103 protein-coding genes, 1 tRNA gene and 24 pseudogenes (2 of these 128 only partly in view) are annotated in these 110,327 nt (G+C 68.2%); 57 read left to right on the top strand and 71 right to left on the bottom strand.

Annotated elements, in window-relative coordinates; translation table 11 throughout:
* From AV541_RS05250 to AV541_RS05240, 3 genes and pseudogenes are all read right to left on the bottom strand, one after another.
* Nucleotides 1-385: the start of an LptA/OstA family protein gene (locus AV541_RS05250; protein ID WP_011228440.1), read on the bottom strand. It extends 476 nt beyond the left edge of the window; only the first 385 of its 861 coding nucleotides appear in the window; its start codon is at nt 383-385; its stop codon lies off the left edge, out of view.
* Nucleotides 382-935, bottom strand: a pseudogene (locus AV541_RS05245) (hypothetical protein). Before AV541_RS05245 ends, AV541_RS05250 begins: the two are co-directional and overlap by 4 nt.
* A 45-nt stretch (nt 936-980) precedes the next feature.
* The gene (locus tag AV541_RS05240; RefSeq protein ID WP_060384413.1) at nt 981-2,003 is read right to left on the bottom strand and encodes a lipid II:glycine glycyltransferase FemX; all 1,023 of its coding nucleotides are present in this window, start codon (nt 2,001-2,003) and stop codon (nt 981-983) included.
* Between the two features lie 63 nt (nt 2,004-2,066).
* Between AV541_RS05240 and pheA the strand changes: the two genes are divergently transcribed.
* The gene (gene pheA, locus AV541_RS05235; RefSeq protein WP_060384828.1) at nt 2,067-2,900 is read left to right on the top strand and encodes a prephenate dehydratase; all 834 of its coding nucleotides are present in this window, start codon (nt 2,067-2,069) and stop codon (nt 2,898-2,900) included.
* Here pheA and AV541_RS13360 read toward each other — a convergent pair.
* Nucleotides 2,887-3,287 (bottom strand): annotated as a pseudogene (locus tag AV541_RS13360) (hypothetical protein). The gene pheA and the pseudogene AV541_RS13360 overlap by 14 nt on opposite strands.
* Nucleotides 3,284-4,716, bottom strand: a pseudogene (locus AV541_RS05225) (O-antigen ligase family protein). The pseudogenes AV541_RS13360 and AV541_RS05225 overlap by 4 nt, the downstream one beginning before the upstream one ends.
* A gap of 66 nt (nt 4,717-4,782) precedes the next feature.
* Here AV541_RS05225 and AV541_RS05220 point away from each other — a divergent pair.
* Genes AV541_RS05220 through bshA form a run of 3 tightly spaced genes read left to right on the top strand, consistent with a single transcriptional unit; the run spans nt 4,783 to nt 7,624 of the window.
* Nucleotides 4,783-5,412, top strand: a complete 630-nt coding sequence (locus AV541_RS05220; RefSeq protein ID WP_008632535.1) for a hypothetical protein — start codon at nt 4,783-4,785, stop codon at nt 5,410-5,412.
* On the top strand, nt 5,409-6,500 hold the full coding sequence (locus AV541_RS05215; RefSeq protein ID WP_244880618.1) for an LptF/LptG family permease: 1,092 nt from the start codon (nt 5,409-5,411) through the stop codon (nt 6,498-6,500). Before AV541_RS05220 ends, AV541_RS05215 begins: the two co-directional genes overlap by 4 nt.
* 23 nt (nt 6,501-6,523) lie before the next feature.
* Nucleotides 6,524-7,624, top strand: coding sequence for an N-acetyl-alpha-D-glucosaminyl L-malate synthase BshA (gene bshA / locus AV541_RS05210; protein WP_060384412.1), 1,101 nt, complete (start codon nt 6,524-6,526; stop codon nt 7,622-7,624).
* On the opposite strand, the gene lon is transcribed toward bshA, so the two are convergent.
* Nucleotides 7,621-10,038 carry an endopeptidase La gene (gene lon, locus AV541_RS05205; protein ID WP_060384411.1) on the bottom strand — a complete coding sequence of 806 codons (2,418 nt, stop codon included), beginning with the start codon at nt 10,036-10,038 and terminating at the stop codon, nt 7,621-7,623. The genes bshA and lon overlap by 4 nt on opposite strands.
* A 123-nt stretch (nt 10,039-10,161) precedes the next feature.
* Here lon and AV541_RS05200 point away from each other — a divergent pair.
* Nucleotides 10,162-11,000: pseudogene (locus AV541_RS05200) on the top strand (DUF1517 domain-containing protein).
* Here AV541_RS05200 and AV541_RS05195 read toward each other — a convergent pair.
* A complete protein-coding gene (locus tag AV541_RS05195; protein ID WP_060384410.1) occupies nt 10,997-11,929 on the bottom strand; it encodes an L-lactate dehydrogenase in 933 nt (310 codons plus the stop codon). The pseudogene AV541_RS05200 and the gene AV541_RS05195 overlap by 4 nt on opposite strands.
* A 30-nt stretch (nt 11,930-11,959) precedes the next feature.
* On the opposite strand from AV541_RS05195, the gene AV541_RS05190 reads away from it, so the two are divergent.
* The 3 genes and pseudogenes from AV541_RS05190 (at nt 11,960) to AV541_RS05180 (ending at nt 14,097) form a co-directional block, all read left to right on the top strand.
* Complete coding sequence (locus AV541_RS05190; protein ID WP_060384409.1) at nt 11,960-12,898, top strand: alpha/beta hydrolase-fold protein; 939 nt, start codon at nt 11,960-11,962, stop codon at nt 12,896-12,898.
* A pseudogene (locus tag AV541_RS05185) lies at nt 12,895-13,568 on the top strand (TerC family protein). The gene AV541_RS05190 and the pseudogene AV541_RS05185 overlap by 4 nt, the downstream one beginning before the upstream one ends.
* Entirely contained in the window at nt 13,561-14,097 is a 537-nt protein-coding gene (locus tag AV541_RS05180; RefSeq protein ID WP_008632542.1) for a class I SAM-dependent methyltransferase, read from the top strand. Before AV541_RS05185 ends, AV541_RS05180 begins: the two are co-directional and overlap by 8 nt.
* Here the strand turns inward: AV541_RS05180 and AV541_RS05175 are convergent.
* Nucleotides 14,087-16,072 carry a (Fe-S)-binding protein gene (locus AV541_RS05175; RefSeq protein WP_060384408.1) on the bottom strand — a complete coding sequence of 662 codons (1,986 nt, stop codon included), beginning with the start codon at nt 16,070-16,072 and terminating at the stop codon, nt 14,087-14,089. The two genes, AV541_RS05180 and AV541_RS05175, sit on opposite strands and share 11 nt — an antisense overlap.
* Before the next feature lie 74 nt (nt 16,073-16,146).
* On the opposite strand from AV541_RS05175, the gene AV541_RS05170 reads away from it, so the two are divergent.
* A complete protein-coding gene (locus tag AV541_RS05170) occupies nt 16,147-16,350 on the top strand; it encodes a hypothetical protein (RefSeq protein WP_008632546.1) in 204 nt (67 codons plus the stop codon).
* Here AV541_RS05170 and AV541_RS05165 read toward each other — a convergent pair.
* From AV541_RS05165 to AV541_RS05100, 13 genes and pseudogenes are all read right to left on the bottom strand, one after another.
* A complete protein-coding gene (locus tag AV541_RS05165) occupies nt 16,326-16,781 on the bottom strand; it encodes a divergent PAP2 family protein (RefSeq protein ID WP_060384407.1) in 456 nt (151 codons plus the stop codon). The genes AV541_RS05170 and AV541_RS05165 overlap by 25 nt on opposite strands.
* Nucleotides 16,765-17,613, bottom strand: coding sequence for a bifunctional methylenetetrahydrofolate dehydrogenase/methenyltetrahydrofolate cyclohydrolase (locus AV541_RS05160; protein ID WP_060384406.1), 849 nt, complete (start codon nt 17,611-17,613; stop codon nt 16,765-16,767). The genes AV541_RS05165 and AV541_RS05160 overlap by 17 nt, the downstream gene beginning before the upstream one ends.
* Nucleotides 17,614-18,069, bottom strand: a complete 456-nt coding sequence (nusB, locus tag AV541_RS05155) for a transcription antitermination factor NusB (RefSeq protein ID WP_008632549.1) — start codon at nt 18,067-18,069, stop codon at nt 17,614-17,616.
* Nucleotides 18,053-18,391 carry an Asp23/Gls24 family envelope stress response protein gene (locus AV541_RS05150; protein ID WP_060384405.1) on the bottom strand — a complete coding sequence of 113 codons (339 nt, stop codon included), beginning with the start codon at nt 18,389-18,391 and terminating at the stop codon, nt 18,053-18,055. The genes nusB and AV541_RS05150 overlap by 17 nt, the downstream gene beginning before the upstream one ends.
* Nucleotides 18,392-18,401: 10 nt before the next feature.
* A complete protein-coding gene (gene accC / locus AV541_RS05145) occupies nt 18,402-19,739 on the bottom strand; it encodes an acetyl-CoA carboxylase biotin carboxylase subunit (protein ID WP_060384404.1) in 1,338 nt (445 codons plus the stop codon).
* Nucleotides 19,736-20,232, bottom strand: a pseudogene (gene accB, locus AV541_RS05140) (acetyl-CoA carboxylase biotin carboxyl carrier protein). The gene accC and the pseudogene accB overlap by 4 nt, the downstream one beginning before the upstream one ends.
* A gap of 94 nt (nt 20,233-20,326) precedes the next feature.
* Nucleotides 20,327-20,881 (bottom strand): elongation factor P, encoded by a 555-nt coding sequence (gene efp, locus AV541_RS05135; RefSeq protein WP_014629511.1) that lies wholly within the window; start codon nt 20,879-20,881, stop codon nt 20,327-20,329.
* On the bottom strand, nt 20,878-21,780 hold the full coding sequence (locus AV541_RS05130; RefSeq protein ID WP_060384403.1) for a hypothetical protein: 903 nt from the start codon (nt 21,778-21,780) through the stop codon (nt 20,878-20,880). The genes efp and AV541_RS05130 overlap by 4 nt, the downstream gene beginning before the upstream one ends.
* Before the next feature lie 66 nt (nt 21,781-21,846).
* Nucleotides 21,847-22,937: pseudogene (locus tag AV541_RS13540) on the bottom strand (ISAs1 family transposase).
* Nucleotides 22,938-22,969: 32 nt separating this feature from the next.
* Nucleotides 22,970-23,104 (bottom strand): hypothetical protein, encoded by a 135-nt coding sequence (locus AV541_RS13075; RefSeq protein WP_008632595.1) that lies wholly within the window; start codon nt 23,102-23,104, stop codon nt 22,970-22,972.
* 9 nt (nt 23,105-23,113) lie between these two features.
* Nucleotides 23,114-23,997: pseudogene (locus AV541_RS13355) on the bottom strand (alpha/beta hydrolase family protein).
* A gap of 29 nt (nt 23,998-24,026) precedes the next feature.
* Nucleotides 24,027-24,908 (bottom strand): agmatinase, encoded by an 882-nt coding sequence (gene speB, locus AV541_RS05105; protein WP_060384402.1) that lies wholly within the window; start codon nt 24,906-24,908, stop codon nt 24,027-24,029.
* 21 nt (nt 24,909-24,929) lie between these two features.
* Nucleotides 24,930-26,251 (bottom strand): annotated as a pseudogene (locus AV541_RS05100) (M20/M25/M40 family metallo-hydrolase).
* Nucleotides 26,252-26,268: 17 nt separating this feature from the next.
* On the opposite strand from AV541_RS05100, the gene mglB reads away from it, so the two are divergent.
* The 10 genes from mglB to AV541_RS05050 all read left to right on the top strand — a co-directional run bounded on the left by mglB (nt 26,269) and on the right by AV541_RS05050 (nt 35,837).
* Nucleotides 26,269-26,760 (top strand): GTPase-activating protein MglB, encoded by a 492-nt coding sequence (mglB, locus tag AV541_RS05095; RefSeq protein ID WP_014629506.1) that lies wholly within the window; start codon nt 26,269-26,271, stop codon nt 26,758-26,760.
* Between the two features lie 6 nt (nt 26,761-26,766).
* A complete protein-coding gene (gene mglA, locus AV541_RS05090) occupies nt 26,767-27,357 on the top strand; it encodes a GTPase MglA (protein ID WP_060384401.1) in 591 nt (196 codons plus the stop codon).
* A gap of 185 nt (nt 27,358-27,542) precedes the next feature.
* Complete coding sequence (cbaD, locus tag AV541_RS05085) at nt 27,543-27,647, top strand: ctochrome c oxidase polypeptide 2A (protein ID WP_008632613.1); 105 nt, start codon at nt 27,543-27,545, stop codon at nt 27,645-27,647.
* A gap of 2 nt (nt 27,648-27,649) precedes the next feature.
* Complete coding sequence (locus AV541_RS05080) at nt 27,650-28,156, top strand: cupredoxin domain-containing protein (protein WP_060384400.1); 507 nt, start codon at nt 27,650-27,652, stop codon at nt 28,154-28,156.
* A gap of 3 nt (nt 28,157-28,159) precedes the next feature.
* Nucleotides 28,160-29,848, top strand: a complete 1,689-nt coding sequence (cbaA, locus tag AV541_RS05075) for a ba3-type cytochrome C oxidase subunit I (protein ID WP_060384399.1) — start codon at nt 28,160-28,162, stop codon at nt 29,846-29,848.
* A gap of 54 nt (nt 29,849-29,902) precedes the next feature.
* Nucleotides 29,903-30,373, top strand: a complete 471-nt coding sequence (locus AV541_RS05070; RefSeq protein WP_060384398.1) for a hypothetical protein — start codon at nt 29,903-29,905, stop codon at nt 30,371-30,373.
* On the top strand, nt 30,370-31,518 hold the full coding sequence (locus AV541_RS05065; RefSeq protein ID WP_060384397.1) for an MFS transporter: 1,149 nt from the start codon (nt 30,370-30,372) through the stop codon (nt 31,516-31,518). The genes AV541_RS05070 and AV541_RS05065 overlap by 4 nt, the downstream gene beginning before the upstream one ends.
* Nucleotides 31,519-31,586: 68 nt before the next feature.
* Nucleotides 31,587-31,856, top strand: coding sequence for a 30S ribosomal protein S15 (gene rpsO / locus AV541_RS05060; protein ID WP_008632621.1), 270 nt, complete (start codon nt 31,587-31,589; stop codon nt 31,854-31,856).
* Between the two features lie 61 nt (nt 31,857-31,917).
* Nucleotides 31,918-34,059 (top strand): polyribonucleotide nucleotidyltransferase, encoded by a 2,142-nt coding sequence (gene pnp, locus AV541_RS05055; RefSeq protein WP_060384396.1) that lies wholly within the window; start codon nt 31,918-31,920, stop codon nt 34,057-34,059.
* A gap of 56 nt (nt 34,060-34,115) precedes the next feature.
* Nucleotides 34,116-35,837 (top strand): ribonuclease J, encoded by a 1,722-nt coding sequence (locus AV541_RS05050; protein WP_060384395.1) that lies wholly within the window; start codon nt 34,116-34,118, stop codon nt 35,835-35,837.
* Between the two features lie 141 nt (nt 35,838-35,978).
* On the opposite strand, the pseudogene AV541_RS05045 reads toward AV541_RS05050, so the two are convergent.
* Nucleotides 35,979-36,491 (bottom strand): annotated as a pseudogene (locus AV541_RS05045) (PAS domain-containing sensor histidine kinase); the annotation flags it as partial.
* 102 nt (nt 36,492-36,593) lie between these two features.
* Between AV541_RS05045 and AV541_RS05040 the strand changes: the two are divergent.
* The 3 genes and pseudogenes from AV541_RS05040 (at nt 36,594) to AV541_RS05030 (ending at nt 39,447) form a co-directional block, all read left to right on the top strand.
* Entirely contained in the window at nt 36,594-37,739 is a 1,146-nt protein-coding gene (locus AV541_RS05040; RefSeq protein ID WP_060384393.1) for an acyl-CoA dehydrogenase family protein, read from the top strand.
* An 11-nt stretch (nt 37,740-37,750) separates the two neighbouring features.
* Nucleotides 37,751-38,494, top strand: coding sequence for an electron transfer flavoprotein subunit beta/FixA family protein (locus tag AV541_RS05035; RefSeq protein ID WP_060384392.1), 744 nt, complete (start codon nt 37,751-37,753; stop codon nt 38,492-38,494).
* 9 nt (nt 38,495-38,503) lie between these two features.
* Nucleotides 38,504-39,447, top strand: a pseudogene (locus AV541_RS05030) (electron transfer flavoprotein subunit alpha/FixB family protein).
* Nucleotides 39,448-39,803: 356 nt separating this feature from the next.
* On the opposite strand, the gene AV541_RS05025 reads toward AV541_RS05030, so the two are convergent.
* Nucleotides 39,804-40,265 (bottom strand): hypothetical protein, encoded by a 462-nt coding sequence (locus tag AV541_RS05025; protein WP_060384391.1) that lies wholly within the window; start codon nt 40,263-40,265, stop codon nt 39,804-39,806.
* A gap of 71 nt (nt 40,266-40,336) precedes the next feature.
* Here AV541_RS05025 and AV541_RS05020 point away from each other — a divergent pair, with 71 nt between their 5' ends.
* Both AV541_RS05020 and AV541_RS05015 read left to right on the top strand, forming a co-directional pair.
* Nucleotides 40,337-41,902, top strand: coding sequence for an acyl-CoA carboxylase subunit beta (locus AV541_RS05020; protein ID WP_060384390.1), 1,566 nt, complete (start codon nt 40,337-40,339; stop codon nt 41,900-41,902).
* Nucleotides 41,902-42,561 (top strand): type-5 uracil-DNA glycosylase, encoded by a 660-nt coding sequence (locus tag AV541_RS05015; protein ID WP_060384827.1) that lies wholly within the window; start codon nt 41,902-41,904, stop codon nt 42,559-42,561. Before AV541_RS05020 ends, AV541_RS05015 begins: the two co-directional genes overlap by 1 nt.
* On the opposite strand, the pseudogene polX reads toward AV541_RS05015, so the two are convergent.
* A pseudogene (gene polX, locus AV541_RS05010) lies at nt 42,539-44,265 on the bottom strand (DNA polymerase/3'-5' exonuclease PolX). The gene AV541_RS05015 and the pseudogene polX sit on opposite strands and share 23 nt — an antisense overlap.
* Before the next feature lie 35 nt (nt 44,266-44,300).
* Here polX and AV541_RS05005 point away from each other — a divergent pair.
* The 3 genes from AV541_RS05005 to AV541_RS05000 are packed head-to-tail and all read left to right on the top strand — an operon-like array spanning nt 44,301 to nt 45,939.
* A complete protein-coding gene (locus AV541_RS05005; RefSeq protein ID WP_011173219.1) occupies nt 44,301-44,540 on the top strand; it encodes a hypothetical protein in 240 nt (79 codons plus the stop codon).
* A 9-nt stretch (nt 44,541-44,549) separates the two neighbouring features.
* On the top strand, nt 44,550-44,681 hold the full coding sequence (locus AV541_RS13070) for a hypothetical protein (protein ID WP_008632640.1): 132 nt from the start codon (nt 44,550-44,552) through the stop codon (nt 44,679-44,681).
* A gap of 31 nt (nt 44,682-44,712) precedes the next feature.
* Entirely contained in the window at nt 44,713-45,939 is a 1,227-nt protein-coding gene (locus tag AV541_RS05000) for an aminopeptidase (protein WP_060384389.1), read from the top strand.
* Here AV541_RS05000 and merA read toward each other — a convergent pair whose 3' ends face one another.
* Genes merA through AV541_RS04980 form a run of 4 tightly spaced genes read right to left on the bottom strand, consistent with a single transcriptional unit; the run spans nt 45,940 to nt 49,109 of the window.
* Entirely contained in the window at nt 45,940-47,313 is a 1,374-nt protein-coding gene (merA, locus tag AV541_RS04995; protein ID WP_060384388.1) for a mercury(II) reductase, read from the bottom strand.
* Nucleotides 47,310-47,432 (bottom strand): hypothetical protein, encoded by a 123-nt coding sequence (locus AV541_RS13065; RefSeq protein WP_008632645.1) that lies wholly within the window; start codon nt 47,430-47,432, stop codon nt 47,310-47,312. Before AV541_RS13065 ends, merA begins: the two co-directional genes overlap by 4 nt.
* 9 nt (nt 47,433-47,441) lie before the next feature.
* On the bottom strand, nt 47,442-47,870 hold the full coding sequence (locus AV541_RS04985) for a heavy metal-responsive transcriptional regulator (RefSeq protein ID WP_060384387.1): 429 nt from the start codon (nt 47,868-47,870) through the stop codon (nt 47,442-47,444).
* Nucleotides 47,871-49,109 (bottom strand): O-acetylhomoserine aminocarboxypropyltransferase/cysteine synthase family protein, encoded by a 1,239-nt coding sequence (locus tag AV541_RS04980; protein ID WP_060384386.1) that lies wholly within the window; start codon nt 49,107-49,109, stop codon nt 47,871-47,873. It lies immediately after the preceding gene.
* Between the two features lie 97 nt (nt 49,110-49,206).
* On the opposite strand from AV541_RS04980, the gene AV541_RS04975 reads away from it, so the two are divergent.
* From AV541_RS04975 to AV541_RS04960, 4 genes and pseudogenes are all read left to right on the top strand, one after another.
* Complete coding sequence (locus AV541_RS04975) at nt 49,207-50,151, top strand: TAXI family TRAP transporter solute-binding subunit (RefSeq protein WP_060384385.1); 945 nt, start codon at nt 49,207-49,209, stop codon at nt 50,149-50,151.
* 63 nt (nt 50,152-50,214) lie between these two features.
* Nucleotides 50,215-52,184, top strand: a pseudogene (locus tag AV541_RS04970) (TRAP transporter permease).
* 6 nt (nt 52,185-52,190) lie between these two features.
* Nucleotides 52,191-52,925 carry an amino acid ABC transporter ATP-binding protein gene (locus AV541_RS04965; RefSeq protein WP_008632652.1) on the top strand — a complete coding sequence of 245 codons (735 nt, stop codon included), beginning with the start codon at nt 52,191-52,193 and terminating at the stop codon, nt 52,923-52,925.
* A gap of 6 nt (nt 52,926-52,931) precedes the next feature.
* Nucleotides 52,932-53,369 carry a hypothetical protein gene (locus AV541_RS04960; RefSeq protein WP_244880610.1) on the top strand — a complete coding sequence of 146 codons (438 nt, stop codon included), beginning with the start codon at nt 52,932-52,934 and terminating at the stop codon, nt 53,367-53,369.
* On the opposite strand, the gene AV541_RS04955 is transcribed toward AV541_RS04960, so the two are convergent.
* The 3 genes from AV541_RS04955 to AV541_RS04945 form a co-directional block, all read right to left on the bottom strand.
* The gene (locus AV541_RS04955; protein ID WP_060384384.1) at nt 53,322-54,149 is read right to left on the bottom strand and encodes a patatin-like phospholipase family protein; all 828 of its coding nucleotides are present in this window, start codon (nt 54,147-54,149) and stop codon (nt 53,322-53,324) included. The two genes, AV541_RS04960 and AV541_RS04955, sit on opposite strands and share 48 nt — an antisense overlap.
* Nucleotides 54,150-54,152: 3 nt before the next feature.
* Nucleotides 54,153-54,566: a helix-turn-helix domain-containing protein gene (locus tag AV541_RS04950; protein ID WP_060384383.1), complete on the bottom strand. Its 414-nt coding sequence runs from the start codon at nt 54,564-54,566 to the stop codon at nt 54,153-54,155.
* 61 nt (nt 54,567-54,627) lie between these two features.
* Entirely contained in the window at nt 54,628-54,858 is a 231-nt protein-coding gene (locus AV541_RS04945; protein ID WP_060384382.1) for a VapC50 family PIN domain-containing toxin, read from the bottom strand.
* Nucleotides 54,859-54,884: 26 nt separating this feature from the next.
* On the opposite strand from AV541_RS04945, the gene trpC reads away from it, so the two are divergent.
* The 7 genes and pseudogenes from trpC to AV541_RS04920 all read left to right on the top strand — a co-directional run bounded on the left by trpC (nt 54,885) and on the right by AV541_RS04920 (nt 59,194).
* The gene (gene trpC, locus AV541_RS04940; protein WP_060384381.1) at nt 54,885-55,649 is read left to right on the top strand and encodes an indole-3-glycerol phosphate synthase TrpC; all 765 of its coding nucleotides are present in this window, start codon (nt 54,885-54,887) and stop codon (nt 55,647-55,649) included.
* 4 nt (nt 55,650-55,653) lie between these two features.
* A complete protein-coding gene (gene hisA, locus AV541_RS04935) occupies nt 55,654-56,361 on the top strand; it encodes a 1-(5-phosphoribosyl)-5-[(5-phosphoribosylamino)methylideneamino]imidazole-4-carboxamide isomerase (RefSeq protein ID WP_060384380.1) in 708 nt (235 codons plus the stop codon).
* Nucleotides 56,349-56,665, top strand: a pseudogene (locus AV541_RS04930) (hypothetical protein). Before hisA ends, AV541_RS04930 begins: the two are co-directional and overlap by 13 nt.
* Nucleotides 56,662-56,826, top strand: coding sequence for a hypothetical protein (locus AV541_RS13535; protein WP_420855387.1), 165 nt, complete (start codon nt 56,662-56,664; stop codon nt 56,824-56,826). Before AV541_RS04930 ends, AV541_RS13535 begins: the two are co-directional and overlap by 4 nt.
* Nucleotides 56,823-57,191 (top strand): DHH family phosphoesterase, encoded by a 369-nt coding sequence (locus tag AV541_RS13530; RefSeq protein WP_420855391.1) that lies wholly within the window; start codon nt 56,823-56,825, stop codon nt 57,189-57,191. Before AV541_RS13535 ends, AV541_RS13530 begins: the two co-directional genes overlap by 4 nt.
* A gap of 416 nt (nt 57,192-57,607) precedes the next feature.
* Nucleotides 57,608-58,659, top strand: a pseudogene (locus tag AV541_RS13525) (DHHA1 domain-containing protein).
* Nucleotides 58,631-59,194, top strand: a complete 564-nt coding sequence (locus AV541_RS04920; RefSeq protein WP_060384379.1) for a DUF6812 domain-containing protein — start codon at nt 58,631-58,633, stop codon at nt 59,192-59,194. The pseudogene AV541_RS13525 and the gene AV541_RS04920 overlap by 29 nt, the downstream one beginning before the upstream one ends.
* Here the strand turns inward: AV541_RS04920 and AV541_RS04915 are convergent.
* From AV541_RS04915 to ychF, 21 genes and pseudogenes are all read right to left on the bottom strand, one after another.
* Complete coding sequence (locus AV541_RS04915; RefSeq protein WP_060384378.1) at nt 59,178-61,766, bottom strand: valine--tRNA ligase; 2,589 nt, start codon at nt 61,764-61,766, stop codon at nt 59,178-59,180. The genes AV541_RS04920 and AV541_RS04915 overlap by 17 nt on opposite strands.
* An 81-nt stretch (nt 61,767-61,847) precedes the next feature.
* Complete coding sequence (locus AV541_RS04910; protein ID WP_008632665.1) at nt 61,848-62,633, bottom strand: amino acid ABC transporter permease; 786 nt, start codon at nt 62,631-62,633, stop codon at nt 61,848-61,850.
* 65 nt (nt 62,634-62,698) lie between these two features.
* Nucleotides 62,699-63,463 carry an ABC transporter substrate-binding protein gene (locus AV541_RS04905; RefSeq protein WP_060384377.1) on the bottom strand — a complete coding sequence of 255 codons (765 nt, stop codon included), beginning with the start codon at nt 63,461-63,463 and terminating at the stop codon, nt 62,699-62,701.
* A 40-nt stretch (nt 63,464-63,503) separates the two neighbouring features.
* A complete protein-coding gene (gene glgP / locus AV541_RS04900; RefSeq protein WP_082709637.1) occupies nt 63,504-65,963 on the bottom strand; it encodes an alpha-glucan family phosphorylase in 2,460 nt (819 codons plus the stop codon).
* An 18-nt stretch (nt 65,964-65,981) separates the two neighbouring features.
* Nucleotides 65,982-67,453: pseudogene (locus AV541_RS04895) on the bottom strand (TrkH family potassium uptake protein).
* Nucleotides 67,425-68,762, bottom strand: coding sequence for a Trk system potassium transporter TrkA (gene trkA, locus AV541_RS04890; RefSeq protein WP_060384375.1), 1,338 nt, complete (start codon nt 68,760-68,762; stop codon nt 67,425-67,427). Before trkA ends, AV541_RS04895 begins: the two are co-directional and overlap by 29 nt.
* Before the next feature lie 12 nt (nt 68,763-68,774).
* Nucleotides 68,775-70,079 carry a 30S ribosomal protein S12 methylthiotransferase RimO gene (gene rimO / locus AV541_RS04885; protein WP_060384374.1) on the bottom strand — a complete coding sequence of 435 codons (1,305 nt, stop codon included), beginning with the start codon at nt 70,077-70,079 and terminating at the stop codon, nt 68,775-68,777.
* Nucleotides 70,080-70,119: 40 nt separating this feature from the next.
* Complete coding sequence (locus tag AV541_RS04880) at nt 70,120-70,977, bottom strand: RodZ domain-containing protein (protein ID WP_060384373.1); 858 nt, start codon at nt 70,975-70,977, stop codon at nt 70,120-70,122.
* 4 nt (nt 70,978-70,981) lie between these two features.
* The gene (locus AV541_RS04875; protein WP_060384372.1) at nt 70,982-71,827 is read right to left on the bottom strand and encodes a pseudouridine-5'-phosphate glycosidase; all 846 of its coding nucleotides are present in this window, start codon (nt 71,825-71,827) and stop codon (nt 70,982-70,984) included.
* 7 nt (nt 71,828-71,834) lie between these two features.
* Nucleotides 71,835-72,584 (bottom strand): DUF4388 domain-containing protein, encoded by a 750-nt coding sequence (locus tag AV541_RS04870; RefSeq protein WP_060384371.1) that lies wholly within the window; start codon nt 72,582-72,584, stop codon nt 71,835-71,837.
* Nucleotides 72,560-73,348: a fructosamine kinase family protein gene (locus tag AV541_RS04865; protein ID WP_060384370.1), complete on the bottom strand. Its 789-nt coding sequence runs from the start codon at nt 73,346-73,348 to the stop codon at nt 72,560-72,562. The genes AV541_RS04870 and AV541_RS04865 overlap by 25 nt, the downstream gene beginning before the upstream one ends.
* Nucleotides 73,311-73,796 (bottom strand): low molecular weight protein-tyrosine-phosphatase, encoded by a 486-nt coding sequence (locus AV541_RS04860; RefSeq protein ID WP_060384369.1) that lies wholly within the window; start codon nt 73,794-73,796, stop codon nt 73,311-73,313. The genes AV541_RS04865 and AV541_RS04860 overlap by 38 nt, the downstream gene beginning before the upstream one ends.
* Nucleotides 73,797-73,886: 90 nt before the next feature.
* Nucleotides 73,887-75,437: a sensor histidine kinase gene (locus AV541_RS04855; RefSeq protein WP_060384368.1), complete on the bottom strand. Its 1,551-nt coding sequence runs from the start codon at nt 75,435-75,437 to the stop codon at nt 73,887-73,889.
* On the bottom strand, nt 75,424-76,158 hold the full coding sequence (locus tag AV541_RS04850; RefSeq protein WP_060384367.1) for an RNA methyltransferase: 735 nt from the start codon (nt 76,156-76,158) through the stop codon (nt 75,424-75,426). The genes AV541_RS04855 and AV541_RS04850 overlap by 14 nt, the downstream gene beginning before the upstream one ends.
* Complete coding sequence (locus tag AV541_RS13060) at nt 76,146-76,787, bottom strand: penicillin-binding transpeptidase domain-containing protein (RefSeq protein ID WP_276325515.1); 642 nt, start codon at nt 76,785-76,787, stop codon at nt 76,146-76,148. Before AV541_RS13060 ends, AV541_RS04850 begins: the two co-directional genes overlap by 13 nt.
* Nucleotides 76,788-76,894: 107 nt before the next feature.
* Nucleotides 76,895-77,173: pseudogene (locus AV541_RS13055) on the bottom strand (penicillin-binding transpeptidase domain-containing protein); the annotation flags it as partial.
* Nucleotides 77,116-78,055: pseudogene (locus AV541_RS12225) on the bottom strand (transglycosylase domain-containing protein). The pseudogenes AV541_RS12225 and AV541_RS13055, both read right to left, overlap by 58 nt.
* 211 nt (nt 78,056-78,266) lie before the next feature.
* Nucleotides 78,267-78,626 (bottom strand): PleD family two-component system response regulator, encoded by a 360-nt coding sequence (locus tag AV541_RS04840; RefSeq protein ID WP_008631226.1) that lies wholly within the window; start codon nt 78,624-78,626, stop codon nt 78,267-78,269.
* Nucleotides 78,627-78,669: 43 nt separating this feature from the next.
* Nucleotides 78,670-78,743: transfer RNA gene (locus AV541_RS04835), tRNA-Gln, on the bottom strand.
* 50 nt (nt 78,744-78,793) lie between these two features.
* Nucleotides 78,794-79,027, bottom strand: coding sequence for an OsmC family protein (locus AV541_RS11670; protein WP_209440257.1), 234 nt, complete (start codon nt 79,025-79,027; stop codon nt 78,794-78,796).
* 186 nt (nt 79,028-79,213) lie between these two features.
* A complete protein-coding gene (ychF, locus tag AV541_RS04820) occupies nt 79,214-80,320 on the bottom strand; it encodes a redox-regulated ATPase YchF (protein ID WP_060384365.1) in 1,107 nt (368 codons plus the stop codon).
* A 74-nt stretch (nt 80,321-80,394) separates the two neighbouring features.
* Here ychF and deoC point away from each other — a divergent pair, with 74 nt between their 5' ends.
* The 7 genes and pseudogenes from deoC (at nt 80,395) to AV541_RS04785 (ending at nt 86,238) form a co-directional block, all read left to right on the top strand.
* Complete coding sequence (gene deoC / locus AV541_RS04815; RefSeq protein WP_008631230.1) at nt 80,395-81,057, top strand: deoxyribose-phosphate aldolase; 663 nt, start codon at nt 80,395-80,397, stop codon at nt 81,055-81,057.
* A complete protein-coding gene (locus AV541_RS04810) occupies nt 81,047-82,180 on the top strand; it encodes a phospholipase D-like domain-containing protein (protein WP_060384364.1) in 1,134 nt (377 codons plus the stop codon). The genes deoC and AV541_RS04810 overlap by 11 nt, the downstream gene beginning before the upstream one ends.
* Nucleotides 82,156-82,719 carry a Maf family protein gene (locus AV541_RS04805; protein WP_008631240.1) on the top strand — a complete coding sequence of 188 codons (564 nt, stop codon included), beginning with the start codon at nt 82,156-82,158 and terminating at the stop codon, nt 82,717-82,719. Before AV541_RS04810 ends, AV541_RS04805 begins: the two co-directional genes overlap by 25 nt.
* Nucleotides 82,716-83,503 (top strand): annotated as a pseudogene (mreC, locus tag AV541_RS04800) (rod shape-determining protein MreC). Before AV541_RS04805 ends, mreC begins: the two are co-directional and overlap by 4 nt.
* Before the next feature lie 10 nt (nt 83,504-83,513).
* On the top strand, nt 83,514-83,972 hold the full coding sequence (mreD, locus tag AV541_RS04795) for a rod shape-determining protein MreD (RefSeq protein ID WP_060384363.1): 459 nt from the start codon (nt 83,514-83,516) through the stop codon (nt 83,970-83,972).
* Nucleotides 83,969-85,695, top strand: a pseudogene (locus AV541_RS04790) (penicillin-binding transpeptidase domain-containing protein). The gene mreD and the pseudogene AV541_RS04790 overlap by 4 nt, the downstream one beginning before the upstream one ends.
* Nucleotides 85,696-85,699: 4 nt before the next feature.
* Nucleotides 85,700-86,238: pseudogene (locus AV541_RS04785) on the top strand (septum site-determining protein MinC).
* Nucleotides 86,239-86,358: 120 nt separating this feature from the next.
* Here AV541_RS04785 and AV541_RS04780 read toward each other — a convergent pair.
* From AV541_RS04780 to plsY, 12 genes and pseudogenes are all read right to left on the bottom strand, one after another.
* Nucleotides 86,359-86,795, bottom strand: a pseudogene (locus AV541_RS04780) (DUF420 domain-containing protein).
* Nucleotides 86,792-87,064, bottom strand: coding sequence for a hypothetical protein (locus tag AV541_RS04775; protein ID WP_060384362.1), 273 nt, complete (start codon nt 87,062-87,064; stop codon nt 86,792-86,794). The pseudogene AV541_RS04780 and the gene AV541_RS04775 overlap by 4 nt, the downstream one beginning before the upstream one ends.
* Before the next feature lie 19 nt (nt 87,065-87,083).
* Entirely contained in the window at nt 87,084-87,659 is a 576-nt protein-coding gene (locus AV541_RS04770) for a hypothetical protein (protein WP_060384361.1), read from the bottom strand.
* Between the two features lie 22 nt (nt 87,660-87,681).
* Nucleotides 87,682-87,807: a hypothetical protein gene (locus AV541_RS13050; protein ID WP_276325514.1), complete on the bottom strand. Its 126-nt coding sequence runs from the start codon at nt 87,805-87,807 to the stop codon at nt 87,682-87,684.
* A 418-nt stretch (nt 87,808-88,225) separates the two neighbouring features.
* Entirely contained in the window at nt 88,226-89,371 is a 1,146-nt protein-coding gene (argJ, locus tag AV541_RS04760; RefSeq protein ID WP_060384360.1) for a bifunctional glutamate N-acetyltransferase/amino-acid acetyltransferase ArgJ, read from the bottom strand.
* On the bottom strand, nt 89,362-90,399 hold the full coding sequence (gene argC, locus AV541_RS04755) for an N-acetyl-gamma-glutamyl-phosphate reductase (RefSeq protein ID WP_082709688.1): 1,038 nt from the start codon (nt 90,397-90,399) through the stop codon (nt 89,362-89,364). The genes argJ and argC overlap by 10 nt, the downstream gene beginning before the upstream one ends.
* 2 nt (nt 90,400-90,401) lie before the next feature.
* Nucleotides 90,402-90,917 carry a Uma2 family endonuclease gene (locus AV541_RS04750; protein ID WP_060384358.1) on the bottom strand — a complete coding sequence of 172 codons (516 nt, stop codon included), beginning with the start codon at nt 90,915-90,917 and terminating at the stop codon, nt 90,402-90,404.
* A gap of 4 nt (nt 90,918-90,921) precedes the next feature.
* Nucleotides 90,922-91,827, bottom strand: coding sequence for an ornithine carbamoyltransferase (gene argF, locus AV541_RS04745; RefSeq protein WP_060384357.1), 906 nt, complete (start codon nt 91,825-91,827; stop codon nt 90,922-90,924).
* 43 nt (nt 91,828-91,870) lie between these two features.
* Nucleotides 91,871-92,554: a bacillithiol biosynthesis deacetylase BshB1 gene (gene bshB1, locus AV541_RS04740; protein WP_060384356.1), complete on the bottom strand. Its 684-nt coding sequence runs from the start codon at nt 92,552-92,554 to the stop codon at nt 91,871-91,873.
* Nucleotides 92,547-92,858 (bottom strand): HepT-like ribonuclease domain-containing protein, encoded by a 312-nt coding sequence (locus AV541_RS04735; RefSeq protein ID WP_330938410.1) that lies wholly within the window; start codon nt 92,856-92,858, stop codon nt 92,547-92,549. The genes bshB1 and AV541_RS04735 overlap by 8 nt, the downstream gene beginning before the upstream one ends.
* A gap of 22 nt (nt 92,859-92,880) precedes the next feature.
* Nucleotides 92,881-93,171, bottom strand: coding sequence for a nucleotidyltransferase family protein (locus AV541_RS04730; protein WP_008631273.1), 291 nt, complete (start codon nt 93,169-93,171; stop codon nt 92,881-92,883).
* Nucleotides 93,172-93,180: 9 nt separating this feature from the next.
* Nucleotides 93,181-93,778 (bottom strand): annotated as a pseudogene (plsY, locus tag AV541_RS04725) (glycerol-3-phosphate 1-O-acyltransferase PlsY).
* Between the two features lie 110 nt (nt 93,779-93,888).
* Between plsY and AV541_RS04720 the strand changes: the two are divergent.
* The 5 genes from AV541_RS04720 to AV541_RS12215 all read left to right on the top strand — a co-directional run bounded on the left by AV541_RS04720 (nt 93,889) and on the right by AV541_RS12215 (nt 97,484).
* Nucleotides 93,889-94,266 carry a type IV pilin gene (locus tag AV541_RS04720; protein WP_167345966.1) on the top strand — a complete coding sequence of 126 codons (378 nt, stop codon included), beginning with the start codon at nt 93,889-93,891 and terminating at the stop codon, nt 94,264-94,266.
* A gap of 19 nt (nt 94,267-94,285) precedes the next feature.
* Entirely contained in the window at nt 94,286-94,759 is a 474-nt protein-coding gene (locus AV541_RS04715) for a type IV pilus modification PilV family protein (RefSeq protein WP_060384354.1), read from the top strand.
* Nucleotides 94,759-95,631 carry a PilW family protein gene (locus AV541_RS04710; RefSeq protein ID WP_060384353.1) on the top strand — a complete coding sequence of 291 codons (873 nt, stop codon included), beginning with the start codon at nt 94,759-94,761 and terminating at the stop codon, nt 95,629-95,631. The genes AV541_RS04715 and AV541_RS04710 overlap by 1 nt, the downstream gene beginning before the upstream one ends.
* Nucleotides 95,632-95,643: 12 nt before the next feature.
* Nucleotides 95,644-96,585: a DUF4900 domain-containing protein gene (locus tag AV541_RS12220; protein WP_244880608.1), complete on the top strand. Its 942-nt coding sequence runs from the start codon at nt 95,644-95,646 to the stop codon at nt 96,583-96,585.
* Between the two features lie 314 nt (nt 96,586-96,899).
* A complete protein-coding gene (locus AV541_RS12215; protein WP_244880606.1) occupies nt 96,900-97,484 on the top strand; it encodes a hypothetical protein in 585 nt (194 codons plus the stop codon).
* Here the strand turns inward: AV541_RS12215 and AV541_RS04700 are convergent.
* Nucleotides 97,481-98,260 carry an ABC transporter permease gene (locus AV541_RS04700; protein ID WP_008631289.1) on the bottom strand — a complete coding sequence of 260 codons (780 nt, stop codon included), beginning with the start codon at nt 98,258-98,260 and terminating at the stop codon, nt 97,481-97,483. The genes AV541_RS12215 and AV541_RS04700 overlap by 4 nt on opposite strands.
* 24 nt (nt 98,261-98,284) lie before the next feature.
* Between AV541_RS04700 and AV541_RS04695 the strand changes: the two genes are divergently transcribed.
* From AV541_RS04695 to AV541_RS04685, 3 genes and pseudogenes are all read left to right on the top strand, one after another.
* Nucleotides 98,285-99,307, top strand: a complete 1,023-nt coding sequence (locus AV541_RS04695) for an ABC transporter ATP-binding protein (RefSeq protein ID WP_008631290.1) — start codon at nt 98,285-98,287, stop codon at nt 99,305-99,307.
* Nucleotides 99,304-100,079, top strand: a pseudogene (locus tag AV541_RS04690) (ABC transporter permease). Before AV541_RS04695 ends, AV541_RS04690 begins: the two are co-directional and overlap by 4 nt.
* 7 nt (nt 100,080-100,086) lie before the next feature.
* Nucleotides 100,087-100,620, top strand: coding sequence for a Uma2 family endonuclease (locus tag AV541_RS04685; RefSeq protein ID WP_008631291.1), 534 nt, complete (start codon nt 100,087-100,089; stop codon nt 100,618-100,620).
* On the opposite strand, the gene cimA is transcribed toward AV541_RS04685, so the two are convergent.
* The 6 genes from cimA to AV541_RS04655 form a co-directional block, all read right to left on the bottom strand.
* Nucleotides 100,592-102,175 (bottom strand): citramalate synthase, encoded by a 1,584-nt coding sequence (cimA, locus tag AV541_RS04680; protein WP_060384352.1) that lies wholly within the window; start codon nt 102,173-102,175, stop codon nt 100,592-100,594. The two genes, AV541_RS04685 and cimA, sit on opposite strands and share 29 nt — an antisense overlap.
* Before the next feature lie 2 nt (nt 102,176-102,177).
* Entirely contained in the window at nt 102,178-103,740 is a 1,563-nt protein-coding gene (locus AV541_RS04675) for a 2-isopropylmalate synthase (protein ID WP_060384351.1), read from the bottom strand.
* A gap of 56 nt (nt 103,741-103,796) precedes the next feature.
* Nucleotides 103,797-104,810, bottom strand: a complete 1,014-nt coding sequence (ilvC, locus tag AV541_RS04670; protein WP_060384350.1) for a ketol-acid reductoisomerase — start codon at nt 104,808-104,810, stop codon at nt 103,797-103,799.
* Nucleotides 104,807-105,319 (bottom strand): acetolactate synthase small subunit, encoded by a 513-nt coding sequence (gene ilvN, locus AV541_RS04665; RefSeq protein ID WP_011173280.1) that lies wholly within the window; start codon nt 105,317-105,319, stop codon nt 104,807-104,809. Before ilvN ends, ilvC begins: the two co-directional genes overlap by 4 nt.
* On the bottom strand, nt 105,316-107,004 hold the full coding sequence (gene ilvB / locus AV541_RS04660; protein WP_060384349.1) for a biosynthetic-type acetolactate synthase large subunit: 1,689 nt from the start codon (nt 107,002-107,004) through the stop codon (nt 105,316-105,318). Before ilvB ends, ilvN begins: the two co-directional genes overlap by 4 nt.
* Nucleotides 107,005-107,159: 155 nt before the next feature.
* Nucleotides 107,160-108,140 (bottom strand): YpdA family putative bacillithiol disulfide reductase, encoded by a 981-nt coding sequence (locus AV541_RS04655; RefSeq protein ID WP_060384348.1) that lies wholly within the window; start codon nt 108,138-108,140, stop codon nt 107,160-107,162.
* A gap of 157 nt (nt 108,141-108,297) precedes the next feature.
* Between AV541_RS04655 and AV541_RS04650 the strand changes: the two genes are divergently transcribed.
* From AV541_RS04650 to AV541_RS04635, 4 genes are all read left to right on the top strand, one after another.
* A complete protein-coding gene (locus tag AV541_RS04650; protein WP_060384347.1) occupies nt 108,298-108,768 on the top strand; it encodes a GspH/FimT family protein in 471 nt (156 codons plus the stop codon).
* Nucleotides 108,769-108,852: 84 nt separating this feature from the next.
* Nucleotides 108,853-109,290 carry a GspH/FimT family protein gene (locus AV541_RS04645; RefSeq protein WP_244880604.1) on the top strand — a complete coding sequence of 146 codons (438 nt, stop codon included), beginning with the start codon at nt 108,853-108,855 and terminating at the stop codon, nt 109,288-109,290.
* 19 nt (nt 109,291-109,309) lie between these two features.
* On the top strand, nt 109,310-109,648 hold the full coding sequence (locus tag AV541_RS04640; protein WP_238529967.1) for a prepilin: 339 nt from the start codon (nt 109,310-109,312) through the stop codon (nt 109,646-109,648).
* Nucleotides 109,645-110,327, top strand: the 5' portion of a protein-coding gene (locus AV541_RS04635) for a prepilin-type N-terminal cleavage/methylation domain-containing protein (RefSeq protein ID WP_008631303.1). 28 nt of this gene lie beyond the right edge of the window; the window shows 683 of its 711 coding nt (coding positions 1-683); it begins with the start codon at nt 109,645-109,647; the stop codon falls past the right edge of the window. The genes AV541_RS04640 and AV541_RS04635 overlap by 4 nt, the downstream gene beginning before the upstream one ends.

Genomic DNA, 110,327 nt, shown 5'->3' with positions numbered 1-110,327 from the left:
CCACCTCCACGGGGTCCTCCCCGGGCTTGGGCTCCTGGCGCATGCGGGCCGGGCCCAGGAGAACCCCTTCCCCGGTGCTTTCCCGGTAGACGAGGGCGGGCCCCCGGGCCTCCACCCGGCCCCTCCGCACCACCACGCCCCCCTCAAACCGGGCCTCCCTCTCCCCCTCCGCCTCCTGCATGGTCTTCCCCTTCGGGGCGATGAGGGTGGCCTTGGGGGCGAGGATGGTGAGGTCCTTCACCCGCCCCCGCACCTCCCCCTCAAAGACCCAGGGGCCGTAGCGGAGGTCCCCGGAAAGCCGCCCTCCCTCCACCCGGATCACCCGCACCTCCGAGGCCGCGAAGACCAAGGCCATGCCCAAGAGCACCCATGCCATCCGCTTCATCCGCTTCCTCCTTCCACCTGGCAAGGTCCAAAGCTCCCCCCGGTGGGGAACTCAAACCGAGGGTTTTCCGCCTCAATCCGCTCCAGGGCGAAGTCGGAGCGGAAGCGCTCCGCCTCGCCCCGGAGGTTGGGGGCCTCAATCCGCACCCAGGGGGCCGAAAACCCCTCCTTCTGCCGGATGAGGACGTCCCCGAGGCCGGGCCGGGAAAGCTCCAGGCGGTAGCACCCCTTCAGGATCTCCACCCGGGCGTAGGGGGCCCGGAGGTTGTCCCCAGGCTCCACCACCACCTCGGGGGCGAAAAGACGCAGGTCCAGCCGCCCCTCCACGTACCGCCCGCCGGAAAGGCCCCCGCGGATGCGAAAAACCCCTCCCTCCTCCACCATCTCCTGGGCGGTGAAACGCCACTCCACCCCCTCCTCCTCGGGAAAGAGGAGGAACTCCACCCCCTCAAGCCTTACCCCGGCCTACCCTCGGGCGCCTGGGAAGGCCGGGGGGAAAAGAGAAGGAGGACAAGGAAGAGGGCTAAAAGGGGGAGGAGAAACCGCACCACGCCTACACCTTACCCACAAAGGCTTGAGAAAGATGACAAGGAGCTTCAGCCCAGCACGTCCCTGGGATTGCCCCGCACCCGGAGGTTCACCCAGGTTTTACGCAGGCGCAGGAGGGCCTTGAGGGGACGGTAAAGAGGGGAAAGGGGCAGGGCGTAAGCGGGAAACTGCACCCGCTGGCCGCCAAACCCCTCCTTGAAGCGCCAGATCCCTTCGGCATGGCTTCCCTCCGGGTTCCTCGGCACCCCCCAGAGGTCGTAGATGCGGTAGCCCCGCCCCATGCCGTGCCGGATGGCGGCGAGGTGCATGCCCATGGGGGCCTTGGCCTCGGGGTGCTTGCGGGTGCTGCCGCCGTAGAGGTAGGCCACCCGGCCGGCGAAGGCCACGAAGAGGCCCGCCGCCAGGGCCTCCCCGTCCTTCCGCGCCAGGGCGAGGAAGGCCTCCCCCGAGGGCTGGTTCATCTCCTTGAGGACCGCCCGGTAGTAGGCCTCGTCGTGCTGGAGGAGCCGGGCCCTCCGGTTGGTCTCCGTGAAGAGGCGGTAGAACTCCGCGAAGGCCTCCTCCCCCTCCACGGAAAGGGCCACCCGCTTGAGGGCGAGCCGGGCGTTTCGGCGGTGCATCTCCTTCATCCCCTTGAGGAGGGCCTCTTCGCCCTGAGTGAGGTCCAGCCAGAGGGAGTGGGCGGGCTGGATGGACTCCTCCGAAAGGAGGCCAGGGAAGCGGGGGGCGGGCAGGTGGGCAGGAAGCCCCGCCTCCGGCTCCAGGACCAGGTGGGTGGCCCGAAGGGCCCGCCCCAGGGCCCGGGCCACCTGGGGCAGGTCCTCGAGGCGGTGGAGGGCAGGCCCCCTGGGAGCGTAGGCCAGGCGCAGCCCCCCGGGGGCCGCCTTAAGGAGAACCTGGGCCGCGGCCACGGGGCCTTCGTCCCCCACGAGGAGGAAGCGGCGGGGCTCCCAGCCCGTGGTCCGCTTCACCTCCCCCCAGCCCCAGGACTGGAGGGGGCTCGTGATGGCGAAGCCCGAGACCAGGCGGTTCCACGCCTCGGGCTCTTGAACCTCGGCAAGCTCCCACACCCCTCAAGCCTACAGGGCCCGGACCCGGTCTTCCAGAAGGCGGGCCCGTGTACCATGGGAACCATGAGGATCGCCTTCCAGGGCACGGCGGGGGCCTACAGCGAGGAGGCCTTGCTCAAGGCCTTTCCCGAAGCGACGCCCGTGGGCTTTCCCACCTTTCACCAGGTCTTTGAGGCGGTGGAGGCGGGCGAAGCGGAGCTTGGGGTGGTGCCGGTGGAGAACACCACGGCGGGGAGCATCAACCAAACCTACGACCTCCTCCTGGAGAGCGACCTCCACGTGGTGGGGGAGATCGTCCACCGGGTGGAACACTGCCTCCTCGCCCCCAAGGGCACGGCGCTCAAGGACCTGCACGCGGTGAAGAGCCACCCCCAGGCCCTGGCCCAGTGCGACGGCTTCCTCGCCCGGATGCGCCTCACCCCCATCCCCGTCTTTGACACCGCCGGGGCGGCCAAGGAGCTCGCCGAGCACCCGGAGCCCGGCCTCGCCGCCATCGCCTCCAGGCGGGCGGCGGAGCTTTACGGCCTCGAGGTCCTGGCGGAAAACATCGAGGACTACCCCCATAACTACACCCGCTTCTTCGTCATCGGCCACAAGGAGCTCCCGGGGGGCCAGGGCCCCTACAAAACGAGCATCGTCTTCGCCGTCCGGCACCGGCCCGGGGGGCTTTTGGAGGCGCTCTCCGTCTTCGCCGAGGCGGGGGTGAACCTCACCAAGCTGGAGTCCAGGCCCCGGAGGGACAAGCCCTTCAGCTACCTCTTCTACCTGGACCTGGAGGGGCACCTGGAGGACCCCGGGCCCGCCCAAGCCCTCCTCCGCCTCCTCAGGCGGGTGGCCTTCCTCAAGGTCCTGGGCTCTTATCCCGCCCACGCCAACGGGAGCGTTAGCGCACCTTAAGCCCCCGCAGGAAGAGGTTCCGGTCCTCCGGAGGGGCATAGAGGTCGTTGAGGAAGGCGAGGACGAGCACGCCTTGCCCCGCGGTCCGGACCCGCACCTCCTTTAGGCCCAGGACCTCCCCCTGCCAGAGCACCCGGTCCCCCTCGGCCACCACGGCCCAGGGACCCTCCCCCTTGGCGGGGGTGCCCTCGAGGCGGAGGACCACCTCCGCCTCCCGGCAAAGGGGATCTCCACCACGCCGTTGGCGTAAAGGTCCGCCCGCTCAGGCAGAGGCCCCGGGCGGCACCCGCCAAGGGAAAAGGGCTTCGGCGCAAGCCCCCTCTCCAGCCCCCAAAGCGCTGCCCCAAGCCCCAAGGCCAAGGCCAGAACCCCCAAGGCCCACCTCACCGCCCCACCTCCTCCTCCAGGAAAAAGGCGGGCCGCAAGGCCAGGCCCCCCTCCCGGAAAAGCACGAGCACGAGCCTTTTCTTCCCCTCCCCGAGGGCCTCGGGAAGGGGGAAGCGGACGGGCTTCTCCGCCGGCCACTCCCAGCCGAGCCTCCGGCACCCCTCGGCGCAGAGCCAGACCTGGAGGCGGTACCCCTCGCCCCCTCCAGGGCCACCGCCCCTGCACCCCCCCGATCCGGGACGACGAGGTAGCGGAGGGCCGGGGGAGGCCCCTCGGGCGGGCCGCCAGGTAAAGGAAGGGGAGGGACCAGAGGAGGGCCACCCCCCCGGCAAGCCCGAGCCCCAGGGGCGCCCGCCCCCCTCGAGGCGGGCCAGGGCCATCCCCCCGAGGAGGAAGAAGACCTCGCCCCGGAAGGGGCTCGGGACGCTAAAGGGGTTGTCCACCATCCCCATCCCCAAATAGGCGGCGAGGAGGCCGAAGAGGAGGCCGTCCCCCCAGGCCCCCGCGAGGAACCCCCCGGCGAGGAGGAGAAGCCCCACCGCCCCGAAGACCCCCCCTTCCCCCAGGGCCTGGAGGAGGTGGTTGTGGGCGAAGGTCCAAAGCCCGCCCCAGGGCCTGAGCCGGTCGGGACAGGTGAGCCCCCGGGCCTCGAGGAGGGGAAAGAGGAAGCAGTCCCCGAAGAGCACCCCCCCGATCCGCTCCCCGAGGAGGTAGGGCCCCACCCCCGTCCAGGGGTGCTCCTGGAAGACCCGGTAGGCGGCGAGCCACACCCCTTCCCTCCCGGAAAGGTGGGCCTGGAAGAAGCGCTCCGTGGCGGGAAGGTTCAGGGCGAAGGCGGCGAGGAGAAGCCCACCCCCTAAGGCCAGGGCGAGAAGGCCCCGCCTGCGGAAGAGGAGGGCCGCCGCCCCGCCCACGAAGAAGCCCAGCATCCCCCCACGGCTCCCCGAGAGGAGGAGGACCGCCCCCCCAGAAGGCCCAGGAGGGCCCGAAAGGGCCAGGGGTAGCGGAGGTGGAGGGCGAGGAGGAGGCCGAGCCCCCCGAGGAAGCCGAAGCCCACGGGGCTGTGGAAGGGGTGGCTGAGCCGGGCCCGCACCGCCCCGTCCCCCAGAACCCAGTAGGTGGCGGCGAAGCCCGAAAGGTAAAGGAGGAAGAGGCCCATGCCCCAGGCCCCAAGGGCCCGCTCTGGCCTATTCAAGGCCACCCCAAGCCCCACCAGGCCGAGGACGTAGAGGAAGCGGAAGAGGGCCAAGGGCCAGGCCAAAGGCTCCGGGGCGAAGAGGGCGGGCAGGAGAAGGCTCGCCCCGTAAAAGGCGAGCAGGGCCTGCCCCCAAAGGGGAAGCCGCCGGACCCAGGGCACGAAAAAAAGGGCGAGCACGGAAAGCGGAGGAAAAAGGGGCGCCAAGGCGAGGAGGAAGGCCAAGCCGCGCACAGAGGCACTATACCGGGAAAGCCCCGCCTAAGCTTCCTTTCAGAAAGGACGGGTAGAGTAAAACCCATGAAGCGCCTGGCCTGGACCCTCCTCTTGGGCCTCGTGGGCCTCGCCCTGGGGGCCCGGTTCGCCACCTTCAGCGTGGAGCCCTTCGGGGCCCAGCGCCTGGACCTGGACACCGGCGTCACCACCCTCCCCCAGGGAGGGATCCTCACCGACAACGAGAACGGCCTCCGCCTCAAGGCGGCCTACATCGCCTACAAGGAAGGAAGCTTCGTCCGGGCCAGGGAGGTGGAGCTCCTCTCCGAGAAGGAGCGGTTCGTGGCCGCCTCCCTGGAGCACGACATCCCCAAGCAACAGGCCCTCTTCCAGGACCTCCTCTTCGCCAACGCCGACTTCCAGGACCTGAGGGCGGACCGCGCCCTGGCCCTCTTTGAGGAGGAGGTGGTGGTCCTGAAGGGGCGGGTCCAGGCCAAGTCGCCCAGGCTCCAGGCCGAGGCCCTGGCGGTGGACCTCAAGGCCCGGGAGGCCCTGGCCCTGGGGAGCTTCACCTACCAGGAGGGGAAGGCCACGCTGCGGGGCCAGGGGAAGGACGCCCGCCTCTACCTCCGCTTCGCGGGCGGGAAGGTGCAGGCCACGACCAAGCTCCCGGCCCAGGCGGCCCGCCTCGAGGCCTACGCCAAGCGCCTCCCATGATCCTCCACCGCTACCTCCTCAGGGAGAGCCTCCCCGTCCTCCTCCTCGCCCTCCTCTTCCTCACCGCCGTCTACCTCTTCGGCTTCTTCTACGCCGGGGCGAGGTGGCTTGAGGGGGTGCCCCTCCCCAAGATCCTCCGCTGGCTCTCCTACCACGTCCCCGGGATCTGGGTCCAGGTCTTCCCCATCGCCTTGGTGACCACCACGGTCCTGGTCTTCGGCAGGCTCGCCGCCGAGGGGGCCCACTTCGCCCTTCTTTCCGCCGGGATCCCCTTGGGGCGGGCGGCGCTTCCCCTCGTGGCCGTGGGGGCGGTCCTGAGCGGCCTCGCCCTCTACCTCCAGGAGTACGTGGTCCCGGAGGCCAACAACCGGGTGCGGGTGGCCTGGTGGGACGAGATCCACACCCAAGGGGCGGGCCTCTTCCGGCTCAAGGGGATGCAGATCCCCATAGGCCAGGGCAAGAGCCTCTACTTCCAGGACTTTGACATGGCGGCCAAGGAGATGGTGGGGGTGCGGATCACCGCCTTCCAGGGGGAGGTGGGGACCTTCCTCTTCGCCGAGCGGGGCACCTGGGAGGACAAGACCCTCACCCTCAAGGACTACCGCTACTACCAGGTGGACTTCGCCCAGGTGCCGGGGCTGGAAACCGCCCCCGACCTCCTCGCCCAGGTGCGCCGGGTCTTCCGGGTGGTGAGCCAGGGGAAGACCCTGGAGGTGACCTCGGACCTCTCCCGGGCCCGGGCCATCGCCGACTACGCCGACACCTTCAGCTTCGGCCAGGATAGCCTTTCGGAGGCCTGGCGGAAGCTCAAGGACCCCTTCTTGCCCCCCTTGGAGAAGTGGCGGGCGCGGCTTGAGCTCCACTCCAAGCTCGCCCTTCCCCTCGCCAACCTGGTCCTCGTCCTCCTCGCGGCGGCCATGGCCCTTCGCTACGGGAAAAGCCCTGGGCTTGCCCTGGGGATGAGCGTGGTCCTCGCCCTGGCCTACTACGGCGCCTTCTTCCTGGGCCGGGCCCTGGCCGGGATCGGGGCCCTCCCCCCGAGCTTGGGGCCTGGGGGGCCAACCTGCTCTTCCTCCTTTTGGGCCTAAGGGCCCTCCGCTAGGCTTAGGGCATGCGCCGGGAGGGGCTTCGCCTGGGCCTCGTGGCCTACCCGGGCCTTGGGGGGAGCGGGACGGTGGCCGCCGAGCTCGCCGACCGCCTGGCCCGGATGGGGCACCGGGTCTACCTCTTCGCCACGTCCCGCCCCTTCCGCCTCCCCGAGGCGAGCCCCGCGGTCCACGTCCCCGTGGACCTTCCCTACTACCCCGTCTTCCCTGGACCCCTCTACACCCTCTCCCTGGCGGGCACCCTGGAGCGGGAGGCCAGGCGGCTCGGCCTGGACCTCGTCCACACCCACTACGCCGTCCCCCACGCCGCCGCGGCCTACCTCGCCTTCGGGGAAAGCCTCCCCTTGGTCCACACCCTCCACGGCACCGACGTCTCCGTGGTGGGGATGGACCCCGCCTTCCACGGCCCCACCCGCCGCGCCCTCGAGGCCGCCCGGGCGGTCACGGCGGTAAGCCGGGCCCTGGCCCAGGAGGCCAAACGGGCCTTCGGGGTGGAGGCAGTGGTGGTCCCCAACGCCGTGGATCCGGAGCGCTTCCGCCCTAGACCTGAGCGCAAGCGGCTCTACGCCGAGGAGGGGGAGTGGCTCCTCGTGCACGCCTCCAACTTCCGCCCCATCAAGCGGGTGCCCGACATCGTCCGGGCCTTCGCCAAAATCCGGAAGCGCCTCCCCGCCAGGCTCCTCCTCCTGGGCACCGGCCCCGAGGAGGAGGAGGCCCGGCGGGTGGCGGCGGAGCTCGGCGTCGCTTCCTGGGTCACCTTCCACCCCCCCACCCCCCATCCGGAAGAGGTCCTGGGGGCGGCGGACCTCTTCCTTTTGGCCTCGGAGGAGGAGTCCTTCGGCCAGGCGGCCCTCGAGGCCTTAGCCTCCGGCGTCCCCGTGGTGGCCACGGCGGTGGGCGGGGTGGCCGAGGTGGTCACCCCCGAGGTGGGAAGGCTCGTGGAGCTCGGCGACCTGGAGGCCATGGCGGAGGCCGCCTTGGACCTCCTGGGAAGCCCCCGCCTCCCCGAGATACGCAGAAGGGCCCGGGAATGGGCCCTTCTACGCTTCCACCCGGAAAGGATCACCCGGGCCTATTTGGAGGTCTACGCCAAGGCCCTGGGCTAAGCGTGGGCCACGAGCTCCTTCCGCTTCCGCCGAGCGCTCTTCTGGCGCTTACCCCGCTCCTCCAAGGCCTTAAGGCCGCCCACCAGGGCAAGGTCCAGGACCTGGTCCAGGTGCTCCACGAAGTGGAAGGTCATGTTCTGCCGGAGGGGCTTGGGGATGTCGGCCAGGTCGGGCTCGTTGAGCTTGGGCAGGATCACCTCCCGGATCCCGGCCCGCCTCGCCCCCAAGACCTTCTCCTTCACCCCGCCGATGGGGAGGACCCTGCCTGTGAGGGTGATCTCCCCGGTCATGGCGATGTCGTGCCGCACCGGCACCTCCGTGAGGGCGGAGACCAGGGCGCTCACGAGGGCCACCCCGGCGGAGGGGCCCTCCTTGGGAATGGCCCCGGCGGGGACGTGGATGTGGATGTCGGACTTGTCAAACTTCTCCAGAGGGATGCCAAAGCGGAGGGCGTTCTTCTTGGCGTAGGAGAGGGCGGCCCTGGCCGACTCCTTCATCACGTCGCCGAGCTGCCCGGTGAGGATGAGGTTCCCCTTGCCGGGCATCACGGAGACCTCCACGAACATGATGTCCCCGCCCACAGGGGTGTAGTACATCCCCGTGGCCACCCCCACCTGGGGCTCCCGGGCCTCGGTCTCGGGGAGGAAACGGGGTGGGCCGAGGTAGGCCTCCAGGTCCTTCTCCGTGATCCGCACCCGCTTCTTGCCCTCCTCCAGGATCCTGCGGGCGGCCTTGCGCAGAAGGGCCCCGATCTCCCGCTCCAGCTGCCGCACCCCCGCCTCCCGGGTGTAGTGGGTGATGAGGCGCGTGAGGGCGGCCTCGGTCACCACCACCTGCTCGGGCTCGAGGCCGTTTTCCTTTAGCTGCCTGGGCAGGAGGTAGCGCTTGGCGATCTCCAGCTTCTCCTGCTCGGTGTAGCTGGTGAACTCAATGGGCTCCATCCGGTCGTAGAGGGGGGCGGGGATGTTCTGGGGGAAGTTGGCGGTGCAGATGAACATCACCTCGCTGAGGTCAAAGGGCACCCCCAGGTAGTGGTCCACGAACTCCTTGTTCTGGGCGGGGTCCAAGACCTCGAGGAGGGCCGCCGCCGGGTCCCCCTGGTAGGAGATGCCGAGCTTATCCACCTCGTCCAGGAGGAAGACGGGGTTCTTGGTCCCGGCTTGCCTCAGGCCCTGGATGATCCGGCCCGGCATGGCCCCGATGTAGGTGCGGCGGTGGCCCCTAATGTCCGACTCGTCCCGCACCCCACCCAAGGAGATGCGCACGTACTTGCGGCCCAGGGCCTCGGCGATGCTCTTGGCGATGGAGGTCTTCCCCACCCCCGGCGGCCCCACGAAGAGGAGGATGGGGCCCTTGTTCACCTCGTCGGGCGGGATCTCGCCCCGCTTGGCCCTTTCGGCCTTGAGCTTGCGCACCGCCAGGTACTCCAGGACCCGGTCCTTCACCTTCTCCAGGCCGTAGTGGTCCCGTTCCAGGATCTCCTTGGCCCGCTCCAGGTCCAGGTTGTCCTCGGTGCGGGTGTTCCAGGGGAGGTTGACGATCCAGTCCAGGTAGGTGCGGATGACGCTGGCCTCGGCGGAGTCGGGGTGCATGCGGGCGAAGCGGTTGAGCTCCCGCTCCACCTCCTGGCGCACCACGGGGGGGAGGTCCAGGGCCTCCAGCTTCCTGCGGAACTCCTCCACCTCCTGCTCCCCCTCCTCCCCGTGGAGCTCCCGCTGGATGGCCTTCATCTGCTCCCTCAGGAAGTACTCCCGCTGGTTGCGGTCAATCTCCTCCTTGACCTGCTGCTGGATGCGTCGCTGGGTCTCAATGAGGGCGAGCTCCGCCTCCAGGAGCACCAAAACCGCCCGCAGGCGCTCGGCCACGTTCGCCGTCTCCAGGACCCTCTGCTTGTCCTCGAGGCGGAAGTCCATGTGGAAAGCGACGTAGTCGGCGAGCTGCGAGGGGTCCTCCAGGTTCAGGATGAACTGGGCCACCTCCGGGGCCAGGTACTTCCCCTCCTTGAGGAGGGCCTGGAACTTGTCCTTGACCTCCCGGACCAGGGCCTTGACCAGAATGGGCTCCCCGGGCTCGTCGGCGAGGACCTCGCCGCGGGCCTCGAGGTGGTCCCCCAGGTCCAGCCACTCCTTCACCCGGACCCGGGCGAAGGCCTGCACCAGGACCTGGACGGAGCCGTCCGGGTTCTTGCGCATCTTCAGGATGTTGCAGGCGGTGCCCACCTCAAAGAGGTCCGAGGGCCTGGGGGTCTCCACCTCCTTGTCCTTTTGGCTCACGATGAGAAGGACCCGGTCGCGGGCCAAGGCCTCGTCAATGGCCCGGATGGAGATGGGCCTCCCGGCGTCTATGGGCATCACCATGGTGGGGTAGATGACCGAGCCCCGCACCGGGCAGACGGGCATGGTTTCCGGTAGCATGCGTTCCCTCCTTTTTTCGGCAGTTCTGTGTTCGTCCATAGCCTAAGCCTACCTATGTCAAGTTTACTGCAAATCCTCGTTTTACGCAAAGGGCCCGGACGGAAAGCCCTTTATGCTAAGGGCGTGAAGGCGCTGCGGGCCCTCGGCCTCCTCCTCCTCCTCGGCCTCGCCCTCGGACAGAAAAGCGGAGGCGGGGTCGGGGCAGGCCCTATGTGCCCTCCACCCCGCCGCCCATGAGCCCGGGGCCCGCCCCAGTCTACCCCACCCCCGCGCCCTATTACCCCGTCCCCGGACCGGTGTACGTGTACCCCGGAGGCGGGGGAAGCCTGGGGGCGGCGCCGGTCCTCGTCTTCCTCGGCCTCGCCCTGGTGGCCTTCCTCATGGTCCGGGGGCTGAACCGGGCCGGGGAGGAAGGGCCCGGGGCCAGCGTGGGCCGCCTGCGCCTCGCCCTCCTCCTCCGCCCCGGGGTGCAGCGGGCCCTGAGGCGCCTCGCCGAGGAAGCGGACACCACCACGGCCAAGGGGCTTGCGGACCTCCTGGACGAGGTGGCCCTGGTCCTCCTCCGGGAAGCCCCCGCCTGGCGCTTCGCAAGCTACGAGGCGCGGGAAGGGACGGAGGAAGAGGTCCTGGGCCAGTTTGACGCCTGGATGCTGGAGGACCGGAGCACCTACCGGGAGACCTTCCGGCACTTTGAGGGGAAGAAGGTGGAGGTGGCCTACACCCCCAGGGTGGAGCCGGGCGGGCGCTATCTGGTGGCCTCCCTCGTCCTCGCCGTCCGGGGAAGCCTGCCCCCCGAGGGGCCTTTGGACCGGGGAAAGGCGAAGGAAGTCCTCCTCGCCTTCGCGGGAAGCACCCCCTTCACCCTCCTCGCCTTCCACCTGGCCTGGACGCCGGAGAAGGAGGGCGAGGGCCTCACGGAAGAGGAGCTCCTCGCCCTCTACCCAAACCTGGAAAAACTTTAAAACCCTAGGGCGAAGGCCGCCTCCTTAAGGATCTCGGCACTCCGCCTAAGGGCCTCCCGTTCCTCCGCGTTTAGGCTCGGGTAGACGGTCCCCTCCACGCCCCCTGCGCCCAGGATGCGGGGCAGGGAGAGGCTCACCTCCAAGACCCCCTCCACCTCGGGGGTGAAGGCGCTCACGGTGTACACCCCCTTTTCGTCGGTGAGGATGGCCCGCACAAGCCGGGCGAGGCCCGCCCCGATGCCGTAGTAGGTGGCCCCCTTCCCCTCAATGATCCGGTAGGCGGCCCGGCGGACCCCCTCGTCAATGCGGGCCCGGTCCTCCGGAGAAAGGGCCCGCCCCCGGGCCTCGGCGAAGGCTAGGAGGGGCACCCCGCCCACCTGGGCGCTGGACCAGACCAGCACCTCCGAGTCCCCGTGCTCCCCCAGCACGTAGGCGTGGACCGACTGGGGGGCCACCTCCAGGTGCTCCGCCAGGAGGGCCCGGAAGCGGGCCGTGTCCAGGATCGTCCCCGAGCCCACCACCCGCCCCGGGGGCAGGCCGGAGAGGCGGTAGGCCACCTGGGTCATCACGTCCACCGGGTTCGTGGCCACGAGGAGCACCGCCTCCGGGGCCGCCTCTAAAACCCGGGGCACCACCTGGGCGAAGACCTGGGCGTTGCGGTCCAGAAGCTGCAGGCGGGTCTCCCCGGGGCGCTGGGCCACCCCGGCGGCGATGACCACCACCTTGGCGCCCTCGAGGTCCCCGTACGACCCCGCCCGCACCCAGACCGGGTGGGCGAAGGGCGTGGCGTGGAGGATGTCCTCGGCGTGGGCCTGGGCCAGCTTCCGGTCCAGGTCCACGAGGACCACCTCCCGCGCCACGCCGAGGAGGACCAGGGCATAGGCGGTGGCGCTCCCCACCATGCCGCTCCCCACGATGCCGACCTTCATGGGTAGAGCCTTCATGGGTAGAGTATAGCCGTGGTACGGGTAGGACGGAGAAGCGTCACCTTTTACCCGCCGGAAGGGGCCACCGCCCTCATCGGAGACTTCACCGACTGGGAGAGGAACCCCATCCCCCTCGAGGGCCCCCTCACCCTGGAGTTCCCCGAAGGAGCGTACGTGGAGTACGCCTTCCTGGACCGGGAGGGAAGGCCCTTTCCCGACCCCGACAACCCCGAGAAGGCGGAAAACCCGTGGTGGAGCTATCCCAGGGCCATAAAGCTTCCCGGCTTCCGCTACGAGGCCCCGCCAGAGCCCCAGGAGGAGCCCAAGGTGCACCGCCACCGCCTGGGGGAGAGGCGCTTTTACGTGGCGGAGACGGGGCCCTCCCCCAAGGCCACGGTGGTGGCCCAAGACGGGGTGGCCTTCTACCGCACCGCAGGCCTCCACAAGGCGGCCCGGGCCCTCTTTGAAGAGGGGGAGATCCCCCCGGTGCGCCTCGTCTTCGTGGAACCCATAGACCGCAACACCGAGTACCGCTTCAACGAGGCCTACGAGAGGGAGTTCCACCGGGTGCTGGAAGAGGTGGAAGGGGCCTACGGCCCCCTGAACGAGCTGGTCCTGGTGGGGGCCTCCTTGGGGGGGCTTTTCTCCTTGTGGCAGGCCTGGAGGCATCCGGAGCGCTTTCCCAAGGTCCTCGCCCTCTCCCCCGCCCTCAAGGCCCACCCCGGGGGAATGGACGCCTACCAGGACAAGGAGTGGCTTCTTGAACGCTTCGCCGAGGCCGAGAGGCTTCCCAGGGTTTATTTAGAGGTGGGGCTTTTGGAGTGGCTTTTGGGGCCCAACCGCCGCCTCGCCGCCCTTTTCGCCGACAAAAAGGTCCCCCACGCCTACCGGGAAAGGCCTTCGGGGCACAACTGGGTCACCTGGAAGCAGGCCCTGGCCCCGGGGCTACGTTACCTCTTGGGGCCGCAATGAGCGGGGAGGACCTCCTGGTGCTTTTCTCCGTGGCAGCCCTAGAGGCCCTGCTTTCCGGGGACAACGCCTTGGTGCTGGCGGTGATGGTAAAGCCCCTTCCCCCCCACCTCCGAACGAGGGCGCTCTTTTACGGCCTCCTCGGGGCCTACCTCCTTAGGGGCCTCGCCCTCCTTTTCGCCGTCTACCTGATCCGGCTCTGGTGGGCCCAGGTCCTCGGGGGCTCTACCTCGTCTACCTTATGGTCCGGCACTTCCGCAGCCGCCCCGAGGCCCAACCCCTCCCCGAGGCCTCGGCGAAGACGTTTTGGCGGGTGGTCCTCCTGATCAACCTGGTGGACCTGGCCTTCGCCGTGGACTCCATCCTGGCGGTGGTGGCCTTCTCCAAGGACTTCCTCCTGGTCTTCCTGGGGGTGGCCTTGGGGATCCTCTTCATCCGCCTCCTGGCGGGATCGGTGGTGGTCCTCATGGAGCGCTTTCCCGGCCTGGAAAAGGTGGCCTACGCCCTGGTGGGGTGGGCCGGGGTCAAGCTCTTCTTGGAAGGCGAGGCTACCTTGGCCCACCTCCTCCACCGGCCGGAGCTCGGCATGGAACTTCCCAAGGCCCTTTTCTGGGGGGGAACCCTCCTCATTCTGGGGGTAGGAAGCCTCCTCGCCCTCCGCAAGGATGCCTAGGGATTGGGACGCCTTCTACCAAAAGGCCCGGGAAGACCGCCCCCCGGCCTTCGTGGTGCGGGCCTACGGGCCCTTCGTCCCCAAAGGCCCCGTCCTGGACCTGGCGGGGGGCCTGGGGCGGAACGCCCGCTACTTCCTGCAAAGGGGCCACCCCGTGGTCCTGGTGGAGGGAAGCCAGGAGGCCCTAAGGCGCCTTTCGGGAACCCCGGGCCTCGCCCTGGTGGGCCTGGACCTCGAGGCGGAAGAAGCCCTAACCCGCCTTCCCCAAGGGCCCTTCGTCGGCATCGTGATGACCTACTACGTGAACCGCCCCCTCCTTAAGGCCCTTCCCTCCCTCCTTTCCCCTGGGGGGCTTCTTTTGGTGGAGGGGTTCACGAGGAAGGAAGCCCGAAGGCGAGGAAGGCCCCATAGTCCCTTCTACTGGGAAGGGGAAGAACTCCTCACCCCTCCCCCGGGCCTGGCCTTAAGGGCCTTTGGGGAGGGGTGGATGGAAGGGTACCGGGTCTACGCCGTCTACCTCAGGCCTTGAGGCCCAGGGCCACGAGCTCGGCGATGTCCAGGACCTCGAGGGGCTTCTCGTCCTGGGCCACCTCCACGTTCATCATGGCCATGCAGAAGGGGCACCCCGTGGCGATGACCTCCGCCCCTGTTCCCTTGAGCTCCTTATAGCGGTTCTCGGAGACCCGCATGGCCCCGGGCTCCTCCTCCTTCCAGAACTGGGCCCCGCCCGCCCCGCAGCAGAAGCTCCTCTCCCGGCTCCGGGGAGGCTCGGTGAGGGCGAAGCCCACCCCCTTCAGCACCTCGCGCGGGGCCTCGTAGACCCCGTTGTGGCGGCCCAGGTAGCAGGGGTCGTGGAAGACCACCTTGCGGGTTTCCTCCTCCACCCGGATCTTCCCCTTACGCAAGAGCTCGGCGATGAACTCCGTGTGGTGGACCACCCGGTAGTGGCCGCCGAAGTCCTTGTACTCGTTCTTCAGGGTGTGGAAGCAGTGGGGGCAGGTGGTGACGATGGTCTTGGGGGCCACCTCGTTCAGGGTCTCCACGTTCTCCGTGGCGAGCTGGAAGAAGAGGTACTCGTTGCCCGCGCGCCTGGCGGCGTCCCCGGTGCACTTTTCCCGCCTGCCCAAGACGGCCCAGTCCACCCCGCTGGCGTTTAGGATCTCCACCATGCTGCGGGCGATCTTCTGGGCCCGGGGGTCGTAGCTCGGGGCGCACCCCACCCAGTAGAGGACCTCGGGGTGGGGCTTCTCCTCCACGGTGGGGACGTTAAGCCCCTCCGCCCAGTCCAGGCGCTTGTCCTGGCCGATGCCCCAGGGGTTCCCCGAGCGCTCCATGCCCCGGAAGGCGTTGTTGAGCTCCTGGGGGAAGCTCCCCTCCATGAGGACCTTGGCCCGGCGCACGTCCAGGATGTGGAGCATCTGCTCGTTGCCCACGGGGCAGACCTCCACGCAGGCCAGGCAGGTGGTGCAGGCCCAGAGGGCCTCCTCGTTCAGGGCGAAGTCCATGAGGAGCCTGGGGCTTTCCTCGCCCTGGGCGAACCGGGGGAGGATCTCGTTCAGCTCGTAGCGCTCGGAGATGAGGATGGCGGCCGGAGAGAGGGCCTTTCCCGTGGTGTAGGCGGGGCAGGCCTCCTGGCAGCGGTTGCACATGATGCAGGCGTAGGCGTCAAGGAGCCGCTTCCAGGAGAGGTCCTCCAGCTTTTCCGCCCCGAACTTCTCCTCCTCCTTCTCAAAGTCCAGGGGCGTGAGGGCCCCCGGAACCTCCTTGCGGAAGGCCAGGTTGATGGGGGCCATGAAGAGGTGGATGTGCTTGGAGCGGGGGAAGTAGGGGAGGAAGAGGAGGATGGAGCCCAGGGCGCCCCACCAGAAGAAGTGCTCGCCGAAGGTGAGGAGGGCGGGGGGAAGGCCGGAAAGCGCCCCGGCGAGGGCGCTCGCCACGGGCTGGAAGGGGTCCGGGCCTTCACCCGCGAGCTGGAAGGCCTTGGAGAGGAGGCGGCTTCCCACGTGGAAGGCGATGAAGGCCCCCACGATGGCCGAGTCCCGGGCGATGCCCGCCCGCGCCTTCTCGTGCAGGGGGACGTTGGGGTTCCAGGTGAAGTCCCTGGGGGCGAGGAGGTAGCGCCTGAGCATCAGCCCCAGGATCCCCACGAGGATCAGGAAGGTGAGGAGGTCGGCTACGATATTGTAGGCATTCCAAATACCTCCCCGGGCGTGGAGGCCGAAGAAGCCTTCCAGAAAGTCCACGAGGTTCACGAGGAGGTAGTAGACGAAGCCGTAGAAGACGAAGGCGTGGAGGAGGGAGACGAGGGGCCTCCTCTTGAACACGGTCTGCTGGGTGAGGACGAGCCAGAGGGCCCGCCCGACCCGCTCGGGCAGGCGGTCAAACCGCTCCTCGGGCCGGCCCCGCCTTATGGCGAGGTAGACCCGGCGGAAGCCCGTGTAGGCGTAATAAAGGCTTCCTGCGGCGAGGAGGATAAAGAGGATTTTCTCCGCTAAGGTCAGCATGGGCTCTACCTCCTTATACTCGGTAAAAGTTTACCCCATACCCCAGGCTTGGCAAGAGCGTACAATGGCCTGCCGTGGAGACGGCGGCCTTTCTCCTCATGGCCTTCTTCGGGCTTCTGAACCTCTGGGTGTTCCATCGCTTCCGCAGGCCCCTCCTGCCCCTGGTGGCGGCCCTCTTCGTGAGCTTCTTCGCCTTCTTCCTTTCCCCCATACTCGGCCTTGTCGCCTTCCTCGTGGGCCAAACCCTGGCCTTTTACGCCGCGGGGAAAAGCCGGTAGGCCCCAAGGGCCACAAGCCCCCCGATCAGGGCCCCCACCACCACCTCCAGGTAGGTGTGCCCCAAAAGCTCCTTCAGGGGGCCCCGCTGGGGACCCAGACGGATCACCTGGCCCAGCTCCTCCATGAGCTGGTTGAGGAGCTGGGCGTGAAGCCCCGCCGCCCGGCGGATCCCGGCGGCGTCGTACATGACGATGAGGGCGAAGACGGCGGCCACGGCAAAGAGGCTGGTGTCAAACCCTTCCCTGAGGCCCACGCTCACCGCGAGGGCGCTCACCGTGGCGGAATGGGTGGAGGGCATCCCCCCGGTGTCCAGGAAGCGGTGCCACTGGAAGCGCCCCTCCAGGAGGTAGTAGAGGAGGAGCTTGAGGGTCTGGGCGGTGAGGTTGGCGAGGACCGCCGTCCAGAAAACGGCGTTAGCCAGAAACTCCATGGCGCCTCAAAAGGGCGGCCTCGAGGGTGTTCCTCATGAGCATGGCCACGGTCATGGGCCCCACCCCGCCCGGCACGGGGGTGAGGGCGGAGGCCACCTCAGCCACCTCGGGGTGCACGTCGCCGAGAAGCCTCCCCTCCACGCGGTTCACGCCCACGTCCACCACGATGGCCCCCTCCCGAACCCACGCCTTCCGCACCAGGTGGGGCCGGCCCACGGCCACCACCAGGACCTGGGCCCTCCGGGTGACCTCGGGCAGGTCCTGGGTCTTGGAGTGGGCCAAGGTCACGGTGGCGTCCTCCCGCAGAAGAAGCCCCGCCAGGGGCTTTCCCACGATGTTGGACCGCCCCACCACCACCACCTCCTTGCCCCTAAGGTCCACCCCGTAGTGCTTGAGGAGACGGACCACCCCTAGGGGGGTGCAGGGGAAAAGCCCCTTTCCCCCGCTCCAAAGCCGCCCCACGTTCAGGGGGTGGAAACCGTCCACGTCCTTCAAGGGGTGGATGGCCTCGAGGACCCGCTGGGTGCGGATGTGCGGCGGAAGGGGAAGCTGGACCAGGATCCCGTCCACCTCCTCGTCGGCGTTGAGGGCGGCGATCCTTTCCAGAAGGGCCTCCTCGGGGAGGTCCTCCGGGTAGACCTCCACCTGGCTTCGGTACCCCAAAGCCTTCGCCCGCTTGTCCTTAAGCCGCACGTAGGCCACCGAGGCCGGGTCCTCCCCGAGCCGGATCACCCGCAGGGAAGGCGTGAAGGAAAGGCCGCGTAGCCGGGCGCGGATCTCCTCGTAGACCGCCTCCGCCGCCTCGTGTCCCGAAAGCACCTGGGCCGCCACCTAAGCCTCCTTGGCCACCGTCTTCAGCTCCCCGGCCGCCACCCGGCGGTAGACCCGGGCAAGGACCCCGTTGACGAAGCTCCCCGAGTGCTCGCCGCCGTAACGGTTGGCGATCTTCACCGCCACCTCGATCAAAGGCTCAAAGGGGGTGGGTTCGTAGAGCATCTCGTAGACAGCCAGGCGCAACACGGCCAGGTCTGTCTTGGCCATCTGGCGGAAGTCCCAGCCCTCCACCGTCTCCTCGAGGACCCGGTCCACCTCCTCCTGGTGGGCCTTGTACCCCGAGAGGAGGCGCCGGGCGAAGGCCACCCCCTCCTGGTCCAGGGGCTCGGCGTACCCCTCCTCCTCCCCGCCCATCTCCTCCAGGGCGTGCTGGAAGGCCTCCTCCAGCCCCATCCCCCCCACGGTGTGGGCGAAGAGGGCCCGCATGGCCAGCTCCCTAGCCCGCCTGCGCATGGTCCTCCTCCGGCACCACCTGGCCCACGGTGACGTTCACCGCCCGCGCCCGCCTCCCCGTGGCCAGGAAGAGGGCCTCGTCCACCTCCTGCTGCACCCGGGCGGCAAGCTCCGGGATGGCCACCCCGTAGGGCACGGCCAGCAGCAGGTCCACCACAAGGCCCTCCGGGGTAGACTCCAGCCGCACGGGCCGCCCCCGGCGGAAGACGTCCGCCAGGGAACGGGGGACGGCCTCGAGGGCCCTAACCCCCTCTATCCCCTTTAGGGCACAAAGGACCACGGCCTCGAGGGCCTGCTCGCTGATCTCGTAGTCCACCCGCACAGGCCTCAGTCTACATCTCCATCCGCCGGGCCACGAAGTTGGTGTACACGGCCCCCCTGCGGAAGAAGGCGTTCTGGAGGACCTTCTGGTGGAAGGGGATGGTGGTCTTGAGGCCCGGCCCCTCAATCACCGTCTCGGAGAGGGCCCTTTCCATGCGCCTTATGGCCTCCTCCCGGGTGGGGGCCCAGACGATGATCTTGGCGATGAGGCTGTCGTAGTGGGGCGGGATCTGGTAGCCGGTGTAGAGGTGGCTGTCCACCCGCACCCCGGGCCCCCCGGGGAAGAGGAGGGTTTCCACCTTGCCGATGGAGGGCCTGAAGCCCTTCTCCGGGTCCTCGGCGTTCACCCGGACCTCTATGGCATGCCCCCGGACCTGGATCTCCTCCTGCTTGAGCCAGAGCTTCTCCCCTTGGGCGATGCGGAACTGGGCCTGGACCAGGTCAATCCCCGTGATCATCTCGGTAACGGGGTGCTCCACCTGGATGCGGGTGTTCATCTCAATGAAGTAAAAGTTCCCCTCCTTGTCCACCAGGAACTCCATCGTGCCCGCCGACACGTAGCCCACGTGCTCGGCGAGGCGCCGCGCCGCCTCGGCGATGGCCCGGCGGGTCTCCTCGGGAAGGAGGCTCGGGGCCTCCTCCAAAAGCTTCTGGTGGCGGCGCTGGATGGAGCAGTCCCGCTCCCAAAGGTGGACCACCCGTTCCCCGTCCCCCAGGACCTGGATCTCAATGTGCTTGGGCTCCTCAATGTACTTCTCCAGGTAGACGGCGGGGTTCCCGAAGGCGGCCCGAGCCTCCTCCTGGGCCTGGAGCACCGCCCGCTCCAGCTCCTCCTCCGTGTGGACCACGCGCATGCCCCGGCCCCCGCCTCCCGCGCTCGCCTTGAGGATCACGGGGTAGCCGATCTCCTGGGCCGCCCGCTTGGCCTCCTCCACGCTGCTCAGCTCGTCCGTGCCCGGCACCGTGGGCACCCCCGCCTCCCGGGCCACCTTCCTCGCCGTGGCCTTGTCCCCCAGGGCCTTCATGTTCTCCGGGGTGGGGCCGATGAAGGTGATCCCGTGCTCCCGGCACATCTCGGCGAAGGTGGCGTTCTCCGCCAGGAAGCCGTAGCCCGGATGGATGGCGTCGGCCCCGGTGACGATGGCCGCCGAGAGGATGTTGGGGATGTTGAGGTAGCTCTGCCCCGAGGGGGGCGGCCCGATGCAGATGGCCTCGTCGGCGAGGAGGACGGGAAGGCTCTTCTCGTCGGCGGTGGAGTGGGCCACCACCGTCTTGATCCCGAGCTCCCGGGCCGCCCGGATAATCCTTAAGGCGATCTCGCCCCGGTTGGCGATCAGGACCTTCTTCATACCGGCTGGATAAGGAAGAGGGGCTGGCCGTACTCCACCGGCTCCCCGTTCTCCACCAGGATCTTCTTGACGATCCCCGAGACCTCGGACTCAATCTCGTTCATGAGCTTCATGGCCTCAATGATGCAGAGGACCTGCCCCTTCTCCACCCGGTCCCCCTCCTTCACGTAGGGAGGAGCGTCCGGGGCCGGGGCCCGGTAGAAGGTGCCCACGATGGGGGCCCGGACCTCCACGCACCCCGGGCAGCCGTCCTGGGGCTCCGCCTTGGCCTGGGGCTGGGGCTCCGCCGCCGGGGCCGCCGGCGCGGGCGGGGTCGGGGCCGGCACCTCCGGGGGGGCACAAGCACGGGGGCCTGGACCTGGGGGACGCTCACCACCTGCACCTCCCCGCCCCGCCGCACGGTGAGCTTGTAGTCCGGGGTCTCCAGGGTGAGCTCGTTCACCCCGTGCTCCACCAAGGCTTGCAGGATTTGCTTCAGCTCCTTCGGCGTCATCGGTGCACCTCGCGGGTAAAGCTTACCCCATACACCCCTTACGGATTTCTGCACCGCGTCAAAATCCCGTAGAGGGAGCGGCCCCCCAGGCGGCCTAGGCCCGGCCCACGTACTCGCCGGTCCGGGTGTCCACCTTGATGACCTCTCCGGGTTCCACGAACAGGGGCACCTGGACCACGGCCCCCGTCTCCAGGGTGGCGGGCTTGGACCCCCCGGAGACCGTGTCCCCCCGCACGCCCGGGGGCGTGTCCACCACCTTGAGCTCCACCACGGTCGGCGGGGTCACCTTGAGGGGCCTGCCCTCGTACATGTCCCCAAGGACGGTCATCCCTTCCTTCAGGAACTCGGCCCCCACCACCCGGGAGCGGGGCACGGCGAACTGCTCGTAGGTCTCCAGGTCCATGAAGACCATCTCCTCCCCCTCCGGGTAGAGGTACTGGAGCTCCCGGGTCTCCACGTAAATGTCCTCCAGCTTCTCCCCGGAGTTGAAGGTGCGCTCCACCGTGGCCCCCGTCTCCAGGTTCTTGAACTTGGCCACCACCTTGGCGCCGCCGCGGCCCAGCTTCTGGTGCTGGTACTCCACGCACTCCCAAAGGCCGCCGTCCATCTTCACCTTGGTTCCGGGTCGCAGATCCGTCACGCTGATCATGCTTGTCCCTCCAGTTCCAACACCTGGGGCTTCAGCCCTATTTGGTCAATATAGCGGAGGTAGTCCGCCTCCCCGAGCTCCCGCCCCGCGAGGGCGACCAGCATGGCCTCCATCACGTTGGTCCCAAAGCTCCGGCCGCCAAGCCTCGGGGTGGTGGTGACAAGGCGCCTCACCCCTCGCTCCCGGAGGAAGGCCACGTCCTCCTCCGTGGTGGTGTTGGTGATGACCGTCTTGCCCCGCATGTCCTTGGGCATGTACCGCCGGATGTAGTGCCAGTCCCCGGCCACCACGTCGGCCCAGGCGTAGTAGCGGGCGCGCCAGTCCTCCCGTACTTCCTCCTGCTTCTTCCCCGTGGGGTAGAGGACGGAAAAGGGCAGGCGGGTGAAGAGGGGAAGGAGGAGGAAGGCGAGCTTCTGCAGGAAGGAGAGGCTGTAGAGGGGGATGGGCAGACCCAGGGCAAAGATGAAGTCCCCGTAGAGCACCCTCGCCCCCGCCTCGTCCAAGGCCTCGGCGAGGCCGAACCGGTCCACGGCCGAGGGCAGGAGGACCTTGGTTTTCCTCCAGTCTATAAGGGAGGCGAGCTCCCGCACCGCCCGCCTCTCCAAGGTGTACTTGAGGCCGGAGCCGTCCACCACGGGGGTCTTCTTGGCCGCCTCCTTGAGCCTCAGGGCGTCCCGGATGGCGTACCGCCGCCCTCCGGCGAAGAGGTAAAGGTCAATCCCGCCCAGGCCGATGGCGTCCACCTTGCCGTCCAGCTCCTGGATGAGGCAGAGGGCCCTTTGGAAATCCCCGTCCGTCCCCCGCCTCTCCAAGAGGACCCGCTCCCCCAAAAGCTCCACCTCGGCCGCGGCGTCCCGGCGGCTGCTGCCCAAGGAGACGGAAACCACGCGCTTGGCCACGGGGGGCTATTTTACACCCCAAAAGAGCCCGAGGGAAAAGAGGAGGAGGGCGAGCAGACTTGACCGCTATACCGCATAGAGCCTCAGGAAGCGCAGGGCGGAGAGGGGGTTGAAGGAGAAGGCCTCCAAGGCCGCCTTCTTCTCCCTGACCCCTTGGCGGTGAAGCATGGAGACCAGAAAGGCCCGGAGGGCCGCCAAGACCTGTGCCCCCACCCCCCGCACCTGGCAGGCATCCTCGTGGAGGAGAACGTCCCGTACCCAAAAGGACCGGTTCTCTACCTCCCACCGGTAAAGGAGAAGCTCCCCAAGCCGCCTCGCCTCCGCCACCTCCGGCCCCAAGCTGGTGAGGGCGTAGCTCACCGTCCGCCGCACCTCCCCCGTCCCCTTGTGCCTCACCTCCCGCTCCATCCGCACCACCTGCCGGCACCCGGGAAAGGCCCGCACCTCTTCCGGCAGGTAGGGGGAAGCCCAAACCCGGTAGGTCCACACCTCCCCATCCCGCACCAGATTCCACACCGCCTCGGTCTCGCCAGGAAGCCGCCTCTCCTCCATGCCCTTGAACACCTCCAAGGCCCACTCCAAAAGTTCCCCCTGGTTAGCCTTCAGGACAAAGAGGTACGCCCCCCTTTTTGCACCACCTTCCCCGCTAACTCCGGGTACAGGTACCCCGCGTCCCCCACCACCACCTTCCCCTTGAGCCCCTCCGCCCCCAGGCGGTCCAGGAGCTCCAAAAGGGCTTGGTCCTCCCTCCCCTCCGCCCGGGCCTGGGCCAGGGTGGTATGGAGGTGCAGGGCCAGGACCTCCACCAGCTTCACCTGGGCGCTTTTCCCCTTGCCGCTTCCCCGCAGGTGCTTCCCGTCTACCACCAGGACTTCCCCAAGGTCGGCTTCGGGGAAGACCTGGAGGAGGGCCGCTTGGAGCTTTTCAGGATCCAGGCGGTGAAGGAGAAGGGTGATGGCGGTGTGGCCTGGGGCCTTGCGCAGGCCCAGGTGGGGCAAGAGGTGGGGGTTGGCGCGGGCGAAGCGTTCCACGCCCCTCAGGGAGTCCACGCGGGAAAGAAAAGCCACCAGGATGAGGGCCAGGAGGCCCCAAAGGGGGTACTGCCGGTTGCGGGCCCGGGGGTCGGGGATCTGGGACAGGGCTTCGCGCAGGGTCATGCCCCCTCTTTACTCCAGGAGCCGCATATAGGTCAAGTCTGGAGGGCGAGGAGGAAGAAAAGCCAGGAGCGCCCGGCGCCGAGAAGCCGGGCGAGAACCCCGAAGACCAGGGCGCCGAAGGCCAGGGCGAAGAATAGGGCGGAAAGGTGCTCCAAAAACGCCCGCACGGCCAAAACCTATAGCACCCGGCCCAGGAAGGCCAACACCCGCTCCCGGAAGACCCGGTCCACCTCCCCCCGGAAGAGGTGCCCCCCGGGGTAGCTGAAGCACTCCACAGGCTTTTTCAGGGCCTTGAGCCTACGGCAGAGCTCCCAGGACCACTCCGGGGGCACCTGGGCGTCTTGAAGCCCGTGGTGGACGCTCAAGGGCACGGAAAGCTCTTCAAGGTAGGTCCAAGCCGAGGCCTGGCGGAGGACCTCCGGGGAAAGGGCGAAAAGCTCCTGTCCCCGGCTTCCCCCGGACCAGTAGCGGATGCGCTCCAGGTTGCGTCTTTCGTCCCCGCTCATGCTCCCGTAGAGGACCGCGCCCTTAAGGCCGGGGTCCACCAGGCTCACGATCTGGGCGACGCCGCCCCCCATGGAGTGGCCGAAGAGGGCGATGCGGGCGGGGTCCGCCTGGGGGAAGGCTCCCCGGCGCACCTCGGCGAGGAGGTTCAGCACGTCCACGGCGTAAACGTGGCGGAGGCCTTGGGCCGGGGCGCCTTCGGAAGGGGGTGGCCCCGAAAGTTCGGGTGGAGGACGAGGTAGCCCCTTTCCGCCAGGAAGTCGGCGTAGGGGGTGGTGTAGGCGAGGAGGCGGTAGCGGCTCGGCTCCACGTAGCCGTGAAGGACCACCACCACGGGGAAGGGGCCCCTTCCTTTGGGCAGGTTGGCGAACCCGTGGACCCGGAGGCCGTCCGAAAGGTGGGAGAACTGGACCCGGGTGAAGGCCGGCCTCTCCTCGAGGACCCGCACCACGCGAAAGCCGCCCTCCCCGTAGGTCCGCGCCCGAAGGTCAGGGAGGGTGAGGACCTGGGCCAGGGCCGGGAGGAGGAGGAAGGAAAGCCAAAGCCCGAGGCGCATGCCCCCAGGCTAAGGGGAAACCCCTCGGGCTAAATGTGGTCCACCTCCCGGGAAAGCCAGCCCGCCTGAAGCCCTTTCAGGCCGATGGCGTGGTAGACGAGCTGGGCCGCGGTCATCTCGGCGTGGAACTGGCCGTTCGGGGAGAGCTCCACGAAGTCCATCCCCACCACCTCCTTCTCGCGGAAGACGGCCTCGAGGAGGTCCACCACCTGGCGGTAGGAAAGCCCTCCGGGCAGGGGTGTGCCCACGCTGGGCATGAGGGAGGGGTCCAGGGCGTCAAAGTCCAGGCTGATGTAGACCCGCTTCCCCAGGGCCTCAAGGATTTCCTCCAAGGGAAGCCCCTCCCGGTGGATCCGGTGGGCGGGAAAGAGGGCCACGCCCTTTTTTCGGGCCAAGCGCAGGGAGTCTCGGTCCATGGCCCTAATCCCCACCTGGACCAGGGGAAACCCCTCCTTGAGGAGGCGGTAGAAGGGGCTTGCGTGGGAGTAGACCGAGCCCTGCCACTCCGGGTAGAGGTCGGCGTGGGCGTCTATGTGGAGGAGGGAAAACGCCCCCAGGGCCTCCCGGTGGGCCTGAACCAGGGGATAGGTGATGGAGTGGTCCCCTCCGAGGGCCACCACCCACTTTCCCTGCCGAAGGTGCTTTAAGGCCTCCTCGTGGATGAGGCGGTGGCTTTCCTCGGCCATCCCCGCCACCCAGGGCACCGGCTCGGCGGCGTGGATCCCCACTTCCTCGGGGGAGGCGCCGAGCTCCAAAAGGAAAGGCTCAAGCTCCCGGCTTGCCAGGAGGATGGCCTCGGGGCCCCTCCGGGCCCCCGGGAGGAAGGAGAGGGAGAGGTCGTAGGGCACGGGCAGGACGACGACCCGCGCCGCCTCGTAAGGGGTGTCCCTTTCGCCGAAGACGAGCCGCATCGCCCCTAGAGGATATCGAGGCTAGACGCCAAAGAAAAGCTCCAACAGGCGCAGGATGGCCAGGGTGCCCCGCGCAAAGTCCTGGATGCGGATGTGCTCGTTGGGGCTATGGACCCGGCTTCCCGGGTAGCCCACCCCGAGGCCCACCGCCGGGGCTTTGAGGTGGTGGAGGAAGGGGTGCATGGGCCCCGAGCCCGCCATGTTGGGGTAAAGAACGGCCTTCTGGCCAAAGGCCTCCTCCAAGGCCCGCCTGGCCAGGCCCACGAAGGGGTGGGCGAGGTCGGAGCGGGCAGGCTTTTCCCCCTTTTCCAGGACCACCACTTTCACGTCGTGGAAGCCCTGGGCCTCGAGGTGGCGCCGAAGGAGCTCCGGCACCTCCTCGGGGTCCTGGTCGGGGACGAGGCGGAAGTCCAGCTTGGCCCGGGCCTCCGCGGGGAGGACGGTCTTGGACCCCGGGCCCCCGTACCCCGCGTGGAAGCCGTTGAAGTTGACGCAGGGCTCGGCGTAAAGTCGCTGGTTGAAGTCCAAGTTCCTCGCCCCGCCCAGGAAGTCCCTTACGCCAAAGGCCTCCCGAAGCGCCTCCGACTCGTCCGGGATCTCGGCCAAGACCTCCATCTCCAAGGGGGTGAGGGGGCGCACCTTGGCGTAGAAGCCCGGGATCAAGACCCGCCCCTCCTCGTCCCGAAGGGAGGCCAGGGCGCGGCTTAAGCGGTAGATGGGGTTTTCCACCACCGCCCCGTAGGAGGAGTGGAGGTCAAAGGCGGCCGTCCGGACCCTTAGCTCCAGGGCCACGATGCCCTTGAGCCCGGCGTAGAGGTAGGGCCTGCCCTTGGCGTCCACGCCTCCCGCCTCCCAGAGGATGGCCTCGGCCTTCAAAAGGTCCCGCTTGTCCGCCACGTAGGCCTCGAGGTGGGGGCTTCCCACCTCCTCCTCCCCTTCCACCACGAACTTCACCCGGGGCAGGAAGCCATGCTTCTCCCGGAAGAGCTTAAGGGCCACCACGCGGGCCACGAGCTCCCCCTTGTCGTCGTGGGCACCCCGGCCGTACCAGGCCCCTTCCCGCTCGGCGAGGACGAAGGGGTCCGTCTCCCAAAGCTCCAGGGGGTCCGGGGGCTGGACGTCGTAGTGGTTGTAGAAGAGAAGGGTCCTCTCCCCTTCTCCCCCCTCGGCATAGACCACGGGGGGCCGTAGCCCTCGTGGAGCTCGGCGCGAAGCCCCAGGCCCTCCAGCACCCCGGCCACCTTTTCCGCCCCTTCCCGAAGGGCCCTCCCCTCGGCGCTCACCGAGGGCACGGCCACGAGCTCGGCAAGGAGCGCCTTCGCCTCCCTGATCCAGGCCTCCATGATAGACTGAGCATACTATGGTGGAGCCTTCCCTGGTCCTTTACGGCGCCCCCTACGAGCGGGCCGTGGAGGTCCTCGAGGAAACCCTAAGGGAAACGGGTGCCCGCTACGCCCTCCTCATTGACCGCAAGGGCTTCGTCCTCGCCCACAAGGAGGCCCTCTGGGCCCCCAAGCCTCCCCCCCTGGACACCCTCGCCACCCTGGTGGCCAGCAACGCCGCCGCCACCCAGGCCCTGGCCAAGCTCCTGGGCGAAGCCTGCTTCCAAGAGGAGGTCCACCAGGGGGAGAGGATGGGCCTCTACGTGGACGAGGCCGGGGAGCACGCCCTCCTCGTCCTCGTCTTTGACGAGACCGCGCCCCTCGGCAAGGTGAAGCTCCACGGCAAGCGGGCCGCGGAGGCCCTCGCCCGCATCGCCGAGGAAGCCCTGGCCAACCCGCCCCGCCTCGCCCTGGACACGGAGTACCGGGAAGGGGCGGAAGCCCTCTTGGACGACCTCCTCCGCAACTAACCCCCCATGAGCACCATCAACTTCGCCAACCGGGAGATCAACTTCAAGATCGTCTACTACGGCCCCGGCCTCTCCGGAAAGACTACCAACCTCAAGTGGATCTACAGCAAGGTGCCTGAGGGGCGCAAAGGGGAGATGGTCTCCCTGGCCACGGAGGACGAGCGCACCCTCTTCTTTGACTTCCTTCCCCTGGACATCGGGGAGGTCAAGGGCTTCAAGACCCGGTTCCACCTCTATACCGTGCCGGGCCAGGTGTTCTACAACGCGAGCCGCAAGCTCATCCTGAGGGGCGTGGACGGAATCGTCTTCGTGGCCGACTCCGCCCCAGGCCGCCTCAGGGCCAACGCCGAAAGCATGCGCAACATGCGGGAGAACCTGGCCGAGTACGGCCTGACCCTGAACGACGTGCCCATCGTCATCCAGGTGAACAAGCGGGACCTGCCGGACGCCCTGCCGGTGGAGATGGTCCGGGCCGTGGTGGACCCCGAGGGGAGGTTCCCCGTCCTCGAGGCGGTGGCCACCGAGGGCAAGGGGGTCTTTGAGACCCTCAAGGAGGTGAGCCGCCTGGTCCTCGCCCGCGTGGCGGGCGGGTCTTAAGCGGCCCACGCGCCCGGGGGCGGGGCGACCCCGCCCCATTTTTACTCCCCACCCGTATTCCGGACTTTATAGGGACAAATGTCCCAGAAGGTCCCTTTGCCAAGGGACAAATGTACCTCACCGCAAAGCCCGGTTTCCGCTACCATGGAGGCCGTATACGGCACCTGCCGTTAGGGAGGAGGGGTATGGAAGAAAAGCCCAAAGGCGCACTGGCGGTCATCCTGGTCCTGACCCTCACCATCCTGGTCTTCTGGCTGGGGGTGTACGCCGTTTTCTTCGCTAGGGGGTAGGTATGGTGGACGAGCACAAAGCCCACAAAGCGATCCTGGCCTACGAGAAGGGGTGGCTGACCTTTGCCATCGTCATGCTGGTGGTTTTCATCGCCCTCATCGCCTACACCCTGGCCACCCACAGCGCCGGGGTCGTCCCCGCAGGACAACTGGAGCGGGTTGATCCCACCAAGGTGCGTACAGAAGGCCCGTGGGCCGATCCTACCCAGGCGGTAGTGCAGACCGGCCCCAACCAGTACACGGTCTACGTCCTGGCCTTCGCCTTCGGCTACCAGCCGAACCCCATTGAGGTGCCCCAAGGGGCGGAGATCGTCTTCAAGATCACGAGCCCCGACGTCATCCACGGCTTCCACGTGGAAGGCACCAACGTCAACGTGGAGGTGCTCCCGGGTGAGGTCTCCACGGTGCGCTACACCTTCAAGAGCCCAGGCGAGTACCGCATCATCTGCAACCAGTACTGCGGCTTAGGCCACCAGAACATGTTCGGGAAGATCGTGGTGAGGGAGTGAGCCATGGCGGTGCGCGCAAGCGAGATCAGCCGGATCTACGAGGCCTATCCGGAGAAGAAGGCGACCCTTTACTTCCTGGTCCTGGGGTTCCTCGCCCTCATCGTGGGAAGCCTCTTCGGCCCCTTCCAGGCCTTGAACTACGGGAACGTGGATGCCTATCCCCTGCTTAAGCGCCTCCTCCCCTTCGTCCAGTCCTACTACCAGGGCCTGACCCTGCACGGGGTCCTGAACGCCATCGTCTTCACCCAGCTCTTCGCCCAGGCCATCATGGTCTACCTGCCCGCTAGGGAGCTGAACATGCGGCCCAACATGGGCCTCATGTGGCTTTCCTGGTGGATGGCCTTCCTCGGACTCGTGGTGGCCGCCCTTCCCCTCCTCGCCAACGAGGCCACGGTTCTTTACACCTTCTACCCGCCCCTTAAAGGGCACTGGGCCTTCTACTTGGGGGCGAGCGTCTTCGTCCTGTCCACCTGGGTGAGCATCTACATCGTCCTGGACCTCTGGCGGCGCTGGAAGGCGGCGAACCCGGGGAAGGTGACCCCCTTGGTCACCTACATGGCCGTGGTCTTCTGGCTCATGTGGTTCCTCGCCTCCATCGGGCTCGTGCTGGAGGCGGTCCTCTTCCTCCTCCCCTGGTCCTTCGGCCTGGTGGAGGGCGTGGACCCCTTGGTCACCCGCACCCTCTTCTGGTGGACGGGCCACCCCATCGTCTACTTCTGGCTCCTGCCCGCCTACGCCATCATCTACACCATCCTTCCTAAGCAGGCCGGGGGGAAGCTGGTCTCCGACCCCATGGCCCGCCTCGCCTTCCTCCTCTTCCTCCTCCTCTCCACCCCCGTGGGCTTCCACCACCAGTTCGCTGACCCTGGGATTGACCCCACCTGGAAGATGATCCACTCCATCCTCACCCTCTTCGTGGCCGTGCCGAGCCTCATGACCGCCTTTACCATCGCAGCGAGCCTGGAGTTCGCAGGGCGCCTCAGAGGCGGCAAGGGGCTTTTCGGCTGGATCCGGGCCCTCCCCTGGGACAACCCCGCCTTCGTGGCCCCGGTCCTGGGCCTTTTGGGCTTCATCCCCGGGGGCGCCGGGGGCATCGTGAACGCCAGCTTCACCCTGAACTACGTGGTCCACAACACCGCTTGGATCCCGGGGCACTTCCACCTCCAGGTGGCGGGCCTCGTGACCCTCACCGCCATGGGCTCCCTCTACTGGCTCCTCCCTAACCTCACAGGCAAGCCCATCTCCGATGCGCAAAGGCGGCTCGGCCTGGCGGTGGTGTGGCTCTGGTTCCTCGGCATGATGCTCATGGCCGTAGGCCTCCACTGGGCGGGCCTTCTTAACGTGCCCCGGCGGTCCTACATCGCCCAGGTGCCCGACGCCTATCCCCATGCGGCGGTCCCCATGGTGTTCAACGTGCTGGCGGGGATCGTCCTCCTGGTGGCGCTCCTCCTCTTCATCTACGGGCTTTTCAGCGTCCTTTTGGGCCGGGAGCGCCACGTGGAGCTCGCTGAGGCCCCCCTTCCCTTCGCCGAGGTGATCTCCGGTCCCGAGGACCGCAGGCTCGTCCAGGCCATGGACCGGATCGGCTTCTGGTTCGCCGTGGCGGCGATCCTCGTGGTCCTGGCCTACGGGCCCACCTTGGTGCAGCTCTTCAGCCACCTCAACCCCGTGCCGGGGTGGCGGCTCTGGTAGCCTAGGCCCTTTGTCCCTTGACCCCTCCTTCGAGGAGGGGGAAACTTTTTGGGGATGTTCCTTGCCCGCGCCTACGCCATCGCGGTCCTCGAGGTCCTGCCCTTCTTCCTCCAGTTCCTGGGGCTTGGGCTTTCGGAAACCCTGGGGGAGGGGCTTTGCGGGAGCGCGCTTGGGGTCTCGGAGGCCGAGGCGGTGCGGTACGGCCTCGTGAGCGAGTACTACTTTTACGGCCAGGCCTTCCTTGTCCTCCTCGCCCTCAAGGCCGCCTACGCCCTGGGGCTCGTCCTCCTCCGGTTCATGTACCCCGAAAAGGACCCCCCCTTCGCCCCCCTGGTGTGGCGGCTCGGGGTGGGGCTTTCCTCGGCCCTCCTCCTCCTCTTCTTCCTCACCCGCACCCTGCCCCTTCCCTTCCCTACCTTCCAGGGCCTGGCCCTCCTCTCCCCGGCCCCCCTGGACCCCCTTTCCCTCCTGATGGCCGCCCCGGAACCCGTCCTCCTCGGGCTCCTCTGGAGGGCCCGGCCGTGAGGCTTCCCCCTTTGGTCTACCTCCTCGGCGCCGTGAGCTTCCTCATGGACGTGGCGAGCGAGATGGTCTACCCCCTCCTTCCCCTCTTCCTCGCAAGCCTCGGGGCAGGCCCCGGGACGATCGGGCTGGTGGAAGGGGTGGCCGAGGCCACGGCGAGCCTCTTCAAGGTGGTGGGGGGGAGGCTTTCCGACCGGCTCGGGAGGAGGCGCCCCTTCCTCCTTTTGGGCTACGGCCTCCCCGCCCTGTTCCGGCCCCTTTTGGCCCTGGCGCAAAGCCCCTTCCACGTCCTCCTCTACCGCTTCCTGGACCGGACCGGAAAGGGCCTCCGCACCGCCCCCCGGGACGCCCTCATCGCGGAAAGTGCCCCCAAAGAGGCCCTGGGCCGGGCCTACGGCCTCCACCGGAGCCTGGACACCCTCGGGGCCACCCTGGGCCCCTTCCTCGCCTTCCTGCTCCTGCCCCTTTTGGGCTTCCGGGGCGTCTTCTGGCTCTCCGCCCTGCCTGCCCTCTTGGCCTTCCTCCTCCTCTTCGCCGTGCGGGAGACGCCGAGGCCCCCAAGCCCCCTTCCCCCGCTCGCCCTGGGCCACCTGAGCCCGGGCTACCGCCGCTTCCTCCTGGTTTCGGGCCTCTTCGCCCTCGCCCTCTCCTCCAACGCCTTCCTCCTCCTCCGGCTCAAGGAGCTGGGCCTCTCCCAGGAGGAGGTGACCCTGGCCTACACCCTCTACAACCTCCTCTACGCCCTCCTCGCCTACCCCCTGGGCGGCCTTGCGGACCGGGTGGGCCTAGGGCGGATGGTGGCCACGGGGTTCGGCCTCTACGCCCTCGTCTACCTGGGCTTCGCCTGGGCGAGGACCGCCTTCTGGGCCTTGGGCTTCCTCTTCCTCTACGCCCTCTACTCCGCGGCCTTTGAGGGCGCAAGCCGGGCCTACCTCGCCACCCTGGTCCCCGAGGAGGCCAAGGCCAGCGCCATCGGCCTCTACCACACCGTGGTGGGGGTCCTCCTCCTGCCGGCGAGCCTCCTCTTCGGCCTCCTCTGGCAGGCCTTCGGGGCGGCCGCGGCCTTCCTCACGGGGGCGGCCCTTGCCCTCGGCGCCCTCCTCCTCTTCCTGGTTGACGGGACGGGGAGGAGGGCCTATCCTGGGTAAGGCTTGGCGGGAGACCGCCTCGAGGAGGAAGGGGCTCAAAGCGCCTTCCCGCCTGACGGAGGGAAAACATGCCCATCACGAAGGAAGAGAAGCAGAAGGTCATCCAGGAGTTCGCCCGCTTCCCCGGGGACACGGGGAGCACCGAGGTGCAGGTGGCGCTCCTTACCCTGAGGATCAACCGGCTTTCCGAGCACCTCAAGGTCCACAAGAAGGACCACCACTCCCACCGCGGCCTCCTGATGATGGTGGGCCAGCGCCGCAGGCTCCTCCGCTACCTCCAGCGGGAGGACCCCGAGCGGTACCGGGCCCTTATTGAGAAACTGGGCATCCGGGGTTAAACTGGGAAACAGGTCGGGGGCGGGGCCGAAAGCTCCGCCCTTCGCTTTTGGAAGGAGCGCCATGGAAGGTACACCCAATGTACCCCAAGCCTACCGCTACGAGCTCACCCTGGCGGGACGGCCCCTTATCCTGGAAACAGGCAAGTACGCCAAACAGGCCTCGGGGTCCGTCCTGGTCCGCTACGCCGACACCGTGGTCCTGGCCACGGCCCAAGCCTCGGAAAGGCCGGTGGAGGCCGACTTCCTCCCCCTCACGGTGGAGTTTGAGGAAAGGCACTACGCCGTGGGGAAGATCCCGGGAAGCTTCATGCGCCGGGAGGGGCGCCCCGGGGAGAAGGCCATCCTCTCCGCCCGCATGACGGACCGCCCCATCCGGCCCCTCTTCCCCAAGGGGTTCCGCCACGAGGTCCAGATCATCGTCACCGTCCTCTCCGCCGACCAGAAGAACCCGCCGGACATCCTGGGCCCCATCGCGGCGAGCGCCGCCCTCATGCTCTCGGACATCCCCTGGGAGGGCCCCATCGCCGCCGTGCGGGTGGGCCTCATCGGCGGGAGCTTCGTCCTGAACCCCACCCTGCAGGAGCTGGAGGAAAGCCAGCTGGACCTGGTGGTGGCGGGGAGCAAAGAGGCCATCCTCATGGTGGAGGCGGAGGCCGGGGAGGTGGACGAGGAAACCCTGGTCCAGGCCCTGGAGTTCGCCCACAAGGAGATGCAACCCATCCTGGAGCTCCAGGAGGCCATGGCCCGGGAACTCGCCAAACCCAAGATGGCCTGGACCCCCCCGGAAAGCCTCCCCGAGGAGGAGAAGGAGGTTTTCTACCGCCTGGCCCTGGAGCGGGGGCTTTCCCAGGTCCTGCAGACGGCGAGCAAGGGGGAAAGGAGCCGGGCCCTTTCGGAGTTCGCCGAACGCCTCATCGCCGAGGCCCTCCCCAAGGGGGAGGACGGCACCCCGGACGAGGGCAAGAAGCCCCTCTACGAGAGCGCCTTTGACGAGGTGGTGCGCAGGGAGCTTAGGAGGCTCGTCCTCGAGGAGGGCAAGCGGGCGGACGGCCGCGGGCCCAAGGACCTCAGGCCCATCTGGATTGAGGTGGACGTCCTGCCCCGGGCCCACGGCTCCGCCGTCTTCACCCGGGGCGAGACCCAGGTCCTGGGCACCGTCACCCTGGGCACGGGCCGGGACGAGCAGATCCTGGACGACCTGGGCATAGACGAGACCGAGAAGTTCCTCGTCCACTACAACTTCCCCCCCTTCTCCACCGGGGAGGTACGGCGGCTAAGGGGGGTTTCCCGCCGCGAGGTGGGGCACGGAAATTTGGCCAAGCGGGCCCTCAAGGCGGTGATGCCCAAGGAGGAGGACTTCCCCTACACCATCCGCGTGGTGGGGGACGTCCTGGAGTCCAACGGCAGTAGCTCCATGGCCACGGTCTGCGCCGGCTGCCTCGCCCTCATGGACGCGGGCGTGCCCATCCGGGCCCCGGTGGCCGGGGTGGCCATGGGCCTCGTCTGGGAGGAGAACCGGGCGGTGATCCTCACGGACATTTTGGGCCTCGAGGACGCCCTCGGCGACATGGACTTCAAGGTGGCCGGGACCCGCAAGGGGGTCACCGCCTTGCAGATGGACAACAAGGTGGGGGGGCTTCCCCGGGAGGTGTTAAAAGAAGCCCTCCTCCAGGCCCGGGAGGCGAGGCTAAGGATCCTGGACCTGATGGAGACCGTGCTTCCCGCCCCCCGGCCCGAGCTCAAGCCCTTCGCCCCCAGGATCCTCAGCCTCAAGGTCCCCGTGGAGAAGATCGGGCTCGTCATCGGTCCCGGGGGCAAGAACGTGCGCGCCCTGGAGGAGCTTGGGGTGGAGGTGGACATTGAGGAGGACGGGACGGTCCGCATCTACTCCAGCGACCTCCAGGCCGCCCTCGAGGCGAAGAAGCGCATAGAGGACCTCACCCGCGAGGCCAAGGTGGGCGAGATCTACGAGGGCACCGTCACCCGCATCACCCCCTTCGGCGCCTTCGTGAGCCTCTTCCCCGGCACCGAGGGGCTTCTCCACATCAGCCAGATCGCCCCGGGCCGCGTGGAGCGGGTGGAGGACCACCTCAAGGTGGGGGACGTGATCAAGGTCAAGGTCCACCGCATTGACGAGCGGGGCAAGATTGACCTGATCCGCCCCGAGCTGGAAGGCAAGATCCCCCCCAGGCGGCGCAAGTAGCCCCTGGGGGCTTGACCTCACGCGCGTCCCGGCCAGGCCGGGAAGATGGGAGGCGTATGGAAAACCAGGAACGGAAACCCAGGAGGAGGCGCCGGCGGAAGCCCCAGGAGGGGTCCCAAGGCGGCCCCCAGGACCACGTGGAGATCATCCCCTTGGGGGGGATGGGGGAGATCGGGAAGAACATCACCGTCTTCCGCTTCCGGGACGAGATCTTCGTCCTGGACGGAGGGCTCGCCTTCCCCGAGGAGGGGATGCCCGGGGTGGACCTCCTCATCCCCCGGGTGGACTACCTCATAGAGCACCGCCACAAGATCAAGGCCTGGGTCCTCACCCACGGGCACGAGGACCACATCGGGGGGCTTCCCTTCCTCCTCCCCATGGTCTTCGGCAAGGAAAGCCCGGTACCCATCTACGGGGCAAGGCTCACCTTGGGGCTTCTCAAGGGGAAGCTGGAAGAGTTCGGGCTGAGGCCCGGGGCCTTCAACCTGAAGGAGATCTCCCCCGACGACCGCATCCAGGTGGGGCGGTACTTCACCCTGGACCTTTTCCGCATGACCCACTCCATCCCCGACAACTCCGGGGTGGTGATCCGCACCCCCATCGGCACCATCGTCCACACGGGGGACTTCAAGCTGGACCCCACCCCCATTGACGGGAAGGTCTCCCACCTGGCCAAGGTGGCCCAGGCGGGGGCGGAAGGGGTTTTGCTCCTCATCGCCGACGCCACCAACGCCGAGCGCCCGGGCCACACCCCAAGCGAGATGGAGATCGCCAAGGAGCTGGACCGGGTGATCGGAAGAGCCCCGGGGCGGGTCTTCGTCACCACCTTCGCCAGCCACATCCACCGCATCCAGTCGGTGATCTGGGCGGCGGAGAAGTACGGGCGAAAGGTGGCTATGGAAGGGCGGAGCATGCTCAAGTTCAGCCGCATCGCCCTCGAGCTTGGCTACCTAAAGGTGAAGGACCGGCTCTACACCCTCGAGGAGGTCAAAGACCTCCCCGACCACCAGGTCCTCATCCTGGCCACCGGCAGCCAGGGCCAGCCTATGTCCGTCCTCCACCGCCTGGCCTTCGAGGGGCACGCCAAGATGGCCATCAAGCCCGGGGACACGGTGATCCTCTCCTCTAGCCCCATTCCCGGCAACGAGGAGGCGGTGAACCGGGTCATCAACCGCCTTTACGCCCTGGGGGCCTACGTCCTCTACCCCCCGACCTACAAGGTCCACGCCTCGGGGCACGCCTCCCAGGAAGAGCTCAAGCTCATCCTCAACCTCACCACCCCCCGCTTTTTCCTGCCGTGGCACGGGGAGGTGCGGCACCAGGTGAACTTCAAGTGGCTCGCCGAGTCCATGAGCCGCCCTCCGGAGAAGACCCTGATCGGGGAAAACGGGGCCATTTACCGCCTCACCCGGGATAGCTTTGACAAGGTGGGGACGGTGCCCCACGGGGTCCTCTACGTGGACGGCCTGGGGGTGGGGGACATCACCGAGGAGATCCTGGCGGACCGCCGCCACATGGCCGAGGAGGGCCTGGTGGTGATCACCGCCCTCGCCGGGGAGGACCCGGTGGTGGAGGTGGTCTCCCGGGGGTTCGTCAAGGCCGGGGAGAAGCTCTTGGGCGAGGTGCGAAGGATGGCCCTCGAGGCCCTCCTAAGGGGGGTGCGGGAAAAGAAACCCCTGGAAAGGATCCGGGACGACATCTACTACCCGGTGAAGAAGTTCCTGAAGAAGGCCACGGGCCGGGACCCCATGATCCTGCCCGTGGTCATCGAGGGGTAGGCCTTTCCCCTACCGGGCGGCGCTTAGGCCGCCCCCTTTTTCCACACCGCCCGGTCCCCCGCCTCCGCCAGGGCGAAGGCAAAGAGCAGGAGATAGATGAGCGGACACCGAGGCCTTCGGGACCTAAGCCCCCCGGACAAGCCCCTCCACCGCCCGCAGGGCGGTGAGCTGGGCAAGGAGGGGAAGAAGGGGCTGCAAACGGGAGGGTACCCGCTCCAGGGCAAGCACCCCCAGGGCGCGGAACCGGGGGCAGGAGGGGCAGATGAGGGTCCGGGTCTCCCGCGTGGCCTGAGGACGCTCCTGGCAACGCCGCTCGGGGTCGGCCCAGCAGAAGGCCCCCTCCTCCCCCACCACGGGAAAGAGCCACTCCTCTCCCCGCCTAAGGGGTCCCTCGGCGAAAAAAGCCTCCTGCACCGGGCCTTTGGCGTGAAGGGGCAGGACCACGGAGGAGACGGTATAGCGGCGCCCCCGCCCCGAGGCCACCTCCCCCACCAGTTCCCGGCTTTCCGGGCGGTAGAGGAAGAGGGCCGCCCGCTCCATCCCCTCCTCCGTGGCCACCTCCAGGAAGTTGCGGAGGATCTCGGTGGGCTCGAGGTCCCCGAGAAGAGCCCGCTGGAAGCGGGCGAGCACGGCCGTTTCCGCGCGAGAGGCCATCTGGAGCCAATGGTAGCAGTAGCATAGGGCCGGGGTTGCCAGGGGCTTCCAGAAACCTTAGACTCGGTCAAAGGGGGAGCCCCCGGCGGAAGGAGGTCCGGGATGCCCATAGACTTCAGCCTCACGGAGGAGCAAAGGCAGCTGCAGGCCCTGGCCCGGCGCTTCGCCAAGGAGGTCATCCTCCCCGTGGCCCGGGAGTACGACGAGAAGGAGGAGGTCCCCTGGCCCGTGATTGAGAAGCTCCACGAGGTGGGCCTCCTGAACGCCATCATCCCGGAGGCGTACGGGGGGATGGGGCTCAAGATGCTGGACGAGGTCATCGTGGGGGAGGAGCTGGCCTACGCCTGCATGGGCATCTACACCATCCCCATGGCGAGCGACCTGGGCATCACCCCGGTGCTCCTCGCAGGGACGGAGGAGCAGAAAGAGCGCTTTCTGAGGCCCCTCACCGAGAAGCCCGCCCTCGCCGCCTTCGCCCTAAGCGAGCCCGGAAACGGCTCCGACGCCGCCGCCCTCAAGACCAGGGCCATTCGCCAGGGCGACCACTACGTCCTAAACGGCACCAAGATGTGGATCTCTAACGGGGGAGAGGCGGAGTGGGTGGTGGTCTTCGCCACGGTGAACCCCGAGCTCCGCCACAAAGGGGTGGTGGCCTTGGTGGTGGAGAAGGGCACCCCGGGCTTCAAGGCCATCAAGATCCACGGGAAGATGGGGCAAAGGGCGAGCGGCACCTACGAGCTCGTCTTTGAAGACGTGAGGGTGCCCGTGGAAAACCGCCTGGGGGAGGAGGGCGAAGGCTTCAAGATCGCCATGAACACCCTCAACAAAACCCGCATCCCCGTGGCGGCGGGCAGCGTGGGGGTGGCCCGGCGGGCCCTGGACGAGGCCAGGAAGTACGCCAAGGAGCGGGAGGCCTTTGGCCAGCCCATCGCCAACTTCCAGGCCATCCAGTTCAAGCTCGCCGACATGCTCATTGGCATTGAGACCGCCCGCATGTACACCTACTACGCCGCCTGGCTTGCAGATCAAGGCCTCCCCCACGCCCACGCCAGCGCCATCGCCAAGGCCTACGCCTCCGAGATCGCCTTTGAGGCGGCCAACCAGGCCATCCAGATCCACGGCGGCTACGGCTACGTGCGGGAGTTCCCCGTGGAAAAGCTTCTCAGGGACGTGAAGCTCAACCAGATCTACGAGGGGACCAACGAGATCCAGAGGCTCATCATCGCCAGGCACATCCTGGCGGAGTGAGGAGGTGAGGAATGAAGTTCGTAGCGGTCATCCGGCAGGTGCCCGACGGCGAGAGCAAGCTTAAGATCCAGGGGGATCGCGTGGACCTCTCCGGGGCCACGATGATCCTGGACCAGATGGACGAGTACGCGGTGGAGGAGGCCATCCGCCTCAAGGAGAAGCACGGTGGGGAGGCGGTGGTGGTGGGGTTCGGCCCCGAGCGCACCGAGGAGGCCATCCGCACCGCCTTGGCCATGGGGATGGACCGCGGGGTCCACGTGGTCTACGAAGGCTTTGCCGACCCCGTGGCCGTGGCCGAGGCCCTGGTGGAGGTGCTCAAGGAGGAGTCCCCCACCCTGGTCCTCACCGGAGGGCAGCAGGCGGACTGGGATAGCCAAGCCCTGGGGGGCGCCCTGGCGGAGGCCCTAGGGGTGCCGGTGGTGGCCTGGACCACCGCCCTCGAGCTGGAAGGGGACACGGCCAAGGCCAAGCACGACCTGGACGAGGGGGCGGAGTGGGTCAGGGTGCGGCTTCCCGCCGTCTTCACCACGCAGCAGGGCCTGAACGAGCCCCGCTACCCCACCTTGCCCGGGATCATGAAGGCCAAAAAGAAGGAGATCCGGAAGGTGCAGGCGAGCCTTACCCCCAAGGTCACCCTGATTTCCGAGGAGATCCAGGAGAAGTCCAGGCTCGGCAAGATCCTGGACGGCAAGGACCCGGTGCAGGCGGCCGAAGAGCTCGTGCGGCTCCTCCACGAGGAGGCCAAGGTCATCTAGGAGGTGCCTATGGTGCTCGTAGTCTTGGACCACGACGGAAACCGGCTCAAGAAGGGAAGCCTCGAGGCCCTCACCCGGGCCCGGGACCTGGCCCAGGCCTTAGGGATGAAGGTGGCCGGGGTGCTCCTCGCCGAGGAGAAGGCCCCCGTGGAGGAGGCCCGCAAATACGTGGAGGTTCTCTACACCGCCACCCTAGGCCCCTACACCGCCGAGAAGTGGGCGGCCGGGGTGCTTAAGGCCGCCGAGGCCAGTGGGGCCAAGGCGGTGGTGGCGCCCTCCTCCAGGCAGAGCCGGGCCTACTTGGGCCGGGTGGCCTACGCTTTAAGAGCGGGGCTTCTTGAGGACACCCTCGAGTCCCGCGCGGAAGGCGGCGAGGTCCACGCCACCCGCTACGCCTACCTGAACCGGGTGACCCAAAAGGTGAAGGCCGCCCTCCCCGTGGTTCTCACGGTGAAGCCCAACACCACGCCCCTGGCCGAGCCCCTTCCGGGGGAGGCCGAGGTGGTGGCCCTGGAGGTGCCCCAGGTCCCCACGGTGGAGGTTCTGGAAAGGATCCAGGAGGAGAAGAAGGGCGTCTCCCTCACCGAGGCGGATGTGGTGGTCACGGGGGGCCGGGGGATGGGCAGCCCCGAGGCCTTCAAGCTGGTGGAGGAGCTCGCCGCCCTCCTCGGGGGCGCGGTGGGGCCACGCGGGCGGTGGTGGACGCGGGCTGGCGCCCCTACAGCGAACAGGTGGGCCAGACGGGCAAGACCGTCCAGCCCTCCCTCTACATCGCCCTGGGGGTCTCTGGAGCGGTGCAGCACCTGGCGGGGATGAACAAGAGCAAGTTCATCGTGGCGGTGAACAAGGACCCCGAGGCCCCCATCTTCAAGCACGCCGACTACGGCATCGTGGGGGACGTGCACCAGGTGCTCCCCGCCATGATTGAGGCGGTGAAAAAGCTTAAGGACTAAGCGGCCGCACGGTAGCTTCGCAACGTTAGAGAAAAGAGGGGGCGTGGGGGAGCTATAATCCCCCGGACTTTCAGTCCGTGGGATACATGGACTCCCCCACGTGCTCTGAAGGAGCACATAGCATGGTGGGCGGTCATTTGTGGTATAATGTGCATGGGCTCGGGTCAGCCCCGGTCAGCCCCGAAGGGGCTATCTTGCCGGAGCCTTCGGGGATGGATACGGCAAGGGCCGTTCCGTGAGAACCGAGGTCACGGGCGTAGCCCGTATCTTGTAGCCCCGTTCTTCAGAACGGGGAGTCGTCACGAAGAAGCCCCCGGCCCTTTGGGCGGGGGGCTTCCTTTTCCCTTCGGGCAGGCTCACTCCTTCCTTGGCTCCTTCGGGGGAGGGGGCGGTGCTCCCTCGTCCAGCATACGGGCCTCCTCCACCCCTTCAGGGGAGGCGGCCTGGCTTGGGCTTTTTTCCTCGGCCTTTTCGGGAGCCTCTTTGCGCTTTTCGGGGGCGCGGAGAAGCCTGAGGAAGAGGTAGAGGAGGAGAAGGAGGACAAGCACCCCCACCACGTAAGGCCAGGCGGGTGGCGCCGGCACCTCAGGAGCCGGGGGCGGGGAGAGAGGTTCGGCGGGGGCGCGGAAGACCTCCTCCTCCAGCCGGGCCACCCGCTCCCCTAGGGCCTTCAAGGCCTCCCCCTGGCCCTGGACCTGGGCCTCGAGGGCGGCCACCCTGGCCTGAAGATTTTGGTAAGCCGTGTAGGCCTGGTACCCCAAAAACACGAGGACCGCCACCAGGACCAGCGCCAGCACCGCAGGAAGCCACCTTCTCATGCTTCACCTCCTTTCCGGGATAGGCCCAAGGTTTTCCGGCCTTCCCCGGCCATTGTATCATGCCCTGGACTATGGCCGATAACGCGCGGCTCATCCTGGACGAGCTTCTGGCGGAGCTTGAGGAGAGGAGACGGCGGGTCCTCCAGGGAGGCGGGGAGGAACGCGTCAAAAAGCAACACCAGCAGGGCAAGCTCACCGCAAGGGAGCGGATAGACCTCCTCCTGGACCCAGGAAGCTTCGTAGAGCTCATGCCCTTCGCCGAGCACCTGGAAACCGGGCTCATGGAGGGGATAGAGGCCCCCGCGGACGGTGTGGTGACGGGCTACGGCACCATCGGCGGACGGCTCGTCTTCGTCTTCAGCCAGGACTTCACCGTACTGGGCGGATCTTTGGGCAAGATGCACGGCCGCAAGATCGCAAGCCTCATGGACCTGGCGGCCAAGGTGGGGGCGCCCATCGTCGGCCTAAACGACTCCGCCGGGGCCCGGATCCAGGAAGGGGTGGATAGCCTCTCCGGCTATGGGGAGGTCTTCTACCGGAACGCCATCTACTCCGGGGTCGTCCCCCAGATCTCCGCCATCCTGGGCCCTTGCGCCGGGGGGGCCGTCTACAGCCCTGCCATGACCGACTTCATCCTCATGAGCCGGGGGACGAGCTACATGTTCATCACCGGCCCCGAGGTGATCAAAAGCGTCACCAAGGAGGAGGTGAGCTTTGAGGCGCTGGGGGGGGCCGACGTCCACATGGAAAAAAGCGGGGTGGCCCACCTGGAGGGTAAGGACGACCGGGAAGTCCTAGACCTCATCAAGAAGCTCCTCTCTTACCTCCCCCAAAACAGCCGGGAAAAGCCCCCGGTGCTGGAGCCCACGGACGACCCCTTCCGTTCCACCCCGGAGCTTCTGGAGATCGTCCACCCCGACGCCAAGCGGCCCTACAACATGCACCAGGTGATCAAGACCCTCCTGGACAACGGGGAGTTCCTGGAGATCCAGCCCCGCTACGCCCGCAACATCATCGTGGGCCTGGGAAGGCTCGGGGGGTACCCCGTGGGGGTCATCGCCAACAACCCCCGCTTCATGGCCGGGGCCCTGGACATCAACGCCTCCGACAAGGCCGCCCGCTTCATCCGCACCATGGATGCCTTCAACATCCCCCTCCTCACCCTGGTGGACGTGACCGGCTTCCTGCCCGGGGTGGCCCAGGAGCACGGCGGGATCATCCGCCACGGGGCCAAGATGCTCTTCGCCTACGCCGAGGCCACGGTCCCCAAGATCACCCTCATCGCCCGCAAGGCCTACGGGGGGGCTTATCTCGCCATGAACTCCAAGGACATGGGGGCGGACGTGGTCCTGGCCTGGCCCACGGCGGCGGTGGCGGTGATGGGGGCGGAAGGGGCCGCCAACATCATCTACCGCAAGGAGATCCAGGCCTCCCAAAACCCCGAGGAAACGCGGAGGCGGAAGATTGAGGAGTACCGCCGGGCCTTTGACAACCCCTGGGTGGCGGCGGGCAGGGGGTACATTGACGACGTCATTGACCCCACCCACACCCGGCGCGTCCTCTACCAGCACCTAAAGATGCTCTGGGAGAAGCAGGAGGAGAGGCCCAGGAAGAAGCACGACAACATCCCCCTGTGATGGAGCGGGAAGCCTTCGTCCAGAGCCTTGCCGCCTGCCGCCTCTGCCCCAGGCTCGTGGCCTGGCGGGAGGAGGTCGTGGGGAGAAAGCGGGCCTTCCGGGGCGAGCCCTACTGGGCGAGGCCGGTTCCGGGCTTTGGCGACCCCGAGGCCAGGATCCTCCTCTTCGGCCTCGCCCCCGGGGCCCACGGCTCCAACCGCACGGGCCGCCCCTTCACCGGGGACGCCTCCGGGGCCTTCCTCTACCCCCTGCTCCATGAGGCGGGCCTCTCCAGCAAGCCGGAAAGCCGCCCCGGGGACGACCTCAGGCTCTACGGGGTCTACCTCACCGCGGCGGTGCGCTGCGCTCCCCCGGAAAACCGGCCCACCCGGGAGGAGCTAAGGGCCTGCAGCGGCTGGACGGAGGCGGAGCTCGGCCTCCTCCCGGAGGCAAGGGTCTACCTGGCCCTGGGGAGGGTTGCCCTCGAGGCCCTCCTAGACCGCTTCGGCCTCAAAAAGGCCCAACACCCTTTCTTCCACGGGGCCCACTACCCCCTTCCCGAAGGAAGGCACCTTTTGGCGAGCTACCACGTCTCCCGGCAAAACACCCAGACGGGCAGGCTCACCCGGGAGATGTTCCTGGAGGTCCTGATGGAGGCTAAACGCCTCGCCGGGCTTTGAGCCAGGAGAGGAGGTCCTCGTAGTCCAAGGTGTTGAGCACCCGCTCGGGGCCGATCCAGGCCCGTTGCGCCGTGCCCACGGCGAGCTCCATGAAGCGGAGGTGGTCGGTCTGGTGGGCGTCGGTGGAGAGGCTGATCCAAAGCCCCATCCCGTAGGCCATGCGGGCCAGGTCGTCGGGGAGGTCCATGCGGTCGTAGTAGCCGTCAATCTCCACCGCCACGCCCTTTTCCTTGGCCTTCTTAAAGACGGCCTCCCAGTCGGCCTCAATGGGGGCGCGGCGGCCCAAAAGCCTCGCCGTGGGGTGGGCGAGGACGTGGACGAAGGGGTTTTCCAGGGCCTTGAGGAGGCGCTTGGTCTGTTCGGCCTTGGGGAGGTTGAAGCGGGAGTGGACGGAGACCAAAACCAGGTCCAGCTCCCGCAAAACCCAGTCCGGGTAGTCCAGGGTCCCGTCCGGGTGGATGTCCACCTCCGCCCCCGCCAGGAGGTAGGGGGGGCCGTGGGTCTCGTTGAAGCGACGGATGGCCTCCACCCGCTTCAGGGCCTCCTCCGGGGAAGGCCCCCCGCCACCCGCACCGCGGGGGAGTGGTCGGTGACGCCCAAGTACTGGTAGCCCAGGGCCTTGGCCGCCTCCCAAAGCTCCTCCAGGGTGTTTTGGCCATCGGAGTAGGTGGAGTGGACCTGGAGATCTCCTTTGATCTCGGAAATCTCCAACAGCCTGGGCAACCTGCCGGCCAAGGCGGCCTCTATCTCCCCGTGGTCCTCCCGCAGGGGTGGGGGGATAAAAGGAAGGCCCAAGGCGGCGTACACCCCCTCCTCTGTCTCCCCCGCCAGGCGCTTTTCCCCCCGGAAGACCCCGTACTCGGAAAGCTTCAGGCCCTTTTCCTGGGCAAGGGCCCTAAGGCGGATGGAGTGGGCCTTGCTCCCCGTGAGGTACTGGAGGCCCGCCCCGTAGCTTTCCGGGGGCACCACCCTGAGGTCCACCTGGAGGCCGTTATTCAGGAAGACGGTGGCCCTTTCCTTCCCCTTGGCGTAGACCTCCTTGACCTGGGGAAGGCGCACGAAGCCCTCCACCGCCCGCTCCCCCTCCCGGCTCGCCACCAAAAAGTCCAGGTCCCCCACGGTGTCCTTGTAGCGCCTCGCCGAGCCGCATAGCTCCGCCCGCTCCACCCCGGGAAGCCCCCTTATGGCCTCGAGGAGGCTTCGCGCCAGGGAGAGCACCGCCCCCAAGGGCCTCCGCTTCCCCGCTGCCTGGGCGAGGGCGAGGCCCTCCCGGATACGCTCCGCCTTCTTGGGGCCGAAGCCCTTAAGCCGGGTGAGGTCCCCCCGGTCCAGGGCCTCCTTGAGCTTCTCCAAAGAGTCTATGCCTAGGCCCTCGTAGAGGAGGCGGGCGGTCTTGGGGCCCACCCCCGGGATTTCCATCACCTCGAGGACCCCGCGGGGCACCTTCTGGGCGAGCTCCTCGTGCTTGGCGATCCTGCCGGTCTTTAAAAACTCCAAAATCTTCTCCGCCAAATCGGGCCCGATCCCGGGAAGCTCCAAAAGGGCCTCCTTGCCCTTTTCGGCGATCTCCTCTATGGGGGTGTCCAGGTCGTAGAGGGTGCGGGCCGCCTGGTAATAGGCCCGGACCCGGAAGGGGTTATCCCCTAAGAACTCGCTCATGAGCCCGATCTCCTCAAAGATCCGGGCGAGCTCCTGGTTCCGCATACCCCCACTATACGGGTAGACTGGACGAAGCCCCTATGCCGAGGCCGGACCGGTTTCGCAAAAAGGTGCTAGCGCTCCTCAAAGAGGCGGGAAGGCCCCTCCACTACACGGAGATCGGCCGCCTCCTCAAGGAGGACGGGCTCTGGAAGGACGTGAAGGAACCGGAGAAGATCGCCAAGATCCGCCTTTCCGCCCTGGCCCGCTGGCACCGGAGCCCGGTGGTGGCCCTGGGGAAGGGGTTCTACGCCCTGAGGGAGGAGGCCGACCTGCCTTAGGATGAAGGCATGGCGCGCTACCTCCTCGTCCTCCTCCTCGTGGTCCTGGCCCTGGCCCTCGAGGCCTACCGCCCCTTCCTCCTCCTCCTCGCGGGCCTCGCCCTCCTCCTCGCCCGGCCCCGAAGCTGCCCCAGGCCTTGACGGAAGGCCCTTCCGGGCGAAGACTTGGGGCGTGGACGCCTTCAAGCGCAACCTGGAAAAGCTGGCGGAACTTGCCATCCGCGTGGGGCTCAACCTGGAGAAGGGGCAGGAGGTCATCGCCACCGCCCCCATAGAGGCGGTGGACTTCGTGCGCCTCCTTTCCCAAAAGGCCTACGAGCACGGGGCAAGCCTCTTCACCGTCCTCTACAGCGACAACGTCATCTCCCGCCAGCGCCTCTCCCTGGCCCCCGAGGAGGGGTTGGACCGGGCGCCTGGCTGGCTTTACGAGGGCATGGCCAAGGCCTTCCGCGAGGGAGCGGCCCGCCTGGCGGTCTCCGGCAACGACCCCAAGGCCCTGGAGGGCCTCCCTCCCGAGCGCATCGGCCGGGCCCAGCAAGCCCAGAGCCGGGCCTACAAACCCGCGCTGGACGCCATCACCGAGTTCGTCACCAACTGGACCATCGTCCCCTTCGCCCACCCCGGCTGGGCGAGGGCGGTCTTCCCAGGCCTCCCCGAGGAGGAGGCGGTGAGGAGGCTCTGGGAGGCCATCTTCCAGGCCACCCGGGCCGACCAGGAAGACCCCATCGCCGCCTGGGAAGCCCACAACCGCGCCCTTCACGAAAAGGTGGCCTACCTGAACGCCCGCCGCTTCCACGCCCTCCACTTCAAGGGGCCGGGGACGGACCTCGTGGTGGGCCTCGCCGAGGGGCACCTCTGGCAGGGCGGGGCCACCCCCACGAAGAAGGGCCTGCTCTGCAACCCCAACCTGCCCACGGAGGAGGTCTTCACCGCCCCCCACCGGGAGCGGGTGGAGGGGGTGGTGCGGGCAAGCCGCCCCCTGGCCCTGGGGGGCACCCTGGTGGAGGGGATCTTCGCCCGGTTTGAAAGGGGCTTCGCCGTGGAGGTGCGGGCCGAGAAGGGCGAGGAGGTGCTGAGGCGGCTTTTGGACACGGACGAGGGGGCGAGGCGCCTGGGCGAGGTGGCCCTGGTCCCCGCGGACAACCCCATCGCCAAAACGGGCCTCGTCTTCTTTGACACCCTGTTTGACGAGAACGCCGCAAGCCACATCGCCTTTGGCCAGGCCTACCAGGAGAACCTCGAGGGCCGCCCCTCGGGGGAGGCCTTCCGGAAGCGGGGGGGCAACGAAAGCCTCGTCCACGTGGACTGGATGATTGGCTCCGAGGAGATGGACGTGGACGGGCTTTACGAGGACGGGACCCGCGTGCCTCTCATGCGCCGGGGAAGGTGGGTGGTGTAGTCAGGCGCAGCAGGAAAGCTTTTTGGGATCGGCGTCCAGGGCCTGGGCCACGAGCCTTATCCCCTCGGCCAGGGTCAGGTAGGGGTGGAAGGTGTCTACGAGGTCCCGATAGCCGAGGCCGTACTTCACCGCCAGGATGCCCTCCTGGATGACGTCCCCCGCCTCGTGGGCCAGGACGTGGAGGCCGAGGACCGTGCCCTCTTCGTCCACCACGATCTTGAAGGCCCCCCGGGCATCGCGGGCGGTGAGGGCCTTGGGCACCTGGGAAAGGGGAAGGGTGGCCGCCCGCACCCCCGCGCCGTACCGCCTCCTCGCCTCCTCCTCCGTGAGGCCCACCGCGGCCAGGGCGGGGTCGGTGAAGGTGACCCGGGGGAGGGCGGCGAGGTCCAGGGGCGTCTCCACCCCCAAGGCGTTGCGGGCCGCCACCCTGCCCGACTGGGCGGCCACGTAGACGAACTGGGGAAGCCCCGCCGCGTCCCCGGCGGCGTAGACCCGGGGGTTGGTGGTGCGCAGGCTCGGGTCCAGCCGAAGGAAGCCCCGCTCGTCCCGCTCCACGCCCGCCCGCTCCAGGCCGAGCCCCTCAAGGCTGGGCCTCCTCCCCGTGGCCACGAGGAGCCTCTCCGCCTCAAAAACCCCCCGGTCGGTCCGGACGCGGAAGGCCCCTTCCCGGACCACGGTCTCCACCCGGACCCCGGTGTGGACCCTAAGGCCCTCCTCCTCCAGGTAGCCCCGGAGGAGCCGGGCAAGCTCCCGGTCCTCCTGGGGCAGGACCTCGGGCAGGGCCTCGAGGACCGTCACCCGGCTCCCAAGCCTGGCGAAGGCCTGGGCGAGCTCAAGCCCGATGGGCCCACCCCCCACCACCAGGAGGCTTTCGGGAAGGGCGGGGGCGGAGAGGGCCTCGAGGTAGGTCCAGGGCGCGCTCTCCTGGAGGCCGGGGATGGGCGGAAGGAAGGGCCTCGCCCCGGTGGCGAGGAGGTACCGCCCGGCCAAGACCTCCCGCCCCTCTACCTCCATCCTTTCCCCGTCCAGGAAGCGGGCCCTCCCCCGGAGCACGGGAACCCCGGCCGCCTCAAGAACCTCCTGGTACTTCTCCTTCCTGAGGGCCGCGATCAGGCCCTCCTTGCCCGCGAGGAGGGCTTTCCAGTCCACCCCCAGGGCCTCCGTGCGGAGGCCGGGGAAGGCGGAGTGGCCCGCCCGGTGGAAGGCGTCGGCCGCCCGGAGGAGGTACTTGGAGGGCACGCACCCCACGTTGACGCAGGTCCCCCCCAAAACCCCCGCCTCCACCACGGCCGCCTTGGCCCCGAGGGCGCTCGCCTCCAGGGCCGCCGCCACCCCGGCGGAGCCCGAGCCCACGATGAGGAGGTCGTAGGTCATAGGGCCTCCCCCGGGTAGCCCATCCACGCCTTTTCCACCCCGGCCACCCGCTCCACCCTGCGGATGCACCCCGCGCCGTGGATCCCGGGCACCTTGATGCGGTACCGGTTCTTCTCCATGCCCCCAGGCTAGACCCTGGAGCGTGCTCCAGGGTCAAGGGGGTCCAAATAGACGCAGCGGTCCTTGCCGTCGCAGGCGGGGTCAGGGTGGGCCTCGGCGTAGGCCAGCCGTTCGGCCAGGGCCGCTTCCAGGGCCTGGAGCTCCCTGAGCCTACGCCGCACCTCCGCCAGGCGCTTGGCCAGGGCCTCCCGCACGTGGCGGCAGGGGGGATGGCCCTCCTCCACGGCGCGGAGGATCCAGGCGATGTCCTCAAGCTTAAGCCCCGCCGCCTGGGCCTCCTTGATGAAGCGGAGGCGGCGGAAGGCCTCCTCCCCGTAGAGGCGAAACCCCCCGGGCGAACGGCCGCTGGGGGCGAGAAGCCCAAGCCTTTCGTAGTAGCGGAGGGCATCAGGCGAAAGGCCAAACGCCCGGGCGAGCTGGCCGATGGTGTAGGGCATCTAGACCGCCTCCAGGGCCTCCTCAAAGAGGGCGAGGAGGTCCAGAGGGTCCTCGAGGCCCACGGAGACCCGCACGAGCCCTGGGGTCACCCCGGCCTGGAGCCTCGCCTCCTCCTTGAGGCGGCTGTGGGTGGTGGTCCAGGGGTGCACCAAGAGGGTCCGGGCGTCCCCGAGGTTCGCCGCCTTGAGGAGGCGGATGGCCCCAAGGAAGCGGCTCGCCCTCTCCAGGTCCCCCAGGTCCAGGGTGAGGATGGGCCCGCCCGAGGCCAGGTACTTCCGGGCGTTCCTGTGGGCGGGGTCCTCGGGGAGGCCCGGGTAGCGGAGGGCCTTCACCTTGGGGTGGCCCTGGAGGCGCTCGGCGAGGAAGCGCGCGGTCTCGCTCATCCGCGCAACCCTCAGGGCCACGGTCTCCAGGCCCTGGAAGAGGAGGTAGGCGTTGAAGGGGGAAAGGGCCATGCCGCAGAGGGAAAGCCCCAAGGTGCGGACCCTTTCGGGGAAGCACCTGGCCCTAAGGGCCTCCCAGGGGATCTGGCCCTTGAGGTCGGGCTGCAGAAACTGGGGGTAGTTCCGCCAAAGCTCGGTTTCCCGGGAGAGCACCGCCCCGCCCAGCACCGAGCCATGCCCCGAGGCCCACTTGGTGAGGCTCTCCACCACCACGTGGGCCCCCCAGGCCAAAGGCCGGCAGAGCGCCCCCGCCGCCCCGAAGGTGTTGTCCACGACCAGGGCCACGCCCGCTTCCTCGGCCAGGGTGGCCAGGGCCTCGAGGTCGGGGACAAGGAGGGCGGGGTTCGCCACCGTCTCCACGAAGAGGACCCGGGTCCTCTCCGTGAGGGCCCCCCGCACGGCCTCGGGCTCAGGGTCCACGTAGCGCACCCCGACCCCCATGGGGGCGAGTACCTGGTTGAATAGCCCGATGGTCTGGCCGAAAAGCCCCTTGGCCGCCACCACCTCGTCCCCAGGGCGCAAAAGGGAAAGCAAAGCGGCGAAGGTGGCCGCCTGGCCCGAGGCCAGGACCACGGCCTCAAGCGCCCCCTCCAGGGCCTTGAGCCTCTCCTCCAGGGCTTTGGCCGTGGGGTCTTTCTGGCGCGCGTAGACGTAGCCCTCCCCGGTGGCGAAGCGCTCCTGGCCCTCTTCCAGGGTTTTGAAGCCGTAGGCGGCCACGGCGTAGATGGGAAGCCCCACCGCCCCATGGGGGTCTTCGGGAAGCCCGGCGAGGACCGCGAGGGTGGTGTACTCCATACCCCCTAGTCTAGCGAAAAACCCCTCCCTGGGCCGCGCGGCGCTTGCCAGAAGGGCAAGGGCCGGGTATACTACCGGCGGCACCAAGGAGGTGTGTATGAGGAAGCTGATCCTTGCCGCTTTGACGCTCGCAGGCCTGGGCCTGGCCCGGGAGTTCATCACCATCGGCTCCGGCTCCACCACGGGGGTCTACTTCCCCGTGGCCACCGGGATCGCCAAGCTGGTGAACGACGCCAATGTGGGTATCCGGGCCAACGCCCGCTCCACCGGCGGCAGCGTGGCCAACATCAACGCCATCAACGCCGGGGAGTTTGAGATGGCCCTGGCCCAGAACGACATCGCCTACTACGCCTACCAGGGCTGCTGCATTCCCGCCTTTGAGGGCAAACCCGTGAAGACCATCCGGGCCCTTGCCGCCCTCTACCCCGAGGTGGTCCACATCGTGGCCCGCAAGGACGCGGGGATCCGCACCGTGGCCGACCTCAAGGGCAAGCGGGTGGTGGTGGGCGACGTGGGCTCCGGCACCGAGCAGAACGCCCGGCAGATCCTCGAGGCCTACGGCCTCACCTTTGACGACCTCGGCCAGGCCATCCGGGTGAGCGCGAGCCAGGGGATTCAGCTCATGCAGGACAAGCGGGCGGATGCCCTCTTCTACACTGTGGGCCTGGGGGCGGGGGCCATCCAGCAGCTCGCCCTCACCACCCCCATCACCCTCGTGGCGGTGGACCTGAACCGGATCCAGGCCATCGCCAAGAAGTACCCCTTCTACGTGGGCTTCAACATCCCCGGCGGCACCTACAAGGGCGTGGACGTGACCACCCCCACCGTGGCGGTCCAGGCCATCCTCATCGCCTCGGAAAAGCTCTCCGAGGAGACGGTCTACAAGTTCATGAAGGCGGCCTTCGGCAACCAGGAGGCCTTTAAGAAGATTCACCCTAACCTGGAGCGCTTCTTCAGCCTGCAGAAGGCGGTGAAGGGCCTGCCCATCCCCCTCCACCCCGGGGCGGAGCGCTTCTACAAGGAGGCCGGGGTTCTGAAGTAAGCCGCAAGGCCTAAAAGGAGGGGCCCCCTGAAGGGGGCCCCTCGTCCGGTAAGGGGCAAGGTTATGGACAAGGACGCGGCGCTTCTCGTAGAAGAGTCGGAGCTTGGAGGAAGGCGCCCGAAGGGGTGGACCCGCTACCTCCTCTTTGGCCTCGGGGTGGCCTGGAGCCTCTTCCAGCTCTGGGCCACGGAGGCCGGCACCCTGGACCCCATCCGCCAGCGGGCGGTCCACCTGGCCTTCGCCCTGGCCCTGGCCTTCTTGGCCTACCCGGGGAAGCGGGGGCCTAAGGAACGGGTGCCCCTTCTGGACTGGGTCTTGGCCCTGCTTGGCGTCGTGGGGGCGCTCTACGTGGTCTGGGACTACTACGGGATCACCCAGATCCGGGGGGCATCCCGAGCGAACGGGACGTGGTCATGGGAACCCTCACCCTCCTCGTCCTCTTCGTGGCGAGCTGGCGGGTGGTGGGGCCCGCCTTGCCCGTCATCGCCTCCCTTTTCATCCTCTACGCCCTCACCGGGCCCAAGGGGCTTCTTCCCTTCACCCTTCCCCCCTGGCTTCAGCTCCACGCCGGGAGCCAGTGGGGCCAGCTCATGGGCCAGCTCTACACCACCGCTGAGGGCATCTGGGGGGTGCCCCTGGGGGTTTCCGCCACCTTCGTCTACCTCTTCGTCCTCTTCGGGGCCCTTCTGGAGAAGGCGGGGGCGGGGCGGTTCTTCATCCAGGCGGCCTACGCCCTCCTCGGCCACTTCCGCGGCGGACCCGCCAAGGCGGCGGTGGTGGCGAGCGCCCTCATGGGGGTGGTCTCGGGGAGCTCGGTGTCCAACGTGGTGACCACCGGGACCTTCACCATCCCCCTGATGAAGCGGGTGGGCTACCCCCCGGAGAAGGCAGCGGCGGTGGAGGTGGCGAGCTCCTCCAACGGCCAGCTCATGCCCCCGGTGATGGGGGCGGCCGCCTTCATCATGGCGGAGTTCTTGGGCATCCCCTATAGCGACCTGATCCTCATCGCCCTAATCCCCGCCCTCCTGGCCTACGCCACCCTCTTCATCACCGTGCACCTCGAGGCCCTGGCCTTGGGCCTCAAGGGGGTGCCCCGTTCGGAGCTCCCTCCCCTCGCCCCCGTGCTCCGCTCCGGGCTCCACTACCTCCTGCCCCTGGCCTACCTCCTCTACGCCCTGGTGGGCCTGAGGCTCACCCCAGAGCGGGCCGCCTTGAACACCGTCTTCCTCATGGCCCTCCTCATCCTCCTGCAGGAGGCCTGGCGGGCCTGGAGGAGCGGGGCGGGGGTGGGCCCCGGGTTCCTCAAGGGGGGAAGGCTTCTCCTAGAGGGCCTCGAGGCGGGCGCCCGAGGCATGGTGGGCATCGCCCTGGCCACGGCCTCCGCCGGCGTCATCGTAGGCATCGTCACCATGACGGGCATCGGCTTCGGGCTCACGGACATCGTGGAGAGGCTTTCCGGGGGGAACCTCCTTCTGGTCCTCCTCCTCGCCCAGCTCACAAGCCTCCTCCTCGGCATGGGCCTTCCCACCACCGCCAACTACATCGTCATGGCCTCCTTGGTGGTGCCGGTGATCCTGAACCTGGCGGAGAAGGCGGGCTACAGCGTGCCCCCGGTGGCGGCCCACATGTTCGCCTTCTACTTCGGCATCATGGCCGACTCCACGCCCCCCGTGGCCCTCGCCGCCTACGCCGCGAGCGCCATCGCCCGCTCCGACTTCTGGAAGACGGCGGTCCAGGGCTTCGTGTACGAGCTCAGGACCGCCCTCCTCGCCTACATGTTCTTCTTCAACCCCAAGCTTCTTCTCCTCGGGGTGGGCTCGGTGGCGGAAGGCGCCCTCATCGTGGCCACGGCCTTCGCGGGGATGGTGGCCTTCAGCGCCGCTTTGGTGGGCTTTTTCCACAAGCGGACCACCCTTTGGGAGCGGGGCCTCCTCCTCCTCGCCGCCTTCGCCCTCGTGGTCCCGGGGCTCGCCAACCTTTTCGGCTTCGGGCTCATGGGCCTTGTCTACCTGGTCCAGCGGGTGCGAAAATAGCCGGAAGTGGAACCCATCATCCGGATCCGCAACCTGCACAAGTGGTTCGGCCCCCTGCACGTGCTCAAGGGGATCCACCTCGAGGTGGCCCCGGGGGAAAAGCTCGTCATCATCGGGCCCTCGGGCTCGGGAAAGAGCACCCTCATCCGCACGGTCAACCGCCTGGAGGACTTCCAGGAGGGTGAGGTGGTGGTGGACGGCCTCAACGTCAAGGACGACCGGGTGCTACGGGAAGTCAGGCGGGAGGTGGGAATGGTCTTCCAGCAGTTCAACCTCTTCCCCCACATGACCGTGCTGGAAAACGTCACCCTGGCGCCCAGGAGGGTGCGGCGCTGGCCCCGGGAAAAGGCGGAGAAGAAGGCCCTGGAGCTTCTGGAGCGGGTGGGGATCCTGGACCAGGCGAATAAGTACCCGGCGCAGCTTTCCGGGGGGCAGCAGCAACGGGTGGCCATCGCCAGGGCCCTCGCCATGGAGCCCAAGATCATGCTCTTTGACGAGCCCACTTCGGCCCTGGACCCCGAGATGGTGGGGGAGGTCTTGGACGTGATGCGGGACCTGGCCCAAGGAGGCATGACCATGGTGGTGGTGACCCACGAGATGGGCTTCGCCCGGGAGGTGGCGGACCGGGTGGTCTTCATGGACGGGGGGCAGATCGTGGAGGAAGGGAGGCCGGAGGAGATCTTCACGCGCCCCAAGGAGGAGAGGACGCGAAGCTTCCTGCAAAGGGTGCTCCACCACTAAACCCCCATGGCCCCCAACTTCCTGCAAGGCCTCCTCGAGGCCCTCGCCAACCCCGAGGCCGACCCCAACCTCCGGCGCCGAGCCCTAAGGGTTTATGGCCTCTTCCTCCTCGGGCTCAAGGGGTGCTTCCTCCTCCTCCTTGCCCCCTTCCTGCCCCAGGCCCCTTATCCGCCCCTCCTTTTCCTCGCCGTCATCGGGATGGCCTGGCTCCATCTCCAGGCCCGCTCCGCCCTGGAGGAGGAAGCACCCCTCGGACCCTTGATAGCGGTGGGGCTTGGGGCCGGGGCTTTTTTCTTCCTAGGGGTTTTGGGCCTCCTCCTTAGGCCCTTTGGCCTCTTCCTTCTCCCCTTGGGGCTCGGCGCCTTTTGGCTCTTCCTCCGCCGGGGGAAGAGGGGCTCAACGCCGGAACAAGAGGTTCCTAAGCCGGGTCCTCGTCAGGGCTAAAACCTCGGGAAGGCGCTCCTTGGCCCGGTGCTTTCCCAGTTCGTAGACGAATTCCAGCCGCTCGTGGTCAAAGGTGTCTATGGGAAAGGGAGGGTCCAGGGCGATGACCACGTCCGCTTCCTTCAAGGCCAGGGCCTTGAGCCGCCTCCGGCTCGCCTCGCCCGCCAGGAGGGCGGCCTCGAGGGCCGTCCTGGGCGGTTCCTTGGGCGGCGGGTTGGAGACATCCACGGCCACCACCTTGGGGAAGAGGGCCTTGGCCGCCCGCACCGGCACCTTCTCCACCACGTCCCCGTCCACCAAAAGCCGCCCCGCCAAGGCCACCGGGGGGAAGAGGCCCGGGATGGCCATGCTGGCGAGAACCGCCTTCCACATCGGCCCCTTCCTCAGAACCACCGCCTCGCCCGTGAGGAGGTCCGCCGCCTGGATGGCCAGGGGGATGGGGCTTTCCTCCAGCCGCGCCTCGCCAAAGAGGGCCTTAAGCCCCTCCTCTATCCGGTCCGTGGCCACCATGGCCGGGCGCCTGAAGGCGGTGAAGAGCCGGGCCAAGGCCCGGAGGCTTCCCGCCCGGGAAAGCTCCGCCACCTCCCGGTCAAAGATGGCCCCGTGCACCCTCCAGGGGTCCTTGTAGCCGAAGGCCCAGGCGGCCGCCGCCAAAGCCCCGGCAGAGCTCCCCGCAAGGCCCCGGATGGGGACGCCCGCTTCCTCCAAGACGGCGAGCACCCCCAGGTGGGCGTACCCCCGGACGCCCCCTCCCCCTAAGGCCAAGGCCACGCCGCGCACGGCCTAATACCCCAGGCCGAGCTCCTGGGCCTCGCCGATGAGCTCGTCCAAAAGCTCCCTGCCCCGCTTCCGGGAAGCCTCCAGGTAAGCCAGAAGGTCCCTGGCCCGGACCCGGCGGTGGGTCCCCACCTTGCGGTAGGGAATCTTGCCTTCCTCCAAAAGCCGGACCAGGTAAGGCCGGGAGACCCCGAGGAGCTCGGCCGCCTGGCCCGTGGTGAGCTCGGCTTCCATGGGAACGATGCGCACCATCTCGCCCCGCGAAAGCGCTCCCAGGAGCTCCTGGAGAAGCTGGGCCAGCTCGGGGGTGAGGGTCAAGGAGGCCTCCTCGAGGCGCAAGACCTTGCCGGGGGTGAGCTTTTCCCGGAAGGCCTTGACCGCTTCTGCCGGGAGCCTAGGGGTGAAGAGGAGACCGCCCATACCTAACCTCCAGGCCCCAGTTTACCGGATAAACGAAATAAACGCAACAGGCCCGGCCGGGTTAGAGGTACCCCTTGTAGGCCTCAAGGGCTTTTGCGAAGGTGATCAGCCCGGCCCGCCTCAGGCTTTCCAGGAAGGCCTCCACCCCGAGAGGGGGGTTGCGCAGGGCGCGGCGCTGGCGCCGAAGCACCCCGAGAAGGAGGTCGGGCAGGAAGTTTTTCCGGATCAGCCTTTCGGCAAGTTCTGTGAGGTAGGCGTCCAAAAAGAGGGTTTGGGGAAGCGGGCGGGCCATGGTCCCATTCTAGGTAGAATGGCCCCATGAGGCCCGACCTTTCCCGCGTCCCCGGGGTCCTGGGGGAGATCGCCAGGAAGCGGGCTTCCGAGGTGGCCCCCTATCCCCTCCCCGAGCCCCCTTCCGTGCCCTCCTTCAAGGAGGCCCTCCTCCGCCCGGGGCTTTCCGTAATCGCCGAGGTCAAGAAACAAAGCCCCTCCGCGGGGGTCATCAGGGAGGTGGACCCGGTGGAGGCCGCCTTGGCCTACGCGCGGGGCGGGGCGAGGGCGGTGAGCGTCCTCACCGAGCCCCACCGCTTCGGGGGAAGCCTTATGGACCTCAAGCGGGTGCGCGAGGCGGTGGACCTTCCCCTCCTTAGGAAGGACTTCGTGGTGGACCCCTTCATGCTGGGGGAGGCCCGGGCCTTCGGGGCGAGCGCCGCCCTCCTCATCGTGGCCCTTTTGGGGGAGCTTACGGGGGCCTACCTGGAGGAGGCGAGAAGGCTTGGCCTCGAGGCCCTGGTGGAGGTCCACACGGAGAGGGAGCTGGAGATCGCCCTCGAGGCCGGCGCGGAGATCCTCGGGATCAACAACCGCGACCTCGCCACCCTGCAAATCCATCTGGAGACCGCCCCCCGCCTCGGCCGCCTGGCGCGGGAGCGGGGCTATAGCGGGGTCTTGGTGGCGGAGTCCGGCTACGCCCGAAGGGAGGAGCTGAAGGCCTTAGAGGGGCTCTTTGACGCCGTCCTCGTGGGTACGAGCCTCATGCGAAGCCCAAATCTGGAGGAAGCCCTCCGCCAGCTTGTAGGATAGGGCCATGCGCCTCATCCCGGCGGTGGACCTGAAGTCGGGCAAGGCGGTGCGCCTCTACGAGGGGGATCCTGCCCGTGCGACCGTTTACGGGGATCCGGTAGAGGCCGCGCTGCGCTTCCAGGAGGAAGGAGCCACCCTCCTCCACCTGGTGGACCTGGACCGCGCCCTGGGCACGGGGGAGAACCGGGAGGCGGTGCGCCGGGTGGCGGCCTCCCTCTCCATCCCCTTCCAGCTCGCGGGGGGCATCCGGAGCCTCGAGGCCCTGCAGGAGGCCCTCTCCCTGGGGGCGAGCCGGGCGGTGGTGGGCACGGTGGCCGTGAAGGACCCGGGGCTTCTGGCGCGGATGCTGGAAGCGGTGGGCCCGGACCGCCTGGCCGTGGCCCTGGACGCCCGGGGCCTGGAGGTGGTGGTCTCGGGCTGGCAGGAGGCCGCCTCCGCCTCCGCCCTGGACCTCCTCCGGGCCTGGGCGGAAATGGGGGTGCGGACCCTCCTCTACACCGACGTCCGCCGGGACGGGACCCTGAAGGGCCTGGACCGGGAAGTGGTGGCCCGGGTGCGGGCGGCCTGGCCCCACGAGCTCATCGTGGGGGGAGGGATCGCCTCCCCGGAGGACCTCCACCTGCTCCAGACCCTGGGCGTGGACGGCGCTTTGGTGGGCAAGGCCCTCTACGAGGGCCGGATCCGGCTAAAGGAGGCGTCATGGCGCTCGTGAACTGGCTCCTTTTGGTGTCGGGGCTTCTCGTGGCGAGCACGGGGCTTTACCTCTACGGGACCTACCCCTTCCTCGCCCTCCCCACCCCCTGGGGCCCCTGGCCCCTCTACCTCCTCCTGCCGGGGGCCTTCCTCCTGGGCCTCGGCGTGGGGGGCTTTACGCCCTGGGCCTCGCCTGGGCCGGGCGGCGGGAGCGGGCGGCCGCCTGGAGGCGGGTCCGGGCCCTGGAGCGGGAGGTGGCCGAGCTGAAAAAGGCGCGCATAGAGGAGATCCCCCGCATCCCCGACCGGGACCTGGAGGCATGAGGGACCGGGTCCGCTGGCGGGTGCTTTCCCTCCCTCCCCTCGCCCAGTGGCGGGAGGTGATGGCGGCCTTGGAGGTGGGGCCGGAGGCCGCCCTGGCCTACTGGCACCGGGGCTTTAGGCGGAAGGAGGACCTGGACCCCCCCTCGCCCTCCTTCCCCTGAGGGGGCTGGAGGAGGCGGCGGCCCTCCTGGAGGAGGCGCTCCGCCAGGGGAAGCGGATCCGCGTCCACGGGGACTACGACGCCGACGGGCTCACGGGCACGGCCATCCTGGTTCGGGGCCTCGCCGCCTTGGGCGCCGACGTCCACCCCTTCATCCCCCACCGGCTGGAGGAAGGGTACGGGGTGCTGATGGAGCGGGTTCCCGAGCACCTCGAGGCCTCGGACCTCTTCCTCACCGTGGACTGCGGCATCACCAACCACGCGGAGCTTCGGGAGCTCGTGGAAAACGGGGTGGAGGTGATCGTCACCGACCACCACACCCCCGGCAAGACCCCTCCCCCGGCCTCGTGGTCCACCCCGCCCTGACCCCGGACCTTAAGGAGAAGCCCACGGGGGCGGGGGTGGCCTTCCTCCTCCTCTGGGCCCTCCACGAGCGCCTGGGCCTTCCCCCACCCCTGGAGTACGCCGACCTCGCCGCGGTGGGCACCATCGCCGACGTGGCCCCCCTTTGGGGCTGGAACCGGGCCTTGGTGAAGGAGGGCCTTTCCCGCATCCCCGCCTCCTCCTGGGTGGGGCTCAGGCTTCTGGCCGAGGCGGTGGGGTACACGGGAAAGGCGGTGGAGGTGGCCTTCCGCATCGCCCCCCGGATCAACGCGGCAAGCCGCCTCGGGGAGGCGGAGAAGGCCTTAAAGCTCCTCCTCACCGACGATGCGGCCGAGGCCCAGGCCCTCGTGGGGGAACTGCACTGGCTGAACGCCCGCCGCCAGACCCTGGAGGAAGCCATGCTCAGGAAGCTCCTCCCCCAGGCGGACCCCGAGGCCAAGGCCATCGTCCTCCTGGACCCCGAGGGGCACCCGGGGGTGATGGGCATCGTGGCGAGCCGCATCCTGGAGGCCACCCTCCGGCCCGTCTTCCTGGTGGCCCAGGGCAAGGGGACGGTGCGGAGCCTCGCCCCCATCAGCGCCGTGGAGGCCCTAAGGAGCGCCGAGGACCTTTTGTTGCGCTACGGGGGGCACAAGGAGGCGGCGGGCTTCGCCATGGACGAGGCCCTCTTCCCCGCCTTCAAGGCCCGGGTGGAGGCCTACGCCGCCCGCTTCCCCGACCCCGTGCGCGAGGTGGCCCTTTTGGACCTGCTCCCGGAGCCCGGCCTCCTCCCCCAGGTCTTCCGGGAGCTCGCCCTTTTGGAGCCCTACGGCGAGGGAAACCCCGAGCCCCTCTTCCTCCTCTTCGGCGCCCCGGAGGAGGCCCGGCGCCTCGGGGAGGGCCGCCACCTCGCCTTCCGCCTGAAGGGGGTGCGGGTCCTGGCCTGGAAACGGGGGGACCTCGCCCTGCCCCCGGAGGTGGAGGTGGCGGGCCTCCTCAGCGAAAACGCCTGGAACGGCCACCTCGCCTACGAGGTCCAGGCGGTGGACCTGCGAAAGCCAGAGGCGCTGGAGGGCGGGATCGCGCCCTTCGCCTACCCCCTGCCCCTCCTCGAGGCCCTGGCCCGGGCCCGCCTGGGGGAAGGGGTCTACGTCCCCGAGGACAACCCCGAGGGGCTGGACTACGCCAGGAAGGCGGGCTTCCGCCTCCTCCCCCCGAGGAGGCCGGGCTTTGGCTCGGCCTTCCCCCGAGGCCGGTCCTGGGCAGGCGGGTGGAGGTGGCCCTGGGGCGGGAGGCGCGGGCCAGGCTTTCCGCCCCCCCCGTCCTCCACACCCCCGAGGCCCGGCTCAAAGCCCTCGTCCACCGCCGCCTCCTCTTCGCCTACGAGCGCCGCCACCCGGGCCTCTTCAGCGAGGCCCTTCTTGCCTACTGGGAGGTAAACCGTGTACAGGAGCCCGCGGGAAGCCCATGAGGCCCGGATCTACACCGGGGCCTACCGGGTCTACGGGACGATCCACCTGGTGCCCGGGGCGGGCACCGCCGACCTCTTAAACCAGGAACGGCCCTACCTCCCCGTGACCGGGGCCCTGGTCTACGCTCCCGGTTTCCGCCATCCCCCGGAGGCCCGGGAGCTCAAGGCGAGCGTAAACTTCCTCGCCCTGCGCAAGGAGAGGGTCCAGTGGGTGGCCGGGGGGAGGCCCGCCGAGCCCCGGACGAGCCCGGCCCTCCTGGAGAGGAGGCGCCTCGCCTTCCTCTTCGGGGACTACCTTTTGGCGGGGGCGCTCCTCCTGCCGCGGGGAGTGCGGCTTTCCGACTTCCTCTCCCAGGCCAAGCCCTTCCAGACCCTAAAGGAGGCGGGGCTTTACCTCCTCGCCCCGGACAAGCCCCTCGTGGACCTAGACCCCCTGGAGCGGTTTCCCTTCCTCACCGTGAACCTGAGGCTCGCCGAGGGGGTGGTGGAGGCCCCCGGGGAGGCCTCGGACCCCCGGCTCACCCTATTTGGCTGAGGGCTTCCCGGATCCTCTCGGCCTGCGCCAGGTTCTCCCTAAGCCGCGCCTCCTCGGCCTCCACCACCTCCTTGGGGGCCTTTTCCCTGAAGCCCGGGGCGGAAAGCTTCTTTTGGCTCTTCTCCGCGAGGGCGAGGAGCTCCTTTAGGCGCTTTTCCTGGCGGCGCTTCCACTCCTCCAGGTCCAAAAGCCCCTCCAGGGGCATGCGCACCGTCACCTTGGGCATGGCCTTCACCAGGGCCTTCGCCGGCCTTTCGGGAAGGAGGTCGGCCCGGCTCAAGAAGCGGAAGACCTCCAGGTTCTCCCCCACGGGGGCGGTCTCCCCCTCGAGGTAGACCCGCACCTCCTGGGCCGGGGGAAGCCCGGCCTCGGCCTTCAAGGCCCTCACCGCCGTCACCGCCTGCTTCAGGGCCTCAAAGGCCTCCTCGGCCTCCTCATCCCTCTCCCCAGGCTCGGGCCAGGCCTCGAGGGCGAGTTCCTCCTTGCCGGTGAGGGCCTGGTAGAGCTCGCTGGTGAGGAAGGGCATCATGGGGTGGAGGAGCTTGAGGAGGACGGCGAGGACCTCCTCAAGCGTCCTTAGAGTGTGGGCGTTCCCCGCTTTGAGGGCGGGCTTCGCCGCCTCCAGGTACCAGTCGCAGAACTCGCTCCAGACGAGCTCGTAGACCTCCCGGGCCGCCTGGGCCAGGTCCAGGGCCTCGTAGAGGGCGGTGATCTCCTCCACGCCCTGGCTTAGGCGGCTTCGCATGAAGCGGTCCGCCAGGGTGGGGGTGTCCTCCTTGGCCTGGAAGCCCTCTCGGGAGAGAAGGACGAAGCGGGCGGCGTTGTAGAGCTTGTTGGCGAAGTTTCGGGCCATCTCCAGCCAGCGGAGGTCAAGCCGGATGTCCTGCCCCCCTGTGGCCAGGTAGGTGAGGGCGAAGCGAAGGGCGTCCGCCCCGTAGCGCTCCACCATCTCCAAGGGGTCTATGACGTTCCCCTTGGACTTGGACATCTTCTGGCCCTTCTCGTCCAGCACGAGGCCGTGGAGAAGGACGGTTTTAAAGGGCCTTTCCCCCATGAAGTGGTACCCCGAGACCTCCATGCGGGAGACCCAGAGGAAGAGGATGTCGTACCCCGTGACCAGCACGTCCCCCGGGTAGAAGGCCTTGAGGTCCTCCGTTTCCTCGGGCCAGCCCAGGGTGGAAAGGGGCCATAGCGCCGAGGAGAACCAGGTGTCAAAGACGTCCTCGTCCCGTTTTAAGCGGGGGCTCCCGCAGGCCTCGCAGGAGGTGGGGTCCTCCAGGTAGCGCTCAGGGCGGGGCACGTTCACCGCCTGGCAGTCCTCGCAGTACCAGGCAGGGATCTGGTGCCCCCACCAGAGCTGGCGGGAGATGTTCCAGTCCTTGACGTTCTCCAGCCAGTCCATGTTCACCTTCTTCCAGCGCTCGGGGACGAAGGCGATATCCCCCCGCCTGAGGCCTTCCAGAACCTCCTCCGCAAGGGGCCTCATCCTGAGCCACCACTGGGGGAATTGAGCGTACTCAATGGGGGTGCCGCAGCGGGAGCAGGTGGCGAGGGCAATGGTGTAGTCCTCCTCCTTCACCAGGTGCCCCACTTCCCGGAAAAGCTCCACCGCCTTCCTCCGGGCCTCAAAGCGGTCCAGGCCCCTCAAGGCCTCGGGGACCCTCTCCCCCTCCATCCTCCCCTCCAGGTTGATGACGGAAACGGGCTTTAGGCCGTGCCGCTCCCCGATCTCGTAGTCCAGGGGGTCGTGGGCCGGGGTGACCTTGAGGGCCCCGGTGCCGAAGTCCTTCTCCACGGCGGGGTCGGCGAGGATGGGGATCCAGACCTCGGTGAGGGGGATCCGGGCCCTCTTGCCGATGAGGTGCCGGTAGCGCTCGTCCTCGGGGTGGACGGCGATGGCCTGGTCGGCGAAGACGGTCTCGGGGCGGACGGTGGCGATCTCTATGAAGCCTCCCCCCTCCACCTCGTAGCGCAGGGTGTAGAGCTTGCCGGGGGTGGGCTCGGTCTCCACCTCGAGGTCCGAGAGGGTGGTCTCGCACCGGGGGCACCAGTTCACGAGCCTCGGGGCCCGGTAGGCGAGGCCCTCGTGGTAGTAGCGGCTGAAGGCGTAGCGCACCGCGCGGGAGCGCTTCTCGTCCATGGTGAAGGCCTCCCGGCTCCAGTCGGCGCTCGCCCCGAGGCGCTTAAGCTGCTTGAGGATCGTCCCCCCGGACTCCTCCTTCCACTGCCAGACCCTTTCCAAGAACTTCTCCCGCCCCAGGTCGTGCCGGGTCTTCCCCTCCTTGAGGAGGAGGCGCTCCACCACCACCTGGGTGGCGATCCCGGCGTGGTCGGTGCCGGGAAGCCACACCGCCTCAAACCCCCGCATCCGCTTGTAGCGGATGAGGGCATCCTGAAGGGAGTTATCCAGGGCGTGGCCCATGTGGAGGGAGCCGGTGACGTTCGGGGGCGGCATGAAGATGACGAAGGGGGGCTTGCCGCTTTTGGGGTTCGCCACGAAGGGGTTCTTCGCCCACTTCTCCGCCCACTTGGGCTCCACGGACTTGGGATCGTAGGCCTTGGGCAGGTCCATGCTACGCCCAGTTTACTAGGTGTCCGCGCGTGGATTTCGCCACCTGGAGCCCCCACCGCGGCTTTCGCTGCGCTGGGGCGCTTAGCGGCCGGGCAGGGCGAGGCGCCGCTCCAGGAGGTTGGTGAAGAAGGTGAGGAGGGTGGTGAGAAGGAGGTAGACCGCGGCCACGGCCAAGTAGACCTCCACGGGGCGGAAGGTGGCGGAGATGATGCGCTGGCCGGAGAGGGCGAGCTCCAAGAGGGTGATGACGCTCGCCAGGGAGGAGTCCTTGAGGAGGGCCACCACGTTGTTGACCAAAGGAGGCACCACGATCCTCAGGGCCTGGGGCAGGATGACGAAGCGCATGGTGTCCGCGGCGGAAAACCCCAGGGACCAAGCAGCCTCCCACTGCCCCTTGGGGATCGCCTGGATGCCGGCGCGGACCACCTCGGCGTTGTAGGCCCCCACGTTGAAGGCGAGGGCGATGAAGGCCGCCCAGTAGGGGGTGAGGGCCTGCTGCGCCCCCGGCCAGAGGGGCTGGAGGAGGAGGGGGAGGGCGTTGTAGGCGAAGAGGATCTGGACGAGAAGGGGCGTGCCCCGGATGACCCAGATATAGAAAGCGGCGGGGAGGCGCACCCAGGCCCGGGCGGAAAGCCGCGCCATCCCGGCGAAGACGCCGATGACGAGCCCCGCCGCCCCCGAGAGGAGGGTGAGCTTCAGGGTCACCTCGGCCCCCTGGGCCATGATCCGCCCGGCGGAGGCCGCCCGCTCGGGGCCGAAGCCCGTGAGGAGGAAGTAGCGCTCCAAAGCCCAGGAGAGGGCGTGGAAGAGGGCGAAGTACCCGAGAACGAGAAGAAGAACGAGGGCGAAAAAGCGGAGGTACCGCATGGGGCGAAAAGAGGCCCGGACGGCCTAGGGCCTTTAGGGCCTTTGGGCGTCCGGGCGTGGCAGGGTCACCTGCAGCGGACGTCCTCCCCGAACCACTTCTGGCTGATGCGGGCGTAGGTGCCGTCCTGCATCAGCTCGGCCAAAGCCCGGTTCAAAGCGCCCAGGAGGCTCTTGTTCCCCTTGGCCACGGCCATGGCCACCCGCTCCTGGAAGACGAGCTCGCCCACCTGGAGGGTGTTCTCCAGCTTCCTTTCCTTGATGGCCTCCTTGGCCACGAAGCGGTCGGTGATCCAGGCGTCAATGCGGCCCGCGAGGAGGTCCTGGAGGGCGTCAGGATCCCGCTGGTAGGTGCGCACCTCCTTGATGCCCGGGATCTTCTGGGCGGCCTCCATGTAGGTGGTGCCCACCTGGACCCCCACCACCTTGCCCTGGAGGTCCTTGGCCGTCCTCGGCCCCCCCTTCCGGCTCACGATGACCCCGCCGGTGCAGTAGTGGGGGTTGGTGAAGTCCACCGCCTTGGCCCGCTCCTCGGTGATGCCGTGGGAGGCGATGACGAAGTCAAACCGCCCCTGGTTGAGCTGGATGAGCAGGGTGTCAAAGGACTGGGCGATCCAGCGCGGCTTCAGGCCGAGCCGCTCGGCGATGGCGTTGCCCAGGTCCACCTCAAACCCGGTGAGCTGGTTCCGCTCGTCAAAGTAGTTGAAGGGAGGGAAGGCCCCCTCGGTGCCGATGCGGATCTCGCCGGAGCGCTTGATCTCCTCAAAGCTCCGCACCTGGGCCAAGGCCGCGCCCAAGGCCAGGACCAAAAGAAGTACCCATCCTTTACGCATGCTTCACCTCCTAAAGAACCCCGGAAGATTATACACGCCCCTAGGCCCAGCGCACCCACTCCACCCGGCCCGTCACGGGGTGGAGGAGGGCAAGGCGGAGGCCGTAGGTGTAGCTCCCGGGCCTTGTGGGGCGGAAGGCGGTGCGGTACCGCCCCGGGGCCACCTCCTCCAGGTCCACCACCTCCAGGCCGCCGCCCAAGCGGTGCACCACGAGCTGGACCCGGAGGTGGGGGCGGAGACCCTCCGGCACCTCCCCCTCGAGGACCGCCCCCACCTCCAGCCGCCCCCCGTTCAGGGTCAGGTCCCCGGGAACCTCGGGCCTGACCCCCAGGGCGTGGAAGGCGGGGAGGGCCTCGGCGAAGGCCCTTAGGGCCTCGAGGCGGGCCCGGGCCTCCTTCTCCCAAAGGGCGCCCCGCTCGTAGAGGGCGAGGTAGTCCCGGACCATCCGCCCCGCGCTGAAGTAGGGCCCCACGGTGCGGAGGCTCTCGTGGACCATGGACATCCAACCCGAGGAGTACCCCTCCAGGCCCTTGGCGTAGAAGAGGGGGATGACCTCGGACTCCAGGAGGTCGTAGAGGGCCTGGGCGTCGGCCACGTCCTGGGCCTCCTCACTCTCGTAGACGCGCTCGTCCCCGATGGCGAAGCCGTTTTTGCCGTTGTAGGCCTCGGCCCACCAGCCGTCCAAGACGCTGAGGTTGAGGGCCCCGTTGAGGGCGGCCTTCATGCCGCTTGTGCCCGAGGCCTCCATGGGCCGCCTCGGGGTGTTGAGCCAGACATCGGACCCCTGGGTGAGCACCCGGGCCAGGTACATGTCGTAGTCCTCGAGGACCACCATCCGGTCCTCAAGGCCGTACTCCCGGATCTTGCTCACGAGCTCCTTGAGGTAGGCCTTCCCCGCCTCGTCCTTGGGGTGGGCCTTCCCGGCGAAGACGAACTGGATGGGGTAAGGCCCCTTGAGGATGCGCAAAAGCCGCTCGGGGTCCTTGAAGATGAGGACCGCCCGCTTGTAGGTGGCGAAGCGGCGGGCAAAACCGATGGTGAGGGCCTCGGGGTCCAGGGCCTTCTCCGCCTCCCGCAGGCGGGCGGGCCCCTCCCCGTTGCGGCGGCGCTGCTCGTAGAGGCGCTGGCGCGCCTCCCGCACCAAGAAAAGTTTCAGGTCTTGGCGGATGCGCCAAAAAGCCTCCCCAAGCCCCTCCACCCGCCAGGTCTCCGGGTCCTCGGGACGCTCCAGCCACTCGGGCCCGAAAACCTCGGCGTAGTGGCGGCGAAGCCTAGGGTGGAGGAAGGTCCAGGTGTGCACCCCGTTGGTGATGTGGCCGATGGGCACCTCCTCTGCCAGGAGGCCCGGCCAAAGGTGGCGGAACATGTTCCGGGAAACCTCCCCGTGGAGGCGGGAGACCCCGTTGGCCTGGGCCGCCGTGCGCAGGGCGAGGTTGGACATGGAGAAGACCTTACCCCAGGGCTTCTCCTCCAGCCCAAGCCCGACGAAGGTGTCCCGGTCCACCCCGAGCTTCTCCCAAAACCCTCCCAGGTAGCGGTCCACGAGGTCAAGAGGGAAGGCGTCGTGCCCGGCGGGCACGGGGGTGTGGGTGGTGAAGAGGGCCGAAGCCCGGGCAAGCTCCAGGGCCTCCCGGAAGGAATACCCCTCGGCTACGAGCTCCCGGAGGCGCTCAAGGCCCAGGAAGGCCGAGTGCCCCTCGTTCATGTGGAAGAAGGCGGGGGCGAGGCCCAAGGCCCTGAGGAACCGCACCCCCCCGATGCCCAGGACGAGCTCCTGCTGGATGCGGGCCTCGAGGCCCGCGGCGTAGAGCCGGGCCGTGATCTGCCGGTCCTCGGGAGCGTTCTCCGGGAGGTCGGTGGTGAGAAGGTAGACGGGCACCGCCCCCACCTGCACCCGGTACCCCCCCACGTGGACCAGGCGGCCCGGGAACTCCACGGCCACCCGCACGGGCCTCCCCTCGGCGTCCTGGACCGGGACGAGGGGAAGCTCCTCGGGGCGGAGGGGCTCGTAGACCTCCACCTGCTCCCCTTCCGGGGAGAGGCGCTGGTGGAAATACCCCTCGTGGTAGAAGAGCCCCACCCCCACGAGGTTGAGGCCGAGGTCGCTCGCCGCCTTGACGTGGTCCCCGGCGAGGACCCCAAGCCCCCCGGCGTAGATGGGCAGGGAGCTGTGGAAGCCGTACTCCGCCGAGAAGTAGGCCACCAGAGGGCCTCGCTTCGTCCTGCGGGCCTCGAGGTAGGCCCTAAGCGCCTCCCGGGTGGCCTGGACCCGGGCGGCGTAGCCCGAGGTGCTCAGGGCCTCGAGGCGGGCGGGGTCCACTTCCAAAAGCAACTTGACCGGGTTGCCGCGGAAACGCTTCCAAAGCAAGGAATCGATCTCCTGGAAAAGCTCTGCCGCCTCCGGATTCCAACTCCACCAAAGGTTATAGGCCAGCTTCCTCAAACCCCTAAGGGCCTCGGGAAGCTCGGGCATGGCGGTAAGACGCCCAAGTACATTCATGGGGTGGATTATATACCCTCACCGAAGCCGCCGCCAGAGCTCCGGGCTGAAGAGGAGGACCACGGGAAGGATCTCTATCCGCCCCGCCCACATCTGGAAGATGAGGACCACCTTGGAAACAGGATGGAGTTCCGCAAAGGAACCCATGGGGCCCACCGTCCCCAGCCCCGGCCCGATGTTGCCGATGGCCTGGGCGCTTGCGGTAAAGGCCTCCACAAAACTCCCCTCCAAAAGGGCCAGGGTCAGGGTGCCGAAGCCAAAAAGAAGGGTGTAAAGGAAGATGAAGACGGAAACCTGCCGCAAGGCCTCCTCGGAAACCACCCGGTTGCCCAGGCGCAAGGGGAGGACCGCCCTGGGGTGGAGGGTGCGGGTGATCTCCCGCCTGAGAAGCCCGAAAAGCAAAAGCCAGCGCACCACCTTGATGCCCCCGCCCCCGAGCCCGCGCTTCCCCCCACGAACATGAGGAGCACCAGGATGGCCTGGGCCGGCACCACCCACTGAGCGAAGTCCACGCTGGCAAAACCCGTGGTGGTCACGATGGAGATCACCTGGAAGAAGGCATGGCGGAGGCTTTCCTCGAGGCCATAGAGGTGGTGGGTGTAGAGGTAAAGGGCCAGGAGAAGCCCGGCCAAAACCACCAGCACCGCATAGGCGCGAAACTCCGCATCCCGCCAAAGGGGCTTCACCTCCCGGCCGAAGAAGAGCCGGTACTGGAGGAGAAAGTTCACCCCGGCCAGGAACATGAAAAGGCTCCCCGCCCACTGGACGAGGGGGGCATAGGCAGCGAAGCTTTGGGGGTTAGGGCTGAAGCCCCCCGCCGGGGTGGTGGTGAGGGCATTGGCCAGGGCCTCAAAGAGGGGCACCCCCAGGGCCCAGTAGGCCAGAAAGGCTAGCCCCGTGAGGAGCACGTACACCCGGAGCACCGCCACGGCGGTGTGGCGGAGCCTGGGGGTGAGCTTTTCCTTTTCCACCCCGGTGCTCTCGGCAAAAAAGGCCTGGCGGCCCGCCACCTGGAGCTGGGGGAAGACCACCAAGAAGAGCACCACAATCCCAATCCCCCCCATCCACTGGGTCAGGCTCCGCCAAAGGAAAAGGCTTTGGCCGAACTGGCCGAAGTCCGCCAACACCGTGGCCCCGGTGGTGGTGAAGCCCGAAACCGCCTCAAAGAGGGCATCCAGATAACTGAGGCCCCCCGAGAGCCAGTAGGGCACCGCCCCCAGGGCAGGCACCAGGATCCAGAGGAGAGCCACGCTGGCGAAGACCTCCGCCCGCCGCGGCTGGGCCTGGGGGTGGCCAAGCCCCTGCAGCACCTTACCCAGCCCCACGCCAAGCCCCGCCCCTAGGGCAAAGCCCCGGGCATCCTCCCCCCATCCCAGGGCCAGGAGGGCGAAGAGGGCCATGAGGAGGCCAAAGCCCTGGTAGGTGAGGCCCAGGAGGTAGAGGCTGGAACGAAACCCCGGCCTAGCCGACGATGCGGGCCACGGTTTCATCCGCCACCTCCCGGGCCACCACCAGGAAAAGCCGGTCCCCGGGGAGGGCCTCGAGGTCCTCCCGGTAGAGCATCACCCGGTGGTCCCGCTCCAGGGCCACCGGGGCCACCTGGGAAGTGGCCAGGGCCCGGAGGGGCCTCGGCCGGAACCCCTCGGGAAGCTCCACCTCAAGCAGCTCAATGTTCTCGTCCATGGTGGACACGTGCTCCACGTTCTCCGGCCCCAAGAAGTCCAGCACGGCCCGAACCGCCGCCTGGCGGGGGGTAAGGGGCAGGTCAATCCCCACTTGCTCAAAAAGTCGGCGGGTCTCCGAGCGGGAAACCCGGGTGATCACCTTGCTCACCCCAAGCTGCTTGGCGAGCAAGGAGGCCAGGAGGTTCTTCTCGTCGTTGTCGGTCACCGCCACCACCGCATCCGCCTCCTGCATGCCCTCGGCCTCCAGAAGCTGCAGGTCCGTGCCGTCCCCCTGGATGATGAGGGCCCCGGGGAGCTCCTGGGAAAGCCACTCGCACCGCTCCCGGCTAGGCTCGATGATCACCACCTCCAGCCGGCGCCGGAGGAGTTCCTGGGCCACCATGAAGCCCACGTTCCCCCCGCCGATGACCATCACCCGGCGCACGCCACGCCCGGTGGCGAAGCAGGCCTCCAGCTCGGGGAAGGCCCGCAAGGAGGTGACGAAAAGGAGCTTGTCCCCGGGCTCCAGGACCAGCTCGGGGAATTCGGGGTGGGCGAAGCTCAAGAAGGCTCCGTCCCGCACCACCCCCACCACCAACGTCCCCTCGGGCCAGGAGAGCTCGGAGAGGAGGCGGTGGGCGTAGGCCCCCCCCTCCTTCACCCGGTACTCCACAAAGCGGAGCCGCCCCCCCGCCAGCACCTCGGTGTCCACCGCCCCGGGCACCAGGATCACCTCCACGATCTCCCGGGCCATGGCCCGCTGGGGCCAGAGGACCTTGTCGATGCGCGTGCCTAGGATCTCCGCCGTGCGGGGGTCGTCGAGCACCTCCACATACCCACCCTTGCCCACAAAGCACAGGGTTTCCTTGGCCCCCAGGCCCTTGGCCAGGAGGCTGGCCAGGAGGTTGATCTCGTCGGAGTCGGTGCTGGCGATGAAGAGGTCCGCCCGGTCCACCCCGGCTTCCCTCAAGGTGTCGGGGTCCGTGGCCCCCCCCACCACCACCTTCACGTCCAGGTGGGCCAGGCGTTCCTTGGCCTGGGGGTTGCGGTCGATGACCACCACCTCGTGGGCCTTCTCCAGGGTGCGGGCCAGCTCCCCGCCCACCTCTCCGCCCCCGGCGATGACGATGTACATACCGCCCCTATCCTAAACCTGGACCCCGTGGAGGTCGTAGGTGTCGGCCCGAATGATGCGCACGGGGATCCTCTCCCCTACCCGCACGGTGCCGTCCGTCTCCACGTAGACCACCCCGTCTATGCCCGGGGCGTCCCGGTAGGTGCGGCCTACGGCGAGGCCGGGCTCGGGAAGCTCGTCTACCAGGACCTCCAGGGTCTTGCCCACGAAACGCTGGTTCTTCCTGAGGCTCACCCGGGCCTGCAGCTCCAAAAGCCTCGCCTTGCGCTCCTCCTTCACCTCCTCGGGAACGTGGCCTTCCAGGCGGTTCGCCTCCGCCCCCTCCACGGGGGAGTAAGTGAACACCCCCACCCGGTCCAGCTCCGCCTCCTCCAGGAAGTCCAGGAGGATCTGGAAGTCCTCCTCCGTCTCCCCGGGGAAGCCCACGATGAAGGTGGAGCGGACCGCCAGGTGGGGCACCACCTCCCGCCAGGCCTTGAGGGTCTTGAGGTGGCTATGGTACCCCCCGGGGCGGCGCATGCGACGGAGGATCCTTTCGGAAGCGTGCTGGAGGGGCACGTCCAGGTAGGGCAGGACCTTCCCCTCGGCCATAAGGGGAAGGAGGTCCTTGACGTGGGGGTAGGGGTAGACGTAGTGGAGCCGGATCCAGGCCCCGAGCTCGGCCATGTGGGTGAGGAGGTCCTTAAGCTCCGCCCGCACCAGCCGATCGCCCCAAAAGCTTTCTCGGTGCCCCAGGTCCACCCCGTAGGCCGAGAGGTCCTGGGCCACGAGGAGGAGCTCCTTCGTCCCCGTGGCCACGAGCCTCGCCGCCTCGGCGAGGACGTCGGCGGCGTCGCGGGAGCGGAGCCTTCCCCGCAGCTTGGGGATGATGCAGAAGCTACAGCGGTGGTCGCACCCCTCGGAAAGCTTCACGTAGGCGTAGTGCCTCGGGGTGAGCTTGACCTGGGGAGGGATGAGGTCTAAGAAGGGGTCCCTGGGGGCGGGGAGCACCTCCTGCACCGCCTCCAGAACCCTTTCCACCTCCCCCGGACCCGTGACGGCGAGCACCTGGGGGTGGCGCTCCCGGATCTTCTCGGGGCGCGCCCCCAGGCAGCCCGTGACCACCACCTTGCCGTTTTCCTTGAGGGCCTCGCCGATGGCCTCGAGGCTCTCCTCCACCGCCTCGTTGATGAAGCCGCAGGTGTTGACGATGACGAGCTCCGCCTCCTCGTAGCTGGGGCTCGTCTCGTACCCCAGGGCCTTGAGCCGGGAAAGGATCTGCTCCGAGTCCACCAGGGCTTTGGGGCAGCCCAAGCTGACAAAACCGATCTTCGCCATACGCCTCCCGGGGGCTCGGCCCCAACAAACCCCAAGTATATCAGGGGTAGCGCCGGGTGACGGGGATGCCGGGCTCGCCCATGGGCCCCAGGTCCTTCCCCCCGAGGATGACCCGCACCGCCCCCGGGTTGCCCGAGCGCACCTCCACGGGGAGGTCAAAGACGAGCTCCGACCCCACCTCCGGGATCCCCTCGTAGAGGCGCTCCCCGCCCCGGGTGACCCTGAGCCAACTCCGCCCCTCCACCTTCAGGACGAGCTTGTCGGCGGGAGCCTCCTTGGATGCCTCTTCCTCAGGAGGCTTCTCGGGGGTGAGGGCGAGGCTTAGGCTCAGGTTCCGGTCCAGGAGGATCCTGCGCTCCAAGGGGACGTACCCGGGGCGTTCCAGGCGCAGGACCCGTTCTCCCCCTTCCAGGGGCGGGGTCTCCAGGGGCGTCTGTCCCAGATAGAACCCGTCCAGGTAAACCCGGGCCCCCGGGGGGTCGCTCTGGACCCGGAGGGTGTAGCGGCTAGGGGCCTCGGGCGGGGACGGCGGGGGAAGCTCCACCACCTTCTCCGGAGGCCTAGGCCAGAGGAAAAACCCCGCGTAGAAGAGGCCGCCGAGGAGGGCAAGGGCCAGGGCCCAAGGCCAAAGGGCCCGGCGGGGGCGGGGCGGGGCGGGGGGCGGGAGGGAGGGCGCGCTCGGGTAGAGGGCGAGGAGGGGCCCCGGGTCCAGGCCCAGAAGGAGGGCGTAGCGCCGGAGGTACCCCCGGGCCAGGGCCGGCTCGGGAAGCCGCTCAAAGCGGCACTCCTCCAAAGCCTCGAGGACCTCCGCCTTCAGGGCAAGCTGCCGCGCCGCCTCCCCCAGGGAAAGCCCCCGACGCTCCCGCGCCTCCCTCAGCTTCTCGCCGAGCTCGCACACATGCCTATTCTAGCCCTGCCAGGACCAAGGCGACCTGGGCCGCAAGGCGGGCGTTCTCCAGGAGGAGCCTCCGGTTGACCCGGTCCGTCTCCCCCGAGGAGAGCTCCGAGAGCTTCCTCAAGAGGTAGGGGGTGAGGGCCTTCCCGAAGACCCCCTCCCGGGCCGCCATCCGGCCCGCCTCCTCCACCCAAAGGGCCACCTGCTCGTAAGGGAGCCCCTGGGACACCGGGTTCACCAGGAGCACCCCTCCGAGGCCCAAGGCCCGGGCCCGGCGGTAGACGCGGGCCGCCTCCAAAGGGGTGTCCACCCGGGCGGGGACGGGGAAAGGGGAGTCCGGGGAAAAGAAGGCAGGGAGGCGGTCCGTCCGGTAGCCCACCAGGCTCACCCCCAAAGTCTCCAGGCGCTCCAGGGTGGCCTTTAGGTCCAGGATGGCCTTGGGGCCGCTAGAGACCACCAGAACTGGGGTCCGGGCCAAGGCCCAAAGGTCGGCGCTCTCGTCGTAGGGCTCGGGGTGTACCCCCCCGATCCCCCCGGTGGCGAAGACGGGGATGCCGTGGAGGTGGGCCAGGTGGACCGTGGCCGCCACCGTGGTCCCGGCGCTCTTTCCCTGGGCGAGGAGGGCCGCGAGGTTCCAAAGGCTCGCCTTCTCCGCCCCGCCCGCCGCCAAGGCCTCCATCTCCTCGCGCGGTAAGCCCACCCGCACCTCCCCCCGCACCAGGGCGATGGTCTTGGGGATGGCCCCCTCCTCCCGCACCGCCTCCTCCAGGGCCAGGGCCACCTCCAGGTTCAAGGGATAAGGCAGGCCGTGGGTCAGAACCGCGGACTCCAAAGCCACCCGGGCTTCGCGCATGGGGCCACTATACCTCGGGCCAGACCAGGACCTCTTCCCCCGCCTTCAGGCCGTGGAAGAGGAGCTCCGGGGAAAGGCTCAGCACCACCCCGAGGCCCTCCGCGCCCTCCACGGGTAGAACGGCCTCCCGCTCCCCGGCCCGGACACGGACCCGCAGGACCCGGCCGAAGTGCTCCCGCCAGGCCTTAAGGAGGAGGATGTCCACCTGGGCCCCCTTCCCCCCTAAGGCCACCCGGAGCCTGGCGGTGCGGGGCACCCGGGGGGAGACCTCCACGAGCCAGAGGCGGGCGAGCTGCCCAAGCCCCTTGAGCACCCGGCCCAGGGGAAGCCCCGTGGCCGCCGCGAGGTCCAAGGGGCTCTTCCCCCCGGAGGCCGCCTGGAGCAGGGCAAAGGCCTCGGGCTCGAGGGTGGCCTGGGCCTCGAGGCCCGCCGCCGTGGGCCGCACCAGGTCAAAAGGCCCCACCTCCACCCCCTCCCCCAGGCGCCGGACCGCCTCCAGGAGGTAGGCCTCCAGCGGGCCCTCGAGGGTCCGCCTGGGCGCGGCCTCCCCCGGGAAGAAGCGGAAGCGCCCCTCCTTGAGGGCGAGGACGGCGAGGAGGGCCTCCGCCCCTTCCGCCCCCCCATAAGCGGCGTGCACGGGGCGGCCCCGCTCCAGGTAGACCTCCCCACCCTCCACCCGGAACGCCCCCGTCTTCCCCCCTTGGGCGAGGAGCTGGAGGAGGTCTATGGGGCCTAAGAGGCGGAAATCGCCCTCCACAGCGCCCCCAAGTAGCCCCGGCCGAAGAAGTGGACGTGGGCCAAGAGGTAGTAGACCTGGTAGCGGGGAAGGGCCCTTTCCACCTCCTCGGGAATGGGGTAAAGCTCCCCGTAGACCTCCCAGAATCTTCGGGGAAACCCCCCGAAAAGGCGCATCATGGCCAGGTCCACCCCCCTTTCCCCCACGAAGAAGGAGGGGTCCAGGAGCGCCGGCCCCTCCGGGGCGAAGTAGACGTTCCCGTGCCAAAGGTCCCCGTGGAGGGGCGCAGGGCCCTCGGCGGGAAGGGGCCTTTGGTAAAGGGCCTCCACCTTGGGGCCGAGGCCCTGAAGCCGGTCCCAGGTGGCCTCGAGGAGGGGAAGGACGCACCGCTCGTAGAAGAAGGCGGTCCACGCCCCGCCCTCCCGCCCAGGAAGGGGGAAGGTGCCGAGGAAGCCAGGCTCGGCGCGGTAGGCCGCCTCCCGCCTCCGGTGGAGGGCCGCAAGCATCCGGGCCAGGCCCTCCCAGTCCTCGGGGCCGGGCTCTAGGTACTCCAGGACCAGGCCCTCCTCCCCCACCCAGTGGACCCGGGGCACCCGCACCCCGCGCTCGGCCAGGGCCTGAAGCCCCCGGGCCTCGGCCCGGAAGAGACCGGGCGGGGGGTCCTGGGCCGTTTTCACCACGAACCGCCCCACCCGCCACACCCGGGAGATGTCCCCCCCGTGGAGGGGGAGGGCCGGGCCTTCCGCCTCAAGCCCGGTCTTCCGAAGCAGGGCTAGGGGATCCATGCCGGTCCAAGAAGGCCTTCAAGGCCGCCTCCAGGGTCCAGTAGACCTCCCGGAAGTCCTCTAGATCCCCGTAGTAGGGGTCCTGGACCTCGCCCCCGCCAAGCTCCTCCAGGACCAGGCGCACCTTGCCCCGAGCCTCGGGGAAGCGCCTCAGGACCTCCTCCAGGTTCTCCCGGTCCATGACCAAGATGTGGTCGTAGGTGAGGACATCCTCCCGGCTTAGCCTCCGGGCCACGTGGGGGAAGTAGGCCCCCTCCTCCTCCAAGACCCGCCTCGCCCGGGGGTCCATGGGCTCGCCCACGTGCCAGGCCCCGGTGCCCGCCGAGTCCACCTCAAAGCGGTCCTCGAGGCCCCGCTCCTTCAGGAGCTTGCGGAAGATGCCCTCGGCCATGGGGCTACGGCAGATATTCCCCAGGCAGACGAAAAGAACGCGCACGGGCCGGTCCATGCCCCCATGATACCTTTCCCTTCCGTTCGCCTTGACGGTGGGAGGACCTTCTTTGGGGCCCCTACCGTGGCGAAAGCCACGGTGGGGTACCTAGTAAGGCACCTCCGCCCCCACCTCCGTCCCCCGCCCCGGCACCGAGACCACCCAGAACCGCCCGCCCCGGGCCTCCACCCTCTCGCGCATCTGGGTGAGGCCAAACCCGCCAAGACCCTGGGCCTTGGGAACGGCGAAGCCCTGGCCGTTGTCCCGCACGACGAGCCTCGCACCCCTTTCCCCCAAGGGCTCCAGCACCACCTCCACCCGGGTGGGCCTGGCGTGCTTGGCGGCGTTGGTGAGGGCCTCCTGGAGGACCCGGAAGAGGACGAGCTCGCTCGCCTGGGAGAGGCCCACGCTTTGGGGAAGGGAAAGCTGGACCCTAAAGCCCGCCTGCTCGGCGAAGGCCTGGGCGTAGCGGCGTAAGGACTCTAGAAAACCGTAGCGCTCCAGGTCAATGGGCCTTAGGGCGAAGATGCTCCGCCGCACCTCGCGGATCTGGGCCCTAAGGGTTTCCCGCACCTCGGCGAGGGCCCCCAGGGCCGCCTCTTTGTCCTTCTCCAAAAGCCGCTCCACTAGGTCCAGCTTCAGGGCCATGAAGGCGAGGCTTTGGGCGAGGCCGTCGTGGATCTCCCGGGCAATGCGGGTGCGCTCCTCGTTGATGGCGAGTTCCTCCGCCTTCAGGTAGGCCTGGGCGTTCCGCACCGCCAGGGCCACCTGGGAGGCGAGGAAGGAGAGGAAGGGGATGCGCCGGGAAAGGTCCTCGCCCTTGAGGACAAGCACCCCCACGGGCTCCCGCGCCTTTAAGGGGAGGGCCAGGACCCCCTTTTCCACGAAGACCGGGCCCTGGAGCGCCGCCTTCCAGGCCCCCTCGGGGAGGAAGGGGTGGGAGGGAAGGGCAAGCCCCTGGACCACCCGGGCCAGGAGAAAGCCCTCCTCGTCCAAGAGGAGGACCCCACCCCCCTCGGCCCCCGCCCAGGCGCGGATCCGGTCCAAAAGCCCCTCTAGAAGCCGATCCAGGTTGGCCTCGGCCTTCAGGGCCTGGTCCACCTCAAAAAGGGTGAGGAGGTCGCGGCTCCGGGCCACCACCGCCTGGAGCGCCCCCGCCACCTCGTGGGCCAGGACCTCCAGGAAGACCTGGTCCGTCCCGTCCCCGCAGGCCTCCAAGTACCCCTTAAGCCCGGGCAGGGCGACCCGCCGGCCCCCGCCGCACCCCTCCCCCGAGCGCACCCCCTCGGCCTCGAGGGCCACGGGGTACCCCAGGGTCTCCTCCAGGCCCCGGGCGATGCGTAGCACCGCCTCCTCCAGGTTTTCGCTCGCCAGGGCCTCGCGGAAAACCCGCTCCGAGGCGAGGAGCCTCCGGTTCGCCTCCTCCAGGGCCCGCTCGGCCCGGGCCTTCTCCAGGACCTCCTGGGCGATCCACTCCAGGACCGCGTAGGTGACCAGGGGCCCCACGAGGCCGTAGAAGCCCAGGCGGAGCCAGAAGAGGGCGCTGGTGTGGTCAAAGGGGGAAAGGGCGAGCTCAAAGGCCAGGACCACCAGGGCGATGGCGGGGGGAAAAAGCCTTTGGGCCAGGCGGACGAGGCGGTAGAGGCTATGCTCCGTCATCCTTTCTCCTCTGGGCGAAGCGGCTCTGGTGAAGGAGACCCCGGAGCATCTGGACCTCCCCCAGGGTGAGGCCGGCCTTGTGGAAGATCCGCCGGAGGCGGCGCATGGCGTAGGGGAAACGGCGCTCGTCGGTGAAGCCGATCTCCAGGATGTACCGCCCCAGGTCCTGGAAGAAGGCCTCGAGGGCCTCCACCGGGGCGGGCTCGCCCTCCTCCTTTAGGCCCACCCCCTTTCCCTGGCGCTTGAAGAGCTCATAGGCGAAGACCACCACCGCCTGGGCCAGGTTCAAGGAGGGCTGCTCCGGGGCCGTGGGGATGTAGCCGATGAGGTGGGCGAGCTCCAGCTCCTCGTTGGTGAGGCCGAAGGTCTCCCGCCCGAAAACCAAGGCCACCTCCCCGGGGAAGGCCGCCACCCGGTCCGCCACCTCCCAGGCCGGGGCGACGGGGGCGGGGTAGACCTCCCGGGGACGGCCCGTGGTGGCCACCACGAGCTGCGCCCCCCGAAGGGCCTCCAGGAGGCTCCCCGCCACCTGGGCCTTCTCCAGCACCTCCTCGGCGTGAACGGCAAGCCAGTAGGCCTCCTTGGCCCAGGGCGGACCCACCCGGGGCGGGGGGTTCACCACGTAAAGGCGGGAAAGCCCGAAGTTCCGCATGGCCCGGGCCACCGCCCCCAGGTTCATCGGCTCCTGGGGCTCCACCAAGACGACCCTTACCCGCTCCACACCGCCCTCCTAAAGCCCGCCCTCCGGGGGTGTGAGGAGGGGGAGGGGAAGGGGCAAGGCGGGGCTTTCCTCCGGGGGCCTCTCCGACGGCACCTTGCCCTCGGGCACGTAGACCACCACCCCCTTTTCGCTCGGCAGGCCGGTCTCCAGGTCCACCCGCACGGGCACAAGCCCCGAAGGGGGGGAAAGTCGCCCCCAGGGCGCCCCTTTAGGGCCTCGGCCACGAAGTCCCGCCAGATGGGGGGGTTGACCACGGAGCTACTGGGCTCCCTCCCCCCCATCCTGAGGGGCCGGTTGTCGTCCCGCCCCACCCAGACCACGGCGGAAAGCCCCCGGGTTACCCCGGCGAACCAAAGGTCCCGGGCCTCGTTGGTGGTGCCCGTCTTCCCCCCCACCACCCGTCCCGGGATCCGGGCCCCCTTGGCGAGGCCCCTCTCCCCCAGGTCGTAGACGTACCCCTTGAGGAGGTCCCAGCCCTGGTAGGCCACCTCCGGGCTGAAGAGCCGGGTCCTGTGGGGGGCGGCCTGGTACAGGACCCGGCCCGCCTGGTCCTCCACCCGCAGGACCAGGAGGGGAGCCACCCGGTAGCCGCCGTTGGTGAAGGCGGCGTAGGCCGCGGCCAGGTCCACGGGGGTGATGGAGGCCCCCCGATGGCGATGGCGGGGACGGCGTAGCGCACCGCGAACCCCGCCTGGGCGAGCTTCGCCGCCACCCGGTCCAGGCCCACCGCCTGGGCGGTGTAGACGGCGGGGAGGTTGAGGGAAAGGTCCAGGGCGTAGCGCACCGTAATCTCCCGGTTCAGGAAAGTGCCGGAGAAGTTCTTAGGCCTCCAGACACCCCCTGGCTGGCTCGGGTCCTTGAACTCCATGGGCCGGTCGGGCACCAGGGTCACCTGGGTCCAGCCCGCCTCCAGGGCGGTGGCGTAGACGAAGGGCTTGACCGCGCTCCCCGGGTTTCTCAGGGCCCGGGTCGCCCGGTTGTACTCGTCGTTCTCCCGGCGCACCCCCCCCACCATGGCCAAGACCTCCCCGTCTCCGGGTCCAGGCCCACGATGGCGAGGTCCGCCCCATCGGGAAGCCGCGCCCTCTGGGCCGCCTTCTCCGCGGCCTCCTGCATCCTGGGATCCAGGGTGGTGTAAACCCTAAGCCCCCCCTCCCCATAGACCTTCTCCTTGCCGAAGCGCTCCTCCAGGAAGCGCCGGACCTCGAGGACGAAGTGGGGAGCGAGGCGGTAGTCCACGGAGCGGAGGATGCGGGCCTCCGGGTCCACCAGGCGGGCCTCCAGAAGGTTGCCTTCCTCGTCGTAGCGCACCTCCCAGCCCCGGGGCTTAAGCGGCTCCTTCCAGGCCCGCTCCGCCAGGGCCTCGGTGATCCAGCCCTCCCGGACCATCTCGTTCAGGATCCGGCGCATGCGGCGGCGCACCCCCTCGAGGTCCTGGTAGCGGGCGTTGGGGGCGGGGATAAGGCTCGCCAAGTAAAGCCCCTCGGCGAGGGTCAGGGCCGCGGGGTCCTTGCCGAAGTAGGCCTCGGCGGCGGCGCGGATGCCCACGGCATTCCCCCCCAGGGGATCACGTTGAGGTACATCTCCAGGATCTCCGCCTTGGTGTAGCGCCTCTCCAGCTCCAGGGCCAGGACCCACTCCTTCACCTTGCGCTCCAGGGTGCGGGCCTGGGCGAGCTCCTTGAGGAGGGTGTTCTTGATGACCTGGGTGGTGATGGTGCTCCCCCCTGGAGATCCCCGGTGAGCACCGCGTACAGGGCCCCGAGAAGCCGCACGGGGTCCACGCCGTAGTGGCTGTAGAAGCGCCGGTCCTCGGAGAAGACGATGGCGGCAAGGGCCGCGGGCGAAACCTCGGAGAGGCGGACCAGGCTCCGGTTGATGGCCCGCCCGTCCTCCACGCTGGCGAGGAGGGCGAGGATGGAGCCGTCCCGGGCGTAGAGGGTGGTGGTGGCGGTGAGCCTTAACCGCTCAAAGGCGGAGAGGTCGGGCAGGTCCCGGGTGTAGGCGTAGGCCAAATAGCCCAACGCCGCCGCCCCGCCCAAAACCGCCCCCAAAAGGCCCCAGAGGAGTAGCCGCGCAAGCCGCACGAGCACCAGTTTACCCAAACCCCTACGCCAGGCCCAAAAAGCGGTAGAGCTTCTCGCGGGTCAGGGGCTTCTCCATGGCCTGGACCCGGACGACCTCCGCCGTGGTGCGGAGCTTTTCCGAAGGGGGGATGAGGACGGCGACGGGCACCTCCTTGAGCCTGCGCACGTGGCGGATGCGGCTTGCGACGGCGAAGGGGTCCACGTCCAAATCGGTGTCCAGGAGGATGGCCTTCGGGGTGTGGTCGCGCAACCAGAAGAGGGCCTCCTTGGCCGAGGCGAAGTAGCGGACGGGAAGCCCCTTGGGCTCCAGGGCAAGCTCCGCGTAGACCCAAAGGGGCTCGTGGGGGCTCACCAGGAGGAGGCCGTCAAAGGAGGCCGCCACGGGCGCATTTTATGGGGAACCTGCGAAAACCTTGTGAAAAACTTGGCTGGGGCGGGTGGACTCGAACCACCACCGGCGGATCCAAAGTCCGCTGTCCTGCCGTTAGACGACGCCCCAGCGAAGGGCCAAAGGCCCAGAGGGGATTTTAGCCCATGGGCAGGTCTAGGTCAAACCACCCGGACCTCGAGGTCCACACCCCCCCGCAGGGTGTTGGCCACGATGCAGGCCCGCTCCGCCATGGTCACGAGCTTCTCCAGAAGGGCCCTGTCCTCGGTCCTGGCCTGGACCTCCATGCGGATCTGGCGGTAGCGGGGCGGGGCCTCGGCCAAGGTGCCCTCCACCACCCGCACCTCCCCGATGGGGGCCTCCCGGGCCCGGATGGCGGCGAGGAGGTTGCTCAAGAAGCAGCCCCCCAAGGCCACGAGGAGGAGCTCGCCCCCATGGCCCCCGGTCCTCCCCGCCCTTCTCCACGGGACGGTCCACCAGGACGCGGTGCTTCCCCCGCACCACCCCCTCCGAGGTGGAGGGGCCGAGCTGCGAAAGCTCCACACGCACGGTCGCGGCCATGGGGAAAGGGTAAAGGAAAGCTAGGCGTTGAACAGGACGTAGATCACATCCCCGTCCTGGACCTCGTAGTCCTTGCCCTCGAGGCGCACCCAGCCCCTTTCCTTGGCCCTCGCCCACCCCCCGGCCTCCACCAGTCTGTCCCAGGGGATGACCTCGGCCCGGATGAAGCCCCGCTCCATGTCCGAGTGGATCTCCCCCGCGGCCTCGGGGGCCTTGGTGCCCCGGCGCACGGTCCAGGCCCGCACCTCCTTTTCCCCGGCGGTGAAGAAGGTGATGAGCCCCAAGGCGGCGTAGCCCACCCGGGCCAGGCGCTGAAGCCCGCTTTCTTTCAAACCATAGGCGGCGAGGAGCTCCTGGGCCTCCTCGGGGGGAAGCTCGGCGAGCTCCGCCTCGAGGCGGGCCGAAACCACCACAAACCCCGCCCCCTCCGCCAAGGCCTTTTCCCGCACCGCCCGAACGTGGGGGTTTCCCTCCCCCTCGGGCAGGTCCTCCTCGGCCACGTTGGCCACGTAGATCACCGGCTTGGCGGTGAGGAGGGGGGTTTCCTTGAGGAAGCGGCCCAGCTCCTCGGAAGGGGGGAAGGTGCGGGCGGGCTTGCCTTCCTGGAGGTGGGCGTAGAGACTTTCCACCGCCTCCAAGAGGGGAAGCTTCTCCCGGTCGGCCCGGGCCTCCTTCCTAAGGCGCTCCAAGCGCCTTTCCAGGGTGGAAAGGTCGGCCAAAAGGAGCTCCGTCTCCACCACCTCGGCGTCCCCCAAGGGGTCCACCCGGCCCATGACGTGGACCACCTCGGGGTCGGGAAAGCAGCGGAGGACGTGGGCGATGGCCGCCACCTCGCGGATGTGGGCCAGGAACTGGTTGCCCAAGCCCTCCCCCTTGTGGGCCCCCTTGACGAGCCCGGCGATGTCCACGAACTCCACGTGGGTGGGCACCACGGGCGGAACCCTTTCCCCCTTGGCGAAGACCTTCTGCAAGGCGTAAAGCCGCTCGTCCTCCAGGGGCACCACCCCCACGTTCTTGTCTATGGTGGCGAAGGGGTAGTTGGCGGCTAGGGCGTTCGCCCGGGTCAGGGCGTTAAAAAGGGTGGACTTGCCCACGTTGGGTAGACCTACGATTCCTACGGCAAGCATCTTTGGACCTCAAAAAAAGCCCCAAGCGGGGCCTCTTTTCATCCTATCACGGGGCCTCGGTATGATGGCAGGGTATGGACCTCGCCCCCTACATTGACCACACCCTCCTCAAGCCCACGGCCACCCCCGAGGAGGTGGCGAAGGCGGCGGAGGAGGCGCTGGAATACGGCTTCTATGGCCTCTGCATCCCCCCTTCCTACGTGGCCTGGGTGCGGGCCCGCTACCCCCACGCGCCCTTCCGCCTGGTGACGGTGGTGGGCTTCCCCCTGGGCTACCAGGAGAAGGAGGTGAAGGCCCTGGAAGCGGCCCTCGCCTGCGCCCGGGGGGCGGACGAGGTGGACATGGTCCTCCACCTGGGCCGGGCCAAGGCGGGGGACCTGGACTACGTGGAGGCCGAGGTGCGGGCCGTGCGGGAGGCCGTCCCCAAGGCGGTGCTCAAGGTGATCCTGGAAACGGGGTACTTCTCCCCGGAGGAGACCGCCCGCCTGGCCGAGGCCGCCATCCGGGGCGGGGCGGACTTCCTCAAGACCTCCACGGGCTTCGGCCCCCGGGGGGCGAGCCTCGAGGACGTGGAGCTCCTCGTGCGGGTAGCCCAAGGCCGGGCCCAGGTGAAGGCGGCGGGGGGCATCCGGGACCGGGAAACCGCCTTGAGGATGCTAGAGGCCGGGGCGAGCCGCCTCGGGACCTCCAGCGGCGTGGCCCTGGTGACGGGGGAAGGAGGGGGCCTTGGGTACTAGGAGGCGCCGGGGCAGGAAGACCATCGCCGGGCTTCCCGGCTACCTCCTCCTTTTGGTCCTCTTCCTGGTCTGGCTCTTCCAGGAGCTCCGGCCCGGCCCCGCCCCGGCCCCCCCGGAGGTGGGCTCGGCTGAGGTCTACTTCATGCCGGAGGAAGGGCAACGGGCCAAGGCCCGCCTCCTCGCCCTCATGGACGGGGCCCGGGAAAGCCTGGAAGGGGCCTTCTACGAGTTCCGCGACCTGGAGATCGCCCAGGGCCTCCTCCGGGCCAAGGCGCGGGGGGTGAGGGTGCGGCTCTATGGGGAAAGCGACTACCGGGAGGACTTCCGCCGCTACCTGGTGGCGGCCTCTTTGGGCCAGGAAAAAGAACCCCCCCGCGTCCGGCTCGCCCAACTCCGGGAAAGGGTCAGACCCCTCTCCGTGGACTGCGAGGAAATCGTGGGCATCCCCATCTGCTACGACGAGGGAGAAGGGTTCATGCACCACAAGTTTCTGGTGGTGGACGGGAAGGCCGTCTGGACGGGAAGCACCAACATGACCTGGAACGCCTTCGCCCGTAACAACGAAAACAGCCTCCTCCTCCCCTCCCCCACCCTGGCCCAAGGGTACGCCCGGGAGTTCTCCGCCCTTTTTGGGGGCGAAAAGCGGGGCCTGGGCCAGCCTGTGGCCTTCGCCCTGGAAGGGGTGGAAGGGGTGGCCTACTTCAGCCCCAAAGGAGGGGAGCTTGCCCGGAAGGCCATCCTGGAACGCCTCGCCCAAGCCCGAAGGGAGGTCCTGGTGGCGGCCTTCGTCCTCACGGACCGGGAACTGGTGGAGGCCCTGAAGGAAGCCCACGGCCGGGGTCTTTCCGTCCGGATCCTTTTGGAAAGCCGCAACCTGGGGGACAGCCGGGAGGAGGACCTCCTTAGGGCGGGCGTCCCCGTGCGCCAGGACGCCAACCCCTACACCATGCACCACAAGGTCATGGTCCTGGACGGCACCTACGTGGTCACCGGGAGCTACAACTTCTCCGCCCGGGCCTACGGGGTGAACAACGAGAACCTCCTCGTGCTCAAAAGCCCGAGCCTGGCGGAGCGCTACCGGAAGGAGGTGCTAAGGCTTTGGGAAGCGGGAAGCCCCCTCTGATCCTGGCCTCGGGAAGCCCCAGGCGGAAAGCCCTCCTCGAGGCCCTCGGCTACCCCATCCGGGTCGCGGTCCCCGGGGTGGAGGAAGAGGACCTCCCCCTCCCCCCCAAGGCCCTGGCCCAGGCCCTGGCCCGGCGCAAGGGGGAGGCCGTGCAGGGGGAATGGGTCCTGGCCGCGGACACGGTGGTGGACCTGGACGGGGAGGTCCTGGGCAAGCCCAAGGACCCGGAGGAGAACCGCCTCTTCCTAAGGCGCCTCTCGGGCAGGCCCCACCTGGTGCACACCGCCTTTTACCTCCGCACCCCAAAGGAGGTGGTGGAGGAGGTGCACACGGCCAAGGTCTTCTTCCGGCCACTTTCCGAGGAGGAGATCGCCTGGTACGTGGGAAGCGGCGAGGGCCTGGACAAGGCGGGGGGCTACGGGGCCCAGGGGCTCGGCATGGCCCTTTTGGAGCGGGTGGAGGGGGACTTCTACACCGTGGTGGGCCTCCCTGTCTCCCGGGTCTTCGCCCTCCTCTGGGAACGGGGGTTCAGGCCGTGAGGGAAAGCCTCCTTTCCCGCCTCCTCTTCGCCCTCCTCCTCGCCCTGGGCCTCGCCCTCGCCGCCCTCACCCGCCCCCTGGCCCCGGGCTTCGCCCTCTCCTTCTCCCCCCTCACCGCCTTCCCCTCCACCTCGGCCACCGCCTGGGCCAGAACCTCCGGGCCGCCTGGAGCGCCCTCTCCGCGCGGCAGGACCTCCTGGCGGAGAACCAAAGGCTCAAGGAGGAGGTGGCCCGCCTCACCACGGAAAACGCCCGGCTCCGGCTGGAGGTGGCCCGGCTCGCCCGGGCCCTGGAGGTGAAGGCGGGCCAGGCCCCCGGGGTGGTGGCCGTGGCCCCCGTGGTGGCCGAGGACGCCTCCGGCCTCTACCGCAGGCTGGTCCTCGGCCTGGGGAGCCAGGACGGCCTCCGCCCCGGGATGCCCGTGACCGCCCCCCAGGGCCTCGTGGGCCTGGTGGTGGAGGTGGAGGCGCACCGCGCCCTGGTGCGCACCCTCCTGGACCCGGAAAGCCGGGTGGGGGTCCGGGTGGGGGAGAAGCCGGGCCGGGGCGTGGCCCGGGGCGCCCCCCCGGGGCTTCTCGTGGCCGAGTTTCCCCCCACGGTGGCGGTGGCGCCGGGGGACCTCCTCCTCACCGGGGCCACCTTGGGCCTCTTCCCGGACGGGATCCCCGTGGGCCGGGTGGAACGGGTGGAACGGGCCCAAGGCGGCCTCAAGGTGCGGGCCTGGGCCAGGCCCCTGGTGGACCTCTCCCTCCTGGAGGAGGTGGTGGTCCTGAGGCCCCTCTAGAGGTGGCGCCGTGGCCTTGGTCTACCTGGTCCTCCTCCTCTTCCTTTCGGGCCTCCTCCAGGCCCTCCTCCCCGAGGGCTGGCCCGCCCCGGACCTCTTCCTGGTCTACGCCCTTTGGCTTGCCGCCTCGAGGCCTCCTCTCCTCGGCCTCGCCCTAGCCTTCCTCGTGGGGCTCCTCCAAGACCTTCTGGGCTTCGGCCTCCTCGGCCTCCATGCCGTGGGCCTCCTCCTCGCCGTCTACGCCTACTACGGGGCGGCCCGCTACCTGGACCTGGGAAGCCCCGCCGGAGCCCTCGCCGCCTTCGCCCTGGCCTTCCTCGGGAAGTGGTTCGGCTACTTCCTCGTGGCCTACTGGCTCCGCCTGGACCTGCCCGCCCTCCTCCCCTGGCTTCCCCTCGGGGAGGGCCTCCTCTCCCTGGCCTTCTTCTGGCCCCTTAGGCCCAAGGCGCGGGAGGAACCGAAGGCATGACCGGGAGGATCCACGCCCTGGCCTTGTTCTTCGCCCTGGCCCTCTTCCTCCTCGGGCTTCGGGCGTGGCAGCTCCAGGTCCTGGAGTACGAGCGCTACGCCCTGCGAAGCCAGGGAAACTACCTGAAGACCGAGGACATCCCCGCCCCCCGGGGCAAGATCCTGGACCGGAAAGGGCGGGTCCTGGCCCAGGACCGGCTGGTGGTGGACCTCGTCTACACCGGGGGGAGGTGGCCTTCAAGGAGAGGCTCCTCCCCCTCCTGGGCCTAGAAGACCTCCCCCAGGTTGCGGAGCCCACGGTCCTGAAAGCCGGCGTCCCCGAGGCCCTAAGGCCCACCCTGGAGGAGCTCACCGCCGGGCAGAAGAACCTCTACCTCCGGGAAAGGATTGAGCGCTACTACCCGAACCCCATCTCCGGCCCCGTCATGGGGTACGTTCTCCGGGCGAACGCTGCCCAGGTAAAGCAGGGGTACAGCCCCGAGGAGGAGGTGGGGCAGGCGGGCCTCGAGGCCGCACTCGAGCCCTACCTCCGGGGCAAGCGGGGGGTTAGGGCGGTGGAGGTGAACGTCCGGGGGGAAAGGCTCCGGGAGACCGTCCTGGAGGAGCCCACCCCAGGGCAGGACGTGGTCCTCACCCTAGACCTCGCCCTCCAGCGGGCCGCAGAAAAGGCCCTGGAAGAGGCCCTCGCCGACATCAACGCCGGGAGAAGGCTGAACGGCCTGCCCGAGGAAAAGCAGGTGAAAGGGGCCATCGTGGCCCTGGACCCCACCACGGGGGAGGTCCTGGCCATGGCCAGCGCCCCTTCCTTTGACCCCAACCTCTTCGCCAAGCGCCCCGTCCCGGAGGAGGCGAAAGCCCTTCTTGAGGACAAGAACCTCCCCCTCCTCAACCGGGCGGTCCAGCCCTACACCCCAGGGTCCACCTTCAAGCTGGCCACGAGCTACGCCCTTCTCGAGGAGGGGTACGTGACCCCGGCGACCACCTACCGCTGCAGCCCCTACATCGTCTTCGGCGGGCAGGTGCGGCGCAACTGGGCAAGCTGGGACATGGGCCCCATGACGGTCCGGGAGGCCATCGCTTGGAGCTGCAACACCTGGTACTACCAGGCGGTGGCCCAGGACCCCCTGGGCTTCGTGGACCGCCTGGCGAGGCGGGCCCGGCTTTTGGGCCTGGGCGAGCCCACGGGGCTCGAGGTGGCGGAGAAGACGGGCCTCCTCCCCACCCGGACCTGGAAGCGGGAGGCCCTGGGCGAACCCTGGTACCCCGGGGAAACCCTCTCCGTGGCCATCGGCCAGGGAGCCGTCCTCGCCACCCCCGCCCAGATCGCCCGCATGCTCGCCACCATCGCCACCGGGGGAAACAAGCCCACCCTTCACCTGGTGAAGGCCATCGGGGGCGTTCCCGTCCAGCCCCGGTGGGAAAAGGTCCCCGGCCGGTACTGGAAGGTCCTCCAGGAGGGTTTGCGCAAGACGGTGAGCGAGGGAACCGCCCGCTTCGTCCTGGGGGAGTTCCCCGTGCCCACGGGGGGCAAAACGGGCACCGCCGAAACCCCGGGAAAGCGCCGCGGCCTGGAGCACGCCTGGTACATGGGCTACGGCCCCACCGATGGAGGCCCCTATCCGCCTTTGGTGGTCGTGGCTTTCTTTGAGAACGGCGGTGAAGGAAGCCGGGTCGCCTTGCCGGCAGTCCGCAAGGTGATGGCCGCCTACTGGGGGGTAAAATAGCGCCATGCGCCTACGCGCCACGCCCAAGGCCCTGGCCCTCCGCCTAGACGGTGGGGAGACGCCCGAGGAGGTGCGCCGCTTAAGCCTGCCCGAGGGACTTCCCCTGGAGGTGGAGGTGGCGGGGCCCGTTGCCCAGGAGACCCTGGAGGCCCTCCTCGCCCTGGGAAGGCCCCTCACCCTCGTCCCCCGCGGGGACGGGTGGTGGAGGGCACCTTGGTGGTGCCCCGGGGCCTCCGGGCCGGGCAGCGGGTGGAGTACCCCGGCACCGTGGTCATCCTCGGGGACGTGAACCCCGGGGCCGAGGTGATGGCGGGCGGGGACGTGATCGTGGTAGGCCGCCTCATGGGCCTGGCCCACGCCGGGGCCTTGGGGGACGAGGAGCGCTTCATCTTCGCCCTGGAGCTTCGGGCCAAACAGGTGCGCATTGGCCCCCACCTGGCCCAGGCCCCGGAGGAGGCCGAGGAAGGCCTAGGGCCCGAGGTGGTGCGGGCCCTCGAGGGCCGGATCGTCGTGGAGCCCTGGGGGAGGAAGCCCCTTCCCTAGCCCTGGCCGGGACGCTCCAGGAAGACCCAGGGGCAGGCGCTCAAGCCTCCGCGCCTCGGCTTCGCGGGGAGTGCGGGAAGACCCCTCCCCCGCGCTGGCCCAAGCCGGCACGGGGTGGGGTTAGAAGGCGATCCCTTCCTGCGCCACGCCGTAGCGCTTGAGCACCAGGTAGATGGCCCAGCCCGAGAGGGCGACGTAGAGCCAGACGGGAACGAGGATCCGGGCCCAACGCCTGTGGAGGGCGAACTCCCCCCGAAGGGCGCGCCAGATGACGTAGAGGGCCAGGGGGCCGTTCACGGCGGCGAGGAGGGTGTGGGTAAAGAGGAGGAGGTAGTAGGCCCCCGCCAGGCCTCCGGCCCCCCGTAGGCCGTGGTCCCGTAAAGCCCCCACTTGGCCAGGTAGAAGACGAGGAAGAGGGCGGCCAAAGCGGTGGCCAAAAGCATCACCCGGTGGTGCCAGACCCGCTCTCCCCGCCGGATGAGGGCCACGCCCACCACCACCCCCGCCCCCGAAAGGGCGATGCTCCACACCGCCAAGAGTCCAAGCAGCTCCTTCACCTTTCCTCCCAAAGCCGCTCCGCCAAGGCCCGGACCTCCTCCACCCGGGCCGTGCGGGCGTAGCTGTACCCGCGGAAAAGGTACTCCTGCCTTTTCACCACCTGGAAAAGCCGAAGGTAGGCCACGGCCAGAAGGCCGTCCCGCTCCCGCCCCGGGGGGAACCGCTCCAAAAGCTTCGCGATCTCCTGTAGCCGGGAGAGGTTCCGGGCCTCGGGGGGCGTGCCGCGGAGGGCCCGGGCCAGGTCCTCGAGGGAACCCGCGATCCCCATCGCCGGGGCAGTTTACCACCTAGGGCAGCCTCCGGCTAGCGCGGTTTTCCGCGGCGTCCACGGCGATGAGGACGCTCCCCGGCGAGGCCACCACGGCGAAGGGGACCGAGGTGCCCTTGGGCAAGGAAAGGGGCAGGTAGCGCCCCTTCTCCAAAAGCACCACCCGTTCCACCCCCACGTTGTCCTCCACCCGCCCGTAGACCCGGACGAGCCCCCCTTCCAGGCGCTCGGTGCGCTCCAGTTGGATCCTCGGGGGATCGTTGTCCAGGGTGAAGGCGACCCGCCGCGTCGCCCGGTTGCCCACCCCGTCCTCGGCCTCGAGGACGATCTCCGCCGTGCCCGAGGAGGGGGCCTCCAGGCGGAAGCGGAAGGCCACCAGGGGCTTGCCCCGGGAGGGGGCCTCGAGGACCTCCCGCCCGTTGACCCGGACGGAGACCACCCCGGAGGGGTCAAAGGCGTACCCCTCCGCACGGAGGCTCCGGCCAGGGGCCACGCCGCCCCCTTGGGGATAGACGAGGCCCACCTCGGGCGGCAGGGTGTCGGGCCGGGCGCAGGCGGAGAGGAGGAAAAGCAAAAGGAGGGGACGCCAGCGCATCCCCTCCATGCTACCCTGCTCTTTACTTCAGGTACACCCGAGGGCCAAAGGCCACGCCTAAGGAAAGCTGCTGGGCGTTGAACGAGTAGCTCAGGGTGGGCTCCACCCGTACGGCCAAGGCCCCCTGGAGAGGCACCTCGAGGCCCAAGAGCCCCCGGATGCTGAAGTCCGTGGCCGAGCTCCCCCCGCGGAGACCAAGGCCAACCCTAACCCCAGGCCAGCATCCACCTTCAGGTTTTGAGCAAGATCCAGAGGCAAGGGGTAGAGGGCGTCTACGGCCAGCGATAGCAAAGTGACCCCACTGCCCGCCACAACGCCAAGCTCACCGCGCAGGCCCAAGGGCCCCGCAACCTGTTCCGCTCCTGCCCTCAGACCCAGGGAAAGACCGAAGTTTGGGCTTACGGAAAGTCCACCGCTCAGGGCTTCCCCATACAAACGCCCCTGAGCAAAGGCTGCACCTAGAGCCAACAGCGCCGCTACAACCAAAGCTTTCAACCGACCCATACCTTCACCTCCCACCAGGAGAACCTGGTCTTTTGCAGTTTAGGTGAGATAGCCCCCATCTTTCAAGTGGTATAAAGGGCGTTGATGCGCACGTAGTCCTCGGTGAGGTCGCAGCCATAGGCCTCCCCTGCCCCTTGGCCCTCCCGGAGGTCCACCAGGACCACCACCTCCTCGGCCCGCATGGCCCGGCCCGCCTCCTCCCGGTCAAAGGGAAGAACCCCGCCCTCGTAGAGGGGAATCCCCTGGAGAACGATGCGCACCCGCAAGGGGTCAAACCGGGCCCCCGAGTTGCCGAGGGCGGCCAGGATCCTCCCCCAGTTGGGGTCGTTGCCGTAGAGGGCGCTCTTCCAGAGGGCGCTTCCCGCAATGGCCCTCGCCGCCCGCCGCGCCTCCTCCTCCGTGCCTGCCCCCACCACCCGCACGGTCATGAGCTTGGTGGCTCCCTCCCCATCCCGGGCGATCATGCGGGCAAGCTCTTGGGCCACGGCCTCCACCCCCTCAAAGAAGGCCCCTAAGGGCACCTCCCCGTAGGCCCCGTTGGCCATGAGGAGGGCGAGGTCGTTGGTGGAGGTGTCCCCGTCCACGGTGACCTGGTTGAAGGTGCGCTCCACCACCCGCCGCCACCCGGCCCTCAAGGCCTCCTGGGGGACCAGGGCGTCCGTGACCAGGAAGGCGAGCATGGTGGCCATGTTGGGGTGGATCATCCCGCTTCCCTTGGCGAGGCCCACGATCCTCGCCCCCGCCACCCCGGCCTCGGCCACCTTGGGGCGGGTGTCCGTGGTGAGGATGGCCTCGGCGAAGGCATCGGCGAAGGGACCGAGGTCAATCTGGGGCAGGCCTTTCTCTACCTTTTCCACGGGCAAGGGCACCCCGATCACCCCGGTGGAGGCGGTGAGGACCTCCTCCGGGGCGAGCCCAAGCCGCAAGGCGGCGAGCTCCGCCATGCGCCGGTCGTCCTCGTAGCCCCTTTCCCCGGTAGCGCAGTTGGCGTTGCCGGCGTTCACCACCACGGCCCTCAAGGGCTTCCCCGAGGCGTAAAGAGCTCTTCCCCGGTGGATGGAAGGCGCAGCCGCCCGGTTCTGCGTGGCAACGTAGGCCCAGACGGCAGGGAGGCCGGACACCAAAAGGGAGAGGTCGGGCCTTCCCGAAGGCTTGATCCCCGCCCGGGTGGCCCCCGCCCTAAAGCCCCTAGGAAGCCTCACGGCCATAGCCCCTCCTTGGGAAGCGCCGTCTCCTCGGGAAAGCCCAGCATCAGGTTGAGGTTCTGCACTGCCTGCCCCGCCATGCCCTTCACCAGGTTGTCCAAAGCGGCGAAGACCAAAACCCGCCCCGTCCTTTCCTCGTAGAGAGGCTTTACGTCCACCCGGTTGCTCCCCAGGGTGCCCTTGGTCTCGGGAAGCCCCTCCACCACCCGCACGAAAGGCTCCTCGGCGTAGAAGTCCCGGTAAAGGGCATTCAGGGCCTCCTGGTCCCAGCCCCCTTCCACCTCCGCCTCGGCGGTGATGAGGATCCCCCGGATCATGGGCACCAGGTGGGGGGTGAAGGAAAGCCGCACCGCCCTCGCCTCCCCGTGGGTGCGGACGCGCCGCCCCTGGGCCAAAATCCTCCCCAGGTTCCGCTCCATCTCGGGGATGTGCCGGTGGGTGCCCCCCACCTTGTAGGGCTTGAGGTTCTCGTTGACCTCGGCAAAGGCGGTGCCCTCGGCCTCCCGCCCCGCCCCCGAGACCCCGCTTAGGCCCACCACGAAAGCCCCCTTTAGGACCCCTTCCGCCGCCAAGGGGGCGAGGGCCAAGGTGGCGGCGGTCACGTAGCAGCCAGGGTTAGCCACAAGCCTCGCCCCCTTAAGCTCCTCCCGGTGGAGCTCGGGGAGGCCGTAGACCGCTTCGGCGTAAAGCTCCGGGCTCTTGTGGGGGATGCGGTACCAGGCCTCGTAGACCTCGGGGGGCAGGCGGAAGTCCCCGGAAAGGTCCACCACCCGCTTCCCCGCCTTAAGGGCCTCAGGAGCGATCTCCATGGAAAGCCCGTTGGGAAGGGCGAGGAAGACCACCTCCGCCCGCTCCAGGACCTCCTCTTGGGCGGCGAAGGGCCTCCCGTCCCAAAGCTGGGGCCAGGCGGCCTCCAGGGGTCTTCCCTCGTACTTGCGGCTGGAAAACCCCACGAGCTCCACCTCGGGGTGGGCCTTGAGGAGCCTAAGGAGCTCGGCCCCCCCGTACCCCGAGGCCCCCAGGATCCCCACCCTTACCACGGCACCTCCAAGAAGGTTTCGGGAAAGGCCAAAGGGGCCACCTTCTCGCCAGGCTTGACCCAGATCTGCTCCCGGTAGTGGTCTTCCTCTGGGGTGCGGAAGAGGAGGAGCTTTCCCCCTAGGAGGTCCTGGACCCAGACTTCCGGCACCCCGGCCTTGGCGTAGAGGGGGACCTTCTTGGTGAGGTCGTAGTCCAAGGACGCGTCCGCCACCTCCACCACAAGGAGAACGTCCTCCGGGCGGGGTAGGCGCTCGCGGTAGTCCCCCGGCCGAAGCAGGGCGAGGTCCGGTTCCAGGTAGGTGTCCAGGTGCAGGGCCAGGGGCCCCTGCACCTGGACGAGGACTTCGGGAAGACTGGAAAAAACCCGGTTCCAACGGTTTACGGCGTAGGCGTGCCGAGGACCTATAGGCGCCATCTGGTAGACCTCTCCCTCCAGAAGCTCCACCCCCCGCTCGGGAAGGGGAAGCTTCAGGAACTCCTCCAGGCTAAAGCGGTAGGGCCGGACCATACCCCTACTTTAGCAGGGTGAGGAGCACGGCCTTAGCGGTGTGGAGGCGGTTTTCCGCCTGGTCAAAGACCCGGCTCCTTCCCCCGTGAACCGCTTCCTCCGTGGCCTCTTCCCCGTAGTGGGCGGGGAGGCAGTGGAGGAAGATGCCCTCGGGGTGGAGGAGTTCAAGGAGCTCCCCGTTCACCTGGAAGCCCTGGAAGTCCCTTAGGCGCCTTTCCCGTTCCGCCTCCTGGCCCATGCTGGTCCAGACATCGGTATAGAGGGCGTGGGCGCCCAAGGCGGCCTCCCTGGGGTCGTGGGTGAAGTGAGCGTCCGCCCGCTTGAGAAGCTGAGGATCGGGCTCGTAGCCCCTAGGGGTGGCCACCCGGATGCGAAGGCCCACGAGGGGGGTCACCTCCAGGAGGGAGTTCAGGACGTTGTTCCCGTCCCCCACCCAGGCCACCTCGAGGCCTTCCCACCCCCCGAAGGCCTCCTTCAAGGTGAGGAGGTCGGCGAGGGCCTGAAGGGGATGAGCCCGGTCGGAAAGGGCGTTCACCACGGGGACCTTGGCGTGGCGGGCCAGGGCCTCCACCGTCTCGTGCTTGTAAACCCGGGCGGCGATCCCCTCCACGAAGCGCTCCAGATTCTTGGCGATGTCCCTAACGGGCTCCCTCTCCCCGATGCCCACCTGCTTCTGGTCCAGGTAAACGGCGTGCCCCCCCAGGTGGACCATGGCCACCTCGAGGGTCGTCCGGGTGCGCAAGGAGGGCTTCTCAAAGAGGAGGGCGAGGACCTTCCCTTTGAGGTCCTCCCCCCGGTAGCGCTCCCGCTTCAGCCGCTCCGCCAGGTCCAGAAGGGCCTGAAGCTCCTTGGGGCCGTAGCCGGAAAAGTCCAGAAGGTCCTTGGGCAGGGTCAGGGCCTCTCCCCCCATGAGGCCTTAAGCATACCCCGTGCCCGCAAACTTATGCAAGGGCTTAGGCCCGGGACCAGGGCACGTAGAGCACGGGAAGGGGGCTTACGAAAGGCTCGGCGTAGTCCACCCCCAAATAGTTCCCCCAGTAGCGGCGCATGGCCTTGCGGGCCTCCACCCCCTTGGGCCCCACGGTCTCGCTCGCCGCCTCCCCCGTAAACTGGCTCCTATAGGCCAAAACCGCGGCCTCCCACTGGTCTATGAAGGCGGAGATCTTGACCAGAAAGCTCGGGGCGAAGGGATGGTTCCCCGGGTAGAAGAAAAGCCTCTCCACCCGGAAAGGCTCCCCCTCCAAGGGGGCCTTCTTAAGCCCTGCCAGGTGGACCGCGGCCACGGCGAGGCGGCTTGCGGCGGTGTGGTCGGGATGGCGGTCGGCCTCGAGGGGGGCGAAGACCACCCGGGGCCGAAGCCACCTCAGGGCCTGGGCGAGCTTTAGCCGCTGCTCCGGGACGTCGGCAAGACCCCCGTCGGGAAACCCAAGGTTTCCCCTAAAGTCCAGCCCCAGGATCCGGCTCGCCTCGGCCACCTCCTTCTCCCGCTCCTCCGGGATGCCCTTGGAGCCCATTTCCCCCCGGGTGAGGTCCAGAATCCCCGTGGAAAGCCCCTCCGCCTTGGCCCGAGCCAGGGTCCCGCCACAGCCCAGCTCCCCGTCGTCGGGGTGGGGAGCGAGGACCAGAAGGTCAAGCATCTTCTTCCTCCAAGATCTGCCGAAGCGCCTCCGCGAGCGCGGGCACCTTCTGGGCCACGATATCCCAAAGGGTAGCCTCGTCCAAGGCAAAGTAGGCGTGGGCTAAAACGTCCCTCAAACCAGCGATCGCCCGCCACTCCACCGAGGGATAGCGGGCCCGGACCGGATCAGGCACCTTCTTGGCCGCCTCACCGAGGACTTCCAGATTGCGAAGCACGGCATCGTAAACCAGCTCGTTTCGGACGAAAGTGTCAAAATCAAGACCCTCGGTATAGCGCATGACCTTTTCACAGACCTCCAGCATGTCCCGAAGGAAAAGTCGATGACTACGCGACACGGACAGCCTCGCCCAACACCTCGGACACCGCCCAGGGCTTCAAGGCCCCCTTCATCACCAAGTCCACGGGCCGCCCCAGGAGGCTCTCCAAAAACTCTTTCACCCGCCAGTAGCCCTCAAAGCCCGGCGGAGTGGCAAAAACCACCAGAAGGTCCACGTCGCTCCCGGGTGCGGCCTCGTCCCGGGCCAAGGAGCCGAAGAGGTAAAGCTCCGTCACCCCCAGGGCGCGCAACTCGGGCCAGCGGGACCGGAGCAGGGCCAGGACCTCCTCCTTCCGCACACCTCCAGTCTAGCGTGCCTCCACCCGCTCCCCCAAACGCCTTTCCGTCCCTTCCTGGAGGCGCTTTAGGTTTTCCCGGTGGGTCCAAAAGATGAGGAGGGCCATGAGGAAGACCGTGGCCACCTCCCAAAGGGGCCTGCCCAAGGCCAGGGAGAGGACGAAGGCCGCCACCCCCCGGTCATGCTCCCCGCGGAGACGTAGCGGGTGAGGAGGATGACGCTTAGCCCTATGGGAAAGGTCCAGAGGGCCAAGACGGGGTCCAGGAAGAGGAGGGTGCCGAAGCTCGTGGCCACCCCCTTCCCCCGCGGAAGCGGAGGAAGACCGAGTAGTTGTGGCCCAAAACCGCCATCAGGGCCACCCCGCCCAGCATCCAGTCGGAAAGGCCAAAGGCCCGGGCCACAAGGACGGCGATCCCGCCCTTGAAGACGTCAAAGAAGGCCACCACCAAAGCCGGGCCCCAGCCCAGGGCGCGGAGGACGTTGGTGGCCCCGATGTTCCCTGAGCCCACCTTGCGCAGGTCCACCCCGTAGGTGCGGGCCACCAGCACCCCGGCGGGCACGGAGCCGAAGAGGTAGGCGAGAAAAAGGACCAGGAGCACGGATCCCATGCCATGCCATTCTACCCCCCCATTTGGGGGATAGGCATAATCCACTTAAGGGTTTAAGATGTCGCAAAATGCGGGAGCGCATAGGGTTCACCCTGCTTGAATTCCTCATTGTGCTAGGACTTCTTGGCCTCCTCCTTAGCATCGGCGCCCTTAGCACCTCGAGGCTTCTAAGAAGCGAGGAAAGGTCAAGCTTCCTCACCGCCCTGCAGACCTTCATCTGGCAGGGGGCCACGGAGGCGGCAAGCCGGGGGGAAGCTCTCCTTCTGGACTATGACGGAAGCCGCCTCAGGCTCCTTAGGGAAAGCAACAAAGCCCTCCTCCGTGCCCTTCCCTTGCCTCAAGGGGCAAGCTTAAGCCTAAACCAGGGCCCCATCCTCCGCTATAGCCCCCCAGGGAAGGTGGAAAACCCGGACGGAAGCCCCCTCAATGGGCCCCTTACCTTCACCCTAAGCCTAGGGGGCAAAACCACAGGTACACCGTCTCCTTAATCGGGGAGGTGAAGAAGGAATGAGAAAAGGGCTTACCCTGATAGAAGTTCTCGTAGCCCTGGTCATCCTCTCCGCGGTCCTCTTGGGCCTCTCAGCCCTCTTGGCGCAGAGCCTAAACCGCACCCAAGCAAGCGGGCAAAGGACCCAGGCGGTGCAGATCCTGAACTACCTGGGCCGGCGGATCATCGAGGGGGATACCCGCCTCCTTCCCCAGTCAGGGAGTCCCTTAACCATAGACTACGGTAACCTGAACACGGCCTTTCCCGAACTGCCCAGGGAAAGCCGCTGGCAAAACCCCGCCAACCTCAACCTCTACAAGGCGGTCATCCAGACCGAAACCCCGCCCCAGGCGGTGCAAAGCCTGGGCCTCCTCCAGTACCGCATCCGGGTGTGCTGGAGGGAAGGGCAAGCCGAAGCCTGCACCGCGGCCCTCACCTACGCGCCCCCTGGAGGCGGGGGTGGAGGGCTCGGGCCACTTCCGGGGGTGAACTGATGAAAGGGAAAGGCTTTACCCTGGTGGAGCTCCTCGTAGCCCTTCTGACCCTGGGCATCCTTTTCCTCGCCGCCTCGGAGGTCACAACGCGCTTTCTCCAAACACGGGCTCAGCTGGACACCAAGGCGGGGTTGCAGGGAAAGCTGAGAAGGATCGTAGAGGTCTTTACCCAGGATTTGAGGAGCGCGGCCTTTGGGGGTATCGGAAGCATCCCCTACCCCTCGGGGGCCCAAGGCATCTCCTTCGTCCTCATTGAGGGTGGGGCCGGTTATCCGGTAAGGCCCCATGACTCGGGAAACAACGAAAGCTTTAAACGGGCAGCCGAGGCCAAGATCGTAGCCTTAGTGGCAAACCGGGACCAGCTGGGTATCCAAGATGGGGACCAGGTCCTCTTGGTGAACGGGGCTGGGCAGGCCACGGTCCTGTCCGTAACCCAGGTGAACCCCGTGGGCCAAAACCTTTGGCACGTGGTCCATTCTGGCTGCGGCAACACCATAGACTACACCCCAAACACCCTCCTCTTCCGGGCACGAACCCTGGGCTTCCGCTTTGACCCGCAAGCGGGGACCCTTTTCGCCCGCTACGGGACGGGGGGTGAGGTCCCCGTGGCCTTTAACTTAACCAACTTCCAAATAGACTATGTCTACGAGGGAAGCGGTACCCTAAAGATCAATCCGCCCGTCTACGCCTGGAAAAACCCCCAAGGATCCCCCCCGGTGCAAACCGGTGGCCTGGTCCTCAGGCGGCTTGTCCTCAGCCTCGAGGCCGAAGGCCAAGGAAGGGGAAGGCCTCAAAGGATCAGCTACTCAAGCGCGGTGGAGCTTCCGAGGACGGGAAGCTACGACATCCAAGAGCTCCTGCCTTGCCAGTAAGGAGGTGACGACGTGGGACGCAAAGGCATGGCCCTGATGGTGGTGCTTACCACCCTGATCCTGGTCTCGGGGATCGGTACCCTCCTCTTCCTCCGCACCTTGAACGAGATGCGCCATAGCCAGTTGGACGAAAAGATCGTCCAGACCCTGATGCTCGCCCGGGCCGGGGCCCTTGTGGGCGGGGGGTTTCTTTCGGGCCCCTTACGGGATCAACTGGATGCCCTGGTCCAAGGGCAGGCGAGCACCACCTCCTGCTGGGCTTTGGGAGGAGGTGATTGCTCGGCCCAAGAGCCCGATCCTATATTGACAGCGCAAGCCCTAAACAACCTGGCCCGAGCCCTTCAGGATCGGGTGGATCAGCTGACCTGCAACCAAGACTTTAGCCCGGAGGCAGGGCTTTCCATCACCCTACGGGTTCACTTCACAGACTCGGCCTGTGGCCAAACCCTGCCAACGGGCATCCAACTCCCCCCGGGTCGCTTCGTGGAAGGCGCTCCTCGGAGCGCAAACCAGGCCGCCACCCAGACCTATGCCCTCCCCTTCGTCCTAGTGGCCCAAGGCGGGGCAGGGATATACCGGAGGAACGTGGTTGTGCAAGGGGAGTACCGCTTTACCTTAGGCCGGTCCAGCTTTGCCCGCTACGCCCTTTTCACCCACATCCACACACTTCCAAACGGCACGGACATATGGTTCACCGACGGCACCCTTTTTGACGGCCCGGTCCACACCAACACCTACTTCCGCTTCTACCGTAGGCCCTGGTTCGGTGGACCCGTGACCTCGGCAGGCTGTACGAACCCAAGCCAAGATGGCCAGGCCTGCGGTAGCCAGAGGGCAGGGGCTTACTTCTATGGCCAAGGCTTCCTAAGCCCAACCCAGATGCAGCCAAGCCCCAGTGCCCCGGTGGTGACCAACAGGTATGGCACCCACGCCCCCACCTTTGCCGGGGGATAGACTGGCAGGCTAGCTTCATCCCCCTACCCCAAAACGCCCAGGACCAAAAAGCCGCGGCCCAAAACGGGGGATTGTACTTTTCCCAAGGGGTAATGAGCCTCAAGCTCTCCTTCCAGTGCGAGAACGCAAACGGCGCCAAGGTGGCCTGCGACACCCCCCAGGCCATCAAATACCAATACATCGAGGCCCAGATTTGCCAAAACAGGGCCTGCAACCGGGTGCAAAGGGAGGTCTATCGGTATACCGAGGGTGGGCCCCTAGAAAAAGAGCAGAATAATGGCCGGTTCCAAACGGTACGGCCAAGCTTTAACGGGGTGATCTACGTAGATGGTGGGGTGGAAAGCCTAGAGGGCCCAGGGAGAAACGGGAACCAGCCCACCCCGGCCCTCGCCAGCTTTGCCCAGATCACCGTGGCCGCAAGCGGCACCATCCGGATACAGGGGGATCTCACCTATGAGATCCCTCCCTGCACGAGTCCGTCCAGGCGTAACCCGGACGGCACCATAACCCCTGCGAACTGCCCCAACTCCCAGGCCCAAAACATCCTTGGGATCTACAGCCAGGATGGGGATGTCCTGATTGGAGAAAATGCCCCGGATAACGTCCAGATCCACGCCACCTTGATGTCCTCCTCAGGGGTGGTGGCCGTGGAGAACTACAATCGAACCCGCGCCAGGGGCACGGCCTACCTCCTTGGGGGCATCATTGAGAAGTACTACGGGGCCTTTGGAACCTTTAATTCAACCACGGGCCAACAACAAACGGGCTATGGCCGGACCTTCGTATACGACCCACGCCTACGAAGGGGCCTTGCCCCGCCCTTCTTCCCCACCACGGGAAAGGACCAGGTCCTCGCCGTAACCCTCTTCGCCTACGGCCAGCGGGAACAGCTCTACTAGCTGCTCGCCGAGGTGTAGCTCCTAAGGGCCAGGCGGAAGAAGCCCCGGGCTAGGAGGAGGAGGAAGAGGGTGGGGAAGAGGGCATAGAGGGGGGTTTCCCTCCTCAGCGCTGCCTCCGCGGGCACGGTGGTGAGGAAGGCCACGGGCACCACGAAGGTGAAAAAGACCCGGTAAAGGGCGGGGTAGCTGGAGACGGGAAACCGCCCCGCCTCGAGAAGCCCCCGCAGCACCTCGGTCACGTTGTAGATCTTGACGAACCAGACGCTGGTGGTGGCGAGGAGGAACCAGAGGCTGTAAAGCATCAGGGCCCCGAGGAGGAAGTAGAGGCCGAAGAGGGCGTAGTCCCCAGCACCCAGGCCCAGGCGAACTCCCGCGTAGAGGAGGAGGCCGAGGCCCAAGAGGAAATCCCCCAGGCCCCAGGGGGAAAAGACCCGCAAGGAGAGCCAGAACTGGGGATCTATGGGCTTAAGGAGGACAAAGTCCAGGGTACCTTGTTGCACGTGTTCCACGATCTTGTTGAGGTTCGGGGCGAGGAGGGTGCTCGCCAGCCCCTGGAGCAGGGTAAAGGCGGCGAGGACCAAAAGCGCCTCCTCCCAGGCCCACCCTCCGGGCCGGTACCCTCCTTGGTAGAGGAGCACCAGACCGAACAGGGCCCCAAGAAGGGTCAGGGCCGAGGAGAGAAGGCCCAGGAGGAAGTTGAGCCGGTACTCCATCTCCGCCGCCAGGCTGAGGCGAAGGAAAAGCAGGAAAACCCTCAGGTACCGCACAGGGAACATTAGACCACAGGGTAGACTATAGGGGTGTCGGCGGAACCCATCATCCTTGCCCAGGACCTCACCAAGCACTACCGGGTGGCCCTGAAGGAGGAAAGCCTCCTCGCCACCCTGCGCCACTTTCTCCTGCGCCAGTACCGCACGGTGAAGGCGGTGGAAGGGGTGAGCTTTCAAATCGCAAGGGGCGAGGTGGTAGGCTTTCTGGGCCCCAACGGGGCGGGTAAGACCACCACCTTGAAGATGCTCACCGGCCTGATCCACCCCACCCGGGGTAAGGCGGTGGTGGCGGGACACATTCCCTGGCGGCGGGAAAAGGCCTTCTTGAAAAAGATCACCCTGGTGATGGGCAACAAGCAGCAGCTCATCTGGGACCTGCCCGCCCTGGACACCTTCCGCCTCAACGCCGCCATCTACGATATCCCCGAAGGGGAGTTCCGGAAGCGGGTTTCGGAGCTTTCGGAAATGCTTTCCCTAACGAATAAGCTCCACCAGCCCGTGCGCAAGCTCTCCCTGGGGGAAAGGATGAAGGCCGAGCTTCTGGCGGCCCTTCTCCACCGCCCGGAGGTGCTCTTTCTGGACGAGCCCACCCTGGGCCTGGACGTGAACGCCCAGGTGGCGGTGCGGGAGTTCATCCGGGAGTACAACCGGCGCTACGGGGCCACGGTTCTCCTCACCAGCCATTACATGGCGGACATCGCCGCCCTGGCGGAACGGGTCTTGGTGATCCACCAGGGAAGGCTCCTCTACGATGGACCCCTGGCAGGGCTTCTGGAACGCTTCGCCCCCTACCGGGAGGTGGGGCTCACCCTGGCCTACCCCCTGCCCAGGGAAGCCTTCCTGGCCTTCGGGGAGGTCAGGGACCTCGAGGGCCTAAAGGCCCGGCTTCTGGTGCCCCGGGAGAGGCTTACGGAAAGGGTGGCGGAGATCCTTAAAAGCCTTCCCGTGGAGGACCTAGAGGTGCGGGAGCCCCCTTTGGAAGAGGTCATCGCCCGGGTGTACAAGATCGCCCCTTCGGGGCTGAGCGAAACCCCCGCCCTGGAGGAGGCATGAGGAAAGCCAAAACCCTCCTCGCCGTCTACCTGGCCTACATGCTGGAGTACCGGGCGGAGCTCTTCCTCTGGGCCCTGGCCGGGGCCTTGCCCCTGATCCTCCTCGGGGTCTGGACCGAGGCAGCCAGGGGCGGGGAGTTTGCCCTGTCCCCGGGGGAGTTTGCCCGTTACTTCCTCATGGTCTTCCTGGTGCGCCAGGCCACGGTGGTCTGGGTGGTGTGGGAGTTTGAGCGGGATGTGGTGGAAGGGCGGCTTTCCTTCCGGCTCTTAAGGCCCCTGGACCCCTTTTTTGACCACCTGGCGGCCCACGTGGCCGAGCGCCTGGCCCGATTGCCCTTCGTGGTGCTCCTCACCCTCCTCTTCTTCTGGCTCTTCCCGAGGCCCGCTTTGTGCCTGAACCTGGCCCCTTCCTCCTGGGGTTCCTTTTCACCCTTTTGGCCTTTTTGCTCCGCTACCTGATGCAGTACACCACCGCCATGCTCACCTTCTTCACGGAGCGGGCGGTTTCGGTGGAAGAGGTCTTCTTCCTCCTCTACCTCTTCCTCTCCGGCACCATCGCCCCCCTCGAGGTCTTCCCCGAGCCCCTAAGGACCCTAGCCCTCCTCACCCCCTTCCCCTACCTGGTCTACCTGCCCGCAGCCCTCCTGGCCGGGCAAAAGGTGGATCTGTTCCCGGGGGTTTGGGTGATGCTCTTCTGGGGCGTAGCCTTTCTTCTCCTCTGGCGGCTTTTGTGGCGGCTTGGGCTTAGGCACTACTCGGGCCAAGGGGCATAATGGAGGCATGGCCACCCGCTACCGCTTCCGCGTGGAGGAGTTTGAGCGGGCCTTCCGGGATGTGCCCCGGGTGGAGCTCCTAAGGGGAGAGGTCTACCAGATGAGCCCGATTGGACCCAAGCACTTTCTTGCGGCGATGCGCCTTGATCACATGTTGAAGGAGGCCCTCCAAGGCAAGGCCTTGGTGGCGGTGCAGTCCCCCCTTCATCTTTCAGAGGATTCCGAGCCAGAACCCGATCTCCTGGTGCTTCAACCCCCCTTGGAACGCTACGAGGGCCGGCTCCCCCGCCCTGAGGATGTTCTTCTGCTCGTGGAGGTAGCCGACACTTCCTTGGAGTTTGACCGGGAGGTTAAGCTTCCCCTTTACGCCGAAGCAGGAATCCCCGAGGTATGGCTTGTGAACCTAAAGGAGAACCTCCTCGAGGTCTACCGGGAGCCCCGTGAGGGACGCTACCGGTCCATCCGCCTCCTCTCCCCCTCCGAGCCCGTAAGCCCCTTGGCCTTCCCCGAGATCAGCCTGCCCTGGGCGCCGTCTCCTTGAGGCTCGGGTAAAGGAGGGCGTAGGCGTAGCCGTCGGTAAGGGCCTTCAAGGAGGCCTCGAGGATGTTCTCGCTGGCCCCCACGGTGGCGAAGCGCTCCTCCCCCCGCTTCATCTCGATCATCACCCGCACCCCGGAGTTGGTCCCCGACTCCTGGCCGGAGAGGATGCGCACCTTGTAGTCGGTGAGCTCCACATCGGAAAGCTCGGGGTAAAACTGGAGCACGGCCTTGCGGAAGGCCCTGTCCAGGGCGGAAACCGGCCCCGAGGGGCTTTCCGCTGCGGTGTGCTGCAGGCTTTCCCCCACCCGAACCCGCACCGTGGCCTCGGCCCAGGCGGTATCCAGGCCGCTTCCGTGGACGAAGACGGAAAACCCCTCCACGCTGAAGGGCAGGCTCCCCCCCTTCAGGCGGTGGGCCAGGAGGTAGAAGCTGGCCTCCGCCCCCTCGAAGGCGTAGCCCTCGTACTCCAGGGCCTTGACCTCCTCCAGAAGGCGCCTGGCCTCCTCCTTGCTTAGGTCCACCCCGAGCTCCTGGAGCTTGGCGAGGAGGTTGGAGCGGCCCGAGACGTCCGAGACCAGAAAGCGCCGCTGGTTCCCCACCCACTCCGGGAGGATGTGCTCGTAGGTGCGGGGGTTCTTGAGGACGGCGGAGACGTGCACCCCGGCCTTGTGGGCGAAGGCCGCCTCCCCCACGTAGGGGGCGCGGCGGTTGGGGGTGAGGTTGGCCCTTTCGTCCACGAAGTGGGAAACCTCCCTGAGCTCCCTCAGCTTTTCCGGGGAGATGGCGGGGATCCCGTACTTGAAGACCAGGGTGGGGAGGAAGCTCGTGAGGTTGAGGTTGCCGCACCTTTCCCCGTAGCCGTTGATGGTCCCCTGGACGTGGGTGGCCCCGGCCCGCACCGCCGCGAGGGCGTTGGCCACGGCGAGGTCGGCGTCGTTGTGGGGGTGGATGCCCACCCGGACCCCCGGAAACCGCTCCACCACCGCCTTGGTGATGGCGTAGACCTCCTCGGGGAGGCTCCCCCCGTTGGTGTCGCAGAGGACCAGGGTGTCGGCCCCGCCCCTGAAGGCGGCCTCGAGGGTGGCGAGGGCGTAAGCGGGGTCCTCCTTGTAGCCGTCAAAGAAGTGCTCGGCGTCGTAGACCACCCGCCTGCCCCTCCGGGCGAAGAAGGCCACCGTCTCCTCAATCATGCGGAGGTTCTCCTCCAAGGTGGTCTCCAAAGCCTCCAGAACGTGGAGGGTCCAGCTTTTACCGAAGAGGACCACCACCGGGGTCTCCGCCTCCAAAAGGGCGAGGACCGAGGGGTCTTCCTCGGGGGCGAGGCCCTTTCGCCTCGTGGCGCCGAAGGCGGCAAGCCTCGCCGCCCCCAGGTCCACCCCCTTCATGCGCTGGAAAAACTCCGCATCCTTGGGGTTGGAGCCGGGCCAGCCCCCCTCGATCAGGTGGATGCCGAAGGCAGCCAGGCGCCTGGCGATGGCCACCTTGTCGTCTACGGAGAGGCTTACCCCCTCCCCTTGGGTGCCGTCCCTTAAGGTGGTGTCCAGGATCTCCACCATGCCTAGACCCCGCGGTGGACCTCCTCAATGGAGGGCGGGTGCCGGGTGGCCCGGCCCGAGGCGAGCTTCCCGGCGGCGTCCAGGAAGGCGAGGGCGCTGGCCTCAATGATGTCGGGGGAGACCCCCACCCCCACGGCCTGGAGCTCGCCAAGCCTAAGGCGCACCGTGACCTGGCCCAGGGCCTCGGTGCTCCCCGTGATGGCCTCCACCCGGTAGAGCTCAAGCTCCGGCCTCAGGCCGATGGCCTCCTGGATGGCCTTGTACACGGCGTCTACGGGACCGTCCCCGGTGTGGGTGGCGAGCCTCTCCCCGTCCGGGGTCTTCACCTTGACCGTGGCCGTGGGAAGGAGGCCCGAACCGGAGAAGAACTGGACGTGCTCCAGCTGGAAGAAGTGGGAGGTGGGCTCCCGCTCGCTTTCCACCAGGGCCTGAAGCTCATCGGCGGAAAGGGGCCCCTTCTTCTCGGCGATCTCCTTGAAGCGGGCGAAGAGCTTCTTCACCTCTTCCTCGGAGAGGTCCTTGTAGCCCAGGTCCTCGAGGGCCTTTTTAAAAGCCGCCCGGCCCGAGTGCTTGCCGAGGACCAAAACGGCGGGCCGCCTCCCGATGAGCTCGGCGTCCATGATCTCGTAGGTGGCCCGGTGCTTGATGACCCCGTCCTGGTGGATGCCGGACTCGTGCGCGAAGGCGTTGTCCCCCACGATGGCCTTGTTGGGGGGAACGGGCATCCCGGTGTAGCGCTCCACCAGGCGGCTCACCCGGTAGATCTCCCGGGTGTTGATCCGCGTGTAGGCCTTGTACCAGTCCCGGCGCACGTAGAGGGCCATGACCACCTCCTCCAGGGCGCAGTTCCCCGCCCGCTCCCCGATGCCGTTGATGGTGCACTCGATCTGGCCCGCCCCGTTCTCCACGCCCGCCAGGGCGTTGGCCGTGGCCATGCCCAGGTCGTCGTGGGTGTGGGTGGAGATGATCACGTCCCGCCCCCGCACCACCTCGTCCCGGATCCTGCGGATCAGGGCCCCGTACTCCTGGGGCGTGCCGTAGCCCGTGGTGTCGGGGATGTTGATGGTGGTGGCCCCGGCCTCAATGGCCACCTCGTAAAGCCGCTTCACGAACTCCCAGTCCGCCCGCATCACGTCCTGGGCGGAGAACTCCACGTCGTCCACGTACCTCCTGGCGTAGCGGACCATTCTATCCGCCATCTCCAGGACCTCCTCCTCCGTCTTCTTCAGCATGTACTGCAGGTGGACCTTGGAGGCGGAGGTGAAGACGTGGATCCTGGGCTTTTCCGCCTTCTCCAGGGCCTTGGCCGCCTGGTCAATGTCCAGGGTGTGGGTGCGGGCGAGGGCGGCGATGATGGGTCCCCGCACCTCGGAGGCGATGCGCCGCACCGCCTCAAACTCCAAAGGCCCCGATACGGGGAAGCCCGCCTCAATGATGTCCACGTTGAGCTGGGCGAGGGCCTGGGCGATCTCCAGCTTCTGGTCCAGGGAGAGGGCCACCCCTGGGCTTTGCTCCCCGTCCCTGAGCGTGGTGTCAAAGATCCGGATGTGCCGTTCCTTCTCCATCTTCCTTCACCTCCCAAAAACGCACAGGGGCCCCCGAAGGGGCCCCGTCCAAGCCCTTAGCCTACCTCCTCCATTACCCTGGCCTTGAGGAAGGGCATCATGGCGCGAAGCCTCGAGCCCACCTCCTCAATGGGGTGGGCCGCCCAGCGCTTGCGGTTGGCCTCCAAGACGGGGCTTCCCACCTGGTTCTCCAGCATCCACTCCCGGGCGAACTCCCCGGACTGGATCTGGCGCAGGATCTCTCGCATGCGGCGCTTGGTCTCCTCCAGGGGCACGGCGAGGTCGCCCCGGGTGTAGTCCCCGTACTCGGCGGTGTTGGAGATGGAGTAGCGCATCCCCTTAAGCCCCGCCTCGTAGATGAGGTCCACGATGAGCTTCACCTCGTGGACCGTCTCAAAGTAGGCCATCTCCGGGGGGTAGCCCGCCTCCACCAGGGCCTCAAACCCCGCCCGGATGAGCCGGGTGAGCCCCCCGCAAAGCACCGCCTGCTCCCCGAAGAGGTCCGTCTCCGTCTCGTCCTTGAAGGTGGTGGCGATGACCCCGGCCCGGGCCGCCCCGATGGCCTTGGCGTAGGCGAGGGCGGTGGGGAAGGCGCTTCCCGAGGCGTCCTGGTGCACGGCCACGAGGGCCGGGACCCCGCTTCCCTTCTGATACTCCGAGCGCACCAGGTGGCCCGGGCCCTTGGGGGCCACCATCCAGACGTCCAGGTCCTTGCGGGGCTTGATCTGGCCGAAGTGGACGTTGAAGCCGTGGGCGAAGGCCAGGGCCCCGCCCTCCTTGAGGTTGGGCTCCACCTCCTCCCGGTAGACCTGGGCCTGCTTCTCGTCGGGGAGGAGGACCATGACGACATCGGCCTCCCGCACCGCCTCGGCCACGGGGAGGACCCTAAGCCCGGCGGCCTCCGCCTTCTCCCAGCTTTTAGACCCTTTGCGCAGGCCCACCCGCACGTCCACCCCCGAGTCCTTGAGGTTCAGGGCGTGGGCGTGCCCCTGGGAGCCGAAGCCCAAGACCGCCACCTTCTTGCCCAGGATGAAGCCAAGGTCCGCGTCGTGCTCGTAGTAGATCTTCATACCGCCTCCTTTTTCTCCCGCACCTTCAAGACCCGGTCTCCCCGGCTCATGGCCACCGCGCCGGTGCGCATGACCTCGAGGATCCCGTAGGGTCTCAAGGCCTCAATAAAGGAGTTGACCTTCTGGGTGTCCCCGGTGAGCTCCAGGATGAGGCTCTTCTGGGCCACGTCCACCACCCTCGCCCGGAAGGCCTCCTGGATGTCCTTGACGGCGAGGCGCTCCTCGAGGCCCGCCACGTGGACCTTCACCAGGCAGAGCTCCCGCTCCACGTGGGGCTCGGTGTGGTCCGTGACCTTGAGGACCTCAATGAGCCGGTTGAGCTGCTTCTCCACCTGCTCCAGGGTGCGGTCGTCCCCGGAGACCACGAGGCAGATCCGGGAAAGCCCCGGCTGGTGGGTGGTGCCCACGGCGAGGCTTTCCAGGTTGAAGCCGCGCCTTGCGAAAAGGCCCGTGATGCGGTTCAAGACCCTGGGGTGGTCCTGCACCAAAACGGAGATGACGTGCCTCACGCCCCCACCTCCTCCTTCTCCTCGGGAGGCTCGAGGATCATGTCCTCGGCCGCGCCCCCGGCGGGGATCATGGGGAAGACCCCCTCCTCGTGGTAGACCTTGAACTCGGCCACCACGGGGCCGTCGGCGTTCAGAACGGCCTCCACCCCCTTCATGAGGTCCTCCTTCCGCTCCACCCTCACCCCCTTGATCCCGTAGGCCTCGGCGAGGCGGGCGAAGTCGGGGTTGGAGTCCGCCAGGTAGACCTCGCTGTAGCGCTTGGCGTGGAAGAGGTCCTGCCACTGGCGCACCATGCCCAGGTAGCCGTTGTTGAGGATGACGATCTTCACATCCAGCTTGTACTTCACCACCGTGGCCAGCTCCTGCAGGGTCATCTGGAAGGAGCCGTCCCCGTCAAAGTCAATGACGAGCTCCTCGGGGCGGGCGATCTTGGCCCCGATGGCGAAGGGAAGCCCCACCCCCATGGTGCCGAGGCCTCCCGAGGTGAGGAAGCTCCTCGGGCGGGTCACGGGGAAGAACTGGGCGGCGAACATCTGGTGCTGCCCCACCCCCGTGGTGACGATGGCGTGTCCTCCCGTGGCCTCGTGGAAGGCCCGGATCACCTCCTGGCTTTGCAGGTGGGGCCTGGGCTTGTAGCGCAAGGGGTAGCGGGTGCGCCACTCCTCGAGCTCCCGCCACCAGGCGGCAAGCCTCAAGGCCTTCGCCCCCTTGAGGAGCTCCTTGAGGACGAGCCTCGAGTCCCCCACGATGGGGATGTGGGTGCGCACCAACTTGCCGATCTCCGCCGGGTCAATGTCCACGTGGATGATGGTGTGGGCGTGGGGCGCGAAACGGGAGACCTTGCCCGTGACCCGGTCGTCAAAGCGGAGGCCGATGGCGAGGATCACGTCCGCGTGGTGGATGGCCCGGTTGGCGGCCACGGTGCCGTGCATCCCCGGCATCCCGAGCCACAAGGGGTGGTTCCCGGGGAAGGCCCCGAGGCCCATGAGGGTGGTGATCACGGGAAGCCCCGTCTTCTCGGCGAAGGCGAGGAGCTCGGCGTGGGCGTGCTGCGCCCCACCCCCCACCATGAGGACGGGGCGCTCCGCCTTCTCCAGGGCGTCCAGGGCCCGTTCAATCTGCTTGGGGTGCCCCTTCAGGGTGGGCTTGTACCCGGGGAGGTCCAGCCTCACGTCAAAGCTCCCCGTGAACTCCGCAAGCTGCACGTCCTTGGGGATGTCAATGAGCACGGGGCCGGGGCGGCCGGTGGCAGCGATGTGGAAGGCCTCCTTCACCACCCGGGGGATCTCGTTCACGTCCTGGACCAGGTAGTTGTGCTTGGTGATGGGCATGGTGACCCCGGTGACGTCCGCCTCCTGGAAGGCGTCGGTGCCGATGAGGGCCCGGGGGACGTTCCCGGTGATGGCCACCACCGGGGTGGAGTCCATCATGGCGTCCGCGAGGCCCGTGACCAGGTTCAGGGCCCCGGGGCCCGAGGTGGCCATGACCACCCCCACCCGGCCCGAGGCGCGGGCGTAGGCGGTGGCCGCGTGGACCCCGCCCTGCTCGTGCCGCACCAGGATGTGGCGGATGGGGCTATCGTAGAGGGCGTCGTAGGTGGGCATGATCGCCCCGCCCGGGTGGCCGAAGATCACCTCCACCCCTTCCCGCTCCAGCGCCCTTAAAAGTGCCTCCGCTCCCTTCATGGACCCCTCCTTAAACTTGAAACCCCCCGGTTGGCCCGGGGGGTTATGGGATGCGCCCTAAAGCGCTACGCCCTACCCCCCGCTGGCCCTACGATTAGGACCAGGGCTAGGGATAGGGCGAGCCCGGAACGCATCTTGCCGCTAAGGATAGTCCCCTAAGGCCTCGGTGTCAAGCCCCGCACCCGGGCGGCGATGGCGGTGAGGGCGGCCCTAGCGTGCTCCCGGCCGTTCTCAATGAAGACGGAGCGGGTGTCGGGCCCGTAGGCGCAGGAGCCCACGGCGAAGAGGCCGGGAACGGAGGTCTCCCACTCCGGGGAAAGCCAGGGCCTCTCCCCCTCGTAGGCCACCCCCGCCTCCCTAAGGAGGCGGTCTTCCGCCCGGTAGCCGATGAGAACCAGCACGAAGTCGGCGGGCAGGAACTCCCGCCCTTCTGGGCGGCGAAGCCAAAGCCCCTCCGGGGTGATGGCCTCCACCCGGGCCTCCATGACCGCCCGGATGCTCCCTTCCTTGACCCGGTTCTCAAAGTCGGGGAGGAGCCAGTACTTCACCGAGGGCCGGACCCACTTTCCCCGGTGGACGAGGGTGACCTTCGCCCCGCCGCGGTAGAGGTCCAAGGCCGCCTCCACCGCCGAGTTGGACCCCCCCACCACCGCCACCTCCCGCCCGAAGAAGGGGGCGGCCTCCTCGTAGCGGTGGAAGACGTGGGGAAGTTCCTCCCCGGGAACCCCCAGGCGGTTCGGGTTCCCGAAGTAGCCCGTGGCCACCACCACGTACCGGGCCGAGAAGGCCCTTTCCCCCTTGCGGTCCCTGGCCAGGACCTGGAAGGCCCCCTCCCGGCCCCGGATGCTCAGGACCTCGGTGTAGGTGAGGACGCTTAGCCCCTCCCGCTCCGCCACCCGCTGGTAGTAGAGGAGGGCCTCCTTGCGGGTGGGCTTGGGGCCTTGGGCGACCAAGGGATGGCCCCCGATCTCAATGTTCTTGGCCTCGGAGAAGAAGACCATGTCCCGGGGAAAGCGAAAGACCGTCTCCGCCACCGTGCCCCGCTCCAGGACCAGGTGGGAGAGGCCGAGCCGCTTGGCCCAAAGGGCGGCGCAAAGCCCCACGGGACCCGCGCCCACCACGAGGACGTCCACCATGGCCCTGAGTTTACGGCAACGGGCAGGCCTCCCCCGTGGGGTGGCTCACAAGGGCCCAGGCGCTTGGGCCGCGTCCTCGGACCTCCTGGCCTGAAGCTTGAAAAACCTCAAACGCGCCTTCCGATTCTGGATTCCATTCGCTAAACTTAAACCGAAGATGACGCGGCGGGGCCTTACCCTTTTGGAGCTCCTGCTGGTCTTGGGCATCCTGGGGGTCCTCCTAGGGCTGGCCCTTCCACTTCTTTCCCCCAACCGCCTCGCCCTGGACCAGGCCGCCCGCTCCCTCGCCGCCCAGGTGACCCGGGCACGGCTGGAGGCCATCCGCCGGAACACCTTCGTGGGCCTTCAGGTGTTCACCGAAGGAGCGGGGGGTTACCTGCTCTTCGTGGACCAAAACGCCAACCGCCGCTACGACCCCGGGGAGGAGTTCGGCGCGACCCGCTTCGGCCAAGGGGACTGGGCCCGGGTGCGCCTGGACCCGGAGAAGAGCGCCCTCGGCAACATGCCTCTTCTCTTTGACCCCCGGGGCATCCCGGCCAAGCCCATCACCGCCACGCTCGTCCTCACCTCAGGGGGCGCCACCCGCAAGGTGGTCATCTCCCAGCAGGGCCGGGCCCGCCTGGAGTGACCCCCATTTGGGGGATGCGCACCCGAGGGCGAGCTCCTAAAGTGGTTTAGCGAAATGGCTCCTTGGGTGAGACACGGCCTCAGCTTGCTGGAACTTCTCGTGGTCCTGGCCGTCCTGGGCATCCTGGGCAGCCTTGCTTACACCAACTACAGCACCGCTTACCGCCTCCGGGCGGCGGGGGCCGAGCTCAGGACCTTCCTCCTCGCCGCCCGCACCGAGGCCATCCGCAGGGGAACGGGGGTGGCGGTGGTCCCGGAGGGCCGGGGGCTCCTAAGCTGCGTGGACGAAAACCGAAATCGGGCGTGCGATGCGAGGGAAGCTGTCCTGCGCCGGTTTGACCCGGGAGGGTACGGCGCGGCCCTGGACCTAAGGAGCGGCTTCTCCCCCGGCCTTCGCTTCAACGCCCTGGGGAGGCCCAACACGGGGGCGCGCCTGGCCCTGCGCCTGGGCGGGCGGACCCTCACCCTGTGCGTGGGCATGGGAGGAAGAGCGCGGGAGGTGAGCGGCGATGGGTGCCCGTAAAGGCTTTACCTTGCTGGAGGTGCTCCTGGCTTTGGGGCTCCTCGCCGTGGTGGTGCTGGCCTTCGCCTCTCTGCAGGTGACGAGCCTGCGCGGGGGCCGGCAAGGCCGGGAGCTCCAGGCCGTGGTCCGGGAGATGGAAAACTTCATGGAAAGACTGAGACAGGACCCCCAGGGCGTCCCCACCCTTTGCAACGGCGCCCTAACTCTCGGGGGCAGGCAGGGCACCTGCACCGCCGTCCCCTGTGGCGTGGCCCAGGACGGAGGCCTCACCTGCCCCACCTCGGGGGACGCGCGGGCCTTCCAGGTGGTCCTGGAAGTGGAAGGAAAACGGCTGGAAACGGTGGTGTATCGGCCATGAGAAGGCACGGGTTCTCGCTCCTAGAACTCCTGCTGGCCTCCGCCCTCCTGGGGAGCCTCTTCCTGGTGGTGCTGGCCCTGGAAAACTCCAGCGCCATCCTCAGGGAGCGGGAAAGGGCGAGGGGGCGGCTCGCCGACGAGCTTAGCCTCACCGCCCTTGCCCTGGCCCGGGAGCTTTACACCGTGGGCTACCGCCTCACGGGCCAGGCCCTGGTCCTAAGCCCAAGCCCCGAGGGGGACGGGCTTACGGGCTGGTTCCTCTGCGAGGCGGGGATGGAGGAGGTCTGTGGGGAAAGCCTGGGCCAGGTCAGGGGCACGGGCTACGGGGTGAGCCAGGGGGTCTTCCGCTGGGGCGCCTGCACCGGCGAGGGGTGCACGCCCTCGCCCACCAACCCCGTCTTGGGAGGGGACGAGATCCGGGTAGAGGCCTTCCGGGTGGCCTACCTGGAAGGGGGCACCTGGAGGCGCCAGGCGCAGGCCGTGAACCTGAGGGCCGAGGGCGCAACCCCGAAGGTGAGCGCCCTGGCCCTCTACCTCCTGGCCTCCATCCCCGTGCGGGGAGGCGCCCCCGCCTTCACCCCGGGGAGTACCTTGGACTACCCTCCTGGGCTTTCCCCTGGCCTCCTGGCTCTGCCCCCTGCGGCAGGCGACGGCCGCCTGCGTGCGGAGAAGCTGTGGCT

This window comes from Thermus parvatiensis (assembly GCF_001535545.1).
GTDB classification, from domain to species: Bacteria; Deinococcota; Deinococci; order Deinococcales; family Thermaceae; genus Thermus; species Thermus parvatiensis.
This window is presented reverse-complemented; position numbering and strand designations above follow the sequence as displayed.

Bases quoted from the DNA above. Each gene is read 5' to 3' on its own strand.
- AV541_RS04980 (WP_060384386.1), bottom strand. From the start codon at position 49,109: ATGGAGTACACCACCCTCGCGGTCCTCGCCGGGCTTCCCGAAGACCCC.
- ilvC (WP_060384350.1), bottom strand. From the start codon at position 104,810: ATGAAGATCTACTACGAGCACGACGCGGACCTTGGCTTCATCCTGGGC.
- AV541_RS04685 (WP_008631291.1), top strand. From the start codon at position 100,087: ATGGCCACCCGCTACCGCTTCCGCGTGGAGGAGTTTGAGCGGGCCTTC.
- AV541_RS05070 (WP_060384398.1), top strand. From the start codon at position 29,903: ATGTTCCTTGCCCGCGCCTACGCCATCGCGGTCCTCGAGGTCCTGCCC.
- trpC (WP_060384381.1), top strand. From the start codon at position 54,885: ATGAGGCCCGACCTTTCCCGCGTCCCCGGGGTCCTGGGGGAGATCGCC.
- AV541_RS04915 (WP_060384378.1), bottom strand. From the start codon at position 61,766: ATGGACCTGCCCAAGGCCTACGATCCCAAGTCCGTGGAGCCCAAGTGG.
- AV541_RS04710 (WP_060384353.1), top strand. From the start codon at position 94,759: ATGAAAGGGAAAGGCTTTACCCTGGTGGAGCTCCTCGTAGCCCTTCTG.
- cimA (WP_060384352.1), bottom strand. From the start codon at position 102,175: ATGGTGGAGATCCTGGACACCACCTTAAGGGACGGCACCCAAGGGGAG.
- rimO (WP_060384374.1), bottom strand. From the start codon at position 70,079: ATGGCGAAGATCGGTTTTGTCAGCTTGGGCTGCCCCAAAGCCCTGGTG.
- accC (WP_060384404.1), bottom strand. From the start codon at position 19,739: ATGAAGAAGGTCCTGATCGCCAACCGGGGCGAGATCGCCTTAAGGATT.
- AV541_RS05040 (WP_060384393.1), top strand. From the start codon at position 36,594: ATGCCCATAGACTTCAGCCTCACGGAGGAGCAAAGGCAGCTGCAGGCC.
- deoC (WP_008631230.1), top strand. From the start codon at position 80,395: ATGGACCTCGCCCCCTACATTGACCACACCCTCCTCAAGCCCACGGCC.
- bshA (WP_060384412.1), top strand. From the start codon at position 6,524: ATGCGCCGGGAGGGGCTTCGCCTGGGCCTCGTGGCCTACCCGGGCCTT.
- AV541_RS04735 (WP_330938410.1), bottom strand. From the start codon at position 92,858: ATGCTGGAGGTCTGTGAAAAGGTCATGCGCTATACCGAGGGTCTTGAT.
- nusB (WP_008632549.1), bottom strand. From the start codon at position 18,069: ATGCGCAGGCGGGCTAGGGAGCTGGCCATGCGGGCCCTCTTCGCCCAC.
- AV541_RS04865 (WP_060384370.1), bottom strand. From the start codon at position 73,348: ATGGATCCCCTAGCCCTGCTTCGGAAGACCGGGCTTGAGGCGGAAGGC.
- rpsO (WP_008632621.1), top strand. From the start codon at position 31,587: ATGCCCATCACGAAGGAAGAGAAGCAGAAGGTCATCCAGGAGTTCGCC.
- AV541_RS05080 (WP_060384400.1), top strand. From the start codon at position 27,650: ATGGTGGACGAGCACAAAGCCCACAAAGCGATCCTGGCCTACGAGAAG.
- bshB1 (WP_060384356.1), bottom strand. From the start codon at position 92,554: ATGCTTGACCTTCTGGTCCTCGCTCCCCACCCCGACGACGGGGAGCTG.
- AV541_RS05025 (WP_060384391.1), bottom strand. From the start codon at position 40,265: ATGAGAAGGTGGCTTCCTGCGGTGCTGGCGCTGGTCCTGGTGGCGGTC.
- pnp (WP_060384396.1), top strand. From the start codon at position 31,918: ATGGAAGGTACACCCAATGTACCCCAAGCCTACCGCTACGAGCTCACC.
- AV541_RS05035 (WP_060384392.1), top strand. From the start codon at position 37,751: ATGAAGTTCGTAGCGGTCATCCGGCAGGTGCCCGACGGCGAGAGCAAG.
- AV541_RS05050 (WP_060384395.1), top strand. From the start codon at position 34,116: ATGGAAAACCAGGAACGGAAACCCAGGAGGAGGCGCCGGCGGAAGCCC.
- argF (WP_060384357.1), bottom strand. From the start codon at position 91,827: ATGGGGGGAGAGGCCCTGACCCTGCCCAAGGACCTTCTGGACTTTTCC.
- AV541_RS04905 (WP_060384377.1), bottom strand. From the start codon at position 63,463: ATGCGTAAAGGATGGGTACTTCTTTTGGTCCTGGCCTTGGGCGCGGCC.
- AV541_RS04650 (WP_060384347.1), top strand. From the start codon at position 108,298: ATGACGCGGCGGGGCCTTACCCTTTTGGAGCTCCTGCTGGTCTTGGGC.
- ychF (WP_060384365.1), bottom strand. From the start codon at position 80,320: ATGCTTGCCGTAGGAATCGTAGGTCTACCCAACGTGGGCAAGTCCACC.
- AV541_RS04855 (WP_060384368.1), bottom strand. From the start codon at position 75,437: ATGACGGAGCATAGCCTCTACCGCCTCGTCCGCCTGGCCCAAAGGCTT.
- AV541_RS04875 (WP_060384372.1), bottom strand. From the start codon at position 71,827: ATGCGCGAAGCCCGGGTGGCTTTGGAGTCCGCGGTTCTGACCCACGGC.
- ilvB (WP_060384349.1), bottom strand. From the start codon at position 107,004: ATGAAGGGAGCGGAGGCACTTTTAAGGGCGCTGGAGCGGGAAGGGGTG.
- AV541_RS04960 (WP_244880610.1), top strand. From the start codon at position 52,932: ATGGCCCCCAACTTCCTGCAAGGCCTCCTCGAGGCCCTCGCCAACCCC.
- AV541_RS04775 (WP_060384362.1), bottom strand. From the start codon at position 87,064: ATGGGGATCGCGGGTTCCCTCGAGGACCTGGCCCGGGCCCTCCGCGGC.
- glgP (WP_082709637.1), bottom strand. From the start codon at position 65,963: ATGAATGTACTTGGGCGTCTTACCGCCATGCCCGAGCTTCCCGAGGCC.
- AV541_RS05165 (WP_060384407.1), bottom strand. From the start codon at position 16,781: ATGGAGTTTCTGGCTAACGCCGTTTTCTGGACGGCGGTCCTCGCCAAC.
- AV541_RS04750 (WP_060384358.1), bottom strand. From the start codon at position 90,917: ATGGTCCGGCCCTACCGCTTTAGCCTGGAGGAGTTCCTGAAGCTTCCC.
- AV541_RS04910 (WP_008632665.1), bottom strand. From the start codon at position 62,633: ATGCGGTACCTCCGCTTTTTCGCCCTCGTTCTTCTTCTCGTTCTCGGG.
- AV541_RS05215 (WP_244880618.1), top strand. From the start codon at position 5,409: ATGATCCTCCACCGCTACCTCCTCAGGGAGAGCCTCCCCGTCCTCCTC.
- AV541_RS05175 (WP_060384408.1), bottom strand. From the start codon at position 16,072: ATGCTGACCTTAGCGGAGAAAATCCTCTTTATCCTCCTCGCCGCAGGA.
- hisA (WP_060384380.1), top strand. From the start codon at position 55,654: ATGCGCCTCATCCCGGCGGTGGACCTGAAGTCGGGCAAGGCGGTGCGC.
- AV541_RS04770 (WP_060384361.1), bottom strand. From the start codon at position 87,659: ATGCGCTGGCGTCCCCTCCTTTTGCTTTTCCTCCTCTCCGCCTGCGCC.
- AV541_RS05005 (WP_011173219.1), top strand. From the start codon at position 44,301: ATGCCGAGGCCGGACCGGTTTCGCAAAAAGGTGCTAGCGCTCCTCAAA.
- AV541_RS05180 (WP_008632542.1), top strand. From the start codon at position 13,561: ATGCCTAGGGATTGGGACGCCTTCTACCAAAAGGCCCGGGAAGACCGC.
- AV541_RS13070 (WP_008632640.1), top strand. From the start codon at position 44,550: ATGGCGCGCTACCTCCTCGTCCTCCTCCTCGTGGTCCTGGCCCTGGCC.
- AV541_RS04675 (WP_060384351.1), bottom strand. From the start codon at position 103,740: ATGGAGAAGGAACGGCACATCCGGATCTTTGACACCACGCTCAGGGAC.
- AV541_RS04700 (WP_008631289.1), bottom strand. From the start codon at position 98,260: ATGTTCCCTGTGCGGTACCTGAGGGTTTTCCTGCTTTTCCTTCGCCTC.
- cbaA (WP_060384399.1), top strand. From the start codon at position 28,160: ATGGCGGTGCGCGCAAGCGAGATCAGCCGGATCTACGAGGCCTATCCG.
- AV541_RS04950 (WP_060384383.1), bottom strand. From the start codon at position 54,566: ATGGGCGGTCTCCTCTTCACCCCTAGGCTCCCGGCAGAAGCGGTCAAG.
- AV541_RS05015 (WP_060384827.1), top strand. From the start codon at position 41,902: ATGGAGCGGGAAGCCTTCGTCCAGAGCCTTGCCGCCTGCCGCCTCTGC.
- AV541_RS05020 (WP_060384390.1), top strand. From the start codon at position 40,337: ATGGCCGATAACGCGCGGCTCATCCTGGACGAGCTTCTGGCGGAGCTT.
- merA (WP_060384388.1), bottom strand. From the start codon at position 47,313: ATGACCTACGACCTCCTCATCGTGGGCTCGGGCTCCGCCGGGGTGGCG.
- AV541_RS04655 (WP_060384348.1), bottom strand. From the start codon at position 108,140: ATGGTGGACGTCCTCGTGGTGGGCGCGGGTCCCGTGGGGCTTTGCGCC.
- AV541_RS04860 (WP_060384369.1), bottom strand. From the start codon at position 73,796: ATGGACCGGCCCGTGCGCGTTCTTTTCGTCTGCCTGGGGAATATCTGC.
- efp (WP_014629511.1), bottom strand. From the start codon at position 20,881: ATGATCAGCGTGACGGATCTGCGACCCGGAACCAAGGTGAAGATGGAC.
- trkA (WP_060384375.1), bottom strand. From the start codon at position 68,762: ATGTACATCGTCATCGCCGGGGGCGGAGAGGTGGGCGGGGAGCTGGCC.
- argJ (WP_060384360.1), bottom strand. From the start codon at position 89,371: ATGGCCGTGAGGCTTCCTAGGGGCTTTAGGGCGGGGGCCACCCGGGCG.
- AV541_RS04975 (WP_060384385.1), top strand. From the start codon at position 49,207: ATGAGGAAGCTGATCCTTGCCGCTTTGACGCTCGCAGGCCTGGGCCTG.
- AV541_RS04945 (WP_060384382.1), bottom strand. From the start codon at position 54,858: ATGGCCCGCCCGCTTCCCCAAACCCTCTTTTTGGACGCCTACCTCACA.
- AV541_RS13065 (WP_008632645.1), bottom strand. From the start codon at position 47,432: ATGGAGAAGAACCGGTACCGCATCAAGGTGCCCGGGATCCACGGCGCG.
- speB (WP_060384402.1), bottom strand. From the start codon at position 24,908: ATGCGGCTCGTCTTCGGCGAAAGGGACACCCCTTACGAGGCGGCGCGG.
- lon (WP_060384411.1), bottom strand. From the start codon at position 10,038: ATGCTACCGGAAACCATGCCCGTCTGCCCGGTGCGGGGCTCGGTCATC.
- AV541_RS04985 (WP_060384387.1), bottom strand. From the start codon at position 47,870: ATGCCCTACACCATCGGCCAGCTCGCCCGGGCGTTTGGCCTTTCGCCT.
- AV541_RS13535 (WP_420855387.1), top strand. From the start codon at position 56,662: ATGAGGGACCGGGTCCGCTGGCGGGTGCTTTCCCTCCCTCCCCTCGCC.
- mglA (WP_060384401.1), top strand. From the start codon at position 26,767: ATGAGCACCATCAACTTCGCCAACCGGGAGATCAACTTCAAGATCGTC.
- AV541_RS05220 (WP_008632535.1), top strand. From the start codon at position 4,783: ATGAAGCGCCTGGCCTGGACCCTCCTCTTGGGCCTCGTGGGCCTCGCC.
- AV541_RS04715 (WP_060384354.1), top strand. From the start codon at position 94,286: ATGAGAAAAGGGCTTACCCTGATAGAAGTTCTCGTAGCCCTGGTCATC.
- mglB (WP_014629506.1), top strand. From the start codon at position 26,269: ATGGTGGAGCCTTCCCTGGTCCTTTACGGCGCCCCCTACGAGCGGGCC.
- AV541_RS05195 (WP_060384410.1), bottom strand. From the start codon at position 11,929: ATGAAGGTCGGCATCGTGGGGAGCGGCATGGTGGGGAGCGCCACCGCC.
- cbaD (WP_008632613.1), top strand. From the start codon at position 27,543: ATGGAAGAAAAGCCCAAAGGCGCACTGGCGGTCATCCTGGTCCTGACC.
- pheA (WP_060384828.1), top strand. From the start codon at position 2,067: ATGAGGATCGCCTTCCAGGGCACGGCGGGGGCCTACAGCGAGGAGGCC.